Consider the following 113438-nt stretch of genomic DNA (forward strand, 5'->3'; position numbering starts at 1 on the left):
TAAACCAATCATCGGCATTTTTACGCCATTATGAAGTGTAGTTGTTGGAATGTGCACAGTCGTCTCCCTTTCATTCTTACATTTTTTATAAGCCACCACTTTATTTCAACAAGATTCAACCAAAAAGTCAAAACATATGTACAGTTTACATAATAATTTTATACACTAAAACGCAAACTCAATTATTCATATTTCCTTCTCTCCATTCTTTCGCTTTTTCATCAACACGACGCACAAACTCATTTTTTCCTTCCGTATATAAGGTGCCATCATATGTATATTTTTCGGCTAATTCTTTCTTTAAGGTTGCATATGCCTCTGCTTCTTCACAATGAGCCATCATATAATCACGAAACGCTAAATGCCTTACTATCTCAGGATTTCCTTTTTCAAAAACATGTAAGTGATACGAGCGTTTTTCCTCCGTTCCATGAATAAAATAACGACGTCTTGAAATACCATTTTCCCCTTTTACGATATAACCAAGTTCTTCAAAACGTTCATTCCAATGATCTACTCTGTCGATACTCTCTACTTCCATAATCATATCTATAATTGGTTTAGCTGCCAGTCCTGGCACTGATGTACTTCCAATATGATGGACTTTCACCATTTCTGGCATCGCCGATTTTAATCGTTCGGCCTCTATTTGAAATTTTTCATTCCAATGATTTTCATGCGGAACGACTACAATTTTTCTCATTAAAACTCCCCTTTTCTTACAAACTCGTCAAAAAAATGATCAGCGGTATGCACTGATCATTTTTTATATTATTTAAAGTCTTTCCAAGTAAGGCTACTTTCACTTAACAGTTCTTCAAATGATTTATTCTTTTCACGTTCTTTTTGTTCTCGGCGCTTTCTTTCCAGTTCAGCTGCCTCTTTTTCTTCTTCTCTCACTTGCAATTCTTTCTTCTTATTCTTTAATTGCTGCATGAGTGAATCATTTAATTGATCGCCTAATGTAAGCGACTCTTTCTCTGGTTTATTCACTTGCGATTGTCTTTGCATTTGTCTTTGCTTCTTTTTCTTCATGTTACTCACCTTTTACTTTTTTCTCCATTATAGTAGATACACAATGAACTCGACAATAAAAAAGGTTCGTTACTCTATTATTCACTTTTTGTAAATATGTTAATTTTTCAAAAAAACTAAATTTTTATATAGATATAATCCTATGAATCTATTAAAATTATGTCGTATGATGTCAGATTATAAAAAAGGAGAATTAAATTATGTGGAAAAAAATCATTCCTGCTGTTGCCGTTTTAAGCACCATTACTTTTTCAACTGTATTTGCCGCTCCCCCATCTCAGACTCCAGCTGAACAAAACCGCTACATAGACGTACAAATACTTGGTATTAATGATTTCCATGGACAACTAGATACTGTTAAAAAAATTAATAACAAAGAAGCTGGTGGCGCTGATTACTTAGCTACTTATTTAAAAGAACGTAAAAAGCAAAACCCGAATACACTTCTCGTACATGCGGGCGATATTGTCGGAGCTAGCCCACCAGTTTCAGCGTTGTTACAAGACGAACCAACGATTGAATTTTTAAATGACTTAAAATTCGATGTTGGTACAATCGGAAACCATGAATTTGATGAAGGTATCGATGAAATGAAACGCCTCATTTACGGTGGATATCACGAGAAAACAGGGAATTTCAAAGGTGCTAACTTCCCTTATGTCGCTGCTAACTTCTATAATAAATCCACCGGCCGCTTATTTTTACCGCCATTTACTGTAAAAATGGTAAATGGTGTGCCTGTAGGATTCATTGGCGTTGTTACAACTGATACACCAAATGTCGTGATGCCTACTATGCTTAAAAATGTAGAAATCACTGACGAAGTAGAAGCAATTAATAAATCAGCGCAACAATTAAAGCGTCTTGGCGTTAAATCCATTGTCGTCCTTGCTCATGTTGGCGGAACAACAGATGAGTCTGGTGTGACAAATGGAGACCTTACTCGAATTGCAAATGAAACAGATCCGGAAGTTGATGTTATTTTTGGTGGGCATAGTCACACATATGTAAATGGTACGGTAAATAATAAACTAATCGTCCAAGCGAACTCTTACGGAACAGCTTTCTCAGACGTAGATGTAACAATTGATCGTAAAACAAAAGATATTGTAAAGAAAAAAGCTGAAGTGATTACAACATACCATGAAGGTGTAGAACCTGATAAACAAGTAAAGAAAAAACTAGATCAATATAAAGAAAAAATCGCACCACTTGTAAATGAAGTTGTCGGAAAATCTACAGCACCTATTGACCGTAAACAAAATGATGCTGGTGAGTCCACTCTTGGAAATTTAGTTGCCGATGCCCAGCGCCAAACGATGCAAACTCAAATCGCACTTATGAATCCGGGAGGCATTCGTAATGATTTAGATGCTGGCGATATTACATGGGGCGAATTATACGGCATTCAGCCTTTTGGAAACCAATTGATTAAAGTAGATTTAACAGGCCAAGATATTCGCGACATTTTAAATCAGCAATGGCAAAAAGGCACGACGAGAATGCTTCAAATTTCAGGTATTCAATATACGTGGGATGCAAATAAACCAAACGGTGAAAAAGTTACGAATATACGCTTAACAAATGGCGAAGAGTTATCTCCATCTAAAACGTATAGCGTAGTTGCGAATGCTTTCTTAGCTTCTGGCGGTGACGGATTCGTATCATTTAAAAATGGGAAGAATTCAGAAACTGGTCCAAACGACTTTGAAGCGTTAGTCGATTATGTAAAACAATTAAAAGAACCAATTCAGCCAGTTATTGATGGTAGAATTCAAAAAATAAATTAAGTATTTCCCTAATATGCGATCCAGATTTTCATTGTAAAGGATACGCACTTATACTTACTTAATCCACAATATTAGTAAAACCTAAAAAGGATACTCGTTCTTACAATGAACTTAGTATCCTTTTCTTTAGTCATCAAAATGTGCTGTTTTGTTAAAGTCATATTGCTGTAAAAATTGCTGTAACGCCTCTTCTACAAGTTTAGATTTTTGAATTCCTTTCGCTTCTGATATAACGTCTAATTTTGCTAATATTTCTTTATTTATAGAAAAGGTTCGTTTCTTTTTCTCTGTACTTATACTCATAATTGGCGCGATTACTTCTTCTCTCTTTCTTAATAACTCATAAATACTTTGTAATTGCTCATAAATTAATAATTGATAATCCGTTTTCGCATATTGAAGGGCTGTCGCTTCTTGGAGTTGTAAGTGACGCGGTTCTTCTCCATCTCCTACAAAAATACGTTTCTTCTGTTCTCCATCATATTCGTATCCAATTAATCTTAATTTCTTTGATAATGTATACGGGCTTATTTCAAGACGTTTTGCTATGATAGCGATGGATTCACGTCTATTTAAGCTATCTATAATTTCTCCAATCGTCACAATTTCCCTCCTCCCGTGTTGAAATGACACTAGTATGGTATGTTACAATGATTTTCTAACAGTATATGCAAAACGAATAGCCTGTGCGATTCATACGATTTCAGAAAAGGAGGTTTTCAATATGCTTTTTCGTAGCTATACTCCACAGTTTTATAATGAAAATAAACAACTCATTCCTAATAGTATCGCTACGATGGAAAGCGTTATGATTCATAATCGAAAACAAACTCTCCTTATGCGCGGGCAAAGCATAGAGCAGCCTATTTTATTATGCTGTCATGGTGGACCGGGCATGGCACAAATCGGATTTATTCGCCATTTTCAAAAAGAATTGGAGAAACATTTCATCGTTATTAATTGGGATCAGCGTGGGGCAGGTAAATCTTTTTCAATGAAAGATTTCGGAGCAAATTTTACAATCGAACAATTCGTTTCCGATGCAAAAGAAGTTATTCACTATGTACTTAAAAAGTTCAATAAACAGAAACTATTTCTCGCTGGTCATTCTTGGGGAAGCATTATTGGGCTTAACATAGCACATCAATATCCACAGTATATCGAGGCTTACATCGGTATTGGGCAGATTGTACATATGAAACAAAACGAAGAATTGCTATATCAGCATTTAATTCGTTCTGCAAAAAAACATAATCATAAAAAAGCGTTAGCTTCCCTTTTAAAATTAGGCAAGCCACCATTTTTAGATACGAGACGCCTCATTATTCAAAGAAAATGGCTTGGCACATTCGGCGGAGCAATCCAAAACGGATCTTCCTTTTCTTTCATACGAAAAGGCTTCTTTTCTCCTGAATATACGCTATTAGATTGGTTCAAGTTTCTCGCAGGAAATTTAAAATCTGGCGTTTTATGGGAAGAAATGCTGACAATCGATTTCTTTTCTTCTATTTCAAGTTTATCTATTCCGGTTTATTTTTGTTCTGGTCGCTATGATTATCAAACTCCTTATGCACTCGTTCAGGAATATTGCGATGTCATAGAAGCACCCATAAAAAAGATGATTTGGTTTCCAAATTCAGCACATTCTCCTGATTTAGAAGAACCAGAATTATTCGCTAATTCTTTACAATCAATTAAACAAGAGCTAGCTTTTCAACATTAGTAACAAAAGGCTCTTTTACATTTCATAGAAAACATTTTATAATAATATGTCGCAACTATGTATAAATATAGCAAAGTGCTTCATATTTACTTGCCTTAACACAATAAAAATTTAGGGAGATTACATTTATTATGAATGCTGTACTCGTCGCAGTAGCAGTTATGCTATTGCTTAGTTTGTTACGTGTCCAGGTCATTGTCGCCATCATTGTTGGAGCTTTAACAGGCGGAATTATCGGCGGACTCGGTATTTCAGAAACTATTAACACTTTTACAACTGGTCTTGGAAACAGTGCTCCAATCGCTTTAAGTTATGCAATGCTTGGCGGTTTCGCTATTTCCCTTTCCAAAACCGGACTTCCAGATGCCATGATTCAAACTGCATTAAAATGGATTGGCAATGAACAAGACACAAAAAAACAAGTTTATTCAAAAATACTTATTTTATTCATCATTTTAACGATGGCTTGTTTCTCACAAAATGTTATCCCTGTTCATATCGCTTTCATCCCCATCTTAATTCCAGCACTTTTAAAAGTATTAAATGAGCTGAAAGTAGATCGAAGGCTTGTTACATGTATTATTACATTCGGCTTAATTACTCCTTACATGTGGATTCCTGCAGGATTCGGAAAAATTTATCATGACGTATTACAAACAAATGCGGCGCAAAGTGGTCTTACATTTGACGTTACGCTTATTCCAAAAGCGATGACTATTCCAGCAATCGGTATGATTATTGGATTATGTGTCGCTGTATTTATTACGTATCGAAAACCTCGTACGTACGAAACAGAACAAATTCATACTACCGAAAATGAAATCGTTCCCTATACAAAACGAAGCATTACTTTCGGGCTAGTATCTATCTTAGCTACATTGACTGTTCAATTAGCAACAGAATCAATGATTTTCGGCGCTCTAGCGGGAATTATTGTTTTATCAGTTAGTGGTAGTCTGCCTCTTAAAGAAGCAGATGCAATTTTAACAAGCGGAATGCGTATGATGTCCTTTATCGGATTTGTTATGATCTCTGCTGCCGGGTTCGGTGCTGTCCTTCGAAAAACAGGACATGTTGAATCCCTTGTACAAACGAGTGCACATATAATTGGAAATAACAAACCACTCGCTGCATTTCTTATGCTCGTTATTGGACTTCTCGTTACGATGGGAATTGGTTCATCCTTTTCAACCATTCCTATCTTAACAACAATTTTTGTACCTCTTTGCATGCAGCTTGGATTTAGTCCAATGGCCACAATTGCAATTATCGGTACAGCTGGAGCGCTAGGCGATGCGGGATCTCCAGCATCAGATAGTACACTTGGACCAACATCCGGTTTAAATGCTGATGGTCAACACCATCATATATGGGATACATGTGTACCGACTTTTCTGCATTATAATATACCGTTACTTATATTCGGCTTTATTGCCGCAATTACATTATAAAAGGTGCGTTTTATACGCACCTTTTACTTTTTTATTTTTCCTTTTAATTGTTGCAAAGCTATTTCCCCATTTTCTTCGACACAACTTTCAATTTTCATGAGTGACGGACCTATCCATTCACTTTCTATGTTCCCATTCAGTCCGATAATTTTCAATTTATCCGGTATACGGATATTTAAATTTTTCGCTGCTCGAATTAACTCAAAAGTAACCTTATCACTTGAAGTTACAATTCCATCTATATACGGATAAGTTTGCAATAATGTAATAAACTGTTTATTCGTATACCCTTGTACACATACTTCTCTATAAGAGATTCCTCCCTCCCAAGCAGCGTCTAAAAATCCTGATATGTGCTCTTCCATTTCTTCACTATCTTCTCCCTCATCGAAATAAGCAAGAAAATGACAGTCTTTTTCTTTTAATACAGAAACCGCTCTTTGTCCACTTTCATAATAATTTGCATGAGCTTTTTTTTCATCAATCACAACAAAAGGAAGTGGAATTTCTCCTATACTTTTAAAAACTGATCTTGTCAAAATAACACCTGCAACGTTATTTTCCTTCAACATATGTATGTATCCATCTTTATTCTCTATATTACAAACAATAATTTGATACCCTTCTTTATATGCTATTTCCTCAATACAATGTAGCAAAGTGATGTTTGATGGGTTATATAAATTGTCTACAAGTAATGCAATTATCGTTGAATTCTCTTTAAACAATGGCTTTGCTGCACTATTTGGTCTATAACGTAATTCCTCAATTGCTTTCTTTACTTGTTTTACTGTGTCCTCATGAACGTATCCTTTTTCATTAATAACTCGTGAAACGGTTGCGACTGAAACACCTGCCAATTTTGCAACATCACGTATAGTTGCCACATCGTCACCCCTTAATATGGTAATAGATTACAATTTTACGGTAACCTAAATTACAATATTCGTCAAGGTTAATAACTTACATTTCTGAAAATTGTTACATCATCACACTAAACGATACTCTAACTGAATTTCATGTAAAATTGGGACATTATCATACCCAATACGTGGAATTTCTTTCTTTATTTTTCGTGCCTCTTCCACTGCATTCACATATAAATGAGTCATCATAAAATTACGTTTTTGGTAAAAACGTAACGCATTCATATTATCGTTTGTTGTAATAAGCCAAACCTGCCTGCACCGCTCTTCTTCTGCGACTTGCAATACACAATCTACAAGTTTCGTCCCTATTCCTTTTCTTTCTTCAAAGCTATCTAAAGATACAATTTCGCACATATTTCCGGTCACTTCATATGTTATAATTCCAATTATTCTGTCATCTAAGAGCGCAACAAATCCTGGCAACTCTTCTAACTGATGCCCCTTACCACGTGAAACCATCAATGAACTCCCCCAGTTCTCACACATGAACATTCGGATTGTTTCTTTCATCGCTGGCGTAATTTTTTGTATATACACCATTTCCTATTTCTCCCCTTTTCTATCATTGTGATACAATGTAAGTGTATCACATGTAATGGTATTTGGAGGATGAGGTAAAGTATGAAACGTTTTTTTGCAGCATTGTTTACTATACTAGGTGCGATAACTGCCCTTGGGATTTTCTTTACAAATAAAGTGATGTACTTAAAGAAAAAAACAGAGGAAGAAGTACTCGAAAGAGAAACGAAAAAACATTTTCGTATAGAGGATTTTGATGCTCTTCATAAAGAAGAAATTCATATTCCTTCGCAATTCGGATATGATCTTCACGGATATTACATTCCTGCTGGTCATTCCAATAAGTTTATGATTTTTTGTCACGGCGTAACTGTAAATAAAATGAACTCTGTAAAATATGCAAGGTTATTTTTAAACAGAGGATATAATGTCGTTATTTATGATCATCGTCGTCATGGTAAAACTGGCGGAAAAACAACAAGCTATGGATACTATGAAAAACATGATTTAAAATCTGTAGTTGACTGGCTAAAAAGTCGTTTTGGAACAAATATTACTCTCGGTATTCATGGTGAATCTATGGGCGCTGCAACACTTCTCCAATACGCAGGACTTGTAGAAGATGGTGCTGATTTCTATATTGCAGATTGTCCTTTTTCTGATTTTTACGGGCAATTACAGCACCGTTTAAAAGTTGAATTCCATTTACCTAAATGGCCTTTATTACCTTTAGCAAATGCTTTTTTAAAAGTGCGTGACGGTTATACGATTCGTGAAGTTTCACCAATTGATTGTATAAAAAACATTAACAATCCCGTCCTCTTTATTCATAGTAAAGATGATGATTATATTTTAGCTGATATGACGAAAGCACTATATGAAGCAAAGGAAAACAATAAACAACTTTATATTGCAGAGCGCGGCGCGCACGCTTGCTCTTATAACGAAAATAAAGAAGAGTATGAAGCAGCCGTTGATCAATTTTTAAACTCATATGTAAAAGAAACAAAAAACAGGCTTGCATAAGCCTGTTTTTTTTATTGCGCTAAAACGTCTGTAACTTGTTCCATGTTTTCAGAAATCCATTGCATTGCATCATCTAACGTTGGAAATTCTGTCGTTTGAAATGTTACTTCATCTTGAAGTAACCAAACATCCTTCGCCTCTTGCCCTACACCTGCAATGGACCAATGTAACAAACTATATGGATGATTATCATTCAAAAATGATGCCCACGTGCGCTCATTTGCAATGTTTCGTAATGTATGTAATTGTTTATCCATCTCTCGTCACCTTACTCTAGTCAGTTATGAAAACCATTATAACACTCTCTTCTTTCTCAAACAAAGTGCTCTTTTTATATTGTCAAGCACTTCCCTTGATTATATGATGAAATTAAGCGTTTGGGAAGGAGGGATAGCGTTGGCAAAAGTACAAATTAAAGTAAATGATAATGGCTCTTTTCGCGTTACAGGGGACGTGGAATTAGTCGATTCACAAGGGAATGTATTCCCAGCAAAACCGGCATTTTCTTTATGCCGTTGTGGTTTATCAAAAAATATGCCTTATTGCGATGCTTCGCATAAAGGGAAATTCGAGTCTGTTGTTAGAGCACCAGAGGCAGAATAATTTCACATGTGACATGCACATTTTTTTGTGCATGTTTTTTCTTTTTAGCAACTCCGTTATATCCCTTCTCCTTACAACATTTCTAATACTTTTGTCTCCATTCCAGCCTACATATATTTTCACACAATTCTTCACATTCGAATATTTTTTTCTAGCCTTTTATTTTTTTTGTGCTATAATTTGAGCAAACAACATCCTTCGGGGTCGGGTGAAATTCCCAACCGGCGGTGATGAAGTGCAAACTTCTAAGTCCGTGACCCGTTTTCAACTCGAAAACGGTGGATCTAGTGAAACTCTAGGGCCGACAGTATAGTCTGGATGGGAGAAGGATATGTTTTCTAGTAATTTTATATAGCGAATACACTTTTATTTCAGTATGCATATTTTTAAAGTTTCATTTCGAATCTTTATATATGTTTTATTTTGTATACTTATGTTTCTATACTGGAATAAAAAGATACGACTAGCGCTTGAAAAATTCGATATTTTGCTAGGTTTTTTCCTTATGCCAAAATATCAATCATCGTTAGGTTTCTTTCCTATACTTTCGTATTCGAACTATATTTCTAGAAATCACGTCTCCCAAACCCCAAGGATATAAAATCCTTGGGGTTTTTTGATTTTTTCAGGAGAGGTGAAGAGAATGACAGATCAAGAATATATGAGGATTGCCCTGCAGCTAGCCGAAGGGACATCCGGACAAACAAGTCCAAATCCTATGGTTGGTGCTGTTGTTGTAAAGGACGGAAACATCGTCGGTATGGGAGCTCATTTACGTGCTGGTGAAGAACACGCAGAAGTTCATGCTCTTCATATGGCTGGTGAAAAAGCAAAAGGAGCTACCGTTTATGTAACACTTGAACCGTGTAGTCATTTTGGAAAGACACCACCTTGCTGTGAATTGCTCATCAAAAAAGGGGTCAAACGGGTTGTAATTGCTACTCTTGATTGCAATCCTCTCGTTTCTGGTAATGGAAAAAGGAAATTAGAAGAAGCTGGCATTGAAGTAACTACCGGTGTTCTTGAAGCAGAATCTACCTTATTAAATCGTTTCTTTTTTCACTACATGAAAACGAAACGTCCATTTGTAACAATAAAAACAGCGATGAGCTTAGATGGAAAAACAGCAACTGTCACTGGTGAAAGTAAGTGGATTACAGGTGAAGCAGCACGAGCTGATGTTCACCAATACCGCCATACACATGATGCGATTCTCATTGGAGTGAATACAGTTATAGCTGATAATCCGCATTTAACAACTAGAATTCCTAATGGGGGTAAACATCCTATTCGCGTTATTTTAGATACCCATTTACGAACGCCACCATCTTCTCATGTCATAACAGATGGTTTAGCACCGACATGGATTTTTGTCGGGAAAGATGTAAATAAAGAAAAAATAGCTTCTTATGAATCTGAAAATATAGCTATATTCCAAATGAAAACGAAGCAAATTGAAATTGAGGACCTCCTTTTCTTTCTTGGAGAAAAACAAATTCTTTCTCTATTCGTTGAAGGTGGTCAAACCGTTCACGCAAGCTTCTTACAAGCAAAGTATTTCAATGAAATTATAACTTATATAAGCCCGATATTAATTGGTGGGAAAGATGCCCCTACTTTATTTGGGGGAAATGGTTTCACAGCATTACAAGATGCACTTTCCTTGAAAATTCAAGAGATGAAACAAATTGGCGATGATATAAAAATCGTTGCAAATGCCCGCAGTGAGGTGACGGAATGTTTACAGGAATTGTAGAAGAATTAGGAACTGTTTCAAACATGCAACAAAGCGGAGAAGCGATGAAGTTAACGATTCATGCAAACAAAATTTTATCAGATGTTCACTTAGGTGATAGTATCTCGGTTAACGGTATTTGCTTAACTGTAACGAGTTTCACAACAACTTCCTTCACAGTGGACGCAATGCCTGAAACGATGCAATCAACATCACTTCGCATGCTTAAACCGCACTCTAAAGTAAATTTAGAACGAGCAATGCCTGCAAACGGACGATTCGGTGGGCATTTCGTTTCAGGACATATTGATGGCATCGGAACGATATTAAACAAAAAACAGCACTATAATGCCGTCTATTACAAAATAGCTATTTCTGATGAATTGCTGCGCTATTGTTTGCATAAAGGATCCGTTGCTGTTGATGGAACGAGTTTAACAATATTTGATATAGACGAAACTTCCATCACAATCTCACTCATCCCGCACACAGTAAGTGAATCTGTTATCGGAGAAAAGAGTGCCGGTGACATCGTAAACATCGAGTGTGACATGATCGGTAAATATATCGAACGCTTTATTTCTAAACCTGTAAAACGAACAGGTTCAATGAGCGAAAGCTTTTTACAAGAAAACGGATTTCTATAAGGGGGAAGCATGATGTTTCATCGTATTGAAGAAGCTCTAGAAGATTTAAAACAAGGAAAAGTCGTTATCGTATGTGATGATGAAAACCGTGAAAATGAAGGCGATTTTATCGCTTTAGCAGAGTATATTACGCCGGAAACGATTAATTTTATGATTACACATGGGCGTGGCCTCGTTTGTGTACCGATTACGGAAGAATACGCAGAACGTCTACAGTTAGAACCAATGGTAGCTCATAATACAGATTCGCATCATACTGCATTTACGGTGAGCATTGATCACGTTTCTACAACAACAGGAATTAGCGCTCACGAACGTGCAACTACGATACAAGAATTGTTAAATCCTGCATCAAAAGGTGCTGATTTCAATCGCCCTGGACATATCTTTCCATTAATTGCGAAAGAAGGAGGTGTCCTCCGCCGCGCTGGTCATACAGAAGCTGCTGTCGATTTAGCACAGCTTTGCGGAGCAGAACCAGCTGGAGTTATTTGCGAGATTATCAATGAGGACGGTACGATGGCACGCGTACCTGATTTACTACAGTGTGCAAAACAATTTGATATAAAAATGATTACAATAGAAGATTTAATTGCTTATCGCCGCCACCATCAAACATTAGTGACGAGAGAAGTAGAAATTACATTACCTACAGATTTTGGTACTTTCCATGCAATTGGCTATTCTAATTCATTAGATACGAAAGAACATATCGCACTCGTAAAAGGTGATATTTCAACAGGAGAGCCTGTACTTGTACGCGTTCATTCAGAGTGCTTAACAGGAGATGTATTTGGCTCATGCCGTTGTGATTGCGGACCACAACTCCATGCTGCACTTGCTCAAATTGAGCGTGAAGGAAAAGGCGTTCTTCTCTATATGAGACAAGAAGGACGAGGCATCGGCCTTCTTAATAAGCTTCGCGCTTATAAGTTACAAGAAGAAGGGTTCGATACTGTAGAAGCAAACGAAAAACTTGGGTTCCCTGCTGATTTGCGTGATTACGGTATCGGCGCTCAAATATTAAAAGATTTAGGTTTACAACATTTACGATTATTAACGAATAATCCAAGAAAAATTGCTGGCTTACAAGGTTACGATTTAAAAGTTACGGAGCGCGTACCGTTGCAAATGCCAACAAAAGAAGAGAATAAAACGTATTTACAAACGAAAGTAAACAAATTAGGACATTTATTAAACTTATAATTAAAGGAGAGATTTATTATGGTATTCGAAGGTCATTTAGTTGGTACAGGATTAAAAGTTGGGGTTGTTGTTGGACGTTTTAATGAATTTATTACAAGTAAGTTACTAGGCGGAGCTTTAGATGGATTAAAGCGCCACGGTGTAGAAGAAACTGATATCGATGTTGCTTGGGTTCCTGGCGCATTCGAAATTCCTTTAATCGCTAAAAAGATGGCTAGTAGCGGAAAGTATGATGCTGTAATTACGTTAGGTACTGTAATTCGTGGTGCTACAACACATTACGATTACGTTTGTAATGAAGTAGCAAAAGGTGTTGCATCTTTATCACTACAAACAGACATTCCAGTTATTTTCGGTGTATTAACGACTGAAACGATCGAGCAAGCGATTGAACGCGCGGGCACGAAAGCTGGTAATAAAGGCTATGAATCAGCTGTTGCTGCGATTGAAATGGCTCACTTATCAAAACAATGGGCATAAAAAAAGAGGCTGCGGCCTCTTTTTTATTTTTTTACTTTTTTATTTTTTTCCGTACGTCTTTTATTAATTCATTCATTGTTTTTCCTTCTGTTTGTATATGAAGCGTTTGTGCTGTTCTCCATACATTCTCTCTTTTCTTCGCTTCTTCTATAATAGTAATTTCTTTTCGTACTTCCTTTAAATCTTTCCCTTCTGTTTTCAATCCAAAATGTTCAGCTTTCGTTCGAAAATGTTGTTCAATTCGTTGTTGCATCTCTTTTTGTTCAGGATTTTCGGCGGCCTTAACTGGATCAGCACTTATTGCTTTTAGTAAAATTAGACAAGTCATAATCGCTAATATATATTTGTGCATGTAAAATCCTCCAACCCAATATAAATTACATATTTACTATGTACAATTGTGGGTTGGAAAATTCGTCCACCAAAATTCTTTTTTCCGCTTGAAAAGCAATAGTATCAAGCGTTCACAGCTATTTATTACATTTTATTTACAAAAAAAGCAAACTCTTTTACAAGTTTGCTTTTTATCTATCTTATAATGCACATTCTTCAATCTCAAACCCTAAATCTTCAATCATACCCCAGTCCGCAGTCGGCTCTTGCCCAGCTGTTGTTAAATAATCCCCGACAAAGATAGAGTTTGCTGCAAATAAACCGATTGGCTGTACAGAACGTAAATTGATTTCACGTCCCCCTGAAATACGAATTTCTTTCGTTGGGTTTACAAAACGCATCATCGCCAGCACTTTTAAACATTCTACCGGTGTTAATTCTTTTTGTCCTTCAAGCGGTGTACCCTTTACAGCAACAAGGAAATTACATGGAATTGAATCTGCATCTATACGTTGTAATTCAAATGCAATTTCAGCACGCTCTTCTATTGTCTCCCCCATTCCAAAAATCGCCCCAGAGCACGGTGAAATACCCGCTTGTTTCGCTTTTTGAACTGTATCAACACGATCATCATACGTATGAGTGGAGCAAATACTTTCGTAATTATTTGCATGTGTATTTAAGTTGTGGTTATAACGATGTACACCCGCTTCTGCTAAACGTCCTGCTTGATCTTCGTTTAAGAAACCTAAACAACAACAAATCTTCAAATCTGTCGTTTCACGAATCTCCTTCACTGCTCCAATTACGTGATTCACCTCTTTATCCGTTGGGCGACGACCAGATGCTACAATACAGTATGTACCCGCTTTACGGCGAATTGCTTCATGTGCTCCTTCTACAATCTTTTCCTGCGTTAGCCATGCATATTTATCAATCGGTGCCTCTGAAATAATAGACTGCGAACAATATCCGCAATCTTCAGGACATAATCCAGATTTCGTATTAATAATCATATTTAATTTCACTTTCTTACCAAAGTGATGATGGCGAATGATGTAAGCTGCATTCATAATTTCTAAAACTTCTGTCTCATCAGCTTCTAATATCGCTATTGCATCCTCTTTCGTAATCATTTTCTCTTCTACTACGTCATATGCAAGTTTTTTCCAATCCCTTTTTGTTTGTACTTGTTTCATTTCATCTCTTCCCCTCTTTTGTTATATGCATAAATAAAGCGTGATACGTCGCCATTATCCCTTCATTTTCCGTGAAGTCTCTTTCGTATATGCGAAGCATCGCACGAAAGAGTGAGGGACTTTGACAATAGGATTCTTCATTACTATTAGTCGCTCCTACTTTTCGAATAGAGTGTAGAAACTCCCTAACTTCTGTAAACCTCTCTATGTAACATGTTTCAGAAACATGCACATCTCCTGTTTCTATTTCACATATATGGCGCAACTGATTTTTCGAATAAAAACGTTGTCCAATCGATGTTTCATTTTGTATATTTTTTTCTTCTTTCGCCCGCTGGAACGAAGCATGCAATTCTTGAAATGTTTCATGTCCAAACGTTGAAAAGAGTAATATCCCATCTATAGACAAATGATGAAATAAATTTCTTATCACTGGTTTTAAATCATTTAGCCATTGAAATGTGGCATTCGAAATAATGACATCATATGTTTCTTCTAGTCGTAATCTTTCGATATCCTCACAGTAAAACATTACATTTTTCACATTTTGTCTAGTTTTCGCAACCGCAATCATACTTTCAGCAAAATCAATGGCTGTAATATGTGCTTTCGGAAATAGGTTTGATAATTGCTCTGTAACATATCCTGTCCCACATCCAAGTTCTAAAATACGTATCGATGAATTTGCACTATATCGCCGATTCAATGTAGAAAGTAATGAATGTGCCATCTTTTTTTGTACATTTGCATATTGATCGTAGGATACAGCTGCCACGTTAAACCGTTTTTGTAGTAACGTTTTGTTGATCATGTCGTATCCCCTCTACAAATTGAATTATCTCATTTCCGCAATATTCGAAATTCGTTACGCATAATGCGTGTCCAGCCTCACTTACTACCTTGAGCGTGGCAGTCTCATTCTCAGCTATACTACGCGCTGCAGACAATGGACATATTACATCCTGCTCTCCATGAATAAGTAGGATAGGGACTTTAATTTCTTTCAGTTCTTCTCTCATATCTGCTTCTATTAAATACTCCAAACCTAATTGCAAAGACTGAATAGAATCGCCTTTAAAACGCTTTACAATGTCTGCAAAACTTTTATTCTCTTTCAGCTCATCTTTCGTAAACATATTTTCATAAAACCGCTTGAGCGTATCTTCTTTCTTTCTCGCTAAATTCTTTTTCAGCCGTTCTACATGCAAAACATTCCATCCACTCGTATAGTCGCTCGTATTTGTAAATTTAGCAGTGCCACCAATTAATACGATACCTTTCGCCTTAATCTTTTTATGAGCTTGAACTGCCGCTAACGCTCCTAGTGACCATCCAACTAAAATTACATTTTCATCCTTTGCTACATCTATTATTCGCCCCGCAAATTCACTTTGTTCTTTCACGTTACGCCAATCAATGCATTGAACAGGATATTCTTTAAAATGCGGAAGTACTAAATCCCAAATATTTTCTTCCATTCCCCATCCAGGGATAAAAATAATCTTCAGCTCTTTCATACGAAAAGCTCCTCTTCTTTCGCAATGTGGATAATTTGGTCAATAGCCCATTTCAAATCAGCTATTGTATGTTGCGATGTAACTGCAAAGCGAATTCGAGAACTATTGATCGGTACAGTTGGCGGACGAATTGCAATAGCTGCAATACCTGCCTCTTGTAACCTTTTACTAAACCGTAAAGCTGTTTCATTTGAACCGACCACAATCGGTACAATATGAGTTGAGCTATTCCCAATATCAAAACCAGCTTCTCGTAAATGGTTTCTGAAATAAGCTCCATTCTCTATAAGTCTCTCTCTTCTTTCATTATCTTCTTTCACAATCTCAATTGCTTTTTGTACCGCTCCTAAAGTCCCTGGTGGTAAAGCAGTAGTAAAAATAAAGCTTCTCATCATATTTTGTAAATACTCAATATAAATTGCATCACCTGTCAAATACGCACCATAACACCCTAAAGCCTTGCTAAACGTCCCCATATGTATATCAATTTTTTGAGCAAGATTTTTTTCTATATGAGATAATCCAGCTCCGCCGATTCCATATATTCCACTCGCATGCGCTTCATCAACTATAATGATTGCCCCGTATTTCTCTTTTAGTTGCACTAACTCCCTCAAATACGCAGTATCACCATCCATACTAAAAACAGTATCAGTTACAATTAATTTCCGCTTTTCAGGAGATGCTGTTTTCAACAGCTTCTCTAAATGCTCCAAATCATTATGCCGATATCTTTTATGCTCTGCTCCGCTTAATATAATTCCATCAACGATGCTTGCATGATTTAATTTGTCACTAAACACAATATCGTGACGACAGGCTAATGAAGAAATCACTCCAACATTTGCCGTATATCCACTATTTACAACTAAGGCTTTTTCGGTGCCTTTCCAATCGCATATACTTCTCTCAGTCTCTTCATACAGTGAATAATTTCCTACAACGAGCCTCGATGCTGTCGCCCCAGTTCCATATTTTCTTGTGCATGCTATAGCAGCTTCTTTTAATCTCTCATCTCCAGCTAACCCTAGATAATTATTTGAAGCTAAATTTAGCATCCTTTTTTCATCTCGAATAAGCCATGTCTCTTCAGCTTGTTCTGTGACATACAAATTGCGATACTGCCCTTGTTCATTTAATTGTTGCAATTTAGATTGAAGATGTGTGCGCCACGTTTGATTCATTTCGGATGAACTCCTCTAATTTTGAAATCATTATATACTCTTTTGCAGATTCCAAGACTTCTTCTTTTGTAAACTCACCTTCAAAGAATGGTAATAAACCTAAAACCGGTACCCCACTTAACTCTTCAATCATTTCTTTATTTTCTTGTACTCTTTCCATTTCACATTCTTTGCAGCCGGATAAAATTACACCTGCTACTGTTAAGCCATGTGCCTTCGCATAAGCAATCGTTAAAACTGTATGATTTACAGTTCCTAATGTAGGGCGTGCGACTATAATAAGAGGAAGCTGTAATTCTTTTGCGAAATCAATTACTAAAGCGTCTTCTGTATATGGAACAGCCAGTCCACCTGCTCCTTCTACAAATAGGCTATTAAACTCTTTCAATTGTTCATTATAGTGACCCATAATGTCCTTTACATGTACTACTCTTCCAGCTCTTTTCATGGCAAGCCTCGGAGCAAGAGGCTCTTCAATAGAATAAGGACAAATTTCATCTTCTTTTGTCGGTACACCCGATAATGCTTTTAACCTTGCTGCATCTCCCTCTGGATTTGATGCAACATGTCCACTTTGCAACGGTTTATATACCCCTATGTTATATCCCAATTCTCTAAATACACCCGCTAATGCACCGGCAACTACAGTTTTCCCCACTTCAGTATCCGTTGCTGTTACAAAAAAACCGTTCATTATTCTCCCTCCGTAACATCCGAGATTGCTTTATACAAAATACGTAACATATCATCAATCTCATCCATTGTAGAAGCAAGAGGAGGCATAAATACAATCGTATTACCGAGCGGTCGCAAGATCATGCCTAGCTCTCTTGAGCGTTTACATACTTGAACACCGACTCTCTCTGTCCATTCAAACGCTTCTTTCGTTTCCTTATTCTTCACAAGTTCAATTCCAACCATTAACCCGCACTGACGAATATCCCCTACATGTTTATATGCAAAGAGCGATTCTAATTGCGTCGCCACATATTCTGTTTTACGTGCCACTTCTTCTATTAAATTTGTTTTCTCGTATAGCTCTAGATTCGCGATGGCTACCGCACACCCTAACGGATTCCCTGTATAACTATGACCGTGGAAAAACGTTTTTTGTTCTTTATAGTCGCCTAAAAAGGCATTATAAATTTCATCTGTCGTTACGGTGATTGCAACGGGTAAATATCCACCTGTTAAACCTTTTCCGGCTGTTAAAATGTCCGGCGTTACATTTTCATGTTCACATGCAAACATTTTTCCGGTACGCCCAAATCCAGTCGCTACCTCATCTGTAATAAATAAAACGTTATATTTTGTACATAAATTACGTAGCCCTCTTAAGTATCCTTTTGGCATTGTAATCATACCGCCAGCACCTTGCATTAAAGGTTCTACAATAATCGCCGCAATTTCTTCATGTTTGTCTTTCAGCAGCTCTTCCATTTCTTCTAAATGTTTTTTTACAATTTCCTCCTTATTATTTCCATAAGGAGAACGATATGTATATGGATAAGGCATTTTAATTGCTTCAAATAAAAGTGAACTATACACTTGGTGAAACAAGTCTATTGCTCCTACTGAAACAGCTCCAATTGTATCACCATGATACGCTTCTTTTAATGTAACAAATCTTTGTTTCTTCGGTTTTCCCTTATGCTGCCAATATTGAAAGGCCATCTTAATTGCAATTTCAACGGCGCTAGAACCAGAATCTGAATAGAATACTTTCTTCAAACCTTCTGGTACAACTTCAATTATTTTTTCTGCTAATAAAATAGATGGAACGTTAGCAAGCCCTAGCATAGTAGAATGGGCAATTTTATTTAATTGCTCACCAATTGCCTCATCTAATTCTGGTACTTGATGCCCATGAACATTTAACCAAATAGACGAAACACCATCCCAATATTCATTTCCATTTACATCGTATAACTTTCTTCCCTCTCCGCGTTCAATAATGACAGGATCTTCTTCTAAATAATCCTTCATTTGTGTAAATGGATGCCATACATAGGCTTTATTTTTTTCCAATAACTCTTCATATGTATAAGACGGTTTTTCAGTCGTATTTCTACTAAAAGTCACAATTGTCACCCCTAATGTTAACTAGTTTATAAATATAGTTAACATTAAATCTAAATGACTGTCAATTATTTTTAAATCAAATAGTTCTTAAAAAAGAACAACTTATCATACGATAAGTTGTTCTACTTTCCATGTTGTATTTTTCCGATTTCTAAAATAATCTCTTCATCTTTTTTTCCTTCTGTATCAATTCCAAGTTGTTTCGCATGTTCAATTAATAGATCATGGCGCTTCTCAAATCTTGCGGTATTTACTTCTTTCGTAACCTCTTCTTTCGTTTTCCCTTCAATAGAAACTCCTAGTTTCTCAGCTGCTTTTTCCATCGACTTCTTCTCTTCAGCTTCTTTCACTTTCTTCACTTCTGACTGCTGTATTTGCTTTTGTTTCGCCTGCTCGGATTCAGCTGCAAAAGCTGTGTAAATTCCAGCACTTCCGCCAATGACTAGTAAGGTGGTAAAAAGAATTATTTTTTTCTTCACTCTTTCCTCCCCTTTCAAATTCATTATAACGTACAAATTTAGAACATTAAAAACATTTAACCTTTATTTCCCTAAAAAAATATTGAATATTTTTATTGACATATAAGATGAAAATGTGATAAAAATTTAACTAACATCATATGAATCGGCATTGATAGGATTTAGTAGTATTTCGATTTCTGATTTCAGAGAGCTGGTGGTCGGTGCGAACCAGTACAGAGCGAATTATGAATTACCCCCTGGAGCTTCTTTTGCGAAACGTAAGGAGTAGTGAAAGACGGTTATAGACCGTTATATCTAAAGAGTGGTGAAACGACACTGTTTCACAATTTAGGGTGGTACCGCGATTTTTTCGTCCCTGCATATATTGCAGGGGCGTTTTTATTTTATTAGCGCATATCATACGACCCTTTATTTTGTGATACATTCCTTTCACAAGCTAGGGTGGTACCGCGATTTCTTCGTCCCTGCATAATTATATGCAGGGACGTTTTTTTATCCAATCATTTCCGTATCATATTGAAAGACCAACAATTACCGGTAATTTGTCACAAAATTCTAAATTTTAGAAGGAAATAAACAATATTGGCGAATTTTATATAAAAAAGAGCTATTTTAAATTATTTAGGAGGGGAAAACAATGGTTTCAAAAATCGAATCTGTTCTTTTAACATTATTTATCTTTTTCTGTATTGGCTTTAGTGTTATTCAATTAGAAGTTTCACCACACATCCCAATTTTATTTGGTATCGTCCTTTTATTAGCATTTGGATTTATGAAAAAAATCTCTTGGTCTACTATGGAAAAAGGGATGATCAGTAGTATTTCAGCTGGTATTCCATCTATTTTTATTTTCTTGCTTGTAGGCGTATTAATTAGTGTTTGGATTGCTGCTGGAACAATTCCAACTTTAATGGTATACGGCTTCCAGCTTGTATCTCCAAAAATTTTCGTTCCAACTGTTTTTGTTGTTTGTGCAATTGTTGGAACAAGTATCGGTAGTGCCTTTACAACTGCCGCAACTGTAGGACTTGCCTTTATGGGCATGGGTAGTGCTCTCGGATACGATCCGGCTCTAATCGCTGGTGCAATTATTTCTGGTGCATTCTTTGGAGATAAAATGTCTCCTTTATCTGATACGACAAACTTAGCTCCTGCTGTAACAGGTGTAGATTTATTTGAGCATATTCGTAACATGCTTTGGACAACAGTTCCAGCCTTCATTATTGCTTTTATCGCATTTTTCATTTTAGGAGGCGGTACTAGTGGAGACGTTGACTTCACAAACTTTATTAGCACATTAGAAAAAAATACAACGATTTCTATCGTAACACTTATTCCAATTTTATTACTGTTCCTATTTGCATTTAAAAAAGTTCCAGCAGTTCCAACATTGCTTGCAGGAATTGTGGTAGGAATTATTATTCTCTTTATTTTTAAACCTAGCACGTCTTTAGCTGATTTAATGAAAATTATGCAAGACGGTTACGTTTCTAAAACTGGTATAAAAGACATTGATAGCTTACTATCTCGCGGTGGTCTACAAAGTATGATGATGTCGATTGCCCTTATTTTCCTAGCTCTTTGTATGGGAGGTTTATTACAAGGAATGGGTATTATCACGCAGCTGATGAACATCATCTCTAGCTTTGTAAAAAATAGCACACGCTTAATTATTTCTACTGCGTCAACGGCAATTGGTGTAAACTTCTTACTTGGTGAGCAATACTTATCCATCGTTTTAACAGGACAAGCATTTGCTAATAAATACGATGAAGTCGGTTTGGAACGTCGTAATTTATCACGCGTATTAGAAGATGCAGGTACAGTTATTAACCCGCTCGTACCATGGGGAGTAAGTGGTGTATTCTTATCAAACGTCCTTGGCGTCCCGACATTTGATTACCTTCCATTCGCAATTTTCTGTTTAGCTTGCCCAATCTTAACAATTATTGTTGGTTTCACTGGATTTGGCCTTTCATGGAAGAAAGAAAAAGCAGTAACAATTTCATAATATACTAAAAAGGATTACCTGAATCGGTAATCCTTTTTATATTTCTCGACTATCTATTTGCTTTCTTTCTTCTAAATAACAGAAGGAACCCCGCTCCAACAAACGCCAAACCTGCTCCAATTGTAGAAACAACACTTGTACCTGTTTTCGGTAAATCACGTTCTTCTTTATTTTCAGTTACAGTTGTCGTTTCTTTTGCGTTTTGATTATCCGTTGTAGTTTGTCCAGATCCTGCATTATTACCTTCATCTGTTGGTGGTGTCGTTGGATTTCCTCCATTGTTTCCTTCATCTGTTGGCGGTGTCGTTGGATTTCCTCCATTGTTTCCTTCACCTGTTGGTGGTGTCGTTGGATTTCCTCCATTATTTCCTTCACCTGTTGGTGGTGTTGTTGGATTCTCTCCACCCGTTTCCTTATCACCCTCGTTCTTCTTCGTTATATCAATTGCATATTTAGCAAATTCATTTTCCGATGGTCCAACATATGATATTTTCCCATCTTTCTTTATATACTTTTGTGCATTTGGTGAAGAATCGAATGTTGTATTTAATTTATCTGCAACAATCGGTTTAAACGTCCAATTTTTATCTGCTGCTGGATCAATAACTGGTGTTTCTTGCATATACTTCACAATGATTTGACGTGTTTCATCTTGTGATTGATATACAACTTCCCCTTTACTTACACCCGGGAACGTTTGGCTACTTCCACGATAGTTATTTGTAGCGACGATGAACTCTTGATTATCAGCTACTTGCTTCCCTTCATACGTCATATTTATAATACGATTCGTATTTGCATTTACAACTTTTCCATCTTTATCGTATTTCGCCGGTTGTGTTACATCAATTTCGTATTTTAAGCCATCTAAAATATCAAAGTTATATGTAGGATAGCCTATATTTACTAACGGCTGTTCTTCCGTTTTCTGTGGATCGATTTGATTAAACTGACCTGCAGACATTTCAAGCCATTCTTTCACTTGTGCCCCATTTACTTTTACAGCATATAACGTATTTGGATATACATATAAATCTGCCACGTTTTTAATTGCTAACGTTCCAGCTGGAATATCCGTATAATATGTAGCACCGTTTCGGCCCCCCGCTTTAAATGGTGCGCCCGCAGATAAAACTGGAATTCCTTTATATTTGCTATACTGTCCATTTTCAGCAAACAACTTTTCTACATACCATTTTTGTGCATTTGTCACAAGTTGTACAGAAGGATCATCTTGTACTAATGAGAAATAACTATTAATTGGCGCTGTCGTTTTTCCTACAGCTGTATTCACATAATCAATTGTCGCTTGATGATCATCTTTAATTTCATTAACTAATTTTTGATCGGATTGTACTAATGGATTCCCTTTACTATCAGCGATCGGACGAAGTTGCGGCTTCGATTGCTCTTTTTGTATTTCCCATTTTCCGTTTACCTTTTTCAACTGCATATCAATAATACCTAAGTTACTTCCAAAGACACCAGGCATTACAACTGGAACTCCATTAAATACATCCTTCACTTCAGTATGTGAATGTCCCATTAATACTGCATCTACACCAGGAACCTCTGTTAAATAATACGACGCGTTTTCCATGCCAACGTTGTATCCACTCTTATCAACACCGGAGTGCGCTAGTGCAACGATGACATCTGCACCTTCTGCTTTCATTTTTGGCACCATTTTCTTCGCCGTTTCAACTATATCTTTTGCTTTCACTTTTCCTTCTAAATTCGCTTTATCCCAGTTCATAACTTGAGGTGGAACAAATCCCATTACGCCAATTTTCACTTTTTGTTTTTGACCTGATTCATCTTCTACTTCTTTTTCAAAAACATGATATGGTTTAAAGTAGTTTTGGTCGTTCTCTTTATTATTATCTTTATCATCTTTATAGACGTTCGAGTTAATAACCGGGAACTCTGTTTTACTAATTACTTTGTTTAAATAGTCTAAACCATAGTTAAATTCATGATTCCCAAGAGAGATGACGTCATACTTCATTAAATTCATTAAACGATATAATGGATGTGTATAACTAGGATCCACAGGCTTCTTCGGATCATTTATTTTATTCGCTACATAATCTCCAAGCGGTGTCCCTTGTAATGCATCCCCATCATCAAATAGGACAGAGTTCTTCGCTTCTTCACGTGCTTTATTAACAAGTGTTGCAGTTTGCACGAGACCTACTTTATTATCTGTTTTCGTTTGATAATAATCGTAATTCATTAAGTTAACGTGAATATCTGATGTTTCTAGAATTCGTAAGTTAACCGTACTCTCCCCATTGTTCTCATCCGCATGAGCTGTTGTTGGCAACACTTGTGGTGCTATTACACCAATAGCAAGAGTTGCTCCAGCTAGCATTTTTTTTGACTTTTTCACAAAAAATCCCCCTTATACAATTACCCAAAATAATGAAAAGAATCTCTATTTGTCTCTAACCACATACCTTTTTTTCTTCTATTAGAGACAAGATTTCCATTTCATCCTGCGCTAATGAGTAGTCCCCTTAAACGCTTGATTGTTGAAACTTTAATTAGCAGAAAATAAAGCCCTACTCATTAAAATTTCACCTTATCTGACATTATCATATATAATGTACTTTCATATCGTCAATATTTTTTGACATACTTCTACAAATTTTCTGTAAAGTTATTGTGGATTTTTCATAAATATATATTATGCCCTTACATTGTTAATACTGCTGAATATGATACAATTACCAATTACAAGGAGGATTAATTTATGAAAAAAGTCATCTTAACAATTGTTTGTCTCCTCCTTCTAATCATTTCTTATTCTTATTTTGAAAAGAACGATGAGACAAAACAAAATGAACCCGAAGAAAAAACAGAAAAAACATCTACTCCAAGTTGGATTGATAAGCAACCAAGTGATTCCTTTTATCATCTCGTACTAGGTGATTCACTCGCCAAAGGATATGGATCGACACAAGGGGGATTTGCTGAATTAGCTTCTAGACAAATAGAAGCACAAATTCATAAACCAATTACCGTAGAAAATCTCGGGATAAACGGTCTTACAACAGATCGTCTCGCTAAAAAAGTTCAATCAGAAGATGTTCAACAAAAAATTAGAGCAGCAAATATCATTACGATTAATATTGGAGGAAATAATTTATTTCGCTTAAATCGTGATGTCGGTGTTATAGACGGTATTAAAATGTTAAATAAAGAAAAAGCTCATTTTGAAGCGGATATAAAAACTATTGTAAAGACAGTTCGCGATCAAAACCCGGACGCTTTACTCATTCTCTCAGAGCTCTATAACCCATTACAACTCGATGACTCCATCGCCAGTTATGCAGATATGTTTTTAGATGGCTGGAATGAATCCGTTTATTCCATTTCAAAAGCGAATCAGCCATCTATCGTTTTACCCATTCGTAAATTAATATCGAATGATAAAAAAGAATTACTCTTTGACCAAGTACACCCAAATGATAAAGGCTATACGATTATTGCCGATTCATTTACAAAAAAAGTGTTGGCCTACAAATATTAAAGTTCCCATGAAACAATTCTATTTTTATAACATGTCTTTTTTGTTACAATGATAGTGTGGAAGGGGGCCTTTATATGGAATCACGCGAGTGGGAACGTATTGTTGATCATCTTCTTTCGCTAGTGCCTCTTTTTTATCGCAAATTTATGCTTCCTGGAGAATTTTCTTCTCAAAGACATATGCCGCCATCACATACACAAGTATTGCTGCTTCTGCACGAAAATGGCACATTAGCAGTTTCCGAAATTGGCAAGCGGTTAGCGATTTCACGGCCTAACATGACACCTCTATTAAACAAACTAATTCAAGAAGAACTAATAGAGCGTCATTATAGCGAAAAAGATCGACGGGTCATTTTAATTTCCCTAACATCTGAAGGGAAATTGTTAGTAAATCAGTATCAACAATTCATTTTAGACAAATTAAAAGAAAATTTCCAAACATTATCTGAGGAAGAACGTGAAAAGCTCATTCACTCTCTTCAAACCATTCAAAATTTAATTTTGAAAACAAACGCATAAAGCTGCTTCTAAATAGAAGCAGCTTTATGATTCGTAATAATTACCATAGTATACATTTGAATACGGCCATGTCGTTAAATATGGTTTTTGTTCTTGCGTAGATTGTTGTGGTGGTATTTGTGGTATTTGCTGAAATTGTTGCTGCTGATACACTCCAAATTGCTGCCTCATATCATTTACCGGATAATAATTTACATATGGGTATACTTGAGGTACGTAATAATAATACATTCATTCTCTCCCCCTTTTTCTTAAACATATTCAAAGGAGAAAATGAATGTGCCATTCTTTATATTTGTACAAGTGGTTCTCTCACTCGTTTCTTTCTGTTCTTCAAACGTAACTTACGGTTCTTTTCATATAAATAATGCACAACGAAATATGAAATTACCCCAAACACAACTCCTATTATCGTCATACCAATCAATACATACACTTCACTCTGCAATAAGCTCTTTAACATTGTGAAAATATGGCTTGAAAACAAGTCAGATATCGTAAATGGTTCATGATGTATTTTTTCTACATGAAATGGATAAATCATTTTCCCTAACGCATAAGCAACTGGAAATAAAAATACCGGTAAAAACGATATTTTCCCAATAATATTGCCAATAACCGCAGCAGGAAAAGATCCCTTGGCTAATCGAACGATCGGATAAAATATTACATATACGAGCGATGCCGTATATATGACCAACATCTCTAAACCAAATCCAATTGCAAAACCTAACGATACTTTCTTTGCTCCTTCTGGTGATCGAAGCAACTTATAATATTGAAACTTTAATATTCTCCACATCCGCTTGAAAAACGAATATGTTTTCTTAGGTGTTTTCAAATTCATCATCTCTTTAACTATATTTTTTCTATCTAGTATGTCCTTACATGATATGAAAAACAAATGTAGTTTACTCTTTTTATTATAAATGATATAGAGATGATTAACCAAATATACATACGACATTTCAATATAAAAAAGCACACCTCCAATTGTTATTCGTGCCTAACAATTGGAGGTGCACATCATTTAGGAAAGTTCTTCTACATTTTTAAATAAACTTACTAATAATGCTTTTTGCGCGTGCAATCGATTACCAGCTTGCTCAAATACGATAGACTGTGGTCCATCTATAATTCCTCCCGTTACTTCTTCTTCACGATGGGCAGGTAAACAGTGTAAGAAACGATATGTTTGCTTCGCATGCATAACAAGTTCTTTATTGATTTGGTAAGGTTGAAATAAAGTATATTTCTCTTCTTCTCCCTCTTGCCCCATACTCATCCAAACGTCAGTATAAATGAAATCTGCTTCACTCACTGCTAATTCAGGATCATGCAAAACTTCAATTTCAGCTCCTGTTTCCTTGGCAATCGCTAACGCTTTTTTTACAATCTCTTCATTCGGTTCATACCCTACAGGCGTTGCAACAGTCATATGCATTCCGACTTTCGCACTCGCTAACAACAATGAATGACATACATTATTTCCGTCACCTACGTAAGCCAATTTTATTCCTTTAAATGTATTTGTTTCTTCATATATCGTCATTAGGTCTGCCAATGCTTGACAAGGGTGATGATCATCCGTTAAACCGTTAATAACAGGAATACTCGATTCTTTTGCAAGCTCTTCTACATCCGCGTGTGAGAATGTACGTATCATGATCCCGTCAATATAATGCGATAATACTTTCGCAGTATCTGAAACGGTTTCCCCTCTCCCCATTTGCATCTCTTTCCCACTTAAAAACATACCATGTCCCCCGAGTTGTACCATTCCTGCTTCAAAAGAAACGCGAGTACGAGTTGAATGTTTATCAAAAATAAGCCCTAATATTTTCCCTTGTAATAAAGGCTCCTGCTTATTCTTTTTTAAATATATAGCGAACTCAATTAATGAAATAATTTCTTCTTGCGTCAGTTCTTCTAAAGTTAAAAGATCTTTCGTATTTAATTTTGGTACTTGTACAGTTGACATGAAATTTCCCCCTTATATGATTGATACGTTTTTTGTACAAACTACTTTTTTTATTATATATACTGCCTGTTCTAACTCTTCATTCGTGACAATGAGTGGCGGTAATAGTCTTATAACATTAGGCCCTGCTTGTAATACGAGAAGTCCTTCTTTCTCTAGTTGTTCTATAAAACTTGCAACTTCATGCTTACACTCAATCCCAACCATAAGCCCCTTACCACGTATATTTTGAATACATTCGACATGTTGTAATTCCTCTTGCAACTTCTGTAATACGTACTCGCCCTTTTCTTGTACTTCTTTTAAAAACGATGGTCTTTTACTTACTTGCAATACTTCTTTCGCTGCAGCCATCGCGATGTAATTCCCGCCAAAAGTTGAACCGTGTGATCCTGCAGTAAACGACGTTCCGAGCTCTTTCCGGCCAATCATCGCTCCGACAGGAATGCCATTCCCAAGTGCCTTTGCAACGGTAACGATATCAGGCTCTATTCCCACTTGTTCATAAGCGAATAGTGTTCCAGTTCTTCCTATCCCCGTTTGTACTTCGTCTATAATAAATAAGGAACCGAACTTATTACATAATGTTTCAATCTCTTTCAAAAAAGATAGATCAGCAGGTATGACTCCTCCCTCTCCTTGAACTACTTCTACCATTACCGCCGCAACTTCTTCATTCATTACTTCCTCTAATGCTTTAATATTGTTAAAAGGGATATGTAAAAAAGATGGAAGTAATGGACCAAATCCTTCTTTTACCTTATCTTGGCCCGTTGCACTCATCGTTCCAAATGTTCTACCGTGAAAAGACTGCTGGCATGTTACGACGAGAGATTTTCCAGTATGCTTACGTGCTAACTTCAAAGCTGCTTCATTTGCCTCTGCCCCGCTATTACAGAAAAACACATAATCTAATGCTCTATTTTCTGTTAATAATGACGCAACTTCTTCTTGTAAGCTATTTGTAAACAGGTTAGATATATGCCATATATCATCAAGTTGCTCTTGTACACCTTTGAGAACAGTAGGGTGACAATGTCCTAAATTACATACGCCAATTCCTGATGTGAAGTCTAAATATTGCTTACCGTTATTATCAATAACTTTCGTTCCAGTTCCCTTTACAAACTCAATAGTTCTTCTGCCATACGTTTGAAAAAGATGGCTTGTCATGCAATACTCACGCCTTTCGTTACCGTCGTTCCAATACACTCTCCTGTAACCTCAGTAAAATCTTTTGTACCATTCACAATAGTTATCTTTTGCACTCCCATTTTTAATGATGCTAGTGCCGCCTGTACTTTCGGAATCATCCCACCTGTAATAACACCTGTTTCTATAAAAGTAACAATCTCAAATTCGTCCGTTTTCTTTACTAATTTCCCTTCATTTAATATGCCATCTACATCTGTAATAAAAATGAGTTCTTTTGCGGATAATGCGGCCGCAATTCCAGCTGCAGCGGTATCCGCATTTATGTTATAAATCTCATTATCATTGATCCCAACCGGAGCAATAACAGGAATATAATTCATATTTATTAAACCTTTTAGTAAGGCTGTTTTTACATAACTTACCTCTCCTACATATCCTATCTCTGCGCCAACAGGTTGAACTTGAAGTAAATTACCATCACACCCGGAAAGCCCTACCGCAAGTAAATTATGCTTTTGTAAATTCATTACAAACTTTTTATTTGTACTTCCGCATAGCACCATTTGAACAACATCCATAACTTCTTTTGGTGTCACTCGTAAACCATCTCTTTTTTCTACTTTGATGTTACAATCTTTTAATTTAGCATCAATTTCTGGGCCGCCACCATGAACAATCACTACTTTATACTTCTGTTGCAATTTCTTTATACAATCAAAAAACACATCATTTAATTGATCCAACATACTACCGCCGCATTTCACTACAATATAATCGCTCATCTTCCCTCTCCTTATGTACGATAACAAGCGTTTATTTTCACATATTCATAACTTAAGTCACAGCCCCAAGCTGATCCCTTCTCTTCTCCTAGATGTAAATACACATCAATCATAATTTCATGTTCTTTTAACTTCTTTTTCATTTCCTCTTCAGAAAACATTTGAGGTTCACTATTTTTTAACACAGCGATAGATTGAAGAGTAATATCAATTGTATTCGGATTAATCGCAACTTCACTTTGTCCAATACTGCTAATAATTCGCCCCCAATTTGAGTCTTCACCATGTATTGCTGTTTTCACAAGACTCGAACCGACTATTTGCTTTGCAATTTTCTTTGCCTCTTCATTCGTTCGAGCTCCTAGCACATTTACTTCTATTAACTTCGTAGCACCTTCACCATCTAGTGCAATTTTTTTTGCTAAATCTTCACATACCTTCTGTAAAGCAAATGCGAAAGTTTCCCAATCCGTATGTTCCATATTGATTGGTTTCGTTTCTGATAATCCACTTGCCATAACGATGACCATATCATTCGTAGAAGTATCCCCATCTACCGTAATTTGATTAAATGTATGATTCGTTATTTGTGATAATGCTGTTTGCAATACGTCATGTTCTATATGAGCGTCTGTCGTAATAAAACTCAGCATCGTTGCCATATTCGGATGAATCATCCCTGAACCTTTCGCAACACCAGCAATCGTCACTTTCTTCCCATCAATAATCATCTCATAGCAAGTTTCTTTCGTTATAAGATCCGTCGTTAAAATCGCTTCAGAAAAAGAACGCGCTTCACTTACTTCCTTCGCCGGGATAAGAGTTGTAACTCCCTTTCGGATTATATCCATCGGCAGCTGAACACCAATTACACCTGTTGAAGCTACTGCAACGTAATTTTCTTTCACTCCAAAATGTTCCGCCCCTAATGCACGCATCTCGTAAGCATCTTGTAATCCTTTCATTCCTGTGCAAGCATTTGCATTTCCGCTATTGACGATAATAGCTTGTAATTTCCCCTCAGCAGTTATACTGTCTTTCGTTACAAGTAGCGGGGCTGCTTGTATTTGATTCGTTGTATAAACGGCAGCGCATGATGCTGGCACTTCACAAATGATTACACCTAAATCCTTTTTTTCTTTTTTCAAACCATTTGCAGTACCGATCGCCGAAAAGCCTTTCGGCGTTACAATGGAACCATTTTCCAGTTTAGTAATAGACTCTACTTTAATCATCATGTCCCCCTTATAGATAAAGTGGTATATATTGTAAACCTGTTGTTTCTTCTAGTCCCGCTACTATATTTGCATTTTGAATCGCTTGCCCAGCCGCACCTTTCATCATATTGTCTATAACAGAAACGACTGTCACTCTTCCTGTTCTTTCATCGTAAGCTACCCCCATATCACAATAATTTGAGCCCCTCACTTCTTTCGGACTTGGAAACTCTCCTTGCGTACGAATTCGAATGAAAGCCGATTGTTCATACGTTTCTTCATATATTTTTTGAAATTGTTCTCTTTCCATTTCACGTTTTACTTTCGCATACAGTGTAATCATAATCCCTCGTGATATCGGAATTAAATGTGTACTAAACGTGATTGGCTTCGTTTCTCTATTCCACTCTGCAAGCATTTGCTCAATCTCAGGAACGTGTTGATGCTCATTTACTTTATAAATACGTAAGTTATCGTATAACTCAGGAAAGTGAGTCATCGTTGTTGGCGTTTTGCCTGCTCCAGATACTCCTGATTTCGCATCTATAATAATTGAATCTTCTTCAATTATGCCGCTACATACTAACGGCAATATCGCTAATAATGCAGCTGTAGCAAAACATCCTGGGTTTGCAATTAAATTTGCATTTTGAATCTCGGACCTTTGCCATTCACTTAACCCATATACAGCTTCCCTAAGAACTTCTTCTTTTGCAGCTGTCCTTTTATACCACTGTTCATATATCAAAGGATCTTTCATACGAAAGTCTCCGGATAGGTCAATTACTTTTAGACCTACCGCTAATAGTTTTGGAGTTAACTCTGCTGATACTCCTGCTGGGGTTGCTAAAAATACAATTTCTGCTTCCTTCACTATTTCCTCCGCATCAATTTCTTGTAACGTATGAACAAAAACATTTTGAAAATGCGGATATACATTTGTTATACACTCGCCAACTTGCGAAAAAGAATGAAGAGATGCTATCGAAAAATATGGATGTTGCTCTAATAACCGAATTAACTCAATACCCCCATACCCAGTTGCTCCAATAATCGCGACTTTCATAGGCTCCTCCTCATATCGATTCTTTAAATTAAGTATGATTATAATATTGTATATTTATAGAGTCAATTAAATATTTATAAATCTTTAAAACTTAAATAACTTAATTTTACTAGAAAAACAATATACACAACCGGATTTTTATACATAAATAGTGCATGGTAGTTTTTTCATTTCACTTCAAGTACAATAAAACAATACATGTATACATACAGGCGGGGGAAAACATGAATGAGAAATTAATTGAGAAAATGATTATAAAAAGTTTTCAGCAATATCAATGTAATCCTATGTCAAATGAGGATCAGGAAATGCTAATTAAACATATTCAAACGATAATTCATTCAAATACTGAAATTGATGTCTACGAGGCAGTTGAGGATATCGTTTACGATTATGTGACTGGAAAATAAAAAATAGGAGATTTCCATATGGAAATCTCCTATTTTTTACTTAATGATTTGCCTGCAACACGCTCAAATAAACCTGGGAATAGAGCATAAAGTTTCGGACCAATGCCCATCCACTTCGGTAAGTTTACTTCACGCTTTTTCGTTTTCATTGATTGCACGATTTGTTCTGCTACATATGTTGGTTTTAACATGTATCGTCCCATATTTTTCACATATGTACCGGATTGATCAGCTATTTCAAAAAAGTTTGTATCTATTGGACCTGGATTAATCGCTGTAACATAAATATCTGTATTCGCTAATTCCATACGTAAACTATTCGTAAATCCTAATACGGCATGTTTCGTTGCTGCATAAGCACTCGATTTCGGAGTTGCAATTTTTCCAGCAAGTGAAGCAATATTAATAATATGTCCTTCATTCTTGTTTACCATATAAGGTAGTACCGCTTTCGTACATGCTACTAATCCAAATACATTTACTTGGAACATATCTTTTACTTCACCCATTGACGCATCTTCAAACGTTTTAAAAATACCAAATCCCGCATTGTTTACTAATATATCAATACGTCCCACTTCTTGTAATACCTTTGAAAAAACAGACTGTACTTCCATCTCTTCACTTACATCTAATACATAATAATAGCAAGGCGTATTATAAGTTTCTTTAATTTTGTCTACTAGCGCTTGTAGTTTGTCTTCTGTTCGAGCCATTAATACTGGAGTCGCTCCCTGTGCTGCAACTTGCATTGCAACTTGCTCACCAATCCCACTAGAAGCACCTGTAATGACGATTACTTTATTTTGTAAACGTCCTGTCATTGCTGTCACCTACTTTGCATAATAAATCAATTGTTGCGATGACTCATCAATCATCACTTGTTGATTATATGCTAAATAGTCCAATTGTCCAACCGTTTCTGAAATAGTAAGTGGTAATTGTTCTTTATATAATACCGGAAATAGTTTTACACATACTTCAAATGCTGTCATTGGTTTTTCCTTTAATAACTCAAGTACTTTAAACGCACGTGTTTCTTGCTTTTGTAATCTCGTTTCAATAAGTTGTTTCACATTTAGAACATCTTCCCCATGCCCTGATAAAATGCGTGAAATATTCATTTCGCTTAAACGCTGTAATGTTTGATTATATTGTAGTAATGGGCGTGCCCGTTCTGTTTGCCCTTCATATGGTGGTTCTAGTATTGGATTCGAAGAAATATGACTAATGAGAGCATCTCCACCAATTAATATTCCATCAGATTCTCTATATAAAGAAATATGAGTAGAAGCATGACCTGGTGTTTCAAGTACTGTAAATCCAGGCAGAGAATCAATACAATCTCCTTCTCTCACAGTATGCGTTAACGATCTATTACAAGAATATTTCAGTGTCCTTGTCGTCAATAACGCCTCGTCTTTCAAAAATGCTGCTGGAACACCAAATTGCAAAGCTGTCTCTCTAAAAAACTCATGATACCACTTTAAAAATTTTGGGTTTTGCGTGATCCAAGGCTCATTCCAGGGATGTCCAATAATGTTCGTTTTCTCAGAAAATATATTTAAAAGCCCACAATGATCCGCATGATGGTGCGTAATGACTACTGTTTCAATATCTTCTATCGTATATCCTAATGCACCTAATTGACTTTCTAACGCATTTCTTGCCTCTTCTGTATTCGTCCCTGTATCAATTAATGTTAATGTCTCCCCCTCAACTAAAAACACATTCACAGTCTCAACTGCAAATGGCACAGGAATCTCCATTCGGTGAATCGCCGTCATGCTTAGCCCCCCTGTCTCTTTCCGGTTCAAAAATGAATACTTCTTCAGTTTACAACTTCCACATATATTTGTCATTATTTTCAGATAAAAAGAGGTGTTTTCTATAAAAAAACGAATGTATGTACATTTATAAGAATTTCTAACCAAATTTAAAGGAGGAACATCATGTCTATTCAAAACATTTCCTTTCTCGGTGCAGGCTCTATTGCTGAAGCTATTATTGGTGGCTTGTTACATGCAAATGTTGTGAAAGGCGAACAAATTACCGTAAGTAATCGTTCTAACGAAACAAGATTGCAGGAGCTACATAAAAAATACGGCGTCAAAGGTACGCATAATAAAAAAGAGCTACTTACTGATACAACTATTCTTTTTCTAGCAATGAAACCGAAGGATGTTACAGAAGCGCTTACTCCTTTTAAAGAAGATATACATAATAACCTGCTTATTATTTCCCTATTAGCAGGTGTTTCTACTCACTCAATTAGAAACCTACTTCAAAAAGATGTTCCGATTATTCGTGCGATGCCAAATACATCTGCAGCTATTTTAAAATCAGCTACTGCTATCTCGCCTTCAAAAGATGTAACGGCGGAACATATTCGCACTGCTATAGCTTTATTTGAAACAATCGGTCTCGTCTCTGTTGTAGAGGAAGAAGATATGCATGCTGTCACTGCATTATCTGGAAGTGGACCTGCTTATATTTATTACGTAGTGGAAGCGATGGAAGAAGCCGCAAAAACAATTGGTTTAAAAGAAGATGTTGCAAAGTCACTTATTCTCCAGACGATGATTGGTGCTGCTGAAATGCTAAAAGCAAGTGAAAAACACCCTTCTGTTTTGCGAAAGGAAATTACTTCTCCTGGTGGAACGACCGAAGCAGGCATTGAAGTATTACAAGAACATAAATTTCAACAAGCGCTTATTTCTTGTATTACACAGGCTACAAAACGATCACATAATCTTGGGAAAACATTAGAACAACTAACAAAAGAAAAATAAAAAATGGAGCTCAATCTTACTTGAGCTCCATTTTTTTATAAACATATATCGTTTAGTTATTAGTCTTCCCAAAAATCTCTTCTTGCAGACGACGACCAGTCGGTGTTGCTGCAAGTCCACCTTCAGCTGTTTCACGAAGTGCTACTGGCATCGTTTGTCCGATTCTAAACATTGCCTCAATTACTTCATCACATGGAATTGTACTCGTTACGCCAGCTAATGCTAAATCAGCTGAAATCATCGCATTTGCAGCTCCTGCTGCATTACGTTTTACGCAAGGTACTTCTACAAGTCCTGCAACAGGATCGCATACTAAACCAAGCATGTTCTTTAATGAAATTGCCATCGCTGTAGCTGCTTGATCTTGTGTTCCACCAGCCATTTCAACTGCAGCTGCAGCTGCCATTCCACTTGCTGAACCAACTTCAGCTTGGCATCCTCCCGCTGCACCAGAAATGCAAGCGTTATTCGCAACAACCATACCGAAAGCTCCTGCTGTAAATAAGAATTCAATCATTTCTTCACGTGTCGGCTGCAATTTTTCTCTTAGTGCAAATAGTACACCCGGCACTGTTCCAGCAGACCCTGCTGTTGGTGTTGCACAAATAATTCCCATCGCTGCGTTTACTTCATTTGTTGCAACAGCTTTACTCACTGCGTCCAAAATCGTATCTCCAGATAAGCCTTTTCCGCTATTCATATACGTCTGAACTTTTACAGCATCTCCGCCGGTTAAACCAGTTGGTGATTTCACTCCGCGAATACCACGTTCTACTGCTTGCTCCATTACGACTAAGTTCTTTTCCATACCAGCAATTACTTCTTCACGTGAAATATTTCTTGTTTCCATTTCACATTGAATCATAATTTCTGCGATTTTTACATTTTGTTCTTTAGCTTGCGCCACTAGTTCCGCTGCGTTCCGAAACATGGTGTGTCCCCCCTGCAATTATTCCATAATAGTTACTTGACAAATATTTTGTTGCGCGTTTATTTCTTCAATCACTTCATCTGCTAATAATTCATCTGTTTCGATAACCATAAGCGCTCTTCTTCCTTTTTCTTTACGAGAAACACTCATTGTACTAATGTTAATTTCATGTTTCGCAAGGATTGAAGCTACTGCTGCAATAGCACCGAAGCGATCGTTATTTACAATAAGTAGTGCTGGACTCGTGCCTGTTAATTGAAGATCGAATCCGTTTAATTCTACAACTTCAATTTTACCGCCACCAATTGAGCAAGCAACAACTTCAATTTCTTCTTCACCTTTATACAAACGAATTCTCGCTGTATTTGGGTGAGGTGCATTTGCATCTTCTTCAATGAATTCTACTTCGATTTTGCGCTCTTTTGCTATGTCTAGCGCCTCTGGAATACGTAGGTCATCTGTTTCAAAGCCTAATATTCCACCGATCAGTGCTACATCCGTACCATGCCCTCGATACGTCTTTGCAAATGATCCATATAATGAAATGCTTACTCTTTCTGGTTCATGACGAAACAGCTGGCGAGCAACTTGCCCCATTCTTGCTGCGCCTGCTGTATGTGAACTTGATGGACCAATCATAACTGGACCAATAATATCAAATACTGAGCGATACTTCATCATAACTCCCCCTAAACCTCTATGAAAAAAATTTTACTATTCTATTAAGCTACCGAATCGGTTGCTTTTCCAGTTGTACGACGAATTTGTTCCGCTGTACGAATTGGATCGTTTTTGAATAACAGTGAAACAATATATCCTGAAATAATACCAGCTATCATAATAAATAAGAAACTTAGCATTACCTTCATTTAAAAATAATATAGGCTAATCCAGAATAAAGTCTGGTAGCAATCCAAAGTTTAACACAGAACCCCTTACAAGGATAGCATAAACAAGTGAAACTCCCATTGCTTTCATACCTTTTCGTGCTTTAAAAATAAAAAGTGAAAAAAGACATAGTACAAATAATAGTAATATCCTTCTTATTTATAATTCCCATGTTTCCCTCTCACGATTTAGTTAACTCCACTTGTTACGACAAATGGCTAAAACGCATGTAGCCTACAATAAATTATAATCTGCCCTCATTATAGCTTGTTTTTAATAAAACGCTTACTTTTAATGAATTTTAAAAGTTCTGAATAACAATCCGTTTTTGGTATTTGTACCACTCGTATGTCGTCTGACTTATATAACAGTTTCTCTAAATAATCGGTACTATGTATTTTTGTCCTATATCTTCACATCATAAAAATTTTCTGTTTCATCCAATATAAACATAAAATGATAACAGATTTATTTTAAATTTTTTTTAGAAATAAAAAAATGGCAACCTTTCGTCACCATTTTTTCACACCATTATTATCTATCTACTGGAAATGATTTCAAATCCGTAGCTATTTCTGTATTAGAAAATAGCTCTCTTGCCTCTTTCCATAATTCCTTATATGTATCTCCTTGATAACGAGAACTAATATGAGTCAATATTAATCGTTTTGCATTTGCCTGAAGTGCAATACTCGCAGCTTGCTTAGATGTAGAATGAAAATAATCATACGCTTGTTGTTCATCTTCTGCCGCAAAAGTTGCCTCATGAACAAGTACATCAGCGTCTTGTGCCAGCTCTCTACTCGCTTCACAATATCTTGTATCACCTAAAATGGTAATAATTCTTCCCTTTTGAGGCGGACCAATAAAGTCTTTTCCATTTAGTATCGTACCATTTTTTAATTCAACTACTTCTCCATCTTTTAAACGTTTAAAGAGCGGGCCAGGTTTCACACCCATCTCCAGCAATTTATCGACTAAAAGGGCTCCTTGTATATCCTTCTCTACGATGCGATACCCAAAACATTCAATGCCATGTGACAATCTTTTCGTTTCCACGTGAAATTCATTATCTTCAAATACAGTACCTTCTTCTGTTATCTCAACAATTTCAAGTGGATATTTTACATGTGTCGTACTTACTGATAATGCCACTTCAATAAATTGTTTAATTCCTTTTGGTCCATACACTGTTAGAGGTGTAGTCCCTCCTTGAAATGAACGGCTTCCCAATAAACCAGGCAAGCCAAAAATATGATCACCGTGTAAATGCGTAATAAATATTTTTTCAATGCGGCGTGGGCGTACTGATGTATGTAATATTTGATGTTGCGTCGCCTCGCCACAATCAAATAACCAAGTCTGTCCTCGTTCTTCTAACAATTGCAAAGCAATTGCCGAAACGTTCCTTCCTTTCGAAGGAACACCTGCACCAGTTCCTAAAAATACAAATTCCACTTTCTTTCCTCCAGCTCTTTATATAATCTACCTTTCATCTTACGGAATGTTATTTCAAATGGCAAATCGAATTTACATAACCAATCATCTAGACAACTATATAACACGAACGTTATACTCGAAAAACTTAGCAATTGTTCGTGTTTTATGTTAAAATGATTATACTACATTTTAAGGGAGCGTTTTATTATGAAAGAAGCATTTCGTTTACAAACTGATTTTTCATCTTCATTTGATCGCTGGGTAAGTTCTTTCGTGTCTGATCACCCAGCACAATTAGAATGGACGACTTTGAAAGAATTAATCCATGAATATACAACAACACATACAAATGATTCGTTACCAACATATATTTCTTCAACTTTAACCTATTACGCACAACGCGTTTCAACAACAAACAGTTCAGAAATTGTTATTTTTGAAAATGCTACAATCTCATAATCTATAATAAAAAGCACTGTGATCAGTGCTTTTTATTTATGTTCATTACAATATTTATTTTCCAACGTTATTTCAAAAAAACTCCGCTTATTTCCTACTATATAGCTATCATAAACCTATTTGATTTTTCAAAAAAAGATATTGACACTATAAATTTACAGTGCTAACATTCAAATTGTAATTGAATATGGTCTCTGTTAGGTGAGGCTCCTGTATAGAGAAACGCTGCTGCCCAAAAATGTCGAGAGACGCCAATGGGTCAACAGGAAAGGTCGGAATGAAGGCCTTTCTTAACGTAGCTGGTTTCAGTACCTATGCTATACAGTGCTAAAACTCAACGAGGGAGAGGTGCATGTATTTTTGTCATACACAAAAACTGTTTTTATCTATGTTTACTAACAGTCTTTGTTGTGGACTCTTTTAACTGCGAATTCAGACCTTTACTCGTTTTGAGTAAAGGTCTTTTTATATATGCACCTTACTATGAAACAAACATAGCATATTCAGAAACTACTAAATTGTACGGAGGTGAGGAACAGTTGGCAATTGATGATTCGGCCCAGATACCCATATGTTTTACATTAATATTTCATCATGTAGGTAGGAAAGAAGCTGTTCCTCCTAATTTTAAATAGTCGAGTAACAGATTGTTTCCTCCTTCATGAAAAAGGAGGAACTACCGATGTTAAATTTACAAAGACAAGAAACAAAACATTCTTACGATCAAGATCGTATGAAAATAAATAACGAATTATTGGTGGAAGTCGCAACACAAGGTGCAAACAAGGCGTTACAACTTTTAGAAACAACAGAAGATGGACTCTCTAAACAAGAAGCGGCTCGTAGACTTACTTTATATGGTCCGAATGAAATCGCTCATAATAAAACATCACCGTGGTACATTCAATTTCTACTGGCATTTAAAAATCCATTTATTTTTGTTTTATTAGCTCTCGGCGCACTCTCTTTTTTCACAGATGACATACAAGGAACCATTGTCGTATCTGTAATGGTAATGCTAAGTGCAACGATTCGCTTTCTACAAGAATTTCGTTCTCAAAAAGCTGCGGATCAGTTAAAAGCTATGGTTCGAACAACGGCGAGCGTCTTTAGAATAGATGGATTTGTACACGAAACAAAAAACGTAATGAATTTGAAGCAAAATGATTCAACGGAAATTCCAATTGAAGAACTTGTACCTGGCGATATTATTTCACTTTCAGCCGGTGATATCGTTCCAGCTGATGTGCGTATTTTATCAGCTAAAGATTTATTTGTGAATCAGTCTTCTTTAATTGGGGAAGCACTTCCTGTGGAAAAGTATGAAAACTGCTACCATACAGAGAATAAACATATCTTACCGAAAAACATGAAAAAAAATTACAATCCACTCGATATGGAAAACCTTTGTTTTATGGGTACAAATATTGTAAGTGGTAGTGCAAAAGCTGTTGTCATCTCCACAAGTACTGATACGTATTTCGGCTCTTTAGCAAAAAAGGTAATCGGCAAACGAGTAGAAACAAGCTTTGATAAAGGTGTAAACAAAGTAAGCTGGCTCTTAATTACATTCATGCTTATTATGGCGCCTATCGTTCTTCTCATTAACGGATTCACAAAAGGGGATTGGCAAGAGGCTTTCTTCTTCGCTATCGCAATTGCTGTTGGTCTCACACCTGAAATGTTACCAATGATTGTAACTGCTAATTTAGCAAAAGGTGCCGTTAACATGTCTAAACAGAAAGTAATTGTAAAACAACTGAATTCTATTCAAAACTTAGGTGCTATGAACATTCTTTGTACCGATAAAACAGGTACTTTAACAGAAGATAAAGTTGTACTTGTCCGGCATTTAGATCCAAACGGTAATACATGTAATCGTGTATTACACTTCGCCTATTTAAATAGCTTCTATCAAACAGGATTGAAAAATTTAATAGATAAAGCCGTTATGAAACATACGGAAGAAAACCAGAAGTTTAATCCATCCATTTTTCAAAAACTAGATGAAATTCCATTTGATTTTGCTCGCCGGCGTATGTCTGTCATCGTGAAAGATATTTCAGGTGAGCATACAATGGTTTGTAAAGGGGCAGTAGAAGAAATTTTATCTATTTGTAACTACACTGAAGTAGCTGGAAAAGTTGTTTCTCTTACCGATGACATGCGCTCAAATGTAAAACAACTAAGTGAGACATTAAATAGTGAAGGTATGCGTGTTATTGCTGTAGCTTATAAAAAAGATAGACCAATAAATGATATAGAGTACACGGTACAAGATGAAAATAATATGATTCTCGCTGGATATATCGGCTTTTTAGATCCACCGAAACCATCTGCAGCTACTGCCATTCAAGCATTACAGAAACATGGTGTACAAGTAAAAATTTTAACTGGCGATAACGAAATCGTGACAAGAAAAGTTTGCAAAGAAGTTGGATTAAATATCGGTGAGCCTGTCCTTGGTTACGAAATCGAATCTTTACCTGATAAAGCATTAGCAAAATTAGCCGAAGAAACAACTGTATTTGCTAAACTAAATCCAATGCAAAAATCTCGCATTATACGAGTATTACAAGGAAACGGACACACTGTAGGTTATATGGGAGATGGTATTAACGATGCCGTAGCGTTACGTGAAGCTGATGTTGGCATATCTGTTGATACTGCTACCGATATTGCAAAAGAGTCTTCCGACATTATTTTACTTGAAAAAAGCTTAACAATATTAGAAGCAGGTATTTTAGAAGGACGCACTACATTCGGAAACATTTTAAAATATATTAAAATGACAGCTAGCTCTAACTTCGGAAATGTATTTAGTGTGTTAGTAGCAAGTGCTTTCATCCCCTTCTTGCCGATGCTTGCCATTCACCTTTTAATTCAAAACTTGCTTTATGATATTTCACAACTGTCTATTCCATGGGACAAAATGGATAAAGAGTTTTTAGAAAAGCCAAGAAAATGGGATACTGCAAACTTACGGAACTTCATTATTTGTATCGGTCCCATTAGTTCCATATTTGATATCATCACATATGTAGTCATGTGGAACGTCTTCGGTGCAAATACAGCTAGCGAACAATCATTATTCCAATCTGGTTGGTTTGTCGTTGGATTACTAACACAAACTTTAATTGTTCACATGATAAGAACACAGAAGATTCCGTTCATTCAAAGTACTGCATCAATACCGGTTCTTTTATTGACCGCTTGTATTATGGCAATCGGAATTTATATTCCATTCTCGCCACTTGGAGCAGCTGTTGGATTACAAGCATTACCACTTAGCTATTTCCCTTGGTTAATAGGAATACTATTAGGCTATGCTTTCTTAACACAGTTCCTAAAAAAAGTTTATATTAAAAAGTTTCATAGCTGGTTATAAAGTGAAACTTTAATCAGTGGGGGTTTTCTTCATCCCCCACTGATTATTAGTTGAACCAATCGGACTTTTATGGGCAGTTGATCCCCCACCTAACCTCTTTGCTTTCGCTGAATTTTGAGGTGGGGGTCTTACTGCCCATTAAAGCGGGATAAAGTGAAGCTTTCATCTGCCCGCAAATAGCGAGATAAAAATGAGAATGAGCGGGTACCCCCCACTCATTCTCAAAAACATAACATGGACTTATATGTATGGAGGTGACCATGATGGTATGGTATGACATTGTATTAAGATTATTTATCGCAATTATTGTAGGTGCTTGCATCGGAATGGAACGGCAATGGAGACACAGGATGGCTGGATTACGGACAAATGCTCTCGTATCACTTGGTGCCTGTATATTTGTTTTATTATCCGTCATGCTTGATCACGATGCTAGCCCCTCACGTATTGCCGCTCAAGTCGTTAGTGGGATTGGTTTTTTAGGAGGCGGCGTTATTATCCGCGATGGTTTTAGTATTAGAGGGCTTAATACAGCGGCTACTCTATGGTGCGCAGCTGCTGTTGGTACTCTTACAGGCGCTGGTTTCCTCGTTGCAGCTATGTTAGGTGCAACCGGCGTTTTACTGGCAAATATACTACTCCGTCCAATCGCTCTCTTTATGAATCAAAAATCAAAAGAAGAGTCACCTGAACAAACGAACTACTTCCTTTCTCTTACTTGTTCAGAAGAACATGAAGCCCATATTCGTTTTTTACTTATGCACATGGTAAGTTCTGAAGGCATCGGTTTAAAAGAATTGTATAGTGAAGACGTAGATTCTAAGCAAAAAGTGTGTATACAAGCTACATTACATTGCAGTACAAATGCAGCAGTCTTAATTGAAAAAATAGTGAGTAGAATGCTATTAGAAGCTGGCGTTACTGCAGCTGGGTGGAAAACTTCATTAGATTTAGAAGCCAGTTAGAAATGAAAGGTGTCATGATATTTACAGCTTCATGACACCTTCTACATAAACTTATTTTCTAATTTTTGCTGAAAAGACTTTTCCTGCTTACGTAATAATTGACTACCTCGTTGTAAAAGTGGCATTCCATACTTATCATTAATTTGATCGATGACAGCAAGTAGCGGCTCTTCTTTCGCATCTTCTTCAAATGAAAACAAATCTAATTGTTTCACCGATTCTGTCTTCCACTCTATTTCAGTAGCTGTAACACCTAGTAAACGAACGGAATCACCGTCCCAATGTTGCTTCCATAAACGAGATGCTGCCTGAAAAATATCTCGTTCTTCCCAAATCGCATTTTTCAATTGCTTACTCCGCGTTACTGTCCGCCTATCCTGATATTTAATCATAATTTGAATATTATAGCTGACAAGAGTTCGTTTTTGTAATCTTTTACTCACTGATTTTGATAGCCGTTCTAACATATCAAGTAATTCTTTCTCTTCATCCATATCCTTTGAAAAAGTCATCGAATTACCGATACTTTTATGTTGTCCCATTTGACTCGGGTCAACTTCCCTATCATCCATACCTTTTGCCCGCCTTTGTAAATCAACACCATGCTTTCCAATTTTAGCGCGAATGATATGTTCGTTTCCTTTTGCTAACTGTTCAATTGTTTGTATATGAATATCATTTAATTTTTCAGCTGTTTTTTCTCCAATTCCATGCATCGCTTCAACTGGAAGTGGCCAAATCATTTCTGAAATATCTCGTTTTCGAAGTACGGTAATACCGAGAGGCTTTTTCATATCAGAAGCTGTTTTTGCTAGGAAAAGGTTAGGAGCAATTCCGATGCTACACGGAAGTTGTAACTCTGTTAATAACGCCTGCTGAATCATCTTTGCTATTTCAAGAGGCGAACCGAGTGCGTAGCAATCTGTAATATCTAAATATCCTTCATCTATTGAGACTGGTTGTATTTTTTCCGTAAAACGGGAAAGAATTTGAAACATTTGAAATGAAGCTTCACGATATAATGTAAAATTAGGACGCATTACAACTAATTGTGGACATAACCTTTTTGCTTCCCAAAGAGGCATCGTTGTACGTATTCCATAGTCTCTCGCCTCATAACTACATGTTATGATAATTCCTTTTCTTTCTTTTTCATTTCCAGCAACTGCTAACGGCTTCCCTTGTAATGATGGGTTATGAGCAATTTCAACAGATGCGAAAAAACAATTCATATCTACATGCAAAATAACACGACCATTTTTCGGATACATTTCTCGCATATTACTCACCCCTCCAAAGAACATTTGTTCCTTCATTATATCAAATTTTGCATAATAGTTATAATAATTACTTGGTCTTTTCCTTTTATATATTTGATATAATTTACATAAAATGTGGAAAGGGGTGATTATGATAAAATCAACTCATAAACTCAACTATACGTTCCTTGTGATTATATTAATCATAACCCTTAATTATTTACTGCTTCCTATTTTCAATATTAATACGTTTGGATTCTTCCCTCGCCTAGTACATGTAGCAACAACTTATATATTGCCATGGATTTTCTTGTATTGGCTAATCCGCCTTGTAAAAGCAATCGAATCAAAATAAAAAGCGTGTAAATCAATTATGATTTACACGCTTTTTATTTTACATTACTTTGCTACTTCTTCAATAATTGCAACAACTAATTCTGCTGTTTTTGCTAATTCTTCAACAGGAATCTTTTCGTTTGTTGTATGAATTTCTTCATAACCAACCGCTAAGTTAACTGTCGGAATACCGTGGCCTGCAATTACGTTTGCATCACTTCCGCCACCACTTTGGTGAAGAGAAGGTGTACGACCAATGTTTTCAGCTGCACGTTTTGCAACTTCTACAACGTGATCGCCATCAGCAAATTTAAATCCTGGATACATAACGTTTACTTCAACGTCTGCTTGACCGCCCATTTCTTTTGCAGTTGTTTCAAATGCTTCTTTCATTTTCGCAACTTGTACTTCCATTTTCTCATTGATTAAAGAACGCGCTTCTGCAAAGATTTGTACATGATCGCAAACGATATTTGTTTGTGTACCACCTTCAAAACGTCCAATATTTGCAGTTGTTTCAGAATCAATACGACCAAGTGGCATCTTCGCAATTGCCTTCGCTGCGATAGTAATTGCAGATACACCTTTTTCTGGTGCTACACCAGCGTGAGCTGTTTTCCCACGAATAATCGCATTCACTTTCGCTTGTGTTGGAGCTGCAACAACAATTTCACCAACTTTTCCATCGCTATCTAATGCATAACCGTATTTCGCTGTAATGCGCTCACGATCTAATGCTTTTGCACCAACAAGACCAGATTCTTCTCCAACTGTAATAATAAATTCAATTTTGCCATGAGGGATGTTTTTCTCTTTTAAAACACGAATTGCTTCAAACATTGATGCTAATCCTGCTTTATCATCCGCACCTAAAATCGTAGTACCATCTGACACGATATATCCATCTTTAATAGAAGGCTTAATTCCATTACCAGGAACTACTGTATCCATATGAGAAGTAAAGTAAATTGTATCAACACCATCTTTTGTTGCTGGTAATGTACAAATTAAATTACCTGCACCATGCCCAGTAACAGCCATTGTGTCATCTTCAAATACTTCTACACCTAAATCTGTAAATTTCTTTGTTAATACTTTGCAAATTTCTGCTTCAAATTTCGTTTCAGAATCTACTTGTACTAATTCCATAAATTCATTTACTAAACGTTCTTGATTAATCATAAGACTGCGCCTCCTGCACTACCATTATGTATGTAACACTATTAATTATAACAGAATTTCGCAAAAGTTTCGAAATACAAGACAAAAAACAGACGGTTTATATGTCTAGATAACCATCTGCTTTCTATTACTCATTTAACAATACCCAGCGCATATGATCTTCCCATACTCCATTTACCATTAACATCTTCCTAGACACGCCCTCATATTGAAAGCCTATCTTCGTCACTACTTGTATAGATGCTAAATTTCGTGGCATAATCGGTGCTTCTATACGATGTAACTGAAATTCTTCGAAAGTAACTTGAATAGCTTTCCTAAGCGCTTCTGTCGTGTAACCTTTATTCAATTCTGCCTTATCTAATTTATAGCTGAGCACACAAGATTGATAAATACCGCGAACGATTAGATTAAATGAGATACACCCAATAATTTTTGTATCATCACCCTTTTTAAAAATCCAAAGCCTGATGATTTTACCTTCTGCAAACTCTTTTCTATCCTTTTGTAACTTTTTCTTCTGATAATCTAACGTAAAAAAATCATCCGGTCTATACTCTTCCCAAGCTTTTAAAAATTCACGATTTCTGTCGTAATATTGAAGAATTTTTTCAGCATACGACTCATCAATTTCCCTTAAATGTAAACGATTTGTTTCGTATATTTTCATCATCGTATCTCCATTCTTCAGCTTGCATAACAAAAAACTTATACTCTATCATTATTATATATTCTCTACATACATACATATTTCCTGTTATACTTTACACGCACTTCTCGAATTTTGTCACTTCTCTCCCCTTGTCCACAATATCATTTCTCGTTACAATGATATTGTACTGATTTGCAAGGAGGTTTAACGATGCATAAAAAAGCTCAAAAAGTTATGGTTTATGTAATGCTAATTTCTATGCTTGTAACAACATTACTTGCTGGCGCAAGTATGTTTTGGTAAAAAGGACGATACTTTCGTCCTTTTTTTACTTTTTATACATAACAAAATAAACCATCTCGATATCGAGATGGTTTATTTTATATAAAGCACAATCGCTACAATACTAAAGGAAAATGACATTACAAGTGCTGTAATAAAACTTGTATATTGTTTCTGCTGAAATGCTCCAATAACAAAAGTAAGATTGAGTAATGCCATACATATAATTGCTACAAGATAAGAGCATATATTAAAAGTTGCCAATATGAATGTAATAACAAATAGAAATCCCATAAAAAATTGCATATACGAAATTTTTGGATTCAAGTACATATGAGCAACCCCTTTATCTAATTTTTACCCCGATTGGTGCGGGCTGATAATCAGCGGGTAAAAAACCTCTCACTGATTAAAATTTCACTTTATCTTTCTATACTCTCATTAACTCATGGTTATGTACACATGTCAAGACAACTTATTACAATAGAAAAAGCCAACCTTTTCGTTGGCTTTTTCATATGCAATGGCTCCTTTTTGTTTTGCCAATTGCTGAAATGATTTTTTCGACTTCACAATCCATACTTTCGTTCCAATTGGAATGCGATCAAATAAATACTCCACATCGTTTTTCTTCATTCTTATACATCCTTGTGAAATATACTTTCCAATTGAACTAGGTTGGTTTGTTCCATGTATTCCATATTTACTCCCATCAGTTCCTCTTGCATTAAATCCAATCCACCTTGACCCAAGTGGATTTTTCGGTGATCCACCTGGAATATCCTTCGCAATATAATACGGATCCTTCGCTTTCATTACAACATCAAAAGTTCCCTCTGGAGTTAATTCATTTGTTTTCCCTGTCGCTACTGGAAAAACCTTTTGAATCTTTCCATCGTCAATATAAGCTAGTTTATTCGTCGCTTTATTTACAATAATGAAAGGATCTCCGGCACGTGGATTATCACCAAGAGGCCAAATAGGTGATAAAGAAAGACATAATATGAAAGAGAGAAGATACGGCATAAATAATTCCTACCTTCTATATAAGTTCTTTTATATTATCCTTTCCCTTAAAACGGCTTTTAATGAGTAAATATTGTTCCATTTCATACACAAGTTGTACAAGCTTCGCACGTATCTCAAATTCCTCACGTGTAACTGGCAATGGCATATCTCTAAATAATTCTCTCATTTCTTGCAGCTGTCTTAAGGAAATAACCCCAGTACTCTCAGGGCTAATAGCATTCCCAATGTTTTCAACCACATCCGCAATCATGTCAGCTTGTTCATATGTCCATGATAACGAAGCTGCTAATGGTATCATCCGCTCTAAAATTTCGAATTGTTGCATGCGCATATTGAAATAACGATAGTAATAGCCATCTTCTCGCATAAATGCATTCTCAAGTTTCTTAAACGATAAATCCCTTGCTTCATTTAGCATATTTTCAGTTTCAATAAGTTCTGCCCCGCTCCAGCTACTTTCTCTGTTTCGTAAGTACACCACCATTTCAAACAAAATTGTTTTAAAATTACTTTCTATTGTATCCTGATACTCTTTTAGCTTATTTTCACTACTTGGCATATACATATTCACTAATAAAGCCACGCTAATTCCTATCGTTAATATCGCAATTTCATTCCCAACAATAAGCCATGTGATTTGTTTCAATGAATATAGATGCATCACAATAACTGAACTCGTGACAATACCTTCTTGAATTTTAAGCATAACTGCAGTCGGAATAAATGTAAGTAATAATATACTAATTGCAAGTGGTGTATATCCCATTGTTTCAAAAATACAAAACGCGAATACCATTGATAATACACAAGCTAAAAAACGATGTAACGACACTTGAAGTGATTTACGTTTCGTATTTTGTACACATAATATAACTAAAATGCCCGCTGAACTATAAAATTCTAATCCTAATAACTGCGCAATAAAAACTGCTGCGCCTGTCCCTATTGCTGTTTTTACTGTACGGTATCCAATTTTGAACATAGCACTGCTCCTATATGTATAAACGTATTTACAGTTAGTATAAAAAAAGGATGACACAATGTCATCCTTTTCTACTTATTATTCACGCAACCTTTACATATTACAATATTTTTTGTAAAAATTGTTGCGCACGTTCACTTTTCGGTGCTACAAAAAATTCTTCTGGCGCACTTTCTTCTACAAGCCTTCCACCATCTAAAAAGAGAACACGATCTGCTACTTCTTTTGCAAATCCCATTTCATGTGTAACAATCACCATTGTCATTCCTGTCGTAACTAATGATTTCATAACTTCTAACACTTCTTTTACCATCTCTGGATCTAGTGCTGATGTTGGTTCATCAAATAACATAACTTCTGGTTCCATCGCTAACGCTCTCGCAATTGCTACACGTTGCTTTTGTCCTCCCGAAAGACGATTGGGATACGTATCTTTTTTATCTAATAAACCGACCTTTTCTAAAAGTTTCTCGGCTTTTTTGTCAGCTTCTTGTTTCGTTACTCCTTTTACATTGATAGGAGCATACGTAATATTTTCTAATACTGTCATATGAGGAAATAGGTGAAAATGCTGAAATACCATTCCGACATTTTCACGAACGTGCATAATATTCGTTTTCGGATTCGTTACTTCTTCCGTTCCAATCCAAATGTGACCATTTGTCGGTGCTTCTAGCACATTCATACAACGTAAAAATGTTGATTTCCCTGATCCAGACGGTCCAATAATTGCTACTACTTCCCCTTTTTCAATCGTTGTTGTAATCCCTTTTAATACTTCGTTTTTTCCAAATGATTTATGAAGGTTTTCAATTTTAATCACTTTTCTTCATTCTCCCTTCAATTGCCTTCCCGACTAATGTAAGAATAATGACTAGCATATAATAAATTAGTCCAACAAAAAGCAATGGTTCAAGATATTTAAACGTCTCACCGCCTACAATGTAAGCACGGCGCATTAAATCGGTCGCTCCTATTACTGTTACTACAGCCGATTCTTTCGTAAGTGTCGCAAACTCGTTCACAAGCGCTGGTAATATATTTTTTAATGCTTGAGGGAAAATAATATTTCGCATCATTTTCCCGTAAGGAATCCCTAAAGCCATCGCTGCTTCTGTTTGTCCTTTATCAACCGCTTGAATGCCGGCACGAATTACCTCTGACATATATGCACCTGAATTTAAGCTAAATGCTAATACAGCTGCTACGAATGCAGGTATTTCATAACCAATTATTTGCGGGACACCGAAATAAATAATCATTAATTGCAATACAAGTGGTGTACCACGGAAAATTGATGTATAAAAATCTGCCGCTATATTTAATGCTCGTATTCTAGCAATTTTGCAAAGCGCTAATAACGTTCCTAAAATAAAACCAACTAATGCTGATACTGCTACAATTTTCAAAGTAACTTCTAGGCCTTTTAGTATATATGGTATCGAAGGCGTAATCGCCGAAAAATCTAAGTTCATTCTTTTCATTCCCCTCATAGAAAAGTGAAAGGCAGCTTATTTTTCGCTGCCAAACCATTTCTTCACTAATTTATCCATTTCTCCATTTTCTTGCATTTTTTTAATTACTTTATTAAATTCTGCTGTTTTATCACTGTTTTTCGGAAGGGCAATTGCTGCTCCTACTTCTTCTGGTGCTTCTTTAATTTCAATTCCTTGTAATTCTTTCATTTTTTCTAAATAATTTTTAGCAACTGTATCTTCTATAATTGCAGCGTCAAAACGACCCGCTTTAATTTCTTGTACGATTTCTGGTATACGGTCACGTCCCTCAACTTTGAAATCTACTTGTTTTTTAAATTCAGCTGCTTTCTCTTCTTGAATAGATCCTGTTTGTACCCCTACTTTTTTCCCTTTTAAATCCTCTACAGATTTAATGTTAGAATCCTTTTTAGAAACGACCATGTTTTTTGCAACAAAATAAATATCTGTAAAATCAACATTATTTTTACGCTCTGCCGTTGGCGTCATACCTGCCATTACGAAATCAACTTTTCCTGAGCTAAGAGATGCTAATAAACCACCAAAATCCATATCTTTCACTTTCACTTCATAACCAAGTTCTTTTCCGATATATTTAGCAACATCAACATCAAAGCCGATAATTTCATCACTTTTTGAAGCTTCTACGTATTCATATGGTTTATAATCCGCTGAAGTCCCCATAACCAGTATTTTCTTATTTTTTCCAGTAGCCTTTTCTTCCCCATTACTACAAGCGCTGAACATGCTTACAATTAAAATAAGTGCAAACGATATTGATAATAACTTCTTCATCTTTCTTCCCCCTAATGATGTATATTTAAAAGTTTAATAGAATATTTATTCGATGTTTGTATTGTATCAGCACTTTCATTTTTATGCAATATATAAAATAAAAATAAATAAAATAACAATATTAACAACGTTTATCATGTATAAAACAATGCATAAAATAACACGACTATGCATGTTCCATAAATTTTATTACTAAATAAAAAAAGGCGGTACATCCACTTCTGTGTGGACGTACCGCCTTTTCACTTATATTTATAGTTCTTCACAATTCTCTTCGAAATAAGATTGTAGTTTTGCAATAACTTGCATTGGTTCATGACCTTCAATTTCATGACGTTCTACCATCGTTACAATTTTTCCATCTTTTAATAAAGCGAATGATGGAGAAGAAGGTGGATATCCTTCGAAATATTCACGAGCTGTTGCTGTTGCTTCTTTATCTTGACCTGCAAACACCGTTACAAGATGGTTAGGACGTTTATCATAATGTACGGAATGCGCAGCAGCAGGACGAGCAATACCGCCTGCACAACCACATACAGAGTTTACCATTACAAGTGTTGTTCCATTTCTTTTAAACGCTTCTTCTACTGCTTCCGGCGTCGTCAATTCTGTATATCCAGCAGAGACAATCTCTTCACGCGCTTGGCGGACAACATCATTCATAAAAAAGTTAAAATTAATCAATCTTTTCCCTCCTCTAAAACTACCTATTTGTATCTTACCAGTTAATGTTTATGAAATACAAGTAAGTTTACTTGTATTTCAGCGTAGAAAAGGTGTTAGAGCTCCCGCTCTAACACCTTTTTTTAATGACCTCGATGTTTTTGCTTTGCCTTTTGTGCCTTTATTAAACGTCTTCTTTGCTTTTCAGCTTCTTGTTTCTCTTTAGATTGCACTCGCTTTTCTTGTTTATGCAACTCGTAAGATAAACTAATTGCCTCCTGCGCCTTTGTAAACCGTTTTACAGTTACTTCTTTTGCCGCTTGTCGTATGATACGCTTTATACTTTTTGGACGCTGTTTTTCTTTCACTTCCACACCACATCTTGCAAAGTGCTGAAAATATGCTAACAGTGGACCATTTACAAATATAAGCACTTCTTCGTCTGACGGTTCCGTTCCAAAAATATACCTCGCACCATACAATTTACCTTTTTCTTTACATGTAATAATTCCTACAAAAAATTGACCATCATGATATACTGTCAACTCCATCGACAGCCCCTCCTAAAAAATATTAGAAATACTGGACATCCCGGAGGGGGAAGGTTACTGACATGAGATCATGCGACTGGACTACCAACCAGAACTGTGTTTTTGTATTTCTTCTACTATTGTATCTTACTTTTCCATAATTTTCATATATTCAACAATCATTTTTTTATGCGATCCTACAATATAATCAGGTAGTTCTGTTAGTGGGAAGAATGTAAGCTGAACCGCTTCTTCTTTATTCATAACAAACTCCCCTTCATATTCTTCTGTATAATAGGCTGTCGTTACGGATTGAAATTCATCACCATTTGCTAGTTTTGTAAAATAGTTCGCTCCAGAAAATACATTAATTAATCGTAGGTTCTTCACTTCTATTCCTGTCTCTTCATATACTTCACGGCAAGCTGTTTCTTCTGGTGATTCGCCAAGCTCCATTAACCCGCCAGGCAATCCCCATTTTCCGTAAGGCTCTGTTCTTTGCTGTAATAATACATATCCATGTTCATTTATAACGAGTACAACAGCACCAACTAAAATTAAAGGGCGATGACCAACTACTTTTCGTAACTCCTCTACATATCCCATCGTATCCCTCCTTTTTCGTTGTCCACACTATTGTATCATATGTATGAAACGACAAAATGCGTATATTTTTCATTTTTTTAACAAAATATTTATTTTATGAGCTTCATCTACTGTAGCTAACATAATGGATTCGACTTCTGCACTCTTCTCTAGAAATTCTCTCGCCCATTCTTCTGTTTTTCCTACTAAAGCTAGAACATCTTGCTGAATCCTCCCATCCTTTACTAATACAAAAGAAACTGGAGATCTTCTTCCCGCCACTTTCAGATCAAGCCGCGAAACTGCTTCATATTCTGGATACTGAAATATAGAAACAACACCATTCGCTTCCCACAATGCTAATTTAATCGTTTGAATATCGCTCACATTTCGCATACGAATTTCTGAAAATAAATATTCCACCGTAATTCTCGCTTTTTTCAAATTGCTAAAATCAATGGAACCATTGTGTATAAGAATGATAGGTGCTGGCTCTAAAAAGCGTCTCCATCTATCCCATTTCAACATTAAGACTGAGCTTATAATGTGAAGTACAACGAGTATGAACGTTGTAATCATCGAGCCGAGTAATCCTACTTTTTCATCAGATAATGCATTAGAAATATTCCCACCAAGCAATAATACTAATACAACATCTAAAAAACGAAGTTGGGCAATGGACCTTTGCCCCATCGCTTTCGCAACTAATATTAAAAATATGTATGCTATAATAGCCCGAATAACCCATTCACTATTAGATAGATGCCGTGCCCCTTCAAAAATATGCATATGCATCACTTTGCACTCCTTACCCGTCTCAAACTGCTATTCTGTTTTAGTTTGCAACGTTTAAGAGCATATATGTAAAAAAACTGGTTCGTTTTTACACGAACCAGCTTTTTTACTTAACAGAAAACATATACTTTTTATACGTTTTCCGTACCGATAATATAAGACCCATCATAATCATATTGGAGAATAAGGAACTTCCCCCATATGATAAGAAAGGTAATGCAATCCCTTTTACAGGCATTAATCCAACGATCATACCGATGTTTTGGAATATTTGAACCGTTAATATTCCGATTGATCCAGCACATAATAATGTACCGAATAAATTATCAGCAGAATAACCAATAATAATTGTTCGATATAGTAGTAATAGGAACAAGAATACAACTAACGCCGCTACGATAAATCCACCTTCTTCGGCAATTGTAGCAAAAATAAAGTCAGTATGCTTCTCTGGGATATAGACATTCCCTTCGCCAAATCCCTTTCCTTCCATACCTCCACTACCTACAGCTAAGATCGATTGCTTCGTTTGATAACCTTGATCCGCATTTTCAAATGGATCTAACCAACCTACAATACGCGACTGTTGGTGAGGTTTTAGTAAAGTAACTAAATTATTAAAGAAGAAATCCCTATACCTTAGGTAAATAAATATTAACGCAGATAATATGGTCACCGGAATAACTGTACACAATGCTATCAATTTCTTTTGAATACCTGACATAAATAAAATGCATGCAATTGCAGCAGCATATAAGAACACCATACCTGTATCTGGTTGGCTATATACAACAGCCATAGGTGGTAGCGATACTAGCATAATTTTACCTACTAATTGTAAATCAGTTTGGAATGTCCTCGCCATATACTGCGCATTATGTTTCACTGCTATACTTGCTACTACGAGAAGCAATGAAATTTTGAAAAACTCAGATGGTTGAATTTGTCCAACTAACGGAAACACAAACCATCTTTTTGCACCTAATTTTTCAGGTGTGAAAGTGGAAACCGGTAGTATTTTCAAAAGAATAAGTGAACCAAATCCAACGATATAAAGTGGCCAAGACAATTTTTGTAATTGATCTAAATCGATGCTTGCAACAAGCAGTAACAATACAACTCCAATTATGTAGTTCAAACCCTGTTTCATCGCAAAGTTTGCCTCTCCATATTGGCCAGTTTGCTGACTGCTATATATAGCAGCTATACTCGTAACACATAATGCAAACAAAATTAATATTAATTTTACATCTAAACTTTTTAGAAACTCGGTACTTCTTTTCATGACATCCTCCTGAAACATTGTTACAGCAAAATAAAAAACCAGGAGTCAACATTCTTCATGTTTTGACGACTGATTACACATTATCTATAAAACACTTATATAGAATAACTCTCTTTTTCATACAATACAATATATTATACTACAGTTTCGTCAGTAAGATTTGCCAAAAAAATTATTCTTTTTTTATTTTATATCTATATACCATATATCAGCAATGTATTTTCGTAAATTTCTAATACATACTCGTTCATTGTAAGATTGCCGGGAAAAGTGTTGTACATATAGTAGGATGCAAATGAAGAAATAAGATGATAAAAAGCTCGCATAAGCGAGCTTTTTATTAATATACAGATGTATTATTTTCTGACGTATTTTCCAGAATTTCTTTTACACGTCCTAAGAACTTACCACAAATTAGGCCATCTAGTACACGGTGGTCAAGTGATAAACATAAGTTAACCATGTCGCGAGCACCGAACATACCGTTATCCATAATTACTGGGCGTTTTACAATTGATTCAACTTGTAAAATAGCCGCTTGTGGGTAATTAATAATACCCATAGATTGAACAGAACCGAATGATCCTGTGTTATTAATTGTAAATGTTCCGCCTTGCATTTCATCCGCTTTTAACGATTTCGTACGTACTTTTCCTGCAAGCTCTGTAATTTCACGAGCGATACCTTTAATCGTCTTCTCGTCCGCGTGTTTAATTACTGGTACAAATAGTTCATCCTCTGTTGCAACAGCAATAGAAAGGTTAATATCTTTCTTCTGAACGATCTTATCGCCAGCCCACATTGAATTGATTTGAGGATACTCTTTTAACGCTTGTGCTACTGCTTTTACGAAGAAAGCAAAGAACGTTAAATTAAAGCCTTCGCGCTTTTTGAAATCACCTTTAATTGAATTACGGTATGACACAAGGTTTGTCACATCTACTTCAATCATCATCCAAGCATGTGGCGCTTCGTGTTTACTACGTAACATGTTCGCAGCAATTGCTTTACGCACACCTGTTACTGGAATTTCGATATCGCCAGGCATTGTTGGTACAGAAACTGGTTTCGCAGCTTCTACTTTTTGTGCTACTGGCGCTGCTTTTGTTGCTTCTGGACGCGCTTCTACTACTGCTGCTACCGCTTCCTCTTTCTTCGCACCTACTTGCGGAATATTTCCAGATTCCACTAGCTTTAAAATATCTTTACGAGTGATACGGCCATTTGCTCCCGTACCTTCTACTAGATCTAAATCAACGTTATGCTCACCCGCAATTTTTAAAACAGCTGGTGAAAAACGTGGTTTTCCATCAGTTGGTTGTTTTGCTTTCGGTGCTTTTTCAGGCGTAGCTACTTCTGCCTTTGGTTCTTCTTTTGTTTTTTCTTCAACAGCTGTTGCTGCTACTTCATCTGCGCCTTCTACTTGAATCACACAAACGACTTCACCTACAGCTAACGTATCACCTTCACCAGCGATTAATTCTTTCACAATACCAGTGAAAGAAGATGGTACTTCAGCATTTACTTTATCAGTCATTACTTCTGCAAGCGGATCATACTTATTTACGTGATCGCCAACATTAACAAGCCATTTACTAATTGTGCCCTCTGTAACGCTCTCCCCGAGCTGAGGCATTGTAATATTTTCTACAGCCATGTATAGTCCCCCCGATTAAAATTCCGCAAGTTCACGCATTGCTTTTTCAACTTTATCTGGATTTACCATAAAGAATTTTTCCATTGTTGGTGCATATGGCATTGCTGGAACGTCTGGACCTGCAAGACGTGCGATTGGCGCATCTAAATCAAACAGACAGTTTTCAGCAATAATTGCTGCCACTTCACTCATAATACTTCCTTCTTTATTGTCTTCTGTTACAAGAAGAACTTTACCTGTTTTAGAAGCTGCTTCAATGATTGCTTCTTTATCTAATGGATATACAGTACGTAAATCAAGAACATGTGCAGAGATGCCATCTTGTGCTAACTTTTCAGCTGCTTGAAGAGCAAAATGAACACATAATCCGTATGTGATAACAGTAATATCATCACCTTCACGTTTTACATCTGCTTTTCCGATCGGTAATACGTAATCATCCTCTGGCACTTCACCTTTAATTAAGCGATATGCACGTTTATGTTCGAAGAATAATACTGGATCTTCATCACGAATTGCTGCTTTTAATAAGCCTTTTGCATCATACGGTGTAGAAGGAATAACAATTTTTAAACCTGGTTGGTTCGCAAACATCGCTTCCACAGATTGTGAATGATACAATGCACCGTGAACACCCCCGCCAAATGGCGCACGAATTGTAACTGGACAAGTCCAATCGTTATTAGAACGATAACGAATTTTTGCTGCCTCAGAAACAATTTGGTTTACTGCTGGCATGATGAAATCAGCAAACTGCATTTCAGCGATTGGACGCATACCATACATTGCCGCACCAATTGCTACCCCAGCAATTGCAGATTCTGCAAGCGGTGCATCAAGCGCACGATCTTCACCAAATTGATCATATAATCCGTTTGTCGCTTTAAATACGCCACCTTTTTTACCAACATCTTCTCCTAAAACGAATACTTTCTCATCGCGTTCCATTTCTTCGCGCATTGCTAATGTAATAGCATCAATATAAGACATTACAGCCATGAAACGTTCCCCCCTATTCTGCGTATACGTGCTTCAATGCATCTTCAGGTGCTGCATACGGAGCATTTTCTGCATATTCTGTGGCTTCATTTACGATATGCATAATTTCGTCTAACATTTGTTTTTCAAATTCCTCAGTTAATACGCCAGCTTCTTTTAAATAAGCTGCAAAAGTTATAATTGAATCTTTTTTCTTTGCTTCTTCTACTTCTTCTTTATCACGATAAACACGATCATCGTCGTCACTAGAATGTGCTGTTAAACGATATGAAACTGTTTCAATTAAAGTTGGGCCTTCACCACGACGGCCGCGGTCTGCTGCTTCTTTTACAGCTTTATATACTGCAAGCGGATCGTTTCCGTCTATTGTATATCCAGGCATACCGTAACCAATTGCACGGTCTGACACGTTTTTACATGCTAATTGTTTTTCAACTGGAATAGAGATTGCGTATTTATTATTTTCACACATGAAAATAACAGGTAGTTTGTGTACACCCGCAAAGTTTGCCCCTTCATGGAAGTCACCTTGGTTTGAAGAACCTTCTCCAAATGTAACAAACGTTACTAAATCTTTCTTTTCCATTTTTCCAGCTAATGCAATACCAACTGCATGTGGTACTTGCGTTGTTACTGGAGATGATCCTGTCACAATACGATTTTTCTTTTGACCGAAGTGACCAGGCATTTGACGACCACCAGAGTTTGGATCCCCAGCTTTCGCGAAAGCAGACAACATAAGCTCTTTAGCTGTCATACCGAACGCTAGTACAACACCCATATCACGGTAGTATGGTAATGCATAATCTTTCTCTCTATCAAGAGCGAATGCTGCTCCAACTTGTGCCGCCTCTTGTCCTTGACAAGAAATTACGAATGGGATTTTACCAGCACGGTTTAATAACCACATACGTTCGTCGATTTTACGTGCAAGTAACATCGTACGGAACATTTCTAATACTTGCTCATCACTTAAGCCAAGCTCTTCATGGCGCTTTTCTTTTACTTCTGCCATTTTTCATAACCTCCTGAATCCACATTTTTATGCGTGTAACGCTTTTCCATCTACAGCTAATGCTGCTTCACCAATCGCCTCAGATAATGATGGATGCGGATGAATTGTATGTGCTACTTCCCACGGTGTTGCATCAAGTACTCTTGCAAGACCAGCTTCAGAAATCATATCTGTTACATGTGGTCCAATCATATGAACACCAAGAATGTCATTTGTTTCTTCATCAACTACAAGTTTTACGAAACCATCTGATTCGCCGTATACAAGTGCTTTTCCGATTGCACGGAATGAGAACTTACCTACTTTTAACTTATAGCCTTTTTCTTTCGCTTCTTGTTCTGTTAAACCAACAGAAGCAACTTCCGGACTACTATATACGCATTTTGATACCATAGAGTAATCAATTGGTGTAACTTCTTTACCAGCAATATGTTCTACTGCAACAATTCCTTCATGAGAAGCAACATGAGCAAGTTGTAAGCCACCGATTACATCTCCGATTGCGTAAATATGAGATTCTTTCGTTTGATAAAACTCATTTGTTTGAATGTATCCTTTTTCCACAACGATATCCGTATTCTCTAAACCAATATTTTGCGTATTGGCTTGTCTTCCTACAGATACAAGCATTTTTTCTGCTTTAAATTCTTTATTCTCACCGTTATGTTCAGCTTGAATTGTTACTCCATTATCTTTTACCAATGTTTCTGGTAATACTTTTGCACCAGTTACCACTTTAATACCTTTTTTCTTGAATAGACGTTGCATTTCTTTTGAAACGTCCTGATCTTCTAGTGGTAGTATCGTTTTCGCATACTCTAACACTGTAACTTCTACACCGAAGTCAGCAAGCATAGATGCCCACTCAATACCGATTACACCGCCACCAACGATAATTATCGAGCTAGGAAGCGTTTCCATTTTTAGAGCATGATCGGAAGACATTACATACTCTCCGTCTAATTCTAAACCTGGTAATGAATTCGGACGAGAACCTGTTGCAACAAGTACATTTTTTGGAATTAACATTTCATTCTCTTCTCCACTTGCAAGTTCAACTGAAATTGTCCCTGGCATTGGAGAGAAAATAGATGGGCCAAGAATACGGCCAATACCTTCAAACACATCAATTTTACCTTGTTTCATTAAGTGTTGAACGCCTTTATGAAGTTGCGTTACAATCTTCTCTTTACGCTCTTGCACTTTCGCAAAGTTTAGTTCTACATTACTTGCAATAACCCCGAACTCTTCGCTTTTTTTAGCAGTTGCGTATACTTCCGCACTACGTAAAAGGGCTTTACTAGGAATACATCCTTTGTGTAAACAAGTACCACCAAGATTTTCTTTTTCAACAAGTGCAGTTTTTAAACCTAGTTGTGATGCGCGAATAGCAGCAACATATCCACCAGTACCGCCGCCAACGATGACTAAATCATATTCTCTTGCCATTATCTCAACCCCTAGCTACTGTTTGTTTTTCTCTTACAACATACTCTTTCGCCGCTTCTTCTTCACGTAATACACGAAGTGCTCCTTCTGCTAACGCTTCTAACTCATCTTCCCCTGGATGTACGATAACATCTGCAATCCAGTCCACTCGTTCTTTTATTTCATCAACAAGAATTTTACTGTACGCAAGTCCACCAGTTAATACGATTGCATCGATTTTCCCGTGAAGCACAGCGCTAGCTCCGCCAATTTCTTTTGCAACTTGATATGCCATTGCTTTATAAATAAGAGTTGCTTCAGGATCACCTTTTTCAACCATTTGCTCTACTTTAATTGCATCATTTGTACCGATTAGACTTACAAGTCCACCTTGTCCGACAAGCTGTTTCACCATTTCGTCTCGGTAATACTCACCAGAGAAACACATTTCAACTAGCTGTCCTACTGGTACTGTACCAGCACGCTCTGGGCTAAATGGTCCTTCTCCGTTTAAGCCATTATTTACATCGATAACTTTTCCTTTTTTATGAGCACCAACTGTAATACCGCCGCCCATATGTGTAACTAATAAATTTAAATCCTCGTATTTGTGATTTAATTGGTCAGCTACTTTACGAGCAACTGCTTTTTGATTTAATGCATGGAAGATACTTTTGCGTTCCATGCCAGCAATACCGCTTATACGAGCAATCGGCTCCATTTCATCTACAACGACAGGATCCACAATGAATGCAGGAATATTTAATCCCGAAGCAATTTCATAAGCTAAAATGCCTCCGAGATTTGAAGCGTGATGACCACTAAACCCATTTTTCAAATCTTCTAACATTGCATCGTTTACTGTATACGTACCGCCTTCGATTGGACGAAGTAATCCACCACGCCCACAAACAGCGTTTAATTTTGAAATGTTAATACCATGAGAATGTAGAACTTCTAAAATCGTTTCTTTACGAAACTCATATTGGTCGATAATTCGCTTATATTTTCCAATCTGTTCTACGTCATGACGAATCGTTTCTTCTAGAACAGGTCTTTCATTATCAAAAACACCAATTTTTGTGGATGTACTACCTGGGTTAATAACAAGAATTCGATTTACAGACAATGTTGCTACCTCCACTAATAAATTTAAAAGGAAGTGGAGACCTCATAAGAGGTAACCACACCTTTTGTAAAAGTTATATATGAATGATTAGCGACGGCTAATAATATCGTGACCGTTGCGTAAGTATGTGCTACGAGAGTTTTTCAAGCTTGCAATGCGCTCTTCAGCTAGACGATCTGCTGCTACATAAGTTGCTATGCCATCGCGTTTTGAAATTTCGATTACTTTTGCAATTGTGTCATAAATAGACTCAACACGTTTTAGTGCACGTTCTCTATTGTATCCATATAACTCGTCTGCTACGTTAATTACACCACCAGCATTAATAACATAGTCTGGTGCGTATACAATACCCATTTCATGAATCATGTCGCCGTGACGATCTTCTTTTAATTGGTTATTTGCAGAACCTGCGATTACTTTTGCTTTAAGTTGTGGAATAGTTTCGTCATTAACTGTTGCGCCTAATGCACATGGTGCGTAAATATCACATTCAACACCGTAAATTTCATTTGGCTCAACTGCTGATGCACCGAATTCTTCTACCGCGCGTTGTACAGCTTCTTTATTAATATCTGTAACGATTAATTTTGCTCCTTCAGCATGTAAATGTTTGCATAGGTGATATGCTACGTTACCAACGCCTTGAACAGCAATTACTTTTCCTTCTAAATTATCAGTACCGAAAGCCTCTTTCGCAGCTGCTTTCATACCACGGTAAACACCGTATGCAGTTACTGGAGATGGGTTACCAGAAGAACCGAATGATGGTGAAATACCTGTTACAAAGTCAGTTTCTTCATGGATAATATCCATATCATCTACTGTTGTACCAACATCTTCAGCTGTAATGTAACGTCCGTTTAGTCCTTGAATGTAGCGTCCTAATGCACGGAACATCGCTTCGCTCTTATCTTTACGTGGATCACCGATAATTACTGTTTTCGCACCACCTAAGTTTAAGCCAGCTGCTGCGTTTTTGTATGTCATCCCTTTTGCAAGACGCAATGCATCTTCAATCGCCGCTTCTTCAGAATCATATGTCCACATTCTTGTTCCACCAAGAGCCGGTCCAAGTGTTGTATCATGAATTGCAATGATTGCTTTTAAACCAGATTCTTTATCTTGACAAAATACTACTTGCTCATAATCATATTTTTCTAAGTATTCGAAGATTTCTAATGTCATTGTCGTTTCCCCCTAGTGTTTTACCCTATTTGGTTTATTTTGAAGCAGTCGCAACTGCCAATGCTAATGAATATACTTTTGTTTCTGCTGAATCAGCACGAGATGTTAAAACAATCGGTGCTTTTGCGCCAGCAATCATTGCTCCTACTTTTGCATCCGCAAAGTATACGAGTGATTTATATAGCACATTTCCAGCTTCAATCGTTGGGACGAGTAAAATGTCTGCCTTACCTGCTACATCACTTACTATGCCTTTATGTTCTGCTGCAATTTGTGATACTGCATTATCTAAAGCAAGTGGTCCATCAACGACACAATTTTTAATTTGTCCGCGGCGATTCATTTGAGTTAACATCGCTGCATCAATTGTCGCTTGCATCGCAGGATTCACAACCTCTACCGCTGCAATTGGTGCTACCTTTGGCAAATCTATTCCTATTGCCTGGGCAACTTCTACAGTATTCTGTATAATAGCAGCTTTTTGTGTTACATCAGGTGCAATGTTCATCGCTGCATCTGTAACAAAAATAAGGCGATCGTAATTCGGAACTTCAAATGCTGCAACGTGTGAAAGTACGCTACCTTTACGAAGTCCCCACTCTTTATTTAATACAGCTTTCAAAATATTAGCTGTTGGGATGTTCCCCTTCATAAGCACATCTGCTTCGCCATTTCTTACAGCTTTAACAGAAAGTTCCGCGGCCTCAGCACTTGACGCTGCTGCAATCACTTCAATGTCTTCTGAAGTTTGTAAACCATGTTCTTGTAGCATCCCCATTATTTTCTCTTGATTTCCATATAGACGAAATTGAGCTAGCTGTAATTTAATTGCTTTCGCTACAGCTTCAATTACTTCATGATCTTCAGCTACTGCTACAGCCACAGTTTTTTTAGGCTGTCCTGCTGCTTGATCAATTAAGTGTTCTAACTTCATATTTTGTAATCAACCCTTTCCGTCGTCCCTCGTCTATTTATAAAGCAAATACCGTGCCAACTTTTAAAAGTGGTCTTACCAATAATGAAAACGCATTCAAAATGCAGTAAAATCAATACTTTGAAAAATAACAAAACATTCTGTCTTTATTTGTCGTATTTTGTATACCATGCAATAAATTGCACGGTACGCAATTTATTGCATGCTATTTTTTGCACAGTCATACTTTTCTAGCTTGTAATATAAATTTCGAACTGAAATTCCTAATGCTCTTGCAGTTTTTGTTTTATTTCCATCAAATCTCTCTAAATATTCATGAATGATATTCCCTTCAAACTCTGTCACTAAATGTTCAAGTGGCTTTTCTTCTAATTCCGGTAATAAGTTATTTTGTTTTAACTCCGTCTGCTCTTCTTTATGTAAAGGTGGTAAATGATGTACATCAATATATATTTCGTTATAATTCATAAAGATAATAGCTCGTCCTAAAATATTCTCAAGTTCCCTTACATTTCCTGGCCATTCATATGATTGTAAATATGAAACCGCTGAATCAGTAAGCCCTTCTACATTTCGGCCATAATCTTGGTTAATTTTTTGAATTAACCTTTCTGCAATCGATGGTATGTCCCCCTTACGTTGACGAAGAGACGGGATTTGAATTGGAATTTTATTTAATCGATAATATAAATCCTCTCTAAACTCTCCTTCTAGAATTCCCTTTTCTAAATTCACATGTGTCGCTGCAATTACCCGGACATTGATAGGTATCGCTTTCGTTCCACCAACTTTTACAATTTCTTTTTCTTGCAACACGCGAAGGAGTTTCGCTTGCGTATTTGCAGACAATTCTCCTATTTCATCTAAAAAGATACTACCGTTATTCGCTTCCTCAAAAAAACCTCGTTTTCCGCCTCTTTTTGCTCCTGAGAATGCACCTTCCTCATAACCGAATAATTCACTTTCTAATAAAGTCTCGGAAATAGCAGCGCAGTTTACACGAACGAATTTATTATATTTCCGATTACTTCCATTATGAATTGCATGTGCAAACAATTCTTTACCCGTTCCAGATTCTCCGCGTAGTAATACTGTTGCTGGTGTATTCGCCCCAAGTTTCGCCTGCTCAATAGCAGCCGTTGTTTCATCTGAATTTCCGACAATGTCATCAAATGAATATTTCGCTTCTAACGTTCGAATAATTTGCCTTGCCCTATTCAATTCATTTGTTAACTTTTGAATTTCTGATACATCACGAATTACACCAACGCTTCCTTTCAATATCCCATCCACTATAACTGGCGCTACGTTAACAATTACATCACGCTTCTTTTGTCCAATCTTCATATGTATTCCACGTACCGCCCTACGCGTTCGAAGTACTTTCATATGCATACTTTCACCTTCTACAATATCGGTTGTAGCCGGTTTCCCAATAATGTCCTCTTCTGTTAAACCTGTTAATTTCGTATACGCAGGGTTAATTACTAACCCTCTTCCTTTTTCATCCACGACCGAAATTGCTTCCTCAGACGAGTTGATAATCGCCTCAAGTAACGTTTGAATCTCCTTTAAATCCGTAACTTCTTCCGCAAGATCTACAACTTCTGTTATATCTTTAAAAATCGCAAATGCCCCTTGTACCTCTCCTCCCTCTTTTAATATCGGAATACGGGTTGTAATAATTTTCTTTTCATTCTCTAATGTCAGTTCATAATTTACTTCTATTTGTTTCGTACGTATAATACGAAGCAACTTACTAGTCGGGATAACTTCTAAAATATATTTCCCTATCGCATCTTCTTTTTTATACCCGATAATACGCTCTGCACTTTTATTAAATAGGCGAACTTGTCCCTCTCGATCGATTACAATCATACCGTCATGCGTAGAATTTAAAATTAAATCACCTTGCTGCGTTTGTTCTTCTAACTTTCCAATTAAATCTTCCTTCTCATGTGCTAATCTCGTTACAATTTTCGCAATATCACCTGGTATAAGAAGAGTATCTTTATGCTTTTTCTTTAATAAATCTTTATGTAAATCAGCGTCACCTGTCATATCAAACATTACATCAATGTGCATAGAAAGAAACGGCGTTACACTCTCTCCAATTGTAACCCCGTATTCTTTAGCCATTTGTAACCCTGTCGCTATCGGATTTATATCAATAATCCCTATAATTTGAAATATATTCGAACTTTGCAACAGATTCAGTAGTGTACTGCCACCTTCACCTGCACCAACAATTACAACTTTTTGTTTCATATATTACACTTCCTCCCGAAGTATCTCTGCAAAATTTTTCACACCCTTATCTTACTCGTTCAGCCCCCTCTTGACAAACCCCCTTTTCATATAACATCATTAAAATAAACGAAATAATCTGAAAAGGAGAGTTTACATGCAGCGTTACCTTGCTCTATTATTAGCACTCATCCCTATTTCATTAGCTGTGTTTGGCATTAAGTTAATGAGAGATACTGTATTCGGGATTCTATTTCCCCCACTCTCTATACTCTCGTTACAATTTTTAATTGGCGCCCTTTGCTTCGGGCTCGGGTTTTATATCTTTGGCGGCTTCGTCTTACACCGAGACCGCAAACGAAATAAAGTACAAGCTCGCTTTAAAAGATAGGAAAGCCCCACTATTTATAAATAAAAAAATGAGACCGTTACACGCGGTCTCATTTTTTTATTGGCATTAACATTCTTGCCGTTTCAGGGTAATCAGTAATAATCGCCGAAATATTCATATCGAAATATTTACGCATAAGTGTTTCTTCATTAATTGTATAGGGCCGAACCTCTACACCACTCTCCATCGTTAGTTCGGCAACGGCATCTTGAAGATAACGATAATTAGGGTGCACTGCTGTAGCGCCCATTTTTTTCGCATATGCCCACGGACTATGCAAACCTTCGCGATATAAAATCGCTGTTTGAATATCAGGAGCCATCATATGACATCTTTTCATACTGTAGTGATTAAATGAAGAAAATATAACGCGCTCTTCTAGATTACATTTCCGTACAAGCGTTATAACTTCTTCTTCCAAACCTCTGTATGGGATTTTATTATTTTTAAGTTCAATATTAAGTAGCAACTCTGTTTTTTCAATCCATTCTAACACCTCTTCTAAAAGAGGTATTTTACAAAATCCTACTTTATCATCAAATTTATAGCTCGCATCTAATTTACATAAATCCTCATATAAATAATTTCGAACCGCACCTTTTCCATTTGTTGTCCTGTTCACTGTTTCATCATGAATGACGACAACTTTTCCGTCTTTCGTTAATTGAACATCAAGTTCAATTCCATCTGCTCTAAAAGATTCAGCTGCTTCAAATGAAATCATTGTATTTTCTGGGTACGTTCCCGCTGCACCACGATGTGCAAATATAAGAGTCATCCTCACTCCCCCAATCTTATGCTATACTATACGAAAAAGGAGGTACCTCTATGAGACCATTACAAATTTCTCCAGACACTGCAGTCCGCCTATCAAAAGCATTAGGTGTTCCGCTCGAACAACTTATGCATATGCCGCAGCACATTTTAATTCAAAAGTTAGTTGAATTAGAAAAACAAAATAAAGACGAAGAATAATACAGTCCTGTTTTGCAGGGCTTTTTATTATTTTCTATTATATCATGGATGACTCCCCTGCTAAAATCCCTTAACGGATATACTATGATTCCATTTAATCTTTTTTTCAAATATTTATAGTCAATTAAATGAAGCCCCCTCTTTTAATAAAAGAGGGGGCTTCTTACTACTCGTTTCAATTACTCAAATTATGCATTTTTCTTTTCTTTGTTAAAAATCATAAACAATTTATATAATCCTAAAGAAGCTGGAATATTCATAAATGCAAATGCTTCATAAGTATAATGAGGAGCTGTTTCCCATAGTAATAAGAAAGTAAACACGCCTAACGTACTAATCATTGCAATCCGTATAACTTCTGATTCATTTTCATCTTTCTTCTTATAAAGTATAATAGCCGCTAAAACAGCTACATAAACAAATAATTTAATAACATACGAATATACAGTAACGATTTTATAATTCGTTGTACTATAGTTCGATACGTAATTAGTTATCGTGTCGTTCTTCTGCTCAAACCATTCTCCAATACGGTACATGGAGAACTGGCTCGATACCCATTCTCTAGTTATTTTTTCATTTAAATGCCGTACATAACCCATTACGCCAAGTTCATTAAAGCGCTGTACTATAACTTTTTTATTATGTTCATCCAAATCCTTTGTATTTTTTATGTTTTCATCATTAATATAATCTGTATCCGCCTGATTCCAAACACCATACGTATCTTTATTCAAACCCATTTGTACCCAATGGGTATATGGAATTTTTTCAATTTCATTATCGGTGCTGAGATTTAACTTTGTCGTTATACCTTTAAAACTTACAATAAGTATTAAACAAAATAAAACACTACTTAATACCTTTACGGAATACTTCTTACGAAACTTAAAAATATTTTCAATTAAAATTGCTAACGCTACCGCCAATGCCGTCGGTCTTATAATATAAGTACAAGCTGCGAAAACTCCTAATAAAATCCATAAAATAATCTTCATTCTTTTTGTTTCCGCTGTTTTCAAACATAAATATGTATACATCGTTGCTGAAATAAAAAATATTACTAACGTATGCGTATAGAAAACTGGCGCCTGCCAATATATAAAAATGTTTAGTACAGATAACACAATCGATATGTGAGCAACTTTAAAGTTTGTAATTTTCTTTACAATCAATACATTTAAAATGATACTACCTGTTATGCATACTATTGGTAATATTTTTATTGCTAGATCTACACTTCCTACCAATTTAGCAAAATATCCCCCTAATAATACAATATGTGTATTATATGGATAAAATAGAAGCTGTCCCATTTCTAAAAAATGATTATCTCCCTTAAACACAGAGACCATTCCTTCTTTAAGGATAGCATAATCTCCTACAACAGGGTTAAATGCTATGGAAGTAATAATTATTTCCATCGTTAAAATAATTACGATACCTAAAGCAATTATAATATTTGTGTACGTTTTTTTCATTTTATTAATAACCCATTTATAATACATAAAGAAGAGCGCAAATAAAAGCAACGTCGCCCCTATAACAGCACCGACCTTTTTGGGAGTATACTCCTCAGTCGGATAAGGAAATTCACCACTCATCAAAATTGTTTTCGGGATAAAAAATTTACTTACTATCATTGAAAATATAGATAAAAACACCGTCATAACAATGATTGGGTAAGCTCGATTCACTATTTTTTTAAAAGTCATTCATCCATTCTCCTATATCTCTAACTTTTCCCAATCAATGATACGTTATAGAGATTATGATGTCAAACCCACGTATTCTCTGTATATGCCCTTCTTTCCACTTCATTTTTCTACATAAATTTACATATATCCCCTCAAAAACCCTTAAATCGAAGGAAATAAAAAAACTCCCTAAAAGGAAGCTTCTTCATAATCTATAGTTTATCTCACTATTTACAGGCAGTAAGAATCCCAGCACACCATTTGAAGAAGGCGTTAGATGCGGGATGGGAGCTCCTACTAATCAAAGGTTCATTTTATTGCACATGTGGCGCATCTCCTGAATCGTATAGTTCTTTCGCTTTTTCCTCCCCGAATGTAGTTAAAATATAATGTTGCTCTTCTACCGCATCCATCGCTCTAGTGGCTTTACAAGTGCTACCTTCTTGGGCATCCGAGAAATAATTGTGATCTTCTACAATTTGACTAAAATCTTTTTTCGCCCATCTATCAGCAATCTCTAAAAGCTCATTTTTTTTCGCAAAGCCACTCTTATTTATGATTCCCTTTAATTTTCCAGCATTTTTTTGAATCATTGGAATGGATTCTGATTTTCGTTCTGCCACTACTTTTTGATGAGTCATGTGATGCATCACTGTAATGACTTCGCTTTCGGTAGAATTTTCAGTAACATACACATCAACAAAGACTCCATCTACCTCTCTACCTACTATCGTTGGATCTTCTTTTTTATCTATTTGAGCATTCACTTCTTTATCTACTGGATTATCGGCAAGTTCTAACATTCCAAATGTAACTGCAACAGCAAGAACTCCGATAGCTGCTACTATTCCTAGCCAAGTTAATATTTTATTTTTCATTCCCCTTCTCCCTATCTATACCTATTTAATTATCTTATAAAAAAACTCACTTATATGTAATATTACTAAAAACAGGATTTATCTTCCATGATATCAAATGACCTCTTGTTCTCAATAAAATAAAAAGACCAACGAATCCTAAAATTCATTGGTCATTAAATAAAAAATTTATTGGTTTTACATTTAATATCGAGTATAAATTTAAAGAATGATTAAGCTTTACTAAAACTTAAATTCCTTATTACTTTTACTCTCAGCTAGCCTTATGTTCAAGTCTCAGCTTATCCGCAACCATTGCGATAAATTCGGAATTCGTAGGTTTTGCTTTTGACATGGATACTGTATAACCGAATAAGGACGAAATAGAATCAATATTCCCACGACTCCATGCTACTTCAATTGCGTGACGGATTGCACGCTCGACGCGGCTTGCTGTTGTATTATATTTCTTCGCGATATCTGGATACAATACTTTCGTAATCGATCCAAGTAATTCGATATCATTGTACACCATAGAGATTGCTTCTCTTAAATACATATACCCTTTAATATGAGCAGGCACACCAATTTCATGAATGATACTCGTAATGCTTGCATCTAAGTTTTTCGGCTTTCCATCTATTGTCGTTGCTGAACGGAAAGATGGAAGTGGACGTTTAATGGTAGCATTCGCCTTACCGCTCACTTGACGAATATGACTCGTTAAATTCTCCATATCAAATGGTTTTAATATGAAATATGAAGCACCTAAGTCAACTGCTTTTTTCGTCACATCTTCTTGTCCAAATGCTGTCAACATAATTACGCTAGGCTGTCTTAGTCTTTCAATATGTCGCATTTTCTCTAGTACCGCTAAACCATCTAAATGTGGCATAATAATGTCTAAAACAAGTACATCCGGCTGCGTATCAGTTAATAAATTTAAACACTCTTGACCATTATAAGCAGTACCAATTACTTCCATATCATCTTGAGCAGCTACATAACTCTCTAACATTGATACTAATTCTTTATTATCATCCACAAGACATACTTTAATTTTCTCCACAGCTTTTCCTCCCTTACCGAATCGATTCTCCGACATGTGTATCCTTCTAGGCTACATGAATTGTTCGACAATTGTGTGAAAATTCCCTTTTAAAGTTTGTTACTTTCCGATAAAATCACAAAAAAATATGTTTATCGTTCATTTATTCCCTTTCGCAACACATTCCATCATAGAAATACAACGAAACGTTCAACCCTTTTCTTTTATTTTACAACAAAAAACACCTCTTGCGGAGCTTTTACAAAATTTCAACGAATTTTTCAAAAGAAAAGCGAGCTAATTAATAATTAGCTCGCTTTTCTTTCTTGTTCATAAATATTAATTCCAGCCTCATGTAACATCCATTCAATATGAACACCATATCCTGATGTTGGATCATTTACAAATACATGTGTAACAGCACCAATTACTTTCCCGTTTTGTACAATTGGACTTCCGCTCATGCCTTGTACGATCCCACCCGTTTTCGCTAATAAACGTTTGTCTGTTACTTTTATTACCATGCCTTTTGTAGCTGGAAACTTTTGCGGTACTGTACTAACAACTTCAATATCAAATGCTTCTACTTTATCTTTATCAATAACTGTTAATATTTTTGCCGGTCCCTCTTTTACTTGATGAGATAGTGCAATCGGCATTGCTTTATCCATTACGCCATTTGGTATATTTGTATTTAATTTCCCAAATATACCAAATGGGCTGTTTATGGTAATATTACCAATCACTTCACGATCTGGTGAGAACCTCGCTAATTTCTCTCCTGGATTCCCATGACTACCTCTTTCAATTGATGTAACTGTTGAACGCATAATTTGTCCATCTTCGACTTGAATCGGCTTTTTCGTATCGTTATCAGAAATGACATGACCAAGTGCCCCATATTTCATGGAATCAGGATGAACAAATGTCATTGTCCCAATTCCAGCTGCCGAATCACGAATATATAAACCAATGCGATAAGACGATTCCCCACTGTCTTTTTGTGGTGTTAACTTCGTGCGGATATGTTTCCCATCTCTTAACAAAACCAGATTAAGCGGTTCGCCTGTTTCACCACTATTATGAATAAATGGTGCTACATCACTCATTCTTTCAATCGTTTTACCATTAATTTCAGTAATCATATCTCCAATTTGCACACCAGCTGTTTCACCAGGAGATACTTTCCCTTTTTCAGTTTGAATTAAATGATGGCCTACAACAAGTACCCCTTTTGTGTTTAACTTCACACCAATTGATTGTCCGCCTGGAATAACTTTGAAATCTTTCAATACTTTCACATTTACTTTTTTCACTGGAAAACCAGCAAGCTGAAACACCATATCTGCTTCACCATTTTGATGAGAATTTACCATAAGTCCTTGTTTTTGTTCATTTGAACTTACTGTAAACACATGACTATCTGTAGATGAAGCTTTAAAAACTGGTAATGACGCTATTTCTGATTGTTGCCCTTCAAAAACAACAAGTTGCTTCGGAGATGAAATAAACGTCCGAAGCGGTTTAAAACACCCAATAAAAACTAAAGAAACAAGGAGACAAAGACCTATTATTTTGCGAAATCTTTCTAATCTCAATTTGTTCACTCTCCTCGCTCCTACCCCACATTCAGCCTCTTGGCTTCACTTTTTAATCTCTCCTTGCAGTGCTTTATTTATAACCGGAAGAATTAAGAAATCATCATTTGAGAAAAAAAGCTATCCATTACTGGATAGCCTCTGCTGTCTGTTTAAAATGATGCGCTTGCGTAAGTAATTCTTTCGCATGTTCTGTCGTTAAATCTGTAATTTCCACACCAGAAATCATTCGAGCTATTTCCGTTACTTTATCCTCCATAGTTAAAACGGTAACTGATGTAATCGTCCGATCATTCGCTACTTGTTTTCGAATAAATAAATGTGAATCCGCCATTGAAGCTACTTGAGGTAAGTGCGTAATACAAAGTACTTGCGAGTTTACTGATACTCGATAAATTTTTTCCGCAATAGCCTGTGCAACTCGACCACTTACACCCGTATCCACTTCATCAAAAATAACAGATGCAACACCTTGATGCTTAGAAAAAATGCTTTTTAAAGCTAAAATAATACGAGATAACTCTCCGCCAGAAGCGACCTTTGAAAGTGGTTTTAGTGGCTCACCTGGATTTGTTGAAATATAAAATTCCACATGATCGTAGCCATCCGCCGTAAGTCTTACCGGGGCTCCCTCCACAAGAGGCTCTTCAGCATTTCCTTCTCGCTTCATGATTCTCACTTCAAATTTTGTTTTCTCCATATATAGTTCTTTTAATTCCTGATGAATGGCATTTGTAAGATGCTCCGCAAGGTCATGACGCATATTACTTAACAAAGTTGCTTCTTTCAGAATAACACTTTCTAACTCCTTCAACTGCTTCTTCGTCGTTTCAATATGAACGTCTTTATTTTCAATTGTAAAAATTTCTTGTTCAATTTTATCAGCATACGCTAAAATCTCTTCTACAGTATTTCCATATTTTCTCTTTAGCATACGAATTTCATTTAAACGCGTTTCAATTTCATCTAAACGATTCGGATCATATTCCATCATATCGAGCTTTTCTCTAAGTTGATATGCAACTTCTTCTAATAAGTAGTAGCTATTTGCAATTGAATCATGATTTTCTTGATACACTTCATCTAAATGTGTAATACTCTCCATTTGTCCCATTGCGCTTCGTACATTATCTAACCCTTGTCCGTCAGCACTTAACGAGCGATATGCATCGCCTAATGCTTTGTAAATTTTTTCGAAATTAGAAATTTGTAATCGTTCTTCAGTTAATTCAATTTCTTCATCCATCTTTAAATCCGCTTTACTGATTTCTTCATGCTGGAATTGAATTAAATCTAAGCGATGCGCCATTTGTTGTTCATTTTCACTTAACGATTTTAACTGTTTCTTTAACTTCTCATAGTCAGCGTATACATTTTGATATATACCCAATTGTTTAACAATGCGATCTCCATCAAAATGATCAAGCATAAACATATGACGCTCTTCATTCATTAAATCTTGTGTTTCGTGCTGCCCATGAATATCAACAAGTGTTTTTCCAATTTCCTTTAATATACTAAGGGTAACCAGTTTCCCATTTACACGACATACACTTTTTCCGTTTGCAGCGATATCACGCTTCAAAATAATCATGCCATCTTCTATTTCTATATCCAACTCTTCTGCCTTTTCAATACACGGATGCTTATCATCTTCTACATAAAATAGCCCCTCTATCTCAGCCTTTTCTGTTCCGTATCGAACAAATTCCGCTGAACCACGGCCACCTACAAGTAAACTAATCGCATCGATAATAATCGACTTTCCGGCCCCTGTTTCACCACTTAAAACCGTTAACCCTTTTTGAAAAGAAATATTTAATGCCTCAATAATAGCAAAGTTTCTAATCGATAATTCCGATAACAATGCCCCATTCACCTCGTTATAAACTAATCCCCTATTAAGGGCTTTTTTCAGTTCTTTATTCAAATAGTCATACTATATGTTTGTATGTATAAATTACTTTTCTAACCGCTCCATTGTACCAAACATTTGTTTTACGGGTCAATCCACCTATTTTCTAATTTTATTCAAAGAAAATATTATATTACAATTAAAAATTCACGTTTTTAACCAATAAAAATATCCTGTTCACCTTCCACTTTACAGAGGAAAGCAAACAAGATTTTTTTATTACAGCATATTTAAGAAACGATCAGAGACAACACCTGTATCTTCAGGTGTACGGCAAATAATTAAGCAAGTATCATCACCACAGATGGTTCCGATGATCTCATCCCACTCTAAATGATCAATAAGTGCTCCAAGTGAATGAGCGTTACCAGGCAATGTTTTTAGCACAAGCATATGTCCTGCCGTGTCTAATTTTACAAATGAATCCACTAGATTGCGTTTTAATTTTTGTAACGGGTTAAATCGTTGATCTGCTGGCAAGCTATATTTATAGCGCCCATCATGTAATGGCACTTTCACTAAGTGCAGTTCTTTAATATCGCGCGATACTGTTGCTTGCGTTACATTAAATCCCTCATTACGTAAAATATCAACTAATTCATCTTGTGTTTCAATTTCTTTGTTCGCAATAATTTCCCTGATTTTAATATGGCGCTGACCTTTATTCATACATTTGCACCTCACACTATCTCTTACCATAGTTTAAACATTGGTATACTTCACTTATTTATGTTAACTTATAATTCGTTACTTGTACACAATTGTTTTTACAATCATTATACAATTACAACAAAAAGAGGAACAACATATGTTATTCCCCTTTTCCTTTTTGTTTTAGGACATCGTGCGCCTCTGTAACTACTTGCTCAACAGAAACTGGAGAATGATTTTCGCCATTCTCACGTTCACCCTGCCATTTCAGATGAATTAAAAATTCAATATTACCATCCCCGCCCGTAATTGGTGAGAATGTTAAACCTTCTACGTCGTATCCTTCTTTTATAGTAAAGTCGACAATCATTTCCACGACAGCCTCATGTACTTTTCGATCACGAACGATACCTTTTTTCCCAACTTGCTCTCTTCCAGCTTCAAACTGTGGTTTAATTAACGCTGCTACATCCCCATTAGGCATAAGCATTGTTTTTAAAACCGGCAGTATAAGCTTTAATGATATAAATGAAACATCGATACTAGCAAATTGCGGTAAACCACGTTCTAAATCTGCTGGTGTCACGTAACGGAAGTTTGTCCGTTCCATTACGACAACACGCTCATCTTGACGCAATTTCCACGCAAGTTGATTGTATCCTACATCTAATGCATAAGATAATTTCGCTCCATTTTGAAGCGCACAATCTGTAAAGCCACCAGTTGATGAACCAATATCTATCATAACTTTATCTTGTAAATCCAGGTGAAATGTCTCTAATGCCTTTTCAAGTTTATAACCACCACGGCTTACATAAGGCATAACTTGCCCCTTCACCGTAATCTCTGTATCTTGTGGGATCTTCTCTCCTGGCTTATCAAGTCTCATCTCATTCGCATATACAAGTCCGGCCATAACGGCGCGTTTTGCTTTCTCACGTGTTTCTATAAGTCCTCGCTCTACTAATAGTACATCTACTCTTTCTTTTTTTGCACTCATTTGTTACGCCCTTTTTTGTTTTGATGGAATCATTGTATGAATACGGTCTACAACAGCATCTGTCGTTAAACCAATTTCTTCTAATAATTTTGTTACACTACCGTGCTCTATGAAACGGTCTGGAATACCCATTCGTTCAATTAACGCACTATGGTACCCGTTCTCAGACGCAAATTCAACTACTCCCGTTCCAAAACCACCAATTAAGCAAGCTTCTTCAATCGTTAAAATCGGTATATTTTTCCCTAAGAGATCATGTAAATATGCTTCATCCATCGGTTTAATAAAGCGAGCGTTCACTACTTTCACTGAAACTCCAGCCTTTTCAAGACGCTCAGCTGCTTCCATTGCCATTGGTATTGTCGTACCAAATGTTAAAATAGCCGCTTGTGTACCTTCTTTTAACGTTTCCCAAGTACCGATTGGAATCGCCTTTAATTCTTCATCCATATGAACACCAAGTCCATTACCGCGCGCATAACGTAATGCGATTGGTCCATCTTCATATTGCATCGCCGTATATACTAGATGTTGCCCTTCATTTTCATCTTTCGGCATCATAAGTACCATATTCGGTAAGTGACGTAAGAATGCGATGTCAAATACACCTTGATGCGTTTCACCATCTGCTCCTACTAAACCAGAGCGATCGATTCCGATGAAGACATTTAAATTTTGGCGGCATATATCATGAACAACTTGATCATATGCTCTTTGTAAAAATGTTGAATAAATCGCTAAGAATGGCTTCATTCCTTGTGTTGCCATACCCGCCGCCATTGTTGTAGCATGCTGTTCTGCAATACCTACATCAATCATACGGTCCGGGAATTCTTTTTGGAATTTCTCAAGTTTTGATCCAACAGGCATTGCAGGTGTAATTGCAACGATACGCTCATCCGTTCTCGCTAGCTTAAGTACTGTATCACTAACAACAGCACTCCATGCTGGTGCAACTTCTTTCGGCTTAACGAAGTCACCTGATTCAATTTTATAAGGTCCTGTTCCATGCCAAGTTCCAATAACATCACTCTCAGCTGGTTTATAACCTTTTCCTTTTTTCGTAATAACATGAACAAGTACTGGGCCTTTTGTTTTCTTTGCATATTGCAACGTTTCGAATAACTTTTCATAATCGTGCCCATCAACTGGACCTAAATATGTAAAGCCTAATTCTTCGAAAAAGACACCGGATACTAGTAAATATTTAAGACTATCTTTTATTTTCTCTGCTGTCGCAGCAACTTTCCCACCGACTGCTGGGATTTTCTTCAATATATACTCTAGTTCATCTTTTACCCAATGGTATTTCCCTGCGGTACGTAGACGTCCAAGCACATTATGAAGCGCACCAACGTTTGGTGCAATTGACATTTCATTATCATTCAAAATAACAATCATGTCTGTTTTTTCATGTCCAATATGGTTCAATGCCTCTAAAGCCATTCCGCCTGTTAGAGCACCATCCCCAATGATTGGTATAACATATTCTTTCGTTTTCTTTAAATCACGTGCTAGAGCCATTCCCATTGCAGCAGATAATGATGTCGAGCTATGCCCAGTTTCCCATACATCGTGCTCACTCTCGCAACGTTTTGGGAAACCACATAGACCTTGATATTGCCTTAATGTACCGAATTCCTTTGCACGTCCTGTTAAAATTTTATGTACATAGGATTGATGTCCTACGTCCCATAAAAATTTATCTTTCGGACTATCAAATAATTTATGCAGAGCAATTGTGAGTTCTACTACACCTAAATTAGGTGCAATATGTCCACCTGTTTGAGAGAGCTCTTCAATTAAAAACTTACGAATATCCTCACCCAATCCCTCTAGTTCACCGATAGACATATCTTTCAAAAAACTAGGGTTTTGAATTTGCGTTAGATCCACATGGATCACTCACTTTCATTTCATAATCTGTCAACATGTCAAATATTATAAAAAACATTTACACAAAACAAGAAATTATCTTTTTTTATTTTTCACCTTGTCCTGCAATTAACCAGTCTATTGCGCCCTAATCCTATTATAAACCATATTTCTTTAGGCGATGAAAAAAATAGCCGCTAACACGAAGTGATAACGGCAATGTAATCTACATATATTTTTGCCAATAACAAGAAAAGAAAAACCTTTTCCTACATTTATATCATAAAATGATGAATGACTCAACAAATGGAAACGCTGTTATATTAGTTATTACGTTTTGCAATCAAATCGCAAATAGATAGTAAATATTCATCTTGTAATTGCAAGGAACCAATAGCACCTTTTGCTTTTGCAATTGTTTCTTCTAAAATATCCTTTGCTCTATCTACAGTAAATAACGTCGTATATGTGCTCTTTTCGTTGGAAACATCACTACCAATCGGTTTTCCAATCTCTTCTTCGGTTCCTTCCACATCTAAAATATCATCTCGAATTTGGAAAGCTAGACCAATATATTTTGCAAACGCAAGTAACTTTTCTTCTTGTTCTTCTGTGGCATCAGAAAGTATCGATCCTGCAAGTACAGCGAATTCAAGTAGTTTCCCAGTCTTATGCTTATGAATATACTCCAACTCATCAATCGTAAGCTGTTTCCCTTCAGCTTCCATATCTGCCACCTGTCCGCCAACCATTCCTTCTGGTCCTGCCGCTTTTGCAAGCTCAAGTACAAGTCTTACTTTTTTTTCAGCAGAGATTTCCTTTTGTTCATATGCCATAATAACTTGAAAAGCATACGTCAACAAACCATCGCCTGCTAAAACTGCCATCGCTTCACCAAATACTTTATGATTTGTGGGCTTCCCTCTTCTTAAATCATCATCATCCATACAAGGTAAATCATCATGAACTAACGAGTATGTATGTATCATTTCAAGAGCACAAGCTGCACCTACTCCAAGATTTCTTTCTTTACCAAACGCTTGTAATGTCGCAAATAAAAGTAACGGGCGGAGACGCTTTCCACCCGCTTCCAAAGAATATGTCATCGCTTCACGAAGTACATTTGGACATTGTAATTCATTTGCATAACTTACAAGCTTCTCTTCTACGAAAGTTTTACTTTCTTTCAAAAAAGTATCAAAAGCAATAGTCACTATGCTTCATCTCCTAAAGCAGTAAACGGTTCAAGCTCTCCATCTTCCCCAAGAATAACTGCCATTTGTTCTTGTACGTTCTTCAACTTCTCATCACAAAGCTTAGATAATTCCATACCCTCTTTAAAATAAGAAATTGCTTCTTCTAAAGGTACGTCACCTTGTTCTAGCTTAGAAACGAGATGCTCAAGTTGCGAAATTGCCTCTTCAAAGCTTAATTTATTTTCCATTATTCAATTCACGCTCCTCTATGCCTGATACGCTACAATCTAGTATTCCATCTTGTAATTGAACTGAAACAGCATCTCCAAGGCTGACATCTTTCACACTTTTTAACACTTGCTTCTCTTCATCATATACAAGCCCGTACCCTCTCATCATTACTTTAAGCGGACTTAACGCTTCAAGCTTTTGAGCAACTCTTACAAAGGCAAATTCTTTCGTTTGAAGTAATGTTTGCATTTCACGTTGCAATTGCTTTTGCAATGTTTCAACCGCTACCTTCGTTTGCATAATTTTTTGAGCTGGGTGGTGCTTCTCTAAATAAAATGAAAGCTGTTTTAACTGATTTACCTTTTTATCAATATAACGCTCTTTCGCTAAAACAAGCTGTTCTAACGCTCTATCTAATTGCTCTTCTTTTTGCTCATATACTTGTCTTGGATAACGGAACGCATACGATTTTTGCAATACTTGTAGTTTTTCTTCTTTTTTATGTACTAACTCTCTCATCGCTCTTCGCAATCTTAGAGTTCTTTGTAATACCTTTTCTTGTAACTCTATAATGTTAGGCGCTGCCAGCTCAGCTGCTGCAGTCGGTGTTGGCGCACGTAAATCGGCAACAAAATCCGCAATTGTAAAGTCCGTTTCATGACCTACTGCCGAAATAATAGGAATCTCACTCTTAAAGATTGCCCTTGCTACCATTTCTTCATTGAAAGCCCATAACTCTTCAATAGAGCCTCCCCCGCGCCCAACGATTAGGACATCTATCTCTCCCATTTCATTCGCTGTACGAATCGCTTGTACAATTGAGGGAGCTGCTGACTCCCCCTGTACAAGTACCGGAAACACAATAACATTTCCAATTGGATAACGACGTTTAATCGTTGTTATAACATCACGAATCGCTGCCCCTGTTGGCGACGTAATCACACCTATTGTTTTAACATAAGGAGGAATTGTTTTTTTATAAACTTGAGAAAACAAACCTTCTTCCTCTAAACGAACCTTTAATTGTTCGTAAGCTAAATGCAGGTTTCCGACTCCGTCAGGCTGCATGTCTTGAATATAAATTTGATAAGAACCACTCGCCTCGTAAACGGAAATTTTCCCTTTCACAAGTACCTTCATCCCATTTTCAGGTCTGAATTTAATATTACGATTATGACCCGCAAACATAACCGCTGCGATTCTTGCATTTTCATCTTTCAATGTAAAGTACATGTGACCACGACTATGATTTTTAAAGTTGGAAATTTCACCTTTTAACCAAACAGACTGCAAATGCGGATCATATTCTATTTTTGTTTTTATATAGCGTGTTAACGCTGTAACGGTTAAATATTGTTTTTCCATTTCTCTCTCCTCATAGCCGACTCAAATTATTTACAAACGACACCTGCGCGCTTAGCAGATTCAACAGTATTATGAAGAAGCATTGTGATCGTCATTGGACCAACACCCTTTGGCACAGGTGTAATGTAACCTGCAACATCTAACACGTTGTCAAAGTCAACATCACCACAAAGTTTACCTGTTTCTAAACGGTTCACACCAACGTCGATTACAACCGCTCCTTCTTTAATATAATCAGCTGTTACCATTTTAGGTCGTCCAACAGCTACGATTAAAATATCAGCTAACTTCGTTAACTCTTTCATATTTTGCGTTTTAGAATGACAATAGGTGACAGTTGCATTTTCATTTAAGAACAATTGCCCCACTGGCTTGCCGACAATATTACTTCTTCCAATTACTACAACATGTTTTCCCGAGATATCAAGATTTGTTTCTTTTACTAATTCTACAATACCGTGCGGTGTACATGGAAGGAATGTATCTTGTCCCGTCATCATACGTCCCACGCTGATTGGGTGAAATCCATCTACATCTTTTTCTGGTGAAATTCTTTCAATGATAGCTTTTTCTTCAATATGTTTTGGTAAAGGTAATTGCACTAAAATGCCATTAATACGGTCATCGACATTTAAGCGATCGATTTCAGCAAGCAAACGCTCCTCAGTAATTGTTTCAGGAAGTTCAATTAGCTCTGAATAGATTCCTACTTGTTCACAGCCCTTTTCTTTTCCTTTTACATAAGAACGAGATGCTGGATCTTCTCCAACTAGAATAACTGCTAATCCTGGTACAATCCCTTGCTCTTTCAACTTCACAACTTCTTCTGTTAATTGTGCTCGTTTTTTCTCCGCAACTTCATTTCCTTTGATGATTACTGCTACCATTTTAAGATTCCCCCTTAAAGAAATTACAGTGTATCTTTTATATTAGATAAAACGCCGTTAATAAAACGACGAGATTCCTCATCCCCAAATGTTTTAGCAATTTCAATTGCCTCGTTAATTGTTACGTTGTGTGGAATTTCTTCCATGTATTTCATTTCATAAACAGCTACACGTAAAATACTGCGGTCAACAATACTAATACGCTCCAGCTTCCATTTTTTTAAGTTTTGACGAATCGCTTCATCAATTACTTCTTTATTTTCTACAAAACCTACTACAAGTGATTCTAGAAACTCATTTGTTTCTTCACCTTCATCTAGCGTGTTTTCCACCGCTACTTTCGGTTCTAATTCACCTGTAATATCCATTTGGTATAATGCTTGCATAGCTCTTTCTCTAGCCGTCCTACGTTTCATTGTAACTCTCCTTTATGCTTCAAGTCTTTCCTTATGCTTTGTTATATTATTATAATTTATAAGCCGTCAATTCACTTACTCTTACAGTTTTCATTGATTTTCCAACCTTATAATACAATGATAATAACACAATTTATCGTTTCACACACGGGTTACAAGGCTGAAAAATAATAAAAAGATTAACTTCAAGTTCCATATCTTATCACAATGTACGTTTTTTGGAAAAACGAAACATCTTCTTTTTGATTTCTTATTTTTTGAAATAGTATAATAATTAGAGGGTTTTAATTTGTGAAGAAATGAAACGATAAAAAAGATGCCTATGTTACTAGGCACCTTTTTCATTCTTACACTGGTTCGATTTCTGTTTTTTGTGTTTCGAATGTTACGCCAACGATGTGAACATTCACTTCTTTTGGCTCAAGCCCTGTCATTGTAAAGAGTGCCTGGCGAATGTTGTCTTGAATCTTTTGTGCAACAACTGGAATTGCTACGCCAAAATACATCACAACATAAAGGTCAACGATAATATCTTCGTTTGCTAATTCAACCTTTACACCTTTACCATGATTTTTCTTACCTAACTTCTCAACAACATCTGTAGCAAAATTACCACGCATTGCCGCTACACCTTCTACCTCAGCAGCTGCAATACCTGCGATTACTTCAATTACTTCTGGTGCAATTTCTACTTTACCAAGAGTTGTATCTTGACCCATATCTAACATATGTTCAGCCATGAAAAAAACCTCCTTTAATGTATCACTGCGTCACAAGTTCATGCTCTTCCAAAAATTTCGTATTAAACTCACCTTTTACAAAATCAGGATGATCTAGCAATTGCAAATGGAACGGGATTGTTGTATGTACGCCTTCAATGACAAACTCACTGAGTGCACGCTTCATTTTTGCAATTGCCTCTTCACGTGTTTTTCCGTGAACAATTAATTTAGCAACCATCGAATCATAGAAAGGTGGGATTGAATATCCCGGATATACAGCAGAATCGACGCGAATACCAAATCCGCCTGGTGGCAAGTACATTTCTACTTTACCTGGAGATGGCATAAATTTTTTGGCAGGGTTTTCCGCATTAATTCGGCATTCAATTGCCCAACCATTAAATTGTACTTCTTCTTGCTGTAACGATAACTTTTCTCCAGAAGCAACACGAATTTGTTCTTTAATTAAATCCATCCCTGTTACCATTTCAGTAACTGGATGCTCAACTTGAATTCTCGTATTCATCTCCATGAAATAAAAGCTTTTCGTTCTATATTCATAAATAAACTCAACCGTACCAGCACCTGTATAATCAACCGCTACCGCCGCTTTAACTGCCGCATCACCCATCTGCTTGCGAACATTTTCATCAAGTGCAGGTGATGGACTTTCTTCTAGTAGTTTTTGCAAGCGGCGCTGAATTGTACAATCACGCTCTCCTAAATGAATGGCATTTCCGTGTGTATCTGCCATTATTTGAATCTCAACATGGCGGAAATCTTCAACGTACTTTTCTAAGTATACACCAGGGTTCCCAAAAGCGGTACTAGCTTCTTGCTGTGTAATTTGAATTCCTTTTACAAGCTCTTCTTCATGGCGTGCAACACGAATACCTTTTCCACCGCCACCTGCAGTCGCTTTAATAATAACTGGATATCCAATTTGATTAGCAAGCTCGATCGCTTCTTCGGTATTTTTAATAATCCCTTGTGAACCTGGTACAATCGGAACCCCTGCTTCTTTCATTGTATCACGAGCAACGTCTTTTGTGCCCATCTTTGAAATAGCTTCTGGACTTGGACCGATAAAAATCAAGTTACATTCACGGCACAGCTCTGCAAAATCTGCATTCTCTGCTAAAAATCCGTATCCCGGATGAATTGCATCGCAGCCTGTTAACTTCGCAACACTAATAATGTTCGTCAAATTTAAATAGCTTTCTTTCGAAATCGTTGGTCCTACACAATACGCCTCATCAGCAATTTGTACGTGAAGTGACTCTTTATCTGCTTCTGAATAAATTGCGACTGTTTCAATATCCATTTCTTTACAAGCACGAATAATTCGTACAGCAATTTCCCCACGATTGGCTATTAATACTTTTTTTATCATCACAAAGACTCCCTTATTACGCTTTTACAAGAAATAGCGGTTGTCCATACTCAACAAGCTGTCCATTATTAACAAGAATCTCAACAATTTCGCCATCTACATCAGCATCGATTTCATTAAATAATTTCATAGCCTCGACAATGCATACGATAGAATCTTTCGATACTCTATCCCCTACACTTACATATGCAGGTGTGTCAGGCGAAGAAGAAGAATAGAATGTACCTACCATCGGTGATGTAATTTTATGTAGGTTCTCATGTTGAACAGATTTTTTCTCTTCTTGTTTTGGTACTTCCACTTGTGCTGCCGCTACTGTTGTTTCAACTTCAACAGGTGCTACTGGTTGCACGGCTTGTTTTGCTACAGGTGCTTGCACCGCAACAACTTCATTACCACGCTTTTTCATTTTAATTGTCGTACCATCTTTCTTGTATTCAAATTCATCAATATTAGAGCTATCAATTAATTTAATTAATTCACGAACTTCTTGAATTTTAAACATGTAAAATCCACTCCCATACTCTTGTTTGTCCCGTTTTTACAGATTCTCAGCACTAAAAACTAGATTGACTGTAAAAATACGATGTACTCTATTAGAAAATGTATTTCATTTACTAATAAAAATAGTTACTATTTCCATCTTACGATAAATTTTTTAAACATTCCAATTTATATTTCTTTATAATAAATCGAAACTCCTGTAAAAATATTATTCCAATAAAAATTTATTACCTAGTAATAATACCAAGTTTCACACAAAATTGGCAAGACCACTTCCTAAAAAACATTCCTTACTTTTTCAAAATGCTACACAGTAAACGTAGAATTACCGCTCCACCCTTCACCTCATCTATAGTCAATAACATATTTTTACCAAATATTATTTTTTTGTTTACACGTCGTTCATCATTCCTTCATATAAGAATAGTATGTTCAAAGTGTAGAAAATATATCGTATCGAGGTGTGGACATATGATATGGCTCATTCTCTTCTTACCTGCCGTAATGGTCTGGGCATTCGTTCTCTTCATCCACGTCAAATCTGGAAAAAGTAATCATCGTTACCATGAACCACTAATCTTTTACTCACAACGCATTTCTCCATTCCGAGTTGAACATAATAAAAACAACTACAAAGACGAAACAGAAAAAAGCTATCGAAAATGATAGCTTTTTTCTATAATTATTTTCAAACAATCCGATTCGTAAAAATTAATAATCCGCGGGGAATTTCCCCGCGGATTGTTAGTTTTTATTTTGTTGGTGGATCAAATTTCACACCTACATCTTTTGATCCGCCTTCACTTCTTACAAGCTGTATAATTTTGTTCGCTTCTTTTTGTGAATGCTTTGCTGCTTTCACAGTTACTCTAATGTCAGTTCCATCAGCTCTTACAAGGGCATCTTTATATCCTCCTTGAGACTTAATCACTGTCTCAAGTAATTCTTGCTTCGTTTCCATTGTAGTAATTGCATCAAAATTATCTTTCGCTTTACTCTTTTCTGTTGCTGAAGATTTTGCTGAATTCATCACTTCTTGTAATCTTGATTTTTCTTCACTTCGCTGATCTTCCATTTGCATACGTAATGCTGTGAAATTTTCATCACTTGATTGAACTGTTACATTAGCATCTTTTTTACTTGTTTCTTTTTGAGCACTCTCTTTTTTGTCTGTTTCCTTATTTGTTTCTTTATTTGATGTTTCCTTGCTTGTATTTTCTTTTTTTGGCGTTTCTTTAGGTGCTTCATTTGTTACTGCTTTGTCAGTACCTTGTTTTTCTTGTCCAATCTTTTCACCTGTTGCCGGCGATGCTGTATTCATTTTGTCAGGAGTTGTTACGTAATAAACAGATAGTACAACAACTAAACTTAACATCGTTAATAGCCAAACCGTTTGTTTTTTTAACACTTTATTTCCTCCCTATCAATTTTTCGGTGATACTGAAACACGATGGGCTGGTACATCTAGCAGCCGTATTACAGCTTCTTTTACCATCGCTTTAACTTGTATATTATCCACTCCCTTTGCTACAACAAGAACACCTCGCACTTTCGGTTTCTCTGTTCGTAAAACAACGGGAGTTTCTTTATCCCCTTCACGTATAATGACGGTCTTTTCATCAAGGGACTCATCTTCTACTTCCCTCTTACCACCTGTTTTATCTGTTTCACCTGTTGTTTGTGAACGTTTCACTGTATTTTTTTCTAATATTTTTTCTTCAGATGAATCTAAATTCACTTTAATCGTTACATCTTTTACTCCCGCTATTTCTTCTAAGGCTGCTTTCAATTCTTGTTCATACGCTTTTTCATACTTTTCTACAATTGACATACTATCATTATTTTTTTGTCCAAAAGTTGGTACGTCTTTTTCTTGGTTTTGCGTTTTTTGTTCTTTAAATACAGGTACTTCTTCCTTTTTACTTGAAAAGAGACTACTAAAAAACATAAGCAAAATTCCAAGTATGAGTAGGACAAGTAAAAACTTAGGTGTCACCTTTTTTCCCTTCTCATTGCTTTCCTTTTCATCCCCATTCAATAAGTTTCGAAAAAATGAGAACTTCGAATTTTTATCTTTATTGTCCATTTACTCTACCTGTCCCCCCCTCCATTTGAACTTGGATTTGTTTATTCTCTAGTTGCCACCTGCTTGAAAAGAAGTCTTTCATTTCTACATTCGTTTCCTCTACTTTTTTCGGCGGTTCTTTCGTGTTAATTTCAACTGGTTTTACTGTTTCGATTGCATCATTTTTACTACGTTCTTTTTCTTTCAACGTCACAACAACAGATTGAATATCTTTTGCTGACTTTACTTCCGCTGTACTTTCCACTGCGAATATTTGTATTTCAGAGACTGTCATACCATACTTTTTTTCGAATTCTTTTCCTACTTCTTTTTTCATTTTGGTAGCCATCTCTTCTAAACTATATGCACGTGTTAGAGCTTGTATTTCTTTTTTCTTCGAATCTATTGAATTTTTTACAGATCCTTCTGCTACGTACTTCTCTTCATTAAAATTTGCGATTACTTCATTCACATCTGTTTGCAGTAGTTTAAAAAGGGGCGTTAAGATTAAAACAACTAATAATAGACTTACAACGAATTTAACGTACTTTTGCAAATTTGAATTTGGAAGAATAAGATGAAGCATTGTCGCTAAGAGTAAAAAAACGATAATATTTCTAATCCACTCTGTAACAAATTGCATACCCTTCACCTCCTACCGCATCATAAGTGTAATGTTCCCCGCAGCAATAATAATTGTGATACTTAAAAAGAACATAAATGATACGATAGCTAAGCAAGCAAATACATAAATGATGCTTCGCCCGATAATATCTAAACATTGAATAATTGCTCCGCTACCAACTGGCTGTAATACTGCTGCTGCGAATTTATAAATAAACGCGATACAAAAAATTTGAATCGCTGGAAAAGCAACAATTAAGCATAGAATGACGAGCCCGATAATTCCGACTGTGTTTTTTAATAATCCCGATGCACTAATAACAGTATCCGCCGCCTCTGTAAACATTCTTCCTACTACCGGAATAAAGTTCCCTGTTACAAATTTAGCAGTTTTTACAGCGATTCCATCAGCAACAGCTGTCGCTGTTCCTTGTACAGATAATACCCCTAAAAAAATCGTTAAAAAAATACCGATAATTCCAACGCTAACGTTTTGCAGAAGCTTGGACAATTTCGTAACTTTATATTGATCACTCATCGTACTTACAATACTTAATATCGTTGCAAGTAATAAAAGTGGTAGAACGATATAATTCATCAAAAGCCCGCTCGTGTTCATTAAAAAGATGATAATCGGATGAAAAAACGATACAGATACAACACCACCTCCAGTTGCTATGAGTGCAAGCAAGATTGGCAATAGCGCTAATATGAAATCTACCATTGTTTGTATCGTTTCTCTTGCATATGTCATGACGACATAAAAACTATTTAAAGCGAAAATAATAAGTACCATATATACAACTGCATCCGCAATTTTACTTACACTACTCTTTGAAAATGCAGATTGCAGTGATTGCAACAATGCACTAAAAATTGTAAGCATAATGAGCGTTCCCAGCAGCTTCCCATTTGCAACAAGCTCGTGAAATAAATACTTTAATAAACCTAGCATCCACTCTTTTATAGAAATTTCTTTTTCTCCCTTTACAAACTCCATAAAACTACCTTTTTGACTCTCTGGTAAATAACCTCCATATTTTGTAACAAGCCCGTCCCAAAATTGCTTCACATCTTCAATTCCGAGCTTATCCAATTGTTGATCAACGACGTTTGTTTCTACAGGAGAAGCTTGTACAACAACCGGTAAAGAAAAGAAAAGGAAGCAAGCAAATAGCAGCTTAGCTCCAAACCCCCTCAACATTCACTCCCCCTTATCCCGTCGGTAAAAATCCGAGAATAGTTTCAATTACAACTGTCAAAATAGGAATCGCCATTACTAGAATTAAGATTTTTCCAGCTAATTCAATTTTCGAAGCGATTGCACCCTGCCCTGCATCTTTTGTAATTTGTGCTCCAAACTCAGCAATATAAGCAATTCCAATAATTTTCAGCAACGTTTCTACATATACATTGCTAACTTTTGCTTCACTCGCTACCCTCTCAATCATTTGTAAAATAGAGTGAATTTGATCAATTAAAAGAAGAAACATCACGCTACCTACGAACACAATAAATAACGACGTAATGCTAGATTTATGCTGATTCAATACAGCTGCTAAAAACGTAGCAACGAGGCCTAATCCGACAATTTGTATAATTTCGATTCGAACCGCCTCCTTTACTGGAAGAGAAAGACACTCTTAATCTTGTCGAATAGCGTATTAATTAAAAATGCCACATGAAATAAAATAACGACAAAACCGACAAGGATAACCCAATTTGCAATATCCTCTCGCTTTAATTCTTTTAGTACAGTATGAATAAAAGCTAAAACAATGCCGATTCCGGCGATTTGAAATATTAATCCAACATCAATGGACATCGCCTTTCTCCCTCCTATAGCAGTAAAATTACGATAAGTAGCCCCGCTAGTACTCCTAAGCTCTTGATCATTTTTTCATATTGCAGTTGTAACGCTTTCGCTTCTTCTTCTTCTCTCTCTAAATGTGTAATGCATAAGCGAATATGTTTTTGTTGTGATTCACGATCATGTTGTCCGAGTGTTTCACCAAATTGCTGCAAAATCTCGTACTCAGTTTGTTGAAATGCTGTTAGCTTCCAATTTTCTTTCAAACTATCTATCCAAGCTTCTCTTACTGTTTGTTCTCCGCTTTCTAGCCTTCTAGCGAAACTTTGAAATATCCAATTTAACGGCTTCGGCATTTGTTTCACTAATCGCTCGGCAGCTTCAGACAAAGGTGTGTGCCCATACATAATTTCTGCCTCTAATGATTGAAGTGCCGCTTTTAATAATCTAAGTTGCCTTGGTCTCTCACTGTATCTTTTAGCGTATGAAAATCCGAAAAAGGTGCTGACCGCAACGATTAACACTGCACCAAATATTTTCACCATACGCTTTGCGCCTTTCTATGAGGTAATACCGATTTTCCATATTTATCTTTTACTTGCATAACTGTTCCTGGCCCTCTTGCTTTTGATAGCTCCACAAACCTATCAAATATGCCGAGCTCCAGCACCGCCTTTAGTGATGGGCGTTTCAAAACATCATCATAAGAAAATCCATGTGCGCTTATAAAAAGCTGAACCCCTGCATGCACCGCCTCCATAATTGCTTCACTATCTTCTTTACGCCCAATTTCATCTACAATCAAAATATCTGGACTCATAGAACGAATCATCATCATCATTCCTTCAGCTTTTGGACATGCGTCTAACACATCTACTCGCGTGCCAAAGTCATATTGCGGAATACCTTTCACGCAGCCTGCAATTTCTGACCGCTCATCTACAATCCCCACTTTACAAGAAGGAATTTTCGAAACACTTACACCTTGACTCATACAACGTGCTACATCTCTTAAAAGTGTTGTTTTCCCCGTTTGCGGCGGGCCAATTACCATCGTGTTTAACCATCGTGATTCATACAAGTACGGTAAAAGTGGTTCAGCAATCCCTATTTTTTGACGAGCAATACGAATATTAAAGGAAGAGACATCTCGAATCATTTTCACTGCGCTTTTTTCTGTAATGACTTTTCCAGCTAAGCCGATTCTATGTCCTCCTCGAAGTGTCACATACCCACGTTTTAATTCCTCTTCCATCGTATAAATTGAGAATTGACTTAACTTATTCAATAAGTAAATTGCATCCTCTGCTGTAACGATATAGTCATAAAAAAACACTTCGCCATGAGCAATACACTCTAGCGGTCTTCCAATTCGAACACGAATTTCCTCTAGAGCATCGTATTGCTTACAACTTTCCACTAGCTGCTTCATCGTTTTCGGTAAAACTTCTAATACTTCTTTCATCAGCTTCTCCCCACTATACCTGGCTTACTTATTTCAACAACGCGATAAAAATGCAGCCAATTCCAAGCGCTAGAAAAAAGAGTTTCAAGAAAGAAATCTCACTTGCCACACTCGCTATGCCTATTGTCATTGTTAAAATTAATACGGTCGGTCCAACAAACGCCAACATACCATTTATAAACAATGCTTTTTTCGCATCATTCACATAAAGCATAAGCAAAGCGGCGAATATTTCCGCGCTACCTGAAAACAACCGAAGTAACCCCATTACAAGCACGGATGTTTCCATTGCCGCTAGCCACTGTTTCATTCTCCCACCTTCTCCCATAACGGTTACTAATGCTATATGCTGAAAAAGAATATATTTGTACAACCATATGCAGGGGTTGTCTATTTCAGAAGTAAAAACATAATTTTTCTCTGTCACCCTCATTTAATCTGAATATTCGTATTACCGAATGGTATTTTATGGTACATTTAATAAGAAAGGGGTTTTGACGATGCAGCACGTTCGTTTGTTACCACTAGATTTACGATATGCAAATGTGCTTTTCGAGCTATCAAGTGATCCACATGTAAAAAATGCATTAGGAATAAAGGTAGAAAAAATCGAAGACACGAAAGCGTTTCTTCTTTTTGCGATAGAAGAAGAGAACCAAAAGAAATCTTTATCCAGAGTGGTTCTAAATGAAGAAAATGAAATAATCGGCCTCACCACACTTAAACATATTAATTACGAGAAGAAGCAATCTCACATTGGCAGTTGGCTTGGCCATCCTTACTGGGGAAAAGGCTATAACGAGGCTGCTAAAAAAGAAATTTTAAAAATCGCTTTTTTAGATTTACAACTTACATACGTATTCGCTGGTGCTAAAACGAATAATATTCGCTCGTTAAAAGCACAAGAAAAACTACCGTACATTTCATTGCATGTGGAAAACAAGTTTCCAGAAGAACACGCTGCACTAGCGAAAGAAGTAAAGTCCCCTTGCTCACTGCATGTCGTATCACGTAAAAATTTTTTAAATTGGGTGAAATTACAAAGTGAGGAGGAAAAATATGAAGGTATTGAAAATTAGTTTAACAATTGTAATAGAATTAGCTCTTATTTATCTTTTTTCAAAATTGGTCGGTTGGTCATTTATGGAGACCTTTTTCCTTGGAAGTTTAGCGATATTTGCAATTATGTGGTTAATTATTATGAATACTCATAGAAACAACATTACGGATCACGCAATCAGTAAAACACTGACTGGCGTTGAGACTGGTGAAATAAAACCATTTCAAATCGTTTTCACTTCATATATGGCAGGCACTCTTTCACTTGTCTTAATTAGTTTTGTTATAACTGCAATTTACTATCTTCCTTACTTCCTATAAAAAAAAGCCCTCGTGATAATCACGAGGGCTTTTCTACTATGCACGAGAAACGTATTTACCTTCACCAGTGTTGATGATAAGCATTTCGCCTTCGTTAATGAAGATTGGTACTTGTACAACAAGACCAGTTTCTAATGTAGCTGGTTTTGTTACGTTAGAAGCTGTATCGCCTTTAATACCAGGCTCTGTTTCTGACACTTTTAATTCAACTGTGTTCGGAAGTTCAACACCAAGTACTTCATCTTGGTATGTCATAATAGATACTTCCATGTTTTCTTTTAGGAATTTAAGTTCACGCTCGATTTGGTTTTCACCAAGTTCGATTTGCTCGTAAGTTCCATTATCCATAAATACGTGAGACTCACCGCTCGCGTATAAGTATTGCATACGACGGTTTTCGATGTGTGCTTTTTCTACTTTTTCACCTGCACGGAATGTTTTCTCTTGAACAGATCCTGTGCGAAGGTTACGTAGTTTAGAGCGAACGAATGCAGCACCTTTACCTGGCTTTACGTGTTGGAAATCCATTACTTGCCAAAGGGCATTGTCCACTGAAATTGTTAAACCTGTACGAAAATCGTTTACTGAAATCATGTAAAAAAATCCTCCTGTATATTACAAAATAATAAGTTCTTTTGGTGATTTCGTAATTACTTCATTACCTTCACTTGTTACAATGATATCATCTTCAATACGTACGCCGCCAATACCTGGAATATAAATACCTGGTTCTACTGTTACAGCCATACCTGGTTCAAGTACTGTATCAGAACGGAACGCTAAACCTGGTGCTTCATGGATTTCAAGACCGATTCCATGACCAGTAGAATGTCCAAAGTATTCACCATATCCTTTTTCCGTTATGTAATCGCGCGTTAGCGCATCCGCTTCACGGCCTGTTAAACCAGCTTTAATACCGTTCACACCACGTAATTGTGCTTCTAAAACGATATTATAAATTTCTTTCAATTTATCAGATGGTTCACCAACTGCAATCGTACGAGTAATATCAGAACAATATCCTTTGTAATAAGCGCCGAAGTCTAATGTAACGAAATCTCCTGTTTCTATCACTTTTTCAGATGCCACGCCGTGCGGTAATGCCGAACGAAGACCTGAAGCAACGATAATATCAAACGAAGAAGATGTTGCTCCTTGTTTTCTCATGAAAAATTCAAGTTCATTTGACACTTCAATTTCAGATACTCCCGGGCGAATGAATGATAGAATATGTTCAAAGGCAGCATCTGCAATCTGTGCAGCTTCCTTTAATATCTTAATCTCTGAATCAGTCTTTATCAAGCGTAACTTTTCTACAAGCCCAGAAGTTGGGATAAATTCAGCATCGATCGCTTCTTTATGCGCTGAATAAGAACTATATGTAAGAGTATCTTGCTCAAAGCCAAGCTTTTGAATTCCTAGTTCCTTCACTTGCTTTGCAATTTCATCAATGATTAATCCTGCATGCTGTACAATCTCATATCCAACAGCTTGTTTACTAGCCTGCTCTACGTAACGGAAATCTGTAATAAATTGCGCATGGTTTTTCGAAATCAGTATAACACCAGCTGTTCCTGTGAAGTTAGCCATATACCTACGACTATGTTCATTTGTTAACAAAATACCGTCAATACCAGCCTCATCAAATGCACTTCTTAATCTTTCGATTTTCTCCATTACTTTATGCCTCCCTCAATTTCTCCATTAATGCAAATAACGCTAACTTATAGCCATAAAAACCAAATCCAACAATTTGTCCCGCACAAACAGCTGCCGTCACAGATTCGTGACGGAACGACTCACGCTGGTGAATGTTAGAAATATGTACTTCAATAACAGGAATCGAAATGCTCGCAATTGCATCTCGAATCGCATAGCTATAATGCGTAAATGCCCCAGGATTTAAAATGATCCCTTCATATGTATCTTCCGCCTCATGAATACGATCGATAATCGCACCTTCATGATTCGATTGGAAACATTCTAACTCCACTCCCAATGTTTCTGCTTCTTGCTTCATATCTGTTTCAAGTGTCGCTAGCGTGCCCTTTCCATATACATTTACCTCCCTGACACCGAGGCGATTTAGGTTAGGACCGTTTACGAGGAGTACCTTTTTCATATGCTTAAAACTCCTTAGTATTAAATATCTATACAACATTTTAACATAGGAGTTACTTATTTGAATAGTTCGTCTTCTCTTCTCCTTCTCTCTCAGCTTTATTGGTATTTACTGCGTAGGAAACAGAGTATGCTATAAACACACCATACAATATAAAAATGCATATCGTCGTCACAATTGTTTCTTTCGGTAAATGAAGTGCACTTTTAATGGCAGGCGCTATTAATCCCATTCCGAAAAATAGTAACGCCCACCAAAATAGCCCATAAATCACCCCTGGAATAATTCCTTCAAACTTTACCAAAAACGCTTTATACAAAAAGGCAATTAAAATCGAAAGTAGTCCCATACAAACAATTCCTGACACATTGCCCCATACCCCTTCTTTCCAGCTTCCAAAGGCAAATGGTAAAAGTAAATAGTTCGGTCCCGCTTCCGTAAATGAAAATATATGAAGGAAATACCATATCCCCCCCCAAAAGATTCCACCAAATAAACCAATTTGTACAAAATTCCTTGTTCCTAATTGTTCTTGACTCACATCGACACCTCCGCTCAATAGTATGCCCGAAACTATTTTGAACCATGTTTAAATACTGCAAAATTTGTCTATAAAAAGAATAAGAAATGTCCGACTCTCGTAACATTTTTCCTTGTCATATACTTGTATTTGTCGATAAAATAAAGGAAACTCGGTGATTGTCTTATTTCAAAATGACAGAACCCAGTATGACAATTGCCTCTTTTTCTACATAAGAGAGAAACAAATACAGGTTGGTGTTAACATGGCAGAAGAGTCAAAACAAATATATGGCGGGCAAGCAGTCATAGAAGGAGTTATGTTTGGCGGTAGAGAATATACTGTTACAGCGGTTCGTCGTAAAGATAAATCGATTGAATTTTATCGATTACCACGCGTTCGTAATAAAGCATTATCTATCCTGAAAAAAATTCCATTTTTACGAGGGATTGCCGCTATTGTGGATGCAAGTGCGAACGGAGCAAAACATTTAAACTTTGCTTCAGAACGATTTGATGTCCACCCAGAAGAAGACGCACAAATCGCAAATAACAAAGAAGAACAATCGAAATTAACGATGGTATTAGGAGTTGCAGCAGTTGGTGTTTTATCTTTCATATTCGGTAAAGTCATTTTCACAGCAGTTCCTGCACTACTAGCTGAATTAACGAGACCGATTTTCCCCTCTCATACAGGGCAAATCATTGTCGAAAGTGTCATTAAGCTCATGCTATTATTGAGCTATATATACTTTATTTCTTTAACCCCACTTATTAAGCGGGTATTTCAGTACCATGGTGCGGAGCATAAAGTAATTAATGCCTATGAGAATAATCTTCCAATGACTGTAGAAAATGTGCAAAAACAAACGCGCCTTCATTATCGCTGTGGCAGTAGCTTTATTATATTTACAGTCATTATTGGAATGTTTGTTTATTTCCTTGTCCCTACAGATCCACTTTGGGCCAGAGTCGTAAACCGAATTTTATTAATTCCAGTCGTTCTCGGCATTTCTTTTGAAGTGTTGCAATTTACAAATCGATTACGCGATATTCCAGTATTACGCATACTTGGATATCCCGGATTATGGCTGCAACTATTAACAACGAAAGAACCAACAGATGATCAAGTGGAAGTAGCCATTGCATCGTTTGAAGAATTATTACGTTTAGAAAACAAACAATAATTATTTAAAAATGGTGTTCAACTCCTTTCCTCATCGTTAATATACTATTTTTAATATATGTTTTTAGGAGGTGTTCCTTATGAACGGTCGTTCGTTTACATTCGCTATAGTTATGCTTATTATCGGATTAGCAATATTCGGCCTTGTTTCATCTGTCATTACAGATCCAATGGGAGTTTTAAAAAATATTGGTATCATGTTGGCTGTCGTTGGTATCTTTTATTTACTCTACAAAATGTTTACAAACTCTAGTGGTTCTGCAAATTCGCAAAGCTCTTATAAGCGTGCTGCAAAACAATCGAACCGCAAACATGGGAAACAAAACGTAGCACCCCTAAGCAATTCATTATTTAAATCAAATGCTTCTAATGACAAAGATAAAAAAGGGAATCCTTCCACTTTGAAGCGAAAAAGAAAACAATCTCATCTGACTGTCATTGAAGGTAAAAAAAACAAAAAGAAAGACCGTGCTTCCTTTTAGGAAATACGGTCTTTTTTTATACTTTGAAGCACTTCTTTCAAACTTTTATCTTTCATACTTTCAATTCGAAGGTGATGATTTTCAAATGGTAAATTCCGTGTCACATCATTAGGTACAACAACGCACTTTAATTCTGCTGCAATCGCTGCTTTCAATCCGTTTAACGAGTCTTCAAATACAACAACTTCAGACGGATCAATCCCTAAATCTTCTATTGCAATTTGATAAAGTGCTGGGTCTGGTTTTACCTTTTCAACATCTTCTCTCGTTTTAATGACTTCAAAATAATCTCGAATTTGTAGCTCTTCCAAAAAAGGAATAACCCATTCTCTAGATGAACTGGAAGCTAATGCGATTTTCAATCCCATTTCTTTCGCTTCCTCTAAATATTCTTTTACCCCGTCACGAGCTTCTGGTATTTTCATTTTCTCTTTATGTAAAGTTTTCACTTTTTCTTTTAATGCATGCTTGTTAAACTTCTCTTTTAATTGCTCATTTAAATATGCATATAGTACATCATCTGTCGTTCCAATACATTTTGCAAATTCCTCTAAAGGTAAATCTCCACCATACTCACGAACGGCGTCTCTGAAAGAGTGAAACCATATTGTTTCTGTGTCTACAATTAATCCATCAAAATCAAAAATAATTGCTTTCATAATTTCCCCATCCTTTTCGGTTGAAATAAAAAAGGAAACGACATACGTTCCCCTTAATTACTTTTCTCTTCATTTGCTTTTTGAACGCCACGAAGTGTTTCCACTCGAACCTCATCTTGTTCAAAATATTGCACTAGATCACCAATGCGGTCAATTGCTTCCCAACTTAAATGATGTTCGATTCCTTCTACATCATTGTAAATTTTACTTTCATCCAAACCGATAATACGCATAAATTGCTCTAGCAAGTCATGACGGTATACGAGACGTTCTCCGATTTTTTTACCTTTTGATGTTAATACAAGCCCTCTATATTTTTCATAAATTAGATATTCATCTTTGTCTAATTTTTGCACCATTTTTGTTACAGAGGATGGATGTACACTCAGCGCTTCAGCAATATCAGATACGCGGGCATAACCCTTTTCATCAATCAACAAATAAATTTGTTCAATATAATCTTCCATACTAGGGGTAGGCATCGGTTTCCTCCATCCAATTTCATTTTGCTCATTCCGTACGAAGCAATCAATAAAATGATACACCAGAAAGAATAACGTGACAAGTTGAAAACAAGCCTAAATATTTAAAAGAAAAAAGAACTTGCATTCCAATACAAGTTCTTTTCATGTAAAGTATTGAATTTCTGCATTAGGAAAAAAGTGATGAATATATCCTCTAATCGTTTCTTCCAATACTTCTGCATCATCTTTTTTATATACGTATTTCCCGATGCCATATCGTCCCCATTTATATTTGCGCTTCTCTTCATCCATTTCAAGCTTCGTATTCGGATAACGCTCTTGAATGACCTTTTTTGCTGGTTTTGTAAAGCGATGTTGAATTAATTCAAATGTTAAATTCGGTATCGACAAATCTTTTAGCGCATTGTACAGTCGCTCAAATAGTTCACGGTATCCTTCTTCCCATCCTTCATGCATATAAAGTGGTGCAACTATAAAGCCCAGTGGATAACCCGCACCTGCTACTTTACGAGCCGCTTCAATTCGTTCTTCAAAAGGTGATGTCCCTGGCTCAAAATTTTTGATTACATACCGTGAATTAATACTAAACCTGAAACGAGTTTTCCCATTATGTTTTGCATCTAATAAATGATCAACGTGCGAATATTTCGTAACGAAACGTAAACGCCCATGCTCACTTTCTCCAATGAATTCAATCGTCTGCTTTAATGCATATGTTAAATGATCAATTCCAACGATATCTGATGTACAAGCCGCTTCAAACCTTGTTATTTCAGGTGCTCTTTCATCCATATATTGCTTTGCCTTCTCAAATATTTCATCAAGATTCACATACACGCGAACGTAAGGCTTACTCCCCAGTGTTGTTTGCAAATAGCAATAATGACAATGTCCCATACACCCTGTTGCAAGCGGAATTGCATATTCAGCTGACGGTTTTGACGTATCAAACTTTAACGTCTTCCTCACCCCAACAACAAGTGTCGCCTTTGCATTACGATACTTTTGCAAATCATTTTCACCTGGCAAATTTCTAATTTGATTGTGTGATGTCGTTTCACGAATTTCTAATTCCATCTTCGTAAACTTCTCATAAAGCTCTTTTCCAAGCGGATATTCGAGCGCCCTCGGTTCAAAGTAAACGAGTTTTGGCATAAATGGTTTCATATGCTTCCCTCCTCTCGTTAGTATGGGAAACGCCGAGAAATTAACACTCATTAAAGTTTTCCACTTAGTAACTTGCGTTGCAAGTTACCGAATGTTATAATTTGGATATCAGCTACCTTGCAACGCAAGTTACCTGAATAAAAGGTGGTGAAACCATGCACAGCCAAATGTTAAAAGGTGTACTCGAAGGTTGCATCCTATACATCATTTCACAAGAAGAAGTGTACGGATATGAACTAAGTACAAAATTAAATACATACGGATTTACATTCGTAAGCGAAGGAAGCATATACCCGTTATTGTTACGTATGCAAAAAGAAAAATTGATTGAAGGAACATTAAAAGCCTCCTCACTCGGTCCAAAGCGAAAATATTATCACGTAACCGCTAAAGGATTAGAACAACTTGAAGAATTTAAACAAAGCTGGGGAATGGTTTCAACGACCGTAAACAACTTATTACAAGGGGAGTGATAGGGATGAAGGCGAAAGACATGGTTGAATTAAACAACAAAAAACGAGAACTCTTAACACCTGAAAACGAAGCTGCTTATGGTGATATGTTAGTATATCTTCGAATATCAAGCGTACCCGAGCAACAAATGGAGGAACTGTTGCTAGAAATATTAGATCATCTCATCGAAGCACAAGCAGAAAATAAAAATGCTTATGACATCTTTGGCGATGATTTACAGTCTTATTGCGATGAACTTATCTCAGCTTTACCAACCCAAACAAAGTTAGAAAAAACTTCTCTAATCGGTTTTATTATTAGCTTACTTCTTGCTATACAGTTTGGAATCGATGCAATTGTTTCATTTTTCATTTTGACCTTTGGAAATAATGCGGAACAATTTACTCCAGTTTTTAGTATCCCTGGAACTATTTTGTCTGTTTCACTCATTATTCTAGGAATACTGCTTATTTTATATTTATTAAAGCGTTACTCCTTTGATCAAAAAATAAATTGGAAAAGAAGAATTCTATTTGGATTTACGTTCGCTACTCCATTTTGTGCATCTGTATTTTTACATATTTATTTTAAAAAGCAACCTTATCTCATTTATCATCTAACTTTTTGGCAAAATGCCTTAATCGCTATCTTATTTTTTGTTTTATATAAATTACTATACAAAAAATCAAAATTTTAACAGCCCTTCAAAAGGCTGTTTTTCTTCTGTCTAATTTTACAAATTGAAAAATTTCATAAAGAAAATAAGAAAAATGCAAAATAATTAAAGTTAATTGTTGACGTGATGCTTTTATTATCGGTATCATAAATCTTCGTGAGCAATTATTTTTCGTTATACGATTTTTTTATTATTACTGAATTTTTGAGAGGAGAAATTAGATGTCAGTTAAGAAGAAAACGCAAGTACGCACCGGCAAAATGGTACGTGAACTAATGTTAGCAGACGAAGATGTAAATGCTTCGCTAATTATGGTATATAGTGAAAACGGTGTAAACGCAGAAATTAAAATCGAGGGCTTAACGCCGAAATGTAACGAAGAATTATTTTTGAGCGGAAACGTGGATTGGAACAAGAGTGTTATTTATAAAATTGTTGATTTCACTGGGAACGCTGAAGTTGGTAAAGTTACATTAACAGCGATGAACAAAAACAATGTTTCTCTAGAAGTTGAACGCGTTATGTGGAGCAAAGAAAATAAAGAAGCTGCTGAGCAAGAAGAAACAGTTGTAGAACCTACTCCGAAAAAAGAAGTAGTTGTAGAAGCTCCAAAAGCAGTTGCAGCCGCTCCAAAACCTGTTACGCGAGTAGAAACACCAGTAGCACCTAAACCTACTCCGGTACCAACGCCGAAGCCAGTAAGTGTAGAAGCAGCTGTGGAACTATCTACTCCAGCACCTGTGAAAAAAGCAGTACCAACTCCAGTTACAAAGCAAGAGACAGCACCGGTCGCTCCTGCAAAACCGAAGCAACCTGCTTTGACTGAAACAAATACAAAACTACAAGAAAATTATGTTAAACTTGTGAAAAAGACAATTGAAGTTTGTCAAGATTACGAGCTTGGCATCGACATAGATGATTCTATTGAAAGCTTAAAAGGAGAACTACAAAGCCAAGGTATTAGCGTTACATTCGACAAAGAAATTATGGACGTTGTAAATCGCCTTCGTTCTTTACAAGATAAAGGAATCAAAGTAGAAAAAGTACTTAATTTACTATAAAAAAAATAAGAGATGGCAATTGCCACCTCTTATTTTTTATAATTCCATTCCTTACTTTCATACTTCTCTTTTGCTAATGTTTGCACTTCATGTAACTGCTCTTCTGTTAATTCATACGGAACAAGCTCTACATCTAATCCTTTTTCAAACCCAACCTCAAACGCTTTAATTAGCTGCTGGATTGTAAACGTACGGTCTGTTAATTCATTAATTGCTACCGCTTTAGAAGAGAACATACTCTTCATACGTTCTTTTACACGTTCATTCGGGAATAAAAACAGATCGTATAATTCATCTAAATCTATTTCTAATGGAATCGATCCATGCTGTAATATCACACCTTTTTGACGTGTTTGCGCACTACCTGCGATTTTTCTTCCTTCTACTACAATTTCATACCAAGACGGTGCATCAAAGCATACGCCTGAACGTGGATTTTTTAAATTTTCACGGTCTGCTTCTGTTTTTGGAACTGCATAATACGCTTCTAATCCTAATGCCTTAAAACCGTCTAGTAAACCTTGCGAAATAATACGATACGCTTCTGTAACTGTTTTTGGCATATTTGGATGATCTTCAGACACAATAACACTGTACGTTAATTCTTTATCATGTAGTACACCCCTGCCGCCTGTTTGACGACGAACGAATCCATATTTCTTTTCGTTAACTACATCCATATTAATATCTTTTTCAACACGCTGGAAATATCCCACTGTTAATGTTGGTACTTCCCATTCATAAAAACGAATGGTTGGTGGCATTTTCTTTTCACTTTGCCAATTTAATAAACATTCATCTAACGCCATATTAAATGCCGGTGAACATTGACCAGAGTTAATATAACACCATTTTTCTTTTCCCATCCTGCACCTCATATAACCAATTATTTTTCACATTCTCTAGTCTACCAAATTCGACAAAATTTGTGAAAGAATACGAAATTTCTTCTTATATGCAAATGAATCTGTTGCATAAATACATACGGGCATTATAATATTGAAAGTAGGATAAGAAAAAAGGGAGCGATAGAATCGTGTCAACAACTTGGATTATTTTATTAGCCGTAATCGTAGCATTCATCGGCTACACTGTATGGATGTATTTCTATCAGAGAAAATTAATTAAAACACTTTCAGAAGAAGAGTTTCGCGCTGGCTACCGTAAAGCACAGCTTATCGATATTCGCGAAGCAGACGAATATACTGCAGGGCATATTTTAGGCGCACGTAACATTCCGTTATCACAAATTCGCCTTCGTCATAAAGAACTTCGTAAAGATCAACCAGTTTACTTATACTGCCAAAGTGGATTCCGTACTGGTCGTGCGGCTCAATACTTAAAGAAACAAGGCTACAAAGATTTCTACCAATTACAAGGTGGATTCAAAACTTGGACTGGAAAAATTAAAAAGAAATAATAACATACAAAAACTAGCTGAATTATCCAGCTAGTTTTTTCATTCCATATTATTCGCAATGTATAATAAATTTTGCTTAATCACATCTTTATCATGCTCTTGTACATTCCGATACAAGAGCTGATATTCAAGTCCTTTCTCTTTCCATATAAGCGTAGCAAATTCATCCCCTCGCCCAGAGTCATCCTTATTTTTAAAATAAGCGAACGCCCCATTATTCAATTTCATTTGTTCCTGAAATCGCTTCTCTTCCACGAGATCCGGAAAACTATAAGGAAAGTTCGCAACATTTAACTCAATGTACTCATTTCTACCTGGCTCCTGTTGTTTATATTTAATCATTAAGACAGCCTTCTTTTTTCCAATCGTTCTGACTTCCCCCTTCACATCACTCGTAATGTCATACGGTAAAAACGCTGGAACTTTAAATTTCACTGGAAAATATTTCGGAAGCTCCTTCAGCGGAATAGGATCCGTAACACGATCCATAGCTCCCCCTGTTGTTCCCACAAATCTTTTTTCTTCTTGCATCGTTTGCTGAAACGAACATGAACTTAGCACTAGACTAGAAAACACGAAACAAATGATTCTTTTTTTCAATTTGTTTCCGCCCTTTCTTCATACCGCTATCTTTACGAATGAAGCGTTTATATGCTATTCATATTCGCTTCATTAACAAACTCCCCCTTTGAAAACTTTCCACGTTATTCTCGCACATTTTGACAAAACTTCTTTTATAGACGCAAAAAAGACCCCTATCATTCTTACGCCCATATAAAAAGGTTACGCGAATAAAAGGAAGCCTTATTTATAACATAGTTTGTGAAAAGCTTTTCAGGTCAAGATTTTTTCATTCTTATTATTTTCCCTTTATAATAAGGGAAAGAGGTGATACATATGGCCAATATAAAACAAATTGCCAAAACCGCTGGTGTATCCATATCAACTGTTTCCCGCGTCCTTAATAATCACCCTTACGTAAAAGAAGAAAAACGTAAGCGTGTTCTAGATGCTGTTGAAGAATTGAACTATGCAAAAAATATAAATGCTATTCATTTAATAAAGGGAAAAACATATACAATTGGGGTTATGCTCCCTTTTATTAACCTTCCATACTTCAGTACCATTATTGAAGGAATCGGAAACGAAGCGTTAGCAGCTGGATATCACATAAATTTATGTCAAACAAATTACGATAGCATTGAAGAAATTCGTGTTCTTGAAATGATGAAAATGAAACAATTTGACGGGATGATTATTTGCTCTCGAACAAGTTCATGGGAACAAATTGAACCTTTCGCAAAATTTGCCCCTATTATTTCATGTGAAAAAATGAAACATCCTCTCATTTCATCCGTCTACGTAGATCACTATGAAGGCTTCCGTCTCGGCACTGCATATTTACTAGATAAGGGCCATGAAAAAATCGGAATCTGTTTAGCAAGAAAAACGAGCGCAAATTCTATAGAGCGCGAAAAGGCATTTGCTGATACACTTCGTAACGAAGGCAAAACTTTACATCCCGAATGGATTTTTCATCAATGCTATACAATGCAGGATGGTGCCCAAATACTCCATCGTATTTTAAACATGGAAAATCGTCCAACCGCTATTTTCACGGCGAATGATCAAGTTGCAGCTGGTTTATTAACTGAGGCAAGAAAACACGGCATTCGCGTCCCTGAAGATCTTGCTATTTTAGGATTCGATAACCATGAAATTTCAAAAGCACTAGAAATTACTACTATTGAACATCCTGGTCTTACGATGGGATCTCGCACTTTTTCTTTATTCCATAATCAAATACAAAGTGAGGAAATTAATGGCAGCGCAGAAGAACTGTCCTTCCATTTAATTGAACGAAAAACAATCTAAAAAGAGCGTTACCTATAGCGCTCTTTTTCAGCTCATCAACTATTGACTTTGTATTTCCCCTCGCATATAATGAACCTAACGAACGGTAGGTAGGGGATGAAAATGACAGCAAACCGCATTAAAGCTGTAGCACTTTCTCATTTCGCACGCTACGGCTATGAAGGAACTTCATTAGCAAATATTGCTCAAGAAGTTGGGATTAAAAAACCATCAATTTACGCACACTTTAAAGGAAAAGAAGAGCTATATTTTATATGCTTAGAATCCGCTCTTCAAAAAGATTTGCAGAGCTTCACAGGCGATATCGAAAAATTTTCAAATTCGTCTACTGAAAAATTGCTCTTACAGTTACTAAAGGGCTATGCGAAACGATTTGGTGAAAGTGAAGAATCAATGTTTTGGTTACGAACTTCTTATTTTCCGCCTGATGCATTTCGCGAACAAATTATTAATAAAGCAAATGTGCACATTGAAAACGTCGGAAAACTTTTATTCCCTGTATTTAAAAGAGCAAGCGAACAAGATGAGCTGCATAACATTGAAGTAAAAGATGCCTTAGAGGCTTTTCTATGCTTACTTGACGGTCTTATGGTTGAACTACTATACGCAGGTTTAAATCGTTTTGAGACACGTTTAGACGCTTCTTGGAAAGTATTTTGGCGCGGACTTTCAAACTGACGGATTGCTCCTTTGCAATGCGTCGTTTTTAAGCCCTTTACCTAACGACTGGTAGGAAGGAGAAATGACATATGGCATGGATTTATGTAATCATAGCTGGTATTATTGAAATCTTTTGGGTCATTGGACTAAAACACGCGGAGGCACCACTTGAATGGGCTGGTGTTGCATTATTAATTACAATTAGTTTCGTTTTATTATTTAAAGCTTATAAAGATTTACCTGTCGGCACTGTATATGCAGTCTTTACAGGAATTGGAGCTGGTGGGATCGTTCTGACAGAGATTTTCATCTTCGGAGAACCTTTCTCTATTATAAAAGTTTTATTAATCGGTTTAATCTTCTTCGGAGTAATTGGGCTAAAGCGAGTAACAGAAGAAAAAGAAGCGAAGGAGGCCGCATAAAATGGCTTGGGTATTTTTAATTCTAGCTGGTATTTGTGAAATTATTGGTGTACTCTTTATGAAAGTAGCCACTGAAAAGAAAGGCTGGGCACCAAAAGTTATTTTAATCGCTAACTTCGGCGTAAGCTTCTTCTTCTTATCTCTTGCGATGGACACATTACCGATGGGAACTGCTTACGCGATTTGGACTGGAATCGGAACTGCCGGTAGTGCACTTCTAGGCATTCTAATTTTCCGCGAATCAGCGGATTGGCGTCGCCTTGCCTTCTTAAGTTGCATTCTATGCGGCGCTGTTGGCTTAAAATTATTAAGCTAACGTGAGGTGAATGTCATGTGGAAAGAAAAAGGAAAACAAATGTTAGCATGGATTACACTTAGTATCGTCATTCTATTACAAATAAGTTTTCATATAATAGAATGGTTGTTTCATAAAGTATTATCCATTTTTACATTCCTTCCTAACATGACACTTGAAATTATATCAATTGTTTGGTCCATTATTGCCTCCATTGCAATCGTCATTATATGGAGTATCGCCAAGCTATGGAATAAGTTATTTAAAAAGGACAGTACTTCTGAAAAAGAGTAACTGTCCTTTTTTACATTCATTCAGACTTTCTGTAGAAGTTTGATATGATAAGACAAAGAAGACCAACTATAACAATACTTATACCAATTCCTTTATACAAATTAGGAAACGGTGATGGTATATCTGAATAGAAATTTGCTAATATGAGACCGATTGAAGATAAAAGTACCCCTATTCTATATAACCATTTTCTTTTGTTCATCATTCTCCCCCTAAAATTTTTCATACACTTCTTTCTTTTGGACATACTACCTAAAAAAGGAGTGAATTCTATGCAAAATTCTATACATAAGCAAATCTTATTTTTATTTTTCCTCTTTCTTATTCTCGTTATCGTTTTCAGCTTTATATTACATACTCCAAAAGATGTTGTACCGAATAGCCTCTCTGTTTATAAACTCTTACTTTCCTATTGTCGTTATTGAATAAGGTGCCTTATACAAGGCACCTTTTAAAATTCTCTCTTCTCATACAATTTCACTGAAACGAAGATAGATACTATGAACATGCATATTGAGCTAACGAATAACACGCTGTTATATAGTTGAATTTGTTCCATGCTGATTTCAAAGAACATGGCACCAATTGCTGTCGGTGCTATTAGTATGAACAGCGTAATAAAAGAAGCTTTTTTATAGCCAAACCAAAACAATATCGGTAAAACAAAACTTAAATATATAAAAACAAAGCCAGTACTCGTAACTAATGTTGTCGTAATAAATTCAAATACCCCGCCTGCAAACCGAGTAATCCCTACAGGACTAGACACTATCATACTTATAATAAAAACAATAAGTGCCGTTATATATTTAGCTACTACAATTTCTTTTTTTGCTAGCGGTAAACTATTTAACATTACTTCACTATCATATTTTTTATCATCATTAAATGTTTTTAAAATTGCTATAACTGGAATTATAGCTGACATAATTACGTAAAAGCTTTTAATATCTGTTAATGTCATATACAAGAAAAGAGGGTATATTAAGCACCATATTAAATACTTCCATTGCATGATAAAGTCTTTTATTATAAGCTGCTTCACAATCGCTCCCTCCTTATAAATCACGCTCATTGTACAAATGGATTGAGAAAAATATAGACATAACATATAAAAGCAGCAGCCCTGCTATAAAACAAACATTTACGACTAGACTCGTGCTCCAAACATTTTCTACATCTAACCAGACGTTACTTACAATCAGTCCACTTAAATACCCCAACGCAAGTCCGGCGAACGGAGCAATTTGTTTTGCACTGCTATATCCTACTGAGAATTCAATCGGAAGTACAATTATGCTACAAACAAACCCACCTGTTATACCTCCGAGAATTTCTCCCCACAGCATAAATCCAGTCATATGCCCATCTTGTAGCTGTATTAAACCGACCACTAGTGAGAAACATCCACCTAGAGCAACTAAAATACTTACAAATATGTATTTTCCTATGACAATATCTTTACGGTCAAACGGTAAACTATTTACTATCATTTCACTTTTATTTTTCCCCTCATAACTCATTGACAGTATCATGCCAAGAGCAGGTACAAACATGCTAAACGTCATCAAAAAACTATCACTACGAAAATCAACAATGAGCAGGAACAAGAAACATATAAGATAAACAAACCCTAACTTTCTTTGCATCATCATATCTTTTAAAACTAATTGCTTGATCATATATTACACCTCCTAATATGAAAATGTTCCTTCTATAACTCTGCCTCCTGAAACATTTTCATTGAGAGAATCATTGATATGAATATACTTACTAACACTCCAGTTCCAAGAACACCCATTGCTAGTGTAGCCTCTTGAGAGTGGAGTACTTTTAACATAATTGTTTTATCACCAAAAATATTGCACATAAGACCAATCATACCCATTAAAGGAAAAAGCATAATCAAATTCAAGACAGTAATAGCTTTATATCCCCCAATGTAATTAGTCGGTATCGTTACTACACAATAAATCGAAGTTGCTACTATCGCTGAAAAAACTGCATATCCAGGCATAACTATATCCCTGTCCAATAAAATATTTCCTAATATTACGACTATAAAAGTTACACTCAAACCAACCATAATAAATAATGTGCTTGAAATATATTTAGCTATAATTATCTCTTTTCTCGTTATAGGCAAACTCACTAATACTTTTTCTGCTTTACTTTTCTCGTCATAATAAAAAGAAATATATATAATCGTACTACATGTTATAAATAATGCTATTGCAATCCCCATTGGTTCAACGGAATTCTTAAAAATAGATAAAATGGGTATTAAAAAATAGAAAGGAAACATCTTCTTCTGTAAGAAAAACTCCTTCAAAATCAACTGTTGCATATGAATTCTCCTCTCTACAAATCACGCGTTTCATAAATTTTTATTGTAAGAAGCATAGAAGCAATGTAAATACTAACTAATGTAATGAATCCAACTATAAATACACCGATATGCATAGGATTCATAATCCACTCTAGGAATGAAGTTGTTGTTTCATCCAATCCATCTCCTAAGAATATCCAAGCAATTCCTCCAACTACCATTGATGCTCCTGACACTATACTTCGTGCTATCTTTGACCTTGTAACATAATAACTAGGAAAGAATGTTACAACAAAAAATACGGCGTAAACAGCTCCGTTTATTACTTCATACCATGGAATTTCTATGTATAGATTCGGATGATATGCACCGATATCACCAATAACCACAATGCCTCTTACAAGAAAAACAACTAACATCGTAGAGAGTATCCCACCAACAATAAATATTGCACAGGAAATATATCTAGCAATTATGATATCCTTTCGGCTTACCGGTAAACTATTTATAATAATGTCACTGTTATTCCTTTCATCCATAAAGGTTAACGTCATAACGGAAGAAAGGGTTATAAATAGACAACTCATCGAAAATAACAATTCACCACTTGGATCTAACATAAATAATACAAGAGGCATAATTAGATTCACTAACCACGTTACCCGAAAAAAGAACAAATCTTTATATATGAGCTGACGCATAGGCACCTCTCCCTTTCGCAGTGTAAACGATGATATCATCTAATGTAGGCTTTTCTATTACAACTTCATTTCCAAACCAATCGATAATTGCTTGTTTACCCTTCGCTAAACCTTCGAAACCAAATTTATTTTTTCGTAATCCAACAAATAATTCTTTTCCTTCTCGATCTAATAAATCGTTACTCCCTTTTACGATTACGTAGTTCCCCATTAATTCATCTTTCTCACCAGTAAATATAATTTCTCCATCGTTGATGAACGTAATATAATCCGCGATGCGCTCTAAGTCTGTTGTAATGTGCGTTGAGAATAATACAGATACTTCATCTTCCATTACAATTTCTTGCAACATATCAAGCAATTCACTTCGAACAACCGGATCTAGTCCTGCTGTCGGTTCATCCATAATGATAAACTCTGCGTGATGTGAAAGTGCGATGGCAATCGCAAATTTCATTTTCATTCCTTTTGATAGTTCTTTAATTTTTTTATACTTCGGAACTTGTAATCTGTGCATATACGATTGATACTGCTCTTCGTCCCATTTTTTATATAACGGTGCGATAATACGCTTCATTTGCTCACACGTTAAATCTTCGTAATAATGATTTTCATCATATACAAAGCCGATATTTTGTTTTATTTCCTTCTCGGCTTTCTTATTGTCCTTTCCAAAAATTTTTATATCACCACTCTCTTTTCTAATTAAATTCATAATCATTTTGATTGTCGTACTTTTCCCGGCCCCATTCGGTCCGACAAATCCCATAATATATCCTCGTGGCAGCGTAAAACTTATATTTTTTACTGCGAAATCTTGATAACTTTTACAAACGTTTTTTAGCTCTAACATTCCTTATTCCCCCTCATATAAACACGCAATCATCTGTTGTAATTCTTCAAGTGAAAGGTGCAACACTTTACTTTCTTTTACGATTTCTTCAGCTTTACTTTCCAATAGACGTAACCGCTGTTCTTTTAATATTTCATTATTTTTACGGGAAACATAAGTCCCCTTCCCAGCAACAGTTTCTATATATCCTTCTTTTTCAAGCTCCTCGTACGCACGCTTCGTTGTAATTACACTAATTTGTAATTCCTTCGCTAAGCTACGAATAGACGGTAATTGATCTCCACCCTTTAAACCACCATTTAAAATAAGCTGGCTTAATTGTTTTCTTATTTGCACATAAATAGGGTCTTGGGAAGAATTCGAAATAATAATATTCATGTTTTCCTCCAGTGTGTGTATATACTGTGTATACCTTATATATACAGTATATACACAATAACCTATTTTTGGCAAGAAAAAAAGACCAACATTTTCCTGTTGGTCTTTCGTATATGTATCACTTTTCAAAGCGATCTAACATCTCATCTCTCATTCCGAAACTCACTACCGCAATTCCTACATACATAAACAGAAGGAACGCAGGATGAACTGTGTTGTACCAAGTGCTATCAACAATTAAATAAATCGTTAATGCGACAACAAGAACAAACGCTAAGATAAACATATAAAAGTGTCTTGTGCTACCCATAATAAACTCCTCTCTTCTCACTTCACCATTCAACAGTATATTTTATCGAATAATTCGATATGACTCAAGGTTAACTTTCTGTTATGTAATCAAGTTCCACCTTTACAATGTCCTCACATGCTATTGAAATGATCGTTCCTTGCTTATCAATTGCCGTCACTTCTCTATTATCCATTACACGATGCGCTACTCTTTCTAGTACTTTTCCTTGGTCTCGATAACAAAATTCTTTTACATCTTTAATCGTTTTTCCGTTTTCTAAATGGTATATCATTCTATAACACCGATATCCCACATTTCCACCCCCATCTTGCTCGTTTTTTCACATATACATAAAAATGAGTTATGCCTATCTCATTACATCTTCTTAATTTCAATAAAATTCTAACAAAAATAAATACTTTTATCAAACCGACTTTTTCAACAAAATCACCTATAAAACCGCTTCTTTACACCATTATGAAACAAAAAATATAAAATTTTAACATTTTCTTCACTACTTCTGCATAAAGTGAAACTTTAATCAACGGAAGTTTTACTACCTGGAAAATAAAGGGGTACATTCTCCATAAAAAAAGAACCCGCACATAGCGAGTTCTTCCTTTGTTATTCTAATCAAACTTGTACAGGAGCTAGCTTTTCATAACGTAAAACTGGTTTACGAGCAGCCAATGTTTCATCCAAACGTTTAATTACCGTTGTGTGTGGTGCTTCTTGTACAACTTCTGGATTTTCTTCTACTTCTTTAGCAATTTGAATCATCTTATCAATGAAACCGTCTAATGTTTCTTTTGATTCTGTTTCTGTCGGCTCAATCATAATACATTCTTCCACATTTAATGGGAAGTAAATTGTTGGTGGATGGTAACCGAAATCAAGCAGACGTTTTGCAATATCTAGTGTACGTACACCCAGTTTCTTTTGACGACGACCTGATAATACAAATTCATGCTTACAATGTCTATCGAACGGAAGATCATAGAATGGAGCCAATCTTCTCATCATATAGTTCGCATTTAATACTGCATACTCCGTTACTGCACGTAGTCCATCTGGACCCATAGAACGAATATATGTGTACGCACGAACGTTAATTCCGAAGTTACCATAGAATGGTTTTACGCGCCCAATTGCTTCTGGACGATCATAGTTAAAGCGATAACCATCTTCTGTTTTCTCTAAAATTGGTTTTGGTAAGTACGGAATTAAATCAGCTTTCACACCTACTGGACCAGAACCTGGGCCACCGCCGCCATGAGGACCTGTAAATGTTTTATGAAGGTTTAAATGCACCACGTCAAATCCCATATCTCCTGGGCGCGCTTGGCTTAATACTGCATTTAAGTTTGCACCATCATAGTATAATTTACCGCCTGCGTTATGGACGATTTCTGCCATTTCTAAAATATTTTCTTCGAATAGGCCTAATGTATTTGGATTTGTTAACATAAGTGCTGCTGTTTCTTCGTTTACAACACGTTTTAAATCTTCTAAATCAACAAGACCATTTTCATTTGATTTTACTGTAATTGTTTCAAAACCAGCTACAGTTGCAGATGCTGGATTCGTTCCGTGAGCAGAGTCAGGAACAATTACTTTCGTACGGTTAAAGTCACCATTTGCTTCATGGTATGCACGAATTAACATTAAGCCTGTCCATTCTCCGTGTGCACCAGCTGCTGGTTGTAATGTAACAGTATCCATACCTGTAATTTCGATTAAATGCTCTTGTAAGTCGTACATTAATTCCATTGCACCTTGTACTGTCTTTTCATCTTGAAGTGGATGAATATTTGCAAATCCTGCGAAACGAGCTACACTCTCATTAATTTTCGGATTATATTTCATCGTACAAGATCCAAGTGGATAGAATCCAGAATCAACGCCGTGGTTACGGTTTGAAAGTGCTGTATAGTGGCGCATAATGTCAAGTTCAGATACTTCTGGTAGCTCTGCATCTTCTACTCGAATATAATCGCTCTCGAACACATCTTCTAGTTTCACTTCTTCTACATCTAATTTGGGTAAGCTATATCCTACGCGTCCTTCTTTAGTCACTTCAAAAATAAGTGCTTGGTCTTGGTTCTTCATTGGATAGCCCCCATTTCATTTACAAGTGTGTCAATTTCCTCTTTTGTACGAAGCTCAGTTACTGCTAGAAGCATATGGTTTTCATGCTCTTTATAATCACGGCCTAGATCGTAACCGCCGATAATATTCTTTTGTAATAATGCATCGTTTACTTCTTTCACTGGACGCTTGCAATCTACAACAAACTCATTGAAGAATGGTCCAGCAAATGTAACTGTGAAGCCTTTCGCTTCAAATTGGCGTTTTGCATATTGTGCTTTAGAAATGTTTTGACGCGCCATTTCTTTCACACCTTGTTTACCAAGTGCCGTCATTGCAACAGAAGCTGCTAATGCATTTAACGCTTGGTTTGAACAAATGTTAGACGTCGCTTTATCACGGCGAATATGCTGTTCACGTGCTTGTAACGTTAACACAAAACCACGTTTACCATCTGAATCTACAGTTTGTCCAACAAGACGTCCTGGAATTTTACGCATAAATGCTTTCGTTGTTGCAAAGTAACCACAGTGTGGTCCACCAAACTGCGTTGGGATACCAAATGGTTGTGCATCACCGATTACAATATCCGCACCGAATTTTCCTGGTGGTGTTAATGCGCCTAATGATAATGGATTTGAAGAAACGATAAATAATGATTTTTGTTGATGAACGATTTTTTCAATATCAGCTAATTTTTCAACTTGTCCGAAGAAGTTTGGATATTGAACAATTACACAAGCAACTGTATCATCTACTTCACTTTGTAATACGTCTAAATCTGTTACACCATCTTTATGATTAATTTCAACAACTTCTAGATGTTGACCTTTTGCATATGTTTCAAGTACTGCTCTTGATTCCGGGTGCACTGCACTAGATACAAGGATTTTCTTTTTACGAGTATGGCCAGCTGCTAGCATTGCCGCTTCAGCTAAAGCTGTACCTCCGTCGTACATAGAAGAGTTTGCTACATCCATTCCTGTTAATTCACAAATCATTG

The 113438-nt window shown here is 36.3% G+C and carries 132 protein-coding genes, 2 riboswitches and 1 other annotated feature (2 of these 135 running past the window's edge); of the genes, 35 read left to right on the top strand and 97 right to left on the bottom strand.

The annotated features are described in order from the left end of the window. The 3 genes from KZZ19_RS20000 to KZZ19_RS20010 all read right to left on the bottom strand — a co-directional run. On the bottom strand, window positions 1-57 hold the beginning of the coding sequence (locus KZZ19_RS20000; RefSeq protein WP_098341832.1) for an aldo/keto reductase. Its footprint begins 771 nt before the window's first position; only the first 57 of its 828 coding nucleotides appear in the window; its start codon is at window positions 55-57; the stop codon falls past the left edge of the window. A gap of 121 nt (window positions 58-178) precedes the next feature. After that, on the bottom strand, window positions 179-703 hold the full coding sequence (locus KZZ19_RS20005) for a GrpB family protein (RefSeq protein ID WP_001227180.1): 525 nt from the start codon (window positions 701-703) through the stop codon (window positions 179-181). A 68-nt stretch (window positions 704-771) separates the two neighbouring features. Beyond that, window positions 772-1035, bottom strand: coding sequence for a YqkE family protein (locus KZZ19_RS20010; protein ID WP_140392541.1), 264 nt, complete (start codon window positions 1033-1035; stop codon window positions 772-774). Window positions 1036-1235: 200 nt separating this feature from the next. Between KZZ19_RS20010 and KZZ19_RS20015 the strand changes: the two genes are divergently transcribed. Further along, window positions 1236-2825, top strand: a complete 1590-nt coding sequence (locus KZZ19_RS20015) for a bifunctional metallophosphatase/5'-nucleotidase (protein ID WP_088097652.1) — start codon at window positions 1236-1238, stop codon at window positions 2823-2825. A gap of 126 nt (window positions 2826-2951) precedes the next feature. On the opposite strand, the gene KZZ19_RS20020 is transcribed toward KZZ19_RS20015, so the two are convergent. After that, complete coding sequence (locus KZZ19_RS20020; RefSeq protein ID WP_088097653.1) at window positions 2952-3428, bottom strand: ribbon-helix-helix domain-containing protein; 477 nt, start codon at window positions 3426-3428, stop codon at window positions 2952-2954. A 121-nt stretch (window positions 3429-3549) separates the two neighbouring features. Here KZZ19_RS20020 and KZZ19_RS20025 point away from each other — a divergent pair, with 121 nt between their 5' ends. Both KZZ19_RS20025 and KZZ19_RS20030 read left to right on the top strand, forming a co-directional pair. After that, complete coding sequence (locus KZZ19_RS20025) at window positions 3550-4548, top strand: alpha/beta fold hydrolase (RefSeq protein ID WP_088097654.1); 999 nt, start codon at window positions 3550-3552, stop codon at window positions 4546-4548. A gap of 131 nt (window positions 4549-4679) precedes the next feature. After that, window positions 4680-5999 carry a Na+/H+ antiporter family protein gene (locus KZZ19_RS20030; protein ID WP_088097655.1) on the top strand — a complete coding sequence of 440 codons (1320 nt, stop codon included), beginning with the start codon at window positions 4680-4682 and terminating at the stop codon, window positions 5997-5999. Window positions 6000-6022: 23 nt separating this feature from the next. Here KZZ19_RS20030 and KZZ19_RS20035 read toward each other — a convergent pair whose 3' ends face one another. Beyond that, the gene (locus KZZ19_RS20035) at window positions 6023-6886 is read right to left on the bottom strand and encodes a LacI family DNA-binding transcriptional regulator (RefSeq protein WP_226544966.1); all 864 of its coding nucleotides are present in this window, start codon (window positions 6884-6886) and stop codon (window positions 6023-6025) included. A 102-nt stretch (window positions 6887-6988) separates the two neighbouring features. Beyond that, window positions 6989-7468, bottom strand: a complete 480-nt coding sequence (locus KZZ19_RS20040; RefSeq protein WP_088097657.1) for a GNAT family N-acetyltransferase — start codon at window positions 7466-7468, stop codon at window positions 6989-6991. Between the two features lie 81 nt (window positions 7469-7549). Here KZZ19_RS20040 and KZZ19_RS20045 point away from each other — a divergent pair, with 81 nt between their 5' ends. After that, the gene (locus tag KZZ19_RS20045; protein ID WP_048546291.1) at window positions 7550-8473 is read left to right on the top strand and encodes an alpha/beta hydrolase; all 924 of its coding nucleotides are present in this window, start codon (window positions 7550-7552) and stop codon (window positions 8471-8473) included. Window positions 8474-8484: 11 nt separating this feature from the next. Here the strand turns inward: KZZ19_RS20045 and KZZ19_RS20050 are convergent, their stop codons facing one another. Further along, window positions 8485-8730 carry a DUF2552 family protein gene (locus tag KZZ19_RS20050; RefSeq protein WP_000360793.1) on the bottom strand — a complete coding sequence of 82 codons (246 nt, stop codon included), beginning with the start codon at window positions 8728-8730 and terminating at the stop codon, window positions 8485-8487. A 139-nt stretch (window positions 8731-8869) separates the two neighbouring features. Here KZZ19_RS20050 and KZZ19_RS20055 point away from each other — a divergent pair, with 139 nt between their 5' ends. From KZZ19_RS20055 to ribH, 5 genes are all read left to right on the top strand, one after another. Then, complete coding sequence (locus KZZ19_RS20055) at window positions 8870-9076, top strand: CDGSH iron-sulfur domain-containing protein (RefSeq protein ID WP_001151582.1); 207 nt, start codon at window positions 8870-8872, stop codon at window positions 9074-9076. Between the two features lie 190 nt (window positions 9077-9266). Next, window positions 9267-9410: riboswitch (FMN riboswitch) on the top strand. A 309-nt stretch (window positions 9411-9719) separates the two neighbouring features. Continuing rightward, window positions 9720-10832, top strand: a complete 1113-nt coding sequence (ribD, locus tag KZZ19_RS20060; protein WP_237979440.1) for a bifunctional diaminohydroxyphosphoribosylaminopyrimidine deaminase/5-amino-6-(5-phosphoribosylamino)uracil reductase RibD — start codon at window positions 9720-9722, stop codon at window positions 10830-10832. Continuing rightward, a complete protein-coding gene (gene ribE, locus KZZ19_RS20065) occupies window positions 10814-11458 on the top strand; it encodes a riboflavin synthase (protein WP_088097660.1) in 645 nt (214 codons plus the stop codon). The genes ribD and ribE overlap by 19 nt, the downstream gene beginning before the upstream one ends. Window positions 11459-11470: 12 nt before the next feature. Beyond that, window positions 11471-12664 carry a bifunctional 3,4-dihydroxy-2-butanone 4-phosphate synthase/GTP cyclohydrolase II gene (gene ribBA, locus KZZ19_RS20070; RefSeq protein ID WP_088097661.1) on the top strand — a complete coding sequence of 398 codons (1194 nt, stop codon included), beginning with the start codon at window positions 11471-11473 and terminating at the stop codon, window positions 12662-12664. 18 nt (window positions 12665-12682) lie between these two features. Continuing rightward, window positions 12683-13144, top strand: a complete 462-nt coding sequence (gene ribH / locus KZZ19_RS20075; RefSeq protein WP_000230901.1) for a 6,7-dimethyl-8-ribityllumazine synthase — start codon at window positions 12683-12685, stop codon at window positions 13142-13144. Window positions 13145-13175: 31 nt separating this feature from the next. Here the strand turns inward: ribH and KZZ19_RS20080 are convergent, their stop codons facing one another. The 8 genes from KZZ19_RS20080 to KZZ19_RS20115 form a co-directional block, all read right to left on the bottom strand. After that, window positions 13176-13496 carry a hypothetical protein gene (locus tag KZZ19_RS20080; protein ID WP_088097662.1) on the bottom strand — a complete coding sequence of 107 codons (321 nt, stop codon included), beginning with the start codon at window positions 13494-13496 and terminating at the stop codon, window positions 13176-13178. A 181-nt stretch (window positions 13497-13677) separates the two neighbouring features. Further along, complete coding sequence (gene bioB, locus KZZ19_RS20085) at window positions 13678-14676, bottom strand: biotin synthase (RefSeq protein ID WP_000815865.1); 999 nt, start codon at window positions 14674-14676, stop codon at window positions 13678-13680. A gap of 1 nt (window position 14677) precedes the next feature. Continuing rightward, the gene (gene bioC / locus KZZ19_RS20090; RefSeq protein ID WP_088097663.1) at window positions 14678-15487 is read right to left on the bottom strand and encodes a malonyl-ACP O-methyltransferase BioC; all 810 of its coding nucleotides are present in this window, start codon (window positions 15485-15487) and stop codon (window positions 14678-14680) included. Next, window positions 15453-16193 carry an alpha/beta fold hydrolase gene (locus KZZ19_RS20095; protein ID WP_098341824.1) on the bottom strand — a complete coding sequence of 247 codons (741 nt, stop codon included), beginning with the start codon at window positions 16191-16193 and terminating at the stop codon, window positions 15453-15455. Before KZZ19_RS20095 ends, bioC begins: the two co-directional genes overlap by 35 nt. Then, window positions 16190-17377, bottom strand: a complete 1188-nt coding sequence (bioF, locus tag KZZ19_RS20100; RefSeq protein WP_088097665.1) for an 8-amino-7-oxononanoate synthase — start codon at window positions 17375-17377, stop codon at window positions 16190-16192. Before bioF ends, KZZ19_RS20095 begins: the two co-directional genes overlap by 4 nt. After that, a complete protein-coding gene (gene bioD, locus KZZ19_RS20105) occupies window positions 17343-18071 on the bottom strand; it encodes an ATP-dependent dethiobiotin synthetase BioD (RefSeq protein WP_088097666.1) in 729 nt (242 codons plus the stop codon). The genes bioF and bioD overlap by 35 nt, the downstream gene beginning before the upstream one ends. After that, window positions 18071-19459, bottom strand: coding sequence for an adenosylmethionine--8-amino-7-oxononanoate transaminase (gene bioA, locus KZZ19_RS20110; RefSeq protein ID WP_237979441.1), 1389 nt, complete (start codon window positions 19457-19459; stop codon window positions 18071-18073). The genes bioD and bioA overlap by 1 nt, the downstream gene beginning before the upstream one ends. A 122-nt stretch (window positions 19460-19581) precedes the next feature. Next, on the bottom strand, window positions 19582-19938 hold the full coding sequence (locus KZZ19_RS20115; protein ID WP_140392542.1) for a hypothetical protein: 357 nt from the start codon (window positions 19936-19938) through the stop codon (window positions 19582-19584). Window positions 19939-20080: 142 nt separating this feature from the next. After that, window positions 20081-20301 (top strand) — a binding site (T-box leader). Between the two features lie 277 nt (window positions 20302-20578). On the opposite strand from KZZ19_RS20115, the gene nhaC reads away from it, so the two are divergent. Continuing rightward, entirely contained in the window at window positions 20579-21952 is a 1374-nt protein-coding gene (nhaC, locus tag KZZ19_RS20120; RefSeq protein WP_088097670.1) for a Na+/H+ antiporter NhaC, read from the top strand. 49 nt (window positions 21953-22001) lie between these two features. On the opposite strand, the gene cpdB is transcribed toward nhaC, so the two are convergent. Next, window positions 22002-24344: a bifunctional 2',3'-cyclic-nucleotide 2'-phosphodiesterase/3'-nucleotidase gene (gene cpdB, locus KZZ19_RS20125; protein WP_322349752.1), complete on the bottom strand. Its 2343-nt coding sequence runs from the start codon at window positions 24342-24344 to the stop codon at window positions 22002-22004. 363 nt (window positions 24345-24707) lie between these two features. Between cpdB and KZZ19_RS20130 the strand changes: the two genes are divergently transcribed. Continuing rightward, the gene (locus KZZ19_RS20130; protein WP_088097671.1) at window positions 24708-25487 is read left to right on the top strand and encodes a GDSL-type esterase/lipase family protein; all 780 of its coding nucleotides are present in this window, start codon (window positions 24708-24710) and stop codon (window positions 25485-25487) included. A 74-nt stretch (window positions 25488-25561) separates the two neighbouring features. Continuing rightward, window positions 25562-26008, top strand: coding sequence for a MarR family winged helix-turn-helix transcriptional regulator (locus KZZ19_RS20135; protein WP_060632191.1), 447 nt, complete (start codon window positions 25562-25564; stop codon window positions 26006-26008). Between the two features lie 24 nt (window positions 26009-26032). Here KZZ19_RS20135 and KZZ19_RS20140 read toward each other — a convergent pair whose 3' ends face one another. The 7 genes from KZZ19_RS20140 to argC all read right to left on the bottom strand — a co-directional run bounded on the left by KZZ19_RS20140 (window position 26033) and on the right by argC (window position 32209). Then, window positions 26033-26239, bottom strand: a complete 207-nt coding sequence (locus KZZ19_RS20140) for a hypothetical protein (RefSeq protein ID WP_088097672.1) — start codon at window positions 26237-26239, stop codon at window positions 26033-26035. A 58-nt stretch (window positions 26240-26297) separates the two neighbouring features. Next, the gene (locus KZZ19_RS20145; protein ID WP_088098189.1) at window positions 26298-26858 is read right to left on the bottom strand and encodes a DUF2062 domain-containing protein; all 561 of its coding nucleotides are present in this window, start codon (window positions 26856-26858) and stop codon (window positions 26298-26300) included. A gap of 180 nt (window positions 26859-27038) precedes the next feature. Beyond that, window positions 27039-27989, bottom strand: coding sequence for an ornithine carbamoyltransferase (gene argF / locus KZZ19_RS20150; protein ID WP_088097673.1), 951 nt, complete (start codon window positions 27987-27989; stop codon window positions 27039-27041). A gap of 12 nt (window positions 27990-28001) precedes the next feature. Continuing rightward, window positions 28002-29162: an acetylornithine transaminase gene (gene argD / locus KZZ19_RS20155; protein WP_088097674.1), complete on the bottom strand. Its 1161-nt coding sequence runs from the start codon at window positions 29160-29162 to the stop codon at window positions 28002-28004. Further along, a complete protein-coding gene (gene argB, locus KZZ19_RS20160) occupies window positions 29159-29926 on the bottom strand; it encodes an acetylglutamate kinase (RefSeq protein WP_237979442.1) in 768 nt (255 codons plus the stop codon). Before argB ends, argD begins: the two co-directional genes overlap by 4 nt. A gap of 11 nt (window positions 29927-29937) precedes the next feature. After that, window positions 29938-31161: a bifunctional glutamate N-acetyltransferase/amino-acid acetyltransferase ArgJ gene (gene argJ / locus KZZ19_RS20165; protein ID WP_140392543.1), complete on the bottom strand. Its 1224-nt coding sequence runs from the start codon at window positions 31159-31161 to the stop codon at window positions 29938-29940. Window positions 31162-31171: 10 nt separating this feature from the next. Then, window positions 31172-32209, bottom strand: coding sequence for an N-acetyl-gamma-glutamyl-phosphate reductase (argC, locus tag KZZ19_RS20170; protein ID WP_237979443.1), 1038 nt, complete (start codon window positions 32207-32209; stop codon window positions 31172-31174). Between the two features lie 224 nt (window positions 32210-32433). Between argC and KZZ19_RS20175 the strand changes: the two genes are divergently transcribed. Then, window positions 32434-32619: a YqzH family protein gene (locus KZZ19_RS20175; protein ID WP_001003210.1), complete on the top strand. Its 186-nt coding sequence runs from the start codon at window positions 32434-32436 to the stop codon at window positions 32617-32619. 29 nt (window positions 32620-32648) lie between these two features. On the opposite strand, the gene KZZ19_RS20180 is transcribed toward KZZ19_RS20175, so the two are convergent. Continuing rightward, complete coding sequence (locus KZZ19_RS20180; protein ID WP_237979444.1) at window positions 32649-33443, bottom strand: SDR family NAD(P)-dependent oxidoreductase; 795 nt, start codon at window positions 33441-33443, stop codon at window positions 32649-32651. A gap of 9 nt (window positions 33444-33452) precedes the next feature. Then, the gene (locus tag KZZ19_RS20185; protein WP_237979446.1) at window positions 33453-34406 is read right to left on the bottom strand and encodes an MBL fold metallo-hydrolase; all 954 of its coding nucleotides are present in this window, start codon (window positions 34404-34406) and stop codon (window positions 33453-33455) included. A gap of 165 nt (window positions 34407-34571) precedes the next feature. Between KZZ19_RS20185 and proI the strand changes: the two genes are divergently transcribed. Continuing rightward, complete coding sequence (gene proI, locus KZZ19_RS20190; protein ID WP_237979448.1) at window positions 34572-35411, top strand: pyrroline-5-carboxylate reductase ProI; 840 nt, start codon at window positions 34572-34574, stop codon at window positions 35409-35411. Between the two features lie 52 nt (window positions 35412-35463). Here proI and sdaAA read toward each other — a convergent pair whose 3' ends face one another. The 4 genes from sdaAA to rnz all read right to left on the bottom strand — a co-directional run bounded on the left by sdaAA (window position 35464) and on the right by rnz (window position 38688). Then, the gene (sdaAA, locus tag KZZ19_RS20195; RefSeq protein WP_061678098.1) at window positions 35464-36342 is read right to left on the bottom strand and encodes an L-serine ammonia-lyase, iron-sulfur-dependent, subunit alpha; all 879 of its coding nucleotides are present in this window, start codon (window positions 36340-36342) and stop codon (window positions 35464-35466) included. A gap of 18 nt (window positions 36343-36360) precedes the next feature. Continuing rightward, window positions 36361-37020 carry an L-serine ammonia-lyase, iron-sulfur-dependent subunit beta gene (gene sdaAB, locus KZZ19_RS20200; protein ID WP_000877441.1) on the bottom strand — a complete coding sequence of 220 codons (660 nt, stop codon included), beginning with the start codon at window positions 37018-37020 and terminating at the stop codon, window positions 36361-36363. 44 nt (window positions 37021-37064) lie between these two features. Beyond that, window positions 37065-37202 carry a hypothetical protein gene (locus KZZ19_RS20205; RefSeq protein WP_170930150.1) on the bottom strand — a complete coding sequence of 46 codons (138 nt, stop codon included), beginning with the start codon at window positions 37200-37202 and terminating at the stop codon, window positions 37065-37067. 562 nt (window positions 37203-37764) lie between these two features. Beyond that, the gene (gene rnz, locus KZZ19_RS20210; protein ID WP_088097681.1) at window positions 37765-38688 is read right to left on the bottom strand and encodes a ribonuclease Z; all 924 of its coding nucleotides are present in this window, start codon (window positions 38686-38688) and stop codon (window positions 37765-37767) included. 189 nt (window positions 38689-38877) lie between these two features. Between rnz and KZZ19_RS20215 the strand changes: the two genes are divergently transcribed. The 3 genes from KZZ19_RS20215 (at window position 38878) to KZZ19_RS20225 (ending at window position 43482) form a co-directional block, all read left to right on the top strand. Continuing rightward, window positions 38878-39129: a DUF3932 family protein gene (locus KZZ19_RS20215; protein WP_088097682.1), complete on the top strand. Its 252-nt coding sequence runs from the start codon at window positions 38878-38880 to the stop codon at window positions 39127-39129. A 186-nt stretch (window positions 39130-39315) separates the two neighbouring features. Further along, a riboswitch (M-box (ykoK) riboswitch) is annotated at window positions 39316-39483 on the top strand. Between the two features lie 328 nt (window positions 39484-39811). After that, window positions 39812-42517 (top strand): magnesium-translocating P-type ATPase, encoded by a 2706-nt coding sequence (mgtA, locus tag KZZ19_RS20220; protein ID WP_237979449.1) that lies wholly within the window; start codon window positions 39812-39814, stop codon window positions 42515-42517. Window positions 42518-42780: 263 nt separating this feature from the next. Next, a complete protein-coding gene (locus KZZ19_RS20225) occupies window positions 42781-43482 on the top strand; it encodes an MgtC/SapB family protein (RefSeq protein ID WP_140392545.1) in 702 nt (233 codons plus the stop codon). A gap of 41 nt (window positions 43483-43523) precedes the next feature. Here the strand turns inward: KZZ19_RS20225 and KZZ19_RS20230 are convergent, their stop codons facing one another. Continuing rightward, entirely contained in the window at window positions 43524-44762 is a 1239-nt protein-coding gene (locus KZZ19_RS20230; RefSeq protein ID WP_237979450.1) for a DNA polymerase IV, read from the bottom strand. A 133-nt stretch (window positions 44763-44895) separates the two neighbouring features. On the opposite strand from KZZ19_RS20230, the gene KZZ19_RS20235 reads away from it, so the two are divergent. After that, window positions 44896-45096 (top strand): hypothetical protein, encoded by a 201-nt coding sequence (locus KZZ19_RS20235; RefSeq protein WP_237979592.1) that lies wholly within the window; start codon window positions 44896-44898, stop codon window positions 45094-45096. A 44-nt stretch (window positions 45097-45140) separates the two neighbouring features. Here KZZ19_RS20235 and KZZ19_RS20240 read toward each other — a convergent pair whose 3' ends face one another. Both KZZ19_RS20240 and KZZ19_RS20245 read right to left on the bottom strand, forming a co-directional pair. After that, window positions 45141-46259, bottom strand: a complete 1119-nt coding sequence (locus tag KZZ19_RS20240) for a tripeptidase T (RefSeq protein WP_088097688.1) — start codon at window positions 46257-46259, stop codon at window positions 45141-45143. Between the two features lie 127 nt (window positions 46260-46386). Then, entirely contained in the window at window positions 46387-46932 is a 546-nt protein-coding gene (locus tag KZZ19_RS20245; RefSeq protein WP_237979451.1) for a GNAT family N-acetyltransferase, read from the bottom strand. A gap of 189 nt (window positions 46933-47121) precedes the next feature. Here KZZ19_RS20245 and prli42 point away from each other — a divergent pair, with 189 nt between their 5' ends. Further along, window positions 47122-47214 (top strand): stressosome-associated protein Prli42, encoded by a 93-nt coding sequence (gene prli42 / locus KZZ19_RS20250; RefSeq protein ID WP_000549040.1) that lies wholly within the window; start codon window positions 47122-47124, stop codon window positions 47212-47214. 72 nt (window positions 47215-47286) lie between these two features. Here prli42 and KZZ19_RS20255 read toward each other — a convergent pair whose 3' ends face one another. The 19 genes from KZZ19_RS20255 to KZZ19_RS20345 form a co-directional block, all read right to left on the bottom strand. Further along, on the bottom strand, window positions 47287-47526 hold the full coding sequence (locus KZZ19_RS20255) for a DUF3894 domain-containing protein (protein ID WP_088097689.1): 240 nt from the start codon (window positions 47524-47526) through the stop codon (window positions 47287-47289). A 132-nt stretch (window positions 47527-47658) separates the two neighbouring features. Then, window positions 47659-48219: a L,D-transpeptidase gene (locus KZZ19_RS20260; protein WP_001146549.1), complete on the bottom strand. Its 561-nt coding sequence runs from the start codon at window positions 48217-48219 to the stop codon at window positions 47659-47661. A 16-nt stretch (window positions 48220-48235) separates the two neighbouring features. Further along, window positions 48236-49204, bottom strand: coding sequence for an aromatic acid exporter family protein (locus tag KZZ19_RS20265; protein WP_088097690.1), 969 nt, complete (start codon window positions 49202-49204; stop codon window positions 48236-48238). 100 nt (window positions 49205-49304) lie between these two features. Next, window positions 49305-50027, bottom strand: a complete 723-nt coding sequence (locus KZZ19_RS20270; protein WP_237979452.1) for an amino acid ABC transporter ATP-binding protein — start codon at window positions 50025-50027, stop codon at window positions 49305-49307. After that, the gene (locus KZZ19_RS20275) at window positions 50020-50679 is read right to left on the bottom strand and encodes an amino acid ABC transporter permease (protein WP_001046922.1); all 660 of its coding nucleotides are present in this window, start codon (window positions 50677-50679) and stop codon (window positions 50020-50022) included. Before KZZ19_RS20275 ends, KZZ19_RS20270 begins: the two co-directional genes overlap by 8 nt. A 36-nt stretch (window positions 50680-50715) precedes the next feature. Then, complete coding sequence (locus tag KZZ19_RS20280; RefSeq protein ID WP_237979453.1) at window positions 50716-51495, bottom strand: transporter substrate-binding domain-containing protein; 780 nt, start codon at window positions 51493-51495, stop codon at window positions 50716-50718. Between the two features lie 252 nt (window positions 51496-51747). Beyond that, on the bottom strand, window positions 51748-52161 hold the full coding sequence (locus KZZ19_RS20285; RefSeq protein ID WP_002008492.1) for a BrxA/BrxB family bacilliredoxin: 414 nt from the start codon (window positions 52159-52161) through the stop codon (window positions 51748-51750). A 143-nt stretch (window positions 52162-52304) separates the two neighbouring features. After that, complete coding sequence (locus KZZ19_RS20290; protein WP_237979454.1) at window positions 52305-52712, bottom strand: YjdF family protein; 408 nt, start codon at window positions 52710-52712, stop codon at window positions 52305-52307. 126 nt (window positions 52713-52838) lie between these two features. Further along, window positions 52839-53297 (bottom strand): NUDIX hydrolase, encoded by a 459-nt coding sequence (locus KZZ19_RS20295; RefSeq protein ID WP_098341813.1) that lies wholly within the window; start codon window positions 53295-53297, stop codon window positions 52839-52841. A gap of 69 nt (window positions 53298-53366) precedes the next feature. Next, a complete protein-coding gene (locus KZZ19_RS20300) occupies window positions 53367-54071 on the bottom strand; it encodes a DUF421 domain-containing protein (protein ID WP_098341812.1) in 705 nt (234 codons plus the stop codon). A 106-nt stretch (window positions 54072-54177) separates the two neighbouring features. Further along, window positions 54178-55356, bottom strand: coding sequence for an FtsW/RodA/SpoVE family cell cycle protein (locus KZZ19_RS20305; protein ID WP_237979455.1), 1179 nt, complete (start codon window positions 55354-55356; stop codon window positions 54178-54180). A 340-nt stretch (window positions 55357-55696) separates the two neighbouring features. Then, on the bottom strand, window positions 55697-57013 hold the full coding sequence (locus tag KZZ19_RS20310; RefSeq protein ID WP_237979456.1) for a dihydrolipoamide acetyltransferase family protein: 1317 nt from the start codon (window positions 57011-57013) through the stop codon (window positions 55697-55699). Window positions 57014-57028: 15 nt separating this feature from the next. Next, window positions 57029-58012, bottom strand: a complete 984-nt coding sequence (gene bfmBAB, locus KZZ19_RS20315; RefSeq protein ID WP_237979457.1) for a 3-methyl-2-oxobutanoate dehydrogenase subunit beta — start codon at window positions 58010-58012, stop codon at window positions 57029-57031. Window positions 58013-58025: 13 nt separating this feature from the next. Then, on the bottom strand, window positions 58026-59027 hold the full coding sequence (bfmBAA, locus tag KZZ19_RS20320; protein WP_000852549.1) for a 3-methyl-2-oxobutanoate dehydrogenase subunit alpha: 1002 nt from the start codon (window positions 59025-59027) through the stop codon (window positions 58026-58028). A gap of 27 nt (window positions 59028-59054) precedes the next feature. Beyond that, entirely contained in the window at window positions 59055-60476 is a 1422-nt protein-coding gene (gene lpdA / locus KZZ19_RS20325) for a dihydrolipoyl dehydrogenase (protein WP_000090438.1), read from the bottom strand. Between the two features lie 4 nt (window positions 60477-60480). Beyond that, window positions 60481-61584, bottom strand: a complete 1104-nt coding sequence (gene buk, locus KZZ19_RS20330; RefSeq protein WP_000115778.1) for a butyrate kinase — start codon at window positions 61582-61584, stop codon at window positions 60481-60483. Between the two features lie 87 nt (window positions 61585-61671). Continuing rightward, entirely contained in the window at window positions 61672-62772 is a 1101-nt protein-coding gene (locus KZZ19_RS20335) for a leucine dehydrogenase (protein WP_016086354.1), read from the bottom strand. 34 nt (window positions 62773-62806) lie between these two features. Continuing rightward, on the bottom strand, window positions 62807-63706 hold the full coding sequence (gene yqiS, locus KZZ19_RS20340; protein ID WP_237979458.1) for a phosphate butyryltransferase: 900 nt from the start codon (window positions 63704-63706) through the stop codon (window positions 62807-62809). A 195-nt stretch (window positions 63707-63901) separates the two neighbouring features. Then, the gene (locus tag KZZ19_RS20345; RefSeq protein WP_237979460.1) at window positions 63902-65974 is read right to left on the bottom strand and encodes a sigma-54 interaction domain-containing protein; all 2073 of its coding nucleotides are present in this window, start codon (window positions 65972-65974) and stop codon (window positions 63902-63904) included. 136 nt (window positions 65975-66110) lie between these two features. On the opposite strand from KZZ19_RS20345, the gene KZZ19_RS20350 reads away from it, so the two are divergent. Next, complete coding sequence (locus KZZ19_RS20350) at window positions 66111-66344, top strand: DUF2627 domain-containing protein (protein WP_237979462.1); 234 nt, start codon at window positions 66111-66113, stop codon at window positions 66342-66344. A gap of 49 nt (window positions 66345-66393) precedes the next feature. Here KZZ19_RS20350 and KZZ19_RS20355 read toward each other — a convergent pair whose 3' ends face one another. Further along, entirely contained in the window at window positions 66394-67122 is a 729-nt protein-coding gene (locus KZZ19_RS20355; RefSeq protein WP_237979464.1) for a glycerophosphodiester phosphodiesterase, read from the bottom strand. 50 nt (window positions 67123-67172) lie between these two features. On the opposite strand from KZZ19_RS20355, the gene KZZ19_RS20360 reads away from it, so the two are divergent. Next, window positions 67173-67319, top strand: coding sequence for a YycC family protein (locus KZZ19_RS20360; RefSeq protein ID WP_001247671.1), 147 nt, complete (start codon window positions 67173-67175; stop codon window positions 67317-67319). Between the two features lie 188 nt (window positions 67320-67507). On the opposite strand, the gene KZZ19_RS20365 is transcribed toward KZZ19_RS20360, so the two are convergent. From KZZ19_RS20365 to accB, 16 genes are all read right to left on the bottom strand, one after another. Beyond that, entirely contained in the window at window positions 67508-69034 is a 1527-nt protein-coding gene (locus tag KZZ19_RS20365; protein ID WP_237979465.1) for a glycosyltransferase family 39 protein, read from the bottom strand. Window positions 69035-69330: 296 nt separating this feature from the next. Further along, window positions 69331-69894, bottom strand: coding sequence for a PRK06770 family protein (locus KZZ19_RS20370; RefSeq protein ID WP_237979467.1), 564 nt, complete (start codon window positions 69892-69894; stop codon window positions 69331-69333). A 253-nt stretch (window positions 69895-70147) separates the two neighbouring features. After that, window positions 70148-70942 (bottom strand): sporulation transcription factor Spo0A, encoded by a 795-nt coding sequence (gene spo0A, locus KZZ19_RS20375; RefSeq protein WP_140392546.1) that lies wholly within the window; start codon window positions 70940-70942, stop codon window positions 70148-70150. Between the two features lie 287 nt (window positions 70943-71229). Beyond that, a complete protein-coding gene (gene spoIVB / locus KZZ19_RS20380; protein WP_088097701.1) occupies window positions 71230-72528 on the bottom strand; it encodes a SpoIVB peptidase in 1299 nt (432 codons plus the stop codon). A 118-nt stretch (window positions 72529-72646) separates the two neighbouring features. Then, window positions 72647-74386 (bottom strand): DNA repair protein RecN, encoded by a 1740-nt coding sequence (gene recN, locus KZZ19_RS20385; RefSeq protein WP_088097702.1) that lies wholly within the window; start codon window positions 74384-74386, stop codon window positions 72647-72649. 267 nt (window positions 74387-74653) lie between these two features. Next, a complete protein-coding gene (argR, locus tag KZZ19_RS20390) occupies window positions 74654-75103 on the bottom strand; it encodes an arginine repressor ArgR (protein WP_001032581.1) in 450 nt (149 codons plus the stop codon). 142 nt (window positions 75104-75245) lie between these two features. Continuing rightward, window positions 75246-76085 (bottom strand): TlyA family RNA methyltransferase, encoded by an 840-nt coding sequence (locus KZZ19_RS20395; RefSeq protein WP_237979468.1) that lies wholly within the window; start codon window positions 76083-76085, stop codon window positions 75246-75248. Window positions 76086-76088: 3 nt separating this feature from the next. Further along, a complete protein-coding gene (dxs, locus tag KZZ19_RS20400; protein WP_237979469.1) occupies window positions 76089-77981 on the bottom strand; it encodes a 1-deoxy-D-xylulose-5-phosphate synthase in 1893 nt (630 codons plus the stop codon). A 302-nt stretch (window positions 77982-78283) separates the two neighbouring features. After that, the gene (gene ispA, locus KZZ19_RS20405) at window positions 78284-79174 is read right to left on the bottom strand and encodes a (2E,6E)-farnesyl diphosphate synthase (protein ID WP_088097705.1); all 891 of its coding nucleotides are present in this window, start codon (window positions 79172-79174) and stop codon (window positions 78284-78286) included. After that, a complete protein-coding gene (gene xseB, locus KZZ19_RS20410; protein ID WP_000428423.1) occupies window positions 79174-79404 on the bottom strand; it encodes an exodeoxyribonuclease VII small subunit in 231 nt (76 codons plus the stop codon). The genes ispA and xseB overlap by 1 nt, the downstream gene beginning before the upstream one ends. Further along, on the bottom strand, window positions 79394-80752 hold the full coding sequence (gene xseA / locus KZZ19_RS20415) for an exodeoxyribonuclease VII large subunit (protein ID WP_088097706.1): 1359 nt from the start codon (window positions 80750-80752) through the stop codon (window positions 79394-79396). Before xseA ends, xseB begins: the two co-directional genes overlap by 11 nt. A 26-nt stretch (window positions 80753-80778) precedes the next feature. Then, window positions 80779-81639: a bifunctional methylenetetrahydrofolate dehydrogenase/methenyltetrahydrofolate cyclohydrolase FolD gene (gene folD, locus KZZ19_RS20420; RefSeq protein WP_088097707.1), complete on the bottom strand. Its 861-nt coding sequence runs from the start codon at window positions 81637-81639 to the stop codon at window positions 80779-80781. 23 nt (window positions 81640-81662) lie between these two features. Continuing rightward, window positions 81663-82055 (bottom strand): N utilization substance protein NusB, encoded by a 393-nt coding sequence (gene nusB, locus KZZ19_RS20425; RefSeq protein WP_000830249.1) that lies wholly within the window; start codon window positions 82053-82055, stop codon window positions 81663-81665. 347 nt (window positions 82056-82402) lie between these two features. Beyond that, a complete protein-coding gene (locus tag KZZ19_RS20430; protein ID WP_000807630.1) occupies window positions 82403-82795 on the bottom strand; it encodes an Asp23/Gls24 family envelope stress response protein in 393 nt (130 codons plus the stop codon). A 22-nt stretch (window positions 82796-82817) separates the two neighbouring features. After that, on the bottom strand, window positions 82818-84170 hold the full coding sequence (gene accC / locus KZZ19_RS20435; RefSeq protein WP_000592872.1) for an acetyl-CoA carboxylase biotin carboxylase subunit: 1353 nt from the start codon (window positions 84168-84170) through the stop codon (window positions 82818-82820). 16 nt (window positions 84171-84186) lie between these two features. Further along, window positions 84187-84675 carry an acetyl-CoA carboxylase biotin carboxyl carrier protein gene (gene accB / locus KZZ19_RS20440; RefSeq protein ID WP_088097708.1) on the bottom strand — a complete coding sequence of 163 codons (489 nt, stop codon included), beginning with the start codon at window positions 84673-84675 and terminating at the stop codon, window positions 84187-84189. A gap of 470 nt (window positions 84676-85145) precedes the next feature. Between accB and KZZ19_RS20445 the strand changes: the two genes are divergently transcribed. Then, complete coding sequence (locus tag KZZ19_RS20445; RefSeq protein ID WP_046957516.1) at window positions 85146-85340, top strand: hypothetical protein; 195 nt, start codon at window positions 85146-85148, stop codon at window positions 85338-85340. Window positions 85341-85425: 85 nt separating this feature from the next. On the opposite strand, the gene KZZ19_RS20450 is transcribed toward KZZ19_RS20445, so the two are convergent. Genes KZZ19_RS20450 through KZZ19_RS20490 form a run of 9 tightly spaced genes read right to left on the bottom strand, consistent with a single transcriptional unit; the run spans window position 85426 to window position 90948 of the window. After that, a complete protein-coding gene (locus KZZ19_RS20450) occupies window positions 85426-86082 on the bottom strand; it encodes a SpoIIIAH-like family protein (RefSeq protein ID WP_088097709.1) in 657 nt (218 codons plus the stop codon). Between the two features lie 15 nt (window positions 86083-86097). Next, window positions 86098-86760, bottom strand: a complete 663-nt coding sequence (gene spoIIIAG, locus KZZ19_RS20455; RefSeq protein ID WP_088097710.1) for a stage III sporulation protein AG — start codon at window positions 86758-86760, stop codon at window positions 86098-86100. Continuing rightward, complete coding sequence (gene spoIIIAF, locus KZZ19_RS20460; RefSeq protein ID WP_088097711.1) at window positions 86750-87382, bottom strand: stage III sporulation protein AF; 633 nt, start codon at window positions 87380-87382, stop codon at window positions 86750-86752. The genes spoIIIAG and spoIIIAF overlap by 11 nt, the downstream gene beginning before the upstream one ends. Window positions 87383-87394: 12 nt before the next feature. Next, on the bottom strand, window positions 87395-88567 hold the full coding sequence (gene spoIIIAE / locus KZZ19_RS20465; RefSeq protein ID WP_000943696.1) for a stage III sporulation protein AE: 1173 nt from the start codon (window positions 88565-88567) through the stop codon (window positions 87395-87397). 10 nt (window positions 88568-88577) lie between these two features. Next, the gene (gene spoIIIAD / locus KZZ19_RS20470) at window positions 88578-88961 is read right to left on the bottom strand and encodes a stage III sporulation protein AD (RefSeq protein WP_079998460.1); all 384 of its coding nucleotides are present in this window, start codon (window positions 88959-88961) and stop codon (window positions 88578-88580) included. Window positions 88962-88984: 23 nt separating this feature from the next. Beyond that, window positions 88985-89188: a stage III sporulation protein AC gene (gene spoIIIAC, locus KZZ19_RS20475; RefSeq protein WP_000020914.1), complete on the bottom strand. Its 204-nt coding sequence runs from the start codon at window positions 89186-89188 to the stop codon at window positions 88985-88987. Between the two features lie 14 nt (window positions 89189-89202). Further along, window positions 89203-89718, bottom strand: coding sequence for a stage III sporulation protein SpoIIIAB (gene spoIIIAB / locus KZZ19_RS20480; RefSeq protein ID WP_016086319.1), 516 nt, complete (start codon window positions 89716-89718; stop codon window positions 89203-89205). Further along, on the bottom strand, window positions 89712-90638 hold the full coding sequence (gene spoIIIAA, locus KZZ19_RS20485) for a stage III sporulation protein AA (RefSeq protein ID WP_237979470.1): 927 nt from the start codon (window positions 90636-90638) through the stop codon (window positions 89712-89714). Before spoIIIAA ends, spoIIIAB begins: the two co-directional genes overlap by 7 nt. Before the next feature lie 28 nt (window positions 90639-90666). Next, window positions 90667-90948, bottom strand: a complete 282-nt coding sequence (locus KZZ19_RS20490) for a YqhV family protein (RefSeq protein WP_000816054.1) — start codon at window positions 90946-90948, stop codon at window positions 90667-90669. Between the two features lie 190 nt (window positions 90949-91138). Here KZZ19_RS20490 and KZZ19_RS20495 point away from each other — a divergent pair, with 190 nt between their 5' ends. Both KZZ19_RS20495 and KZZ19_RS20500 read left to right on the top strand, forming a co-directional pair. After that, on the top strand, window positions 91139-91717 hold the full coding sequence (locus KZZ19_RS20495) for a GNAT family N-acetyltransferase (protein WP_237979471.1): 579 nt from the start codon (window positions 91139-91141) through the stop codon (window positions 91715-91717). After that, entirely contained in the window at window positions 91698-92018 is a 321-nt protein-coding gene (locus KZZ19_RS20500) for a hypothetical protein (RefSeq protein WP_098341808.1), read from the top strand. The genes KZZ19_RS20495 and KZZ19_RS20500 overlap by 20 nt, the downstream gene beginning before the upstream one ends. Before the next feature lie 36 nt (window positions 92019-92054). Here KZZ19_RS20500 and efp read toward each other — a convergent pair whose 3' ends face one another. From efp to KZZ19_RS20520, 4 genes are read right to left on the bottom strand one after another with little or no spacing between them, the layout of a single operon-like run. After that, window positions 92055-92612: an elongation factor P gene (gene efp, locus KZZ19_RS20505; protein ID WP_000626521.1), complete on the bottom strand. Its 558-nt coding sequence runs from the start codon at window positions 92610-92612 to the stop codon at window positions 92055-92057. Window positions 92613-92633: 21 nt separating this feature from the next. Next, window positions 92634-93695, bottom strand: a complete 1062-nt coding sequence (gene pepQ, locus KZZ19_RS20510) for a Xaa-Pro dipeptidase (RefSeq protein ID WP_088097714.1) — start codon at window positions 93693-93695, stop codon at window positions 92634-92636. 4 nt (window positions 93696-93699) lie between these two features. Then, window positions 93700-94140: a type II 3-dehydroquinate dehydratase gene (gene aroQ / locus KZZ19_RS20515; protein WP_088097715.1), complete on the bottom strand. Its 441-nt coding sequence runs from the start codon at window positions 94138-94140 to the stop codon at window positions 93700-93702. A 52-nt stretch (window positions 94141-94192) separates the two neighbouring features. Beyond that, window positions 94193-94681: a YqhR family membrane protein gene (locus tag KZZ19_RS20520; protein ID WP_140392547.1), complete on the bottom strand. Its 489-nt coding sequence runs from the start codon at window positions 94679-94681 to the stop codon at window positions 94193-94195. A gap of 244 nt (window positions 94682-94925) precedes the next feature. Between KZZ19_RS20520 and KZZ19_RS20525 the strand changes: the two genes are divergently transcribed. After that, entirely contained in the window at window positions 94926-95846 is a 921-nt protein-coding gene (locus KZZ19_RS20525) for a DUF1385 domain-containing protein (RefSeq protein WP_237979472.1), read from the top strand. Between the two features lie 79 nt (window positions 95847-95925). Continuing rightward, window positions 95926-96327, top strand: a complete 402-nt coding sequence (locus tag KZZ19_RS20530; protein ID WP_237979473.1) for an SA1362 family protein — start codon at window positions 95926-95928, stop codon at window positions 96325-96327. Here the strand turns inward: KZZ19_RS20530 and KZZ19_RS20535 are convergent. The 3 genes from KZZ19_RS20535 to splB form a co-directional block, all read right to left on the bottom strand. Then, window positions 96324-96986, bottom strand: a complete 663-nt coding sequence (locus KZZ19_RS20535; RefSeq protein ID WP_237979474.1) for an HAD family hydrolase — start codon at window positions 96984-96986, stop codon at window positions 96324-96326. The genes KZZ19_RS20530 and KZZ19_RS20535 overlap by 4 nt on opposite strands. 53 nt (window positions 96987-97039) lie before the next feature. Further along, the gene (gene mntR, locus KZZ19_RS20540) at window positions 97040-97468 is read right to left on the bottom strand and encodes a transcriptional regulator MntR (RefSeq protein WP_001143071.1); all 429 of its coding nucleotides are present in this window, start codon (window positions 97466-97468) and stop codon (window positions 97040-97042) included. Between the two features lie 144 nt (window positions 97469-97612). Continuing rightward, entirely contained in the window at window positions 97613-98638 is a 1026-nt protein-coding gene (splB, locus tag KZZ19_RS20545) for a spore photoproduct lyase (RefSeq protein WP_237979475.1), read from the bottom strand. A gap of 155 nt (window positions 98639-98793) precedes the next feature. On the opposite strand from splB, the gene KZZ19_RS20550 reads away from it, so the two are divergent. From KZZ19_RS20550 to KZZ19_RS20560, 3 genes are all read left to right on the top strand, one after another. Further along, entirely contained in the window at window positions 98794-99111 is a 318-nt protein-coding gene (locus tag KZZ19_RS20550) for a PadR family transcriptional regulator (protein WP_088097720.1), read from the top strand. A 5-nt stretch (window positions 99112-99116) separates the two neighbouring features. Then, window positions 99117-99788 carry a DUF1048 domain-containing protein gene (locus KZZ19_RS20555; RefSeq protein WP_237979477.1) on the top strand — a complete coding sequence of 224 codons (672 nt, stop codon included), beginning with the start codon at window positions 99117-99119 and terminating at the stop codon, window positions 99786-99788. 200 nt (window positions 99789-99988) lie between these two features. Further along, window positions 99989-100828, top strand: coding sequence for a hypothetical protein (locus tag KZZ19_RS20560; protein ID WP_088097723.1), 840 nt, complete (start codon window positions 99989-99991; stop codon window positions 100826-100828). 29 nt (window positions 100829-100857) lie between these two features. Here KZZ19_RS20560 and KZZ19_RS20565 read toward each other — a convergent pair whose 3' ends face one another. Next, entirely contained in the window at window positions 100858-101694 is an 837-nt protein-coding gene (locus tag KZZ19_RS20565; RefSeq protein ID WP_016086306.1) for a lipoate--protein ligase family protein, read from the bottom strand. Between the two features lie 170 nt (window positions 101695-101864). On the opposite strand from KZZ19_RS20565, the gene KZZ19_RS20570 reads away from it, so the two are divergent. After that, complete coding sequence (locus KZZ19_RS20570; protein WP_000108656.1) at window positions 101865-102248, top strand: rhodanese-like domain-containing protein; 384 nt, start codon at window positions 101865-101867, stop codon at window positions 102246-102248. A gap of 39 nt (window positions 102249-102287) precedes the next feature. Here KZZ19_RS20570 and KZZ19_RS20575 read toward each other — a convergent pair whose 3' ends face one another. Beyond that, on the bottom strand, window positions 102288-102824 hold the full coding sequence (locus KZZ19_RS20575) for a DNA polymerase III subunit delta (RefSeq protein WP_237979593.1): 537 nt from the start codon (window positions 102822-102824) through the stop codon (window positions 102288-102290). Window positions 102825-103145: 321 nt separating this feature from the next. Here KZZ19_RS20575 and KZZ19_RS20580 point away from each other — a divergent pair, with 321 nt between their 5' ends. The 5 genes from KZZ19_RS20580 (at window position 103146) to KZZ19_RS20600 (ending at window position 105794) form a co-directional block, all read left to right on the top strand. Then, entirely contained in the window at window positions 103146-104123 is a 978-nt protein-coding gene (locus tag KZZ19_RS20580; protein WP_237979479.1) for a LacI family DNA-binding transcriptional regulator, read from the top strand. A 96-nt stretch (window positions 104124-104219) separates the two neighbouring features. Continuing rightward, on the top strand, window positions 104220-104801 hold the full coding sequence (locus KZZ19_RS20585) for a TetR/AcrR family transcriptional regulator (protein WP_140392549.1): 582 nt from the start codon (window positions 104220-104222) through the stop codon (window positions 104799-104801). A gap of 71 nt (window positions 104802-104872) precedes the next feature. After that, window positions 104873-105205 carry a DMT family transporter gene (locus tag KZZ19_RS20590; RefSeq protein WP_237979480.1) on the top strand — a complete coding sequence of 111 codons (333 nt, stop codon included), beginning with the start codon at window positions 104873-104875 and terminating at the stop codon, window positions 105203-105205. A 1-nt stretch (window position 105206) separates the two neighbouring features. Beyond that, window positions 105207-105521 carry a DMT family transporter gene (locus KZZ19_RS20595; protein ID WP_000312621.1) on the top strand — a complete coding sequence of 105 codons (315 nt, stop codon included), beginning with the start codon at window positions 105207-105209 and terminating at the stop codon, window positions 105519-105521. Between the two features lie 15 nt (window positions 105522-105536). Continuing rightward, window positions 105537-105794, top strand: coding sequence for a DUF3975 family protein (locus KZZ19_RS20600; protein WP_237979481.1), 258 nt, complete (start codon window positions 105537-105539; stop codon window positions 105792-105794). Between the two features lie 16 nt (window positions 105795-105810). Here the strand turns inward: KZZ19_RS20600 and KZZ19_RS20605 are convergent, their stop codons facing one another. The 11 genes from KZZ19_RS20605 to gcvPA all read right to left on the bottom strand — a co-directional run. Continuing rightward, entirely contained in the window at window positions 105811-105996 is a 186-nt protein-coding gene (locus tag KZZ19_RS20605) for a hypothetical protein (protein WP_237979482.1), read from the bottom strand. A 249-nt stretch (window positions 105997-106245) separates the two neighbouring features. Continuing rightward, on the bottom strand, window positions 106246-106839 hold the full coding sequence (locus KZZ19_RS20610) for an ABC-2 transporter permease (protein ID WP_098341802.1): 594 nt from the start codon (window positions 106837-106839) through the stop codon (window positions 106246-106248). 13 nt (window positions 106840-106852) lie between these two features. Beyond that, complete coding sequence (locus KZZ19_RS20615) at window positions 106853-107476, bottom strand: ABC-2 transporter permease (RefSeq protein WP_088097732.1); 624 nt, start codon at window positions 107474-107476, stop codon at window positions 106853-106855. 32 nt (window positions 107477-107508) lie between these two features. Continuing rightward, a complete protein-coding gene (locus KZZ19_RS20620; RefSeq protein WP_237979483.1) occupies window positions 107509-108141 on the bottom strand; it encodes an ABC-2 transporter permease in 633 nt (210 codons plus the stop codon). Between the two features lie 14 nt (window positions 108142-108155). After that, entirely contained in the window at window positions 108156-108824 is a 669-nt protein-coding gene (locus KZZ19_RS20625; protein WP_237979484.1) for an ABC-2 transporter permease, read from the bottom strand. Then, entirely contained in the window at window positions 108805-109677 is an 873-nt protein-coding gene (locus tag KZZ19_RS20630; RefSeq protein ID WP_237979485.1) for an ABC transporter ATP-binding protein, read from the bottom strand. Before KZZ19_RS20630 ends, KZZ19_RS20625 begins: the two co-directional genes overlap by 20 nt. Before the next feature lie 3 nt (window positions 109678-109680). Then, on the bottom strand, window positions 109681-110055 hold the full coding sequence (locus KZZ19_RS20635; RefSeq protein WP_070144842.1) for a GntR family transcriptional regulator: 375 nt from the start codon (window positions 110053-110055) through the stop codon (window positions 109681-109683). A 118-nt stretch (window positions 110056-110173) separates the two neighbouring features. Then, window positions 110174-110365: a hypothetical protein gene (locus tag KZZ19_RS20640; protein ID WP_000535935.1), complete on the bottom strand. Its 192-nt coding sequence runs from the start codon at window positions 110363-110365 to the stop codon at window positions 110174-110176. A gap of 70 nt (window positions 110366-110435) precedes the next feature. Further along, a complete protein-coding gene (locus KZZ19_RS20645) occupies window positions 110436-110639 on the bottom strand; it encodes a DUF3929 family protein (protein WP_000639160.1) in 204 nt (67 codons plus the stop codon). A gap of 341 nt (window positions 110640-110980) precedes the next feature. Next, window positions 110981-112456, bottom strand: a complete 1476-nt coding sequence (gene gcvPB, locus KZZ19_RS20650; RefSeq protein WP_088097736.1) for an aminomethyl-transferring glycine dehydrogenase subunit 2 — start codon at window positions 112454-112456, stop codon at window positions 110981-110983. Further along, a protein-coding gene (gcvPA, locus tag KZZ19_RS20655) for an aminomethyl-transferring glycine dehydrogenase subunit 1 (protein WP_098341799.1) crosses the window boundary here: on the bottom strand, window positions 112453-113438 show its 3' portion. The gene runs 358 nt beyond the window's last position; 986 of the gene's 1344 nt are visible here — the last part of the coding sequence; its start codon lies beyond the right edge, outside the window; its stop codon occupies window positions 112453-112455. The genes gcvPB and gcvPA overlap by 4 nt, the downstream gene beginning before the upstream one ends.

Source organism: Bacillus thuringiensis, from assembly GCF_022095615.2.
In the GTDB taxonomy this organism is placed as follows: Bacteria; Bacillota; Bacilli; order Bacillales; family Bacillaceae_G; genus Bacillus_A; species Bacillus_A cereus_AG.

What these genes read in the sequence shown, in the direction of transcription:
- KZZ19_RS20040 (WP_088097657.1), bottom strand. Translation starts at nt 7,468, where the DNA reads ATGGTGTATATACAAAAAATTACGCCAGCGATGAAAGAAACAATCCGA.
- KZZ19_RS20140 (WP_088097672.1), bottom strand. Translation starts at nt 26,239, where the DNA reads ATGTATTATTATTACGTACCTCAAGTATACCCATATGTAAATTATTAT.
- bioD (WP_088097666.1), bottom strand. Translation starts at nt 18,071, where the DNA reads ATGAACGGTTTTTTTGTAACAGCAACGGATACTGAAGTGGGGAAAACT.
- bioB (WP_000815865.1), bottom strand. Translation starts at nt 14,676, where the DNA reads ATGAAACAAGTACAAACAAAAAGGGATTGGAAAAAACTTGCATATGAC.
- KZZ19_RS20560 (WP_088097723.1), top strand. Translation starts at nt 99,989, where the DNA reads ATGTCAGTTAAGAAGAAAACGCAAGTACGCACCGGCAAAATGGTACGT.
- folD (WP_088097707.1), bottom strand. Translation starts at nt 81,639, where the DNA reads ATGGTAGCAGTAATCATCAAAGGAAATGAAGTTGCGGAGAAAAAACGA.
- ribE (WP_088097660.1), top strand. Translation starts at nt 10,814, where the DNA reads ATGTTTACAGGAATTGTAGAAGAATTAGGAACTGTTTCAAACATGCAA.
- ribD (WP_237979440.1), top strand. Translation starts at nt 9,720, where the DNA reads ATGACAGATCAAGAATATATGAGGATTGCCCTGCAGCTAGCCGAAGGG.
- bioC (WP_088097663.1), bottom strand. Translation starts at nt 15,487, where the DNA reads ATGATCAACAAAACGTTACTACAAAAACGGTTTAACGTGGCAGCTGTA.
- KZZ19_RS20565 (WP_016086306.1), bottom strand. Translation starts at nt 101,694, where the DNA reads ATGGGAAAAGAAAAATGGTGTTATATTAACTCTGGTCAATGTTCACCG.
- spoIIIAG (WP_088097710.1), bottom strand. Translation starts at nt 86,760, where the DNA reads ATGGACAATAAAGATAAAAATTCGAAGTTCTCATTTTTTCGAAACTTA.
- nusB (WP_000830249.1), bottom strand. Translation starts at nt 82,055, where the DNA reads ATGAAACGTAGGACGGCTAGAGAAAGAGCTATGCAAGCATTATACCAA.
- KZZ19_RS20365 (WP_237979465.1), bottom strand. Translation starts at nt 69,034, where the DNA reads ATGACTTTTAAAAAAATAGTGAATCGAGCTTACCCAATCATTGTTATG.
- argJ (WP_140392543.1), bottom strand. Translation starts at nt 31,161, where the DNA reads ATGATTAAAGTAGAGTCTATTACTAAACTGGAAAATGGTTCCATTGTA.
- KZZ19_RS20310 (WP_237979456.1), bottom strand. Translation starts at nt 57,013, where the DNA reads ATGGCTGTAGAAAATATTACAATGCCTCAGCTCGGGGAGAGCGTTACA.
- KZZ19_RS20205 (WP_170930150.1), bottom strand. Translation starts at nt 37,202, where the DNA reads ATGCTAAGTTTCTTATTTATTATGATAGCTGGTATTATTTCAGGATAT.
- KZZ19_RS20360 (WP_001247671.1), top strand. Translation starts at nt 67,173, where the DNA reads ATGAGACCATTACAAATTTCTCCAGACACTGCAGTCCGCCTATCAAAA.
- bfmBAA (WP_000852549.1), bottom strand. Translation starts at nt 59,027, where the DNA reads ATGGCAGAAGTAAAAGAAAAGCGCCATGAAGAGCTTGGCTTAAGTGAT.
- KZZ19_RS20005 (WP_001227180.1), bottom strand. Translation starts at nt 703, where the DNA reads ATGAGAAAAATTGTAGTCGTTCCGCATGAAAATCATTGGAATGAAAAA.
- lpdA (WP_000090438.1), bottom strand. Translation starts at nt 60,476, where the DNA reads ATGGCAAGAGAATATGATTTAGTCATCGTTGGCGGCGGTACTGGTGGA.
- KZZ19_RS20620 (WP_237979483.1), bottom strand. Translation starts at nt 108,141, where the DNA reads ATGCAACAGTTGATTTTGAAGGAGTTTTTCTTACAGAAGAAGATGTTT.
- argR (WP_001032581.1), bottom strand. Translation starts at nt 75,103, where the DNA reads ATGAATAAAGGTCAGCGCCATATTAAAATCAGGGAAATTATTGCGAAC.
- argD (WP_088097674.1), bottom strand. Translation starts at nt 29,162, where the DNA reads ATGACAAGCCATCTTTTTCAAACGTATGGCAGAAGAACTATTGAGTTT.
- KZZ19_RS20525 (WP_237979472.1), top strand. Translation starts at nt 94,926, where the DNA reads ATGGCAGAAGAGTCAAAACAAATATATGGCGGGCAAGCAGTCATAGAA.
- KZZ19_RS20080 (WP_088097662.1), bottom strand. Translation starts at nt 13,496, where the DNA reads ATGCACAAATATATATTAGCGATTATGACTTGTCTAATTTTACTAAAA.
- spoIIIAE (WP_000943696.1), bottom strand. Translation starts at nt 88,567, where the DNA reads ATGTTGAGGGGGTTTGGAGCTAAGCTGCTATTTGCTTGCTTCCTTTTC.
- KZZ19_RS20230 (WP_237979450.1), bottom strand. Translation starts at nt 44,762, where the DNA reads ATGCGAGAAATGTATCCGAAAAATGGTCGTGTTATTTTGCATGTAGAT.
- KZZ19_RS20275 (WP_001046922.1), bottom strand. Translation starts at nt 50,679, where the DNA reads ATGAACTTAGATTTTTCGGCGATTACGCCTTCGATACCATATATACTA.
- KZZ19_RS20175 (WP_001003210.1), top strand. Translation starts at nt 32,434, where the DNA reads ATGAATGAGAAATTAATTGAGAAAATGATTATAAAAAGTTTTCAGCAA.
- xseB (WP_000428423.1), bottom strand. Translation starts at nt 79,404, where the DNA reads ATGGAAAATAAATTAAGCTTTGAAGAGGCAATTTCGCAACTTGAGCAT.
- argF (WP_088097673.1), bottom strand. Translation starts at nt 27,989, where the DNA reads ATGTCAACTGTACAAGTACCAAAATTAAATACGAAAGATCTTTTAACT.
- mgtA (WP_237979449.1), top strand. Translation starts at nt 39,812, where the DNA reads ATGTTAAATTTACAAAGACAAGAAACAAAACATTCTTACGATCAAGAT.
- KZZ19_RS20530 (WP_237979473.1), top strand. Translation starts at nt 95,926, where the DNA reads ATGAACGGTCGTTCGTTTACATTCGCTATAGTTATGCTTATTATCGGA.
- yqiS (WP_237979458.1), bottom strand. Translation starts at nt 63,706, where the DNA reads ATGAAGTTAGAACACTTAATTGATCAAGCAGCAGGACAGCCTAAAAAA.
- KZZ19_RS20180 (WP_237979444.1), bottom strand. Translation starts at nt 33,443, where the DNA reads ATGACAGGACGTTTACAAAATAAAGTAATCGTCATTACAGGTGCTTCT.
- KZZ19_RS20630 (WP_237979485.1), bottom strand. Translation starts at nt 109,677, where the DNA reads ATGTTAGAGCTAAAAAACGTTTGTAAAAGTTATCAAGATTTCGCAGTA.
- pepQ (WP_088097714.1), bottom strand. Translation starts at nt 93,695, where the DNA reads ATGGAGAAAATCGAAAGATTAAGAAGTGCATTTGATGAGGCTGGTATT.
- KZZ19_RS20645 (WP_000639160.1), bottom strand. Translation starts at nt 110,639, where the DNA reads ATGATATACCATTTAGAAAACGGAAAAACGATTAAAGATGTAAAAGAA.
- argC (WP_237979443.1), bottom strand. Translation starts at nt 32,209, where the DNA reads ATGAAAGTCGCGATTATTGGAGCAACTGGGTATGGGGGTATTGAGTTA.
- spoIIIAB (WP_016086319.1), bottom strand. Translation starts at nt 89,718, where the DNA reads ATGGTGAAAATATTTGGTGCAGTGTTAATCGTTGCGGTCAGCACCTTT.
- KZZ19_RS20300 (WP_098341812.1), bottom strand. Translation starts at nt 54,071, where the DNA reads ATGCATATGCATATTTTTGAAGGGGCACGGCATCTATCTAATAGTGAA.
- KZZ19_RS20010 (WP_140392541.1), bottom strand. Translation starts at nt 1,035, where the DNA reads ATGAAGAAAAAGAAGCAAAGACAAATGCAAAGACAATCGCAAGTGAAT.
- KZZ19_RS20225 (WP_140392545.1), top strand. Translation starts at nt 42,781, where the DNA reads ATGGTATGGTATGACATTGTATTAAGATTATTTATCGCAATTATTGTA.
- splB (WP_237979475.1), bottom strand. Translation starts at nt 98,638, where the DNA reads ATGAAACCATTTATGCCAAAACTCGTTTACTTTGAACCGAGGGCGCTC.
- KZZ19_RS20095 (WP_098341824.1), bottom strand. Translation starts at nt 16,193, where the DNA reads ATGAAAGAGCTGAAGATTATTTTTATCCCTGGATGGGGAATGGAAGAA.
- ribBA (WP_088097661.1), top strand. Translation starts at nt 11,471, where the DNA reads ATGTTTCATCGTATTGAAGAAGCTCTAGAAGATTTAAAACAAGGAAAA.
- proI (WP_237979448.1), top strand. Translation starts at nt 34,572, where the DNA reads ATGTCTATTCAAAACATTTCCTTTCTCGGTGCAGGCTCTATTGCTGAA.
- nhaC (WP_088097670.1), top strand. Translation starts at nt 20,579, where the DNA reads ATGGTTTCAAAAATCGAATCTGTTCTTTTAACATTATTTATCTTTTTC.
- spoIIIAA (WP_237979470.1), bottom strand. Translation starts at nt 90,638, where the DNA reads ATGAAAGAAGTATTAGAAGTTTTACCGAAAACGATGAAGCAGCTAGTG.
- KZZ19_RS20445 (WP_046957516.1), top strand. Translation starts at nt 85,146, where the DNA reads ATGATATGGCTCATTCTCTTCTTACCTGCCGTAATGGTCTGGGCATTC.
- KZZ19_RS20640 (WP_000535935.1), bottom strand. Translation starts at nt 110,365, where the DNA reads ATGGGTAGCACAAGACACTTTTATATGTTTATCTTAGCGTTTGTTCTT.
- KZZ19_RS20285 (WP_002008492.1), bottom strand. Translation starts at nt 52,161, where the DNA reads ATGAATGATGTTGTCCGCCAAGCGCGTGAAGAGATTGTCTCTGCTGGA.
- KZZ19_RS20500 (WP_098341808.1), top strand. Translation starts at nt 91,698, where the DNA reads ATGAAGGTATTGAAAATTAGTTTAACAATTGTAATAGAATTAGCTCTT.
- KZZ19_RS20215 (WP_088097682.1), top strand. Translation starts at nt 38,878, where the DNA reads ATGAAAGAAGCATTTCGTTTACAAACTGATTTTTCATCTTCATTTGAT.
- KZZ19_RS20045 (WP_048546291.1), top strand. Translation starts at nt 7,550, where the DNA reads ATGAAACGTTTTTTTGCAGCATTGTTTACTATACTAGGTGCGATAACT.
- efp (WP_000626521.1), bottom strand. Translation starts at nt 92,612, where the DNA reads ATGATTTCAGTAAACGATTTTCGTACAGGTTTAACAATTTCAGTGGAC.
- KZZ19_RS20490 (WP_000816054.1), bottom strand. Translation starts at nt 90,948, where the DNA reads ATGAAACAGTGGCTAGCGGCAATGGAAACATCCGTGCTTGTAATGGGG.
- KZZ19_RS20295 (WP_098341813.1), bottom strand. Translation starts at nt 53,297, where the DNA reads ATGGGATATGTAGAGGAGTTACGAAAAGTAGTTGGTCATCGCCCTTTA.
- KZZ19_RS20255 (WP_088097689.1), bottom strand. Translation starts at nt 47,526, where the DNA reads ATGTACTTGAATCCAAAAATTTCGTATATGCAATTTTTTATGGGATTT.
- KZZ19_RS20350 (WP_237979462.1), top strand. Translation starts at nt 66,111, where the DNA reads ATGCAGCGTTACCTTGCTCTATTATTAGCACTCATCCCTATTTCATTA.
- KZZ19_RS20605 (WP_237979482.1), bottom strand. Translation starts at nt 105,996, where the DNA reads ATGAACAAAAGAAAATGGTTATATAGAATAGGGGTACTTTTATCTTCA.
- KZZ19_RS20050 (WP_000360793.1), bottom strand. Translation starts at nt 8,730, where the DNA reads ATGGATAAACAATTACATACATTACGAAACATTGCAAATGAGCGCACG.
- KZZ19_RS20335 (WP_016086354.1), bottom strand. Translation starts at nt 62,772, where the DNA reads ATGACATTAGAAATCTTCGAATACTTAGAAAAATATGATTATGAGCAA.
- KZZ19_RS20430 (WP_000807630.1), bottom strand. Translation starts at nt 82,795, where the DNA reads ATGGCTGAACATATGTTAGATATGGGTCAAGATACAACTCTTGGTAAA.
- KZZ19_RS20185 (WP_237979446.1), bottom strand. Translation starts at nt 34,406, where the DNA reads ATGACGGCGATTCACCGAATGGAGATTCCTGTGCCATTTGCAGTTGAG.
- KZZ19_RS20240 (WP_088097688.1), bottom strand. Translation starts at nt 46,259, where the DNA reads ATGATTAATCAAGAACGTTTAGTAAATGAATTTATGGAATTAGTACAA.
- KZZ19_RS20395 (WP_237979468.1), bottom strand. Translation starts at nt 76,085, where the DNA reads ATGAGTGCAAAAAAAGAAAGAGTAGATGTACTATTAGTAGAGCGAGGA.
- sdaAA (WP_061678098.1), bottom strand. Translation starts at nt 36,342, where the DNA reads ATGTTTCGGAACGCAGCGGAACTAGTGGCGCAAGCTAAAGAACAAAAT.
- KZZ19_RS20580 (WP_237979479.1), top strand. Translation starts at nt 103,146, where the DNA reads ATGGCCAATATAAAACAAATTGCCAAAACCGCTGGTGTATCCATATCA.
- bioF (WP_088097665.1), bottom strand. Translation starts at nt 17,377, where the DNA reads ATGAATCAAACGTGGCGCACACATCTTCAATCTAAATTGCAACAATTA.
- KZZ19_RS20290 (WP_237979454.1), bottom strand. Translation starts at nt 52,712, where the DNA reads ATGGAGTTGACAGTATATCATGATGGTCAATTTTTTGTAGGAATTATT.
- KZZ19_RS20025 (WP_088097654.1), top strand. Translation starts at nt 3,550, where the DNA reads ATGCTTTTTCGTAGCTATACTCCACAGTTTTATAATGAAAATAAACAA.
- KZZ19_RS20030 (WP_088097655.1), top strand. Translation starts at nt 4,680, where the DNA reads ATGAATGCTGTACTCGTCGCAGTAGCAGTTATGCTATTGCTTAGTTTG.
- accC (WP_000592872.1), bottom strand. Translation starts at nt 84,170, where the DNA reads ATGATAAAAAAAGTATTAATAGCCAATCGTGGGGAAATTGCTGTACGA.
- KZZ19_RS20600 (WP_237979481.1), top strand. Translation starts at nt 105,537, where the DNA reads ATGTGGAAAGAAAAAGGAAAACAAATGTTAGCATGGATTACACTTAGT.
- spoIIIAC (WP_000020914.1), bottom strand. Translation starts at nt 89,188, where the DNA reads ATGTCCATTGATGTTGGATTAATATTTCAAATCGCCGGAATCGGCATT.
- ribH (WP_000230901.1), top strand. Translation starts at nt 12,683, where the DNA reads ATGGTATTCGAAGGTCATTTAGTTGGTACAGGATTAAAAGTTGGGGTT.
- argB (WP_237979442.1), bottom strand. Translation starts at nt 29,926, where the DNA reads ATGAGCGATTATATTGTAGTGAAATGCGGCGGTAGTATGTTGGATCAA.
- KZZ19_RS20280 (WP_237979453.1), bottom strand. Translation starts at nt 51,495, where the DNA reads ATGAAGAAGTTATTATCAATATCGTTTGCACTTATTTTAATTGTAAGC.
- KZZ19_RS20130 (WP_088097671.1), top strand. Translation starts at nt 24,708, where the DNA reads ATGAAAAAAGTCATCTTAACAATTGTTTGTCTCCTCCTTCTAATCATT.
- KZZ19_RS20550 (WP_088097720.1), top strand. Translation starts at nt 98,794, where the DNA reads ATGCACAGCCAAATGTTAAAAGGTGTACTCGAAGGTTGCATCCTATAC.
- KZZ19_RS20355 (WP_237979464.1), bottom strand. Translation starts at nt 67,122, where the DNA reads ATGACTCTTATATTTGCACATCGTGGTGCAGCGGGAACGTACCCAGAA.
- KZZ19_RS20345 (WP_237979460.1), bottom strand. Translation starts at nt 65,974, where the DNA reads ATGAAACAAAAAGTTGTAATTGTTGGTGCAGGTGAAGGTGGCAGTACA.
- KZZ19_RS20595 (WP_000312621.1), top strand. Translation starts at nt 105,207, where the DNA reads ATGGCTTGGGTATTTTTAATTCTAGCTGGTATTTGTGAAATTATTGGT.
- KZZ19_RS20555 (WP_237979477.1), top strand. Translation starts at nt 99,117, where the DNA reads ATGAAGGCGAAAGACATGGTTGAATTAAACAACAAAAAACGAGAACTC.
- sdaAB (WP_000877441.1), bottom strand. Translation starts at nt 37,020, where the DNA reads ATGAAGTATCGCTCAGTATTTGATATTATTGGTCCAGTTATGATTGGT.
- KZZ19_RS20265 (WP_088097690.1), bottom strand. Translation starts at nt 49,204, where the DNA reads ATGTTCAAAATTGGATACCGTACAGTAAAAACAGCAATAGGGACAGGC.
- prli42 (WP_000549040.1), top strand. Translation starts at nt 47,122, where the DNA reads ATGCATAAAAAAGCTCAAAAAGTTATGGTTTATGTAATGCTAATTTCT.
- spoIIIAF (WP_088097711.1), bottom strand. Translation starts at nt 87,382, where the DNA reads ATGCAATTTGTTACAGAGTGGATTAGAAATATTATCGTTTTTTTACTC.
- KZZ19_RS20245 (WP_237979451.1), bottom strand. Translation starts at nt 46,932, where the DNA reads ATGATGAAAATATACGAAACAAATCGTTTACATTTAAGGGAAATTGAT.
- KZZ19_RS20135 (WP_060632191.1), top strand. Translation starts at nt 25,562, where the DNA reads ATGGAATCACGCGAGTGGGAACGTATTGTTGATCATCTTCTTTCGCTA.
- mntR (WP_001143071.1), bottom strand. Translation starts at nt 97,468, where the DNA reads ATGCCTACCCCTAGTATGGAAGATTATATTGAACAAATTTATTTGTTG.
- aroQ (WP_088097715.1), bottom strand. Translation starts at nt 94,140, where the DNA reads ATGAAAAAGGTACTCCTCGTAAACGGTCCTAACCTAAATCGCCTCGGT.
- KZZ19_RS20370 (WP_237979467.1), bottom strand. Translation starts at nt 69,894, where the DNA reads ATGAAAAATAAAATATTAACTTGGCTAGGAATAGTAGCAGCTATCGGA.
- accB (WP_088097708.1), bottom strand. Translation starts at nt 84,675, where the DNA reads ATGTTTAAAATTCAAGAAGTTCGTGAATTAATTAAATTAATTGATAGC.
- xseA (WP_088097706.1), bottom strand. Translation starts at nt 80,752, where the DNA reads ATGGAAAAACAATATTTAACCGTTACAGCGTTAACACGCTATATAAAA.
- KZZ19_RS20305 (WP_237979455.1), bottom strand. Translation starts at nt 55,356, where the DNA reads ATGAAAAGAAGTACCGAGTTTCTAAAAAGTTTAGATGTAAAATTAATA.
- KZZ19_RS20585 (WP_140392549.1), top strand. Translation starts at nt 104,220, where the DNA reads ATGAAAATGACAGCAAACCGCATTAAAGCTGTAGCACTTTCTCATTTC.
- KZZ19_RS20615 (WP_088097732.1), bottom strand. Translation starts at nt 107,476, where the DNA reads ATGATCAAGCAATTAGTTTTAAAAGATATGATGATGCAAAGAAAGTTA.
- KZZ19_RS20145 (WP_088098189.1), bottom strand. Translation starts at nt 26,858, where the DNA reads ATGATGAATTTGAAAACACCTAAGAAAACATATTCGTTTTTCAAGCGG.
- KZZ19_RS20625 (WP_237979484.1), bottom strand. Translation starts at nt 108,824, where the DNA reads ATGCGTCAGCTCATATATAAAGATTTGTTCTTTTTTCGGGTAACGTGG.
- bfmBAB (WP_237979457.1), bottom strand. Translation starts at nt 58,012, where the DNA reads ATGGCTGTAATGTCTTATATTGATGCTATTACATTAGCAATGCGCGAA.
- KZZ19_RS20015 (WP_088097652.1), top strand. Translation starts at nt 1,236, where the DNA reads ATGTGGAAAAAAATCATTCCTGCTGTTGCCGTTTTAAGCACCATTACT.
- KZZ19_RS20495 (WP_237979471.1), top strand. Translation starts at nt 91,139, where the DNA reads ATGCAGCACGTTCGTTTGTTACCACTAGATTTACGATATGCAAATGTG.
- KZZ19_RS20260 (WP_001146549.1), bottom strand. Translation starts at nt 48,219, where the DNA reads ATGCCGTATCTTCTCTCTTTCATATTATGTCTTTCTTTATCACCTATT.
- KZZ19_RS20635 (WP_070144842.1), bottom strand. Translation starts at nt 110,055, where the DNA reads ATGAATATTATTATTTCGAATTCTTCCCAAGACCCTATTTATGTGCAA.
- KZZ19_RS20535 (WP_237979474.1), bottom strand. Translation starts at nt 96,986, where the DNA reads ATGAAAGCAATTATTTTTGATTTTGATGGATTAATTGTAGACACAGAA.
- KZZ19_RS20590 (WP_237979480.1), top strand. Translation starts at nt 104,873, where the DNA reads ATGGCATGGATTTATGTAATCATAGCTGGTATTATTGAAATCTTTTGG.
- gcvPB (WP_088097736.1), bottom strand. Translation starts at nt 112,456, where the DNA reads ATGAAGAACCAAGACCAAGCACTTATTTTTGAAGTGACTAAAGAAGGA.